Raw genomic sequence first — 115343 nt, 5'->3', positions numbered from 1 at the left:
TAATCTGATGCTAGAGGTCGTAGGACTTGACGGAGGCGAAATCATGAAGTTCCTGGTGACCGGGGACAAAAACGTCAAGGTCCGTTGTGGGGTCGTCGATTTCGGCATCAAGAAAGGCATAATGACCACCGAAACCTTCATCATCGATACAGCAGATACAAACATTATCGGCGAAGGTCAGATAAGTCTGGTTGATGAAACCATCGAGATGAAAGTTTCCCCGCAGCCCAAAGACTTCAGTATCGTGAGCCTTCGTACACCCGTCCATATTGGCGGCACTTTCAAGGAGCCAACGGTATATCCGGACAAAATGCTGGCTATACGCGTCGGCGCTGCGGTCGTGCTGGGCATTTTCGCCACGCCGGTCGCTGCGCTGATACCCCTGATTGAGACTGGCCCCGGGGAGGATAACGATTGCAAGGCGCTCATTGCCTCAACGAAGCAGCCTCTGCCGCAGCATTCGCAGGGATCAAAAAAGAAAGATGGACCCAAGAAACATTAAGTATTTTGATCGGCCGGGCTGATCTGCCCGACCCCTTGAGGGCGGCTTGCCCCGCCCAGTTTCTCTCTTATGTGTGTAAACGCACGGATCGAGCCGCTACAATCATTATATGTTAGCAACATATTCTGATTTCAAACAGGCGGTCCCGATCAGGCGGCAGGAGCGCTTCAGCACCCGTCAGCATTGATCTTCGCAAGCCAGAGTACGTTCCTTACAGTGCGTCTTCCTGATAATTCCACAATCAAAGGCGCATTAGCGGCATGTTTAACATCAACCAGAGGCATTCGTGATGGAAACCACAGAAATTCCTGAACAGCATCAAACGCGGCAACCCGGGTTGGAAACGGAGATGGAGCCCAAGCCTGACTCGACTGCAGAAGAATATAAAGGCAGTGGGAAACTAAAATCCAGGGTAGCGATTATCACGGGCGGCGATAGCGGTATCGGCCGGGCCGTGGCGGTTGCTTTCGCCAAAGAGGGAGCGGACATCGTCATCGCTTATCTCAACGAGCATGGTGATGCAGATGCTACTAAAAGTGAAGTCGAACAATGTGGAAGAAAGTGCCTTCTGATTGCTGGAGACGTAGGAGATGAAAAATTCTGTGCAGAAGTCGCAGCAAAGGCGGTTTCTGCTTTTGGCCGAATCGATATCGTGGTGAACAACGCTGCGGAACAGCACGTTCGGGAAAACATTCTTGATATCGATAATGCGCAGCTTGAAAGAACCTTCCGCACAAATATATTTTCGATGTTCCATATGGTGAAGGCTGCGCTTCCCCATCTGAAAAAAGGAGCGTGCATAATCAACACGACCTCTGTAACCGCCTATAAGGGAAGCCCGCATCTGCTCGATTATTCCGCCACCAAAGGTGCGATCGTGTCCTTTACGCGATCCTTGTCGCTACAGTTGATCGAGCAGGGAATACGCGTTAACGCTGTTGCGCCGGGGCCGATATGGACGCCTTTGATACCCTCCACTTTTTCGCCGGAGAAGGTGGGGAGTTTCGGAAAAGACGTCCCGATGAAACGGCCGGGGCAACCTGACGAGGTTGCGCCCTGCTATGTTTTTCTTGCGTCTCGGGACTCCTCGTATATCGCGGGGCAAGTGCTTCATCCGAATGGTGGCACCATTGTAAATGGCTGATATATGGTTAAGGCCCGCATCGTTCAGCCGGGCTTCCCATTCGTGACATTCGTCGGAGAAGCACCTCAATAGCCGATGAGTTTCAGCACGTCTGTGAAATAAAAAGACGTCCTTTCCTCCCCATAGCATCCGGACAATAACGCGTAGCAGACGAACTGGTCCAATGGCCGCTGTTTGGCCATTTATTCGTTATTTAATCGCCGATAATTCCAACGTCAGTCACAAGGAGGAGAACAAATGAAAGCCGATTTTGCAGCTTCGATTGCCGGAATGTCCTTGTTTGCTCAAATGTCTTTTACTGATATATCCTTTACGAACGGAATGTCCGTAGTGCCGGTGGCCAGCGCGGAATCAACCCAAGGTCAAGCCTATACTGCGAGCAATCCGGAATCGATATTTACGCCCGTAAAATTCTCGCTTGATCTGATCAAGCCAGCGGCTTTTGATACCGACTCTCGCCCGAGGACAGACGGCATTAATCTTTCCGGCGATCATCAGTGGTATCTGCTCATGAAACAGGGGCAATCGGATTTCACGTTCACATGCAGGACAGGCATAGAGTATCCAGTTAAGACCAATACCAAACTGACTTTCGTCGATGCTGCTACCGGCGTGGCGGTCGCGGAAGCTGTTCTCCCTCCGGACAAGGTAGCCAGAAGCTATAAGGTGAGCCTGACGCCAGGGAAGCTGTACCGCGTTGACGTAAAGGACAAGGCAGGATTCACCATTGATTGGGAGCCTCAATTTTCCATGACGCACGTTAGCCAGGAACTGACGAAACCCTCGCCGTTTGCGGATAGTTATGCTGCCTACTTCTATGTTCCCAAAAACACCGGAGTAATAGGAGGATACTGGAAAAATACGGGCGCGCGCCTCATTGATCCGCAAGGAGCCATTGCACTGACGAACACGACAGAGAACACGTACTTCTCATATCCCGTACCGGAGGGAATGGATGGAAAGATATGGAAACTTGAGCAATGCGCCAATAACTGCTATTTGATGACCGTACCTCCCCAGATCGCGCGACACCCGGGAGAACTGCTTTTGCCAAAGGAAGTTGTTAAAGCCGACAAACTGAACTAACACCAGGTGTCCAGCGCGCTCGCTTTTCATGGATGAGATTGCCTATCGCGTATTTTACACCGCGTATATTTTACTCATATCTACCCATCGTAGTTCGGGTTGGGGAACAGGAATAGCGCCAGGTTCAATTTAGGGTCAATGTTCAACTTAGGCTCGTCCGAGCGTCATTATCGGCGTGAAACCGTAGTCCAGACCAAGTCGACAAGGCCGGCTCCATTCATCTTCCCTGCGCATTGTCAGGCTTGAATCCTAACGTTTTCATCGCTGGAACTATCGATTGCTTCGTCGCTTCATAATCCGACCAGGGATCGTTGCCCTTATCCAGACGCTCATGGATATTCAAGGCTGACCAGCGCGCGGCGCTGCCAATCGAATCCAGTTCTTCCCATGCCAGGGGCACTGAAACGCCCAGGCCGGGCCGGGCCCGCACCGACCAGGCCGATACAGTAGTGGCACCAAAGCCATTGCGGAGATAATCAATGAAAATTTTTCCGACGCGATTACGCGGTCCGCTTTTCGCAACGAAACGTTCAGGAATGGTTTCAGCCAGGTGTTGAACAATGGCCTGAGAGAAGCCTTTTACAGTATCCCAGTCACGCAGCCTCCTGATCGGCACAACAACGTGCAAGCCCTTGCCTCCACTGGTTTTCAGAAAAGACTTCAACCCCAGTTCCTTGAGAAATACGCAAACAAGCTGGGCGGACTGCTGGATGAGAGGCCAGTTCACTCCTTCGCCAGGGTCCAGATCGAACGTCATTCTGTCGGGCTTGCCGATGGCGTTTTTTGTGGCATTCCATGTGTGAAACTCGATCACATTCATTTGAGCGGCGGACACCAGGCCCTCAGCAGTGGCAATTTCAAGCAGTGGCTCATGCTCGGGGTCGAGCACCGGGTCAAGCTGGTTCACCGCCGGCATATTCTCTTTTTCCCAATGCTTCTGGAAAAACAGTTGACCTGAGATACCATCCGGTGCGCGCACAAGTGATACTGGCCTTCCTTCAAGATGCTCCAGCATTAGCGGTGCAATCAGCGAGTAGTAGCGTATGAGGTCGATTTTCTTGAATCCAGTGGACGCATCAATCACGCGGTCAGGATTTGTTACTTTCACTGACGATGAAATGGATACCGTTCTCGCCGCTTTTTCCGCAGAAATATGCACCGGTTTCTCCCGAATAATAGATTCCGCTTTCTTATCCGATCGCAAGCCGTGAAAAACCGAATGGCGGATGTGATCGTCCCGCGTCCATTCACCAAAAGAAACTTCAGCCACCAGTACCGGCTCCACCCAATGAGCCTTCTTGTCGATACCACTCTCTTTAACGAAGGGACAGCGGGCAGCAGCAACCTTGTCAAGCTTCGCTTTAAGCTCGCGAAGGGTCTTATCGCTGAATCCGGCGCCTACATTTCCAGCATATTGAAGGTTTTTATCCTCATCATAAACGCCCAGCAGAAGTGAACCTATTCCTGTCCGGGAGCCCTTGGGGTCCGTATAGCCGCCAATTACGAATTCCTGGCGTTGCTTGCATTTCAGCTTTATCCACTCCGAAGAGCGGCGCGCAACATAAACCGAGGTTTTGCGCTTGCCGATAACGCCTTCCAGTCCCAGGCGGCATGCCGATTCAATAATGTCACCCGGCGGCACGTCAAAGATATCGCTGATGCGTATCTGCTCCGGCTGCGGTGTCTCGAAAATTGCTTGCAGCAAACGCCTGCGCTCGATAAGGGGGGTGCTTCTGAAGTCATACCCATCATAGAACAGTACGTCAAACAGGTAATAGATTATGTCTTGAGTCCGGTCGCTATCGAAGGCGTTTTGCAAAGCCTGAAAATCTGGTATGCCTTTTTCATTCAACACCACGATTTCGCCATCGAGCCATCCCGGCTTCAACTTCATCTGTTTGACTGCCTCTACGAGATGAGGCAGTTTGTGCGACCAGTCGTGCCCATTGCGCGTAAAAAGGCGGATTGCTCCACTGTCTACCCTTGTCAACATTCGATAGCCGTCGAATTTGATTTCGTAAATCCAGCCCGCCGAATCATTGGGAGGTCCATCTACGAGGGTAGCAAGCTGAGGCCGCAGCGCATGAGGAAGATCGGCTTCAACTGCGTTTTCCGGCAAAGCCGTTTTCTTTTTCCTGGGTGCCGGCCTCGCCGTGGCCGGCCCGGTGCTGCCCAATTCAGGGGATTTCTGTCTCTCCGGCGGCTCAAGCGTTGCAACGCTCTCCGGCATTTCATCCACTACGCTGTATTCGCTTGAAGAACGAACATGCTCATCTTTTTCTTTGATAAGTAACCACGCCTCCTGCTTTTCTTCTTCCCTGGTTCTCATGCGGACCAATGCCCAGTCGCCTTTCAGCTTATGGCCGCGCAGTTCAAACTTCAGCTTGCCGTCGCGATAACCCTTGCGAGGGTCCTCGAGAGGAATCCAGGTTCCCCTGTCCCAGATGATTACCTTGCCCGCGCCATACTGTCCGGCCGGGATCTCGCCTTCAAAACTGTTGTAGGAAATGGGATGGTCTTCAACATGAACCGCCATGCGCTTGTCATTTGGATCGAAGCTCGGTCCTTTCGGCACGGCCCAGCTCTTCATGGTTCCGTCGAGTTCTAGCCTGAAGTCGTAATGCAAACGGGTGGCCCAGTGCTTCTGGACAACAAATGACAAAGCCTTTTCGTTTGTCTTCTTGCTGCTACCGGCGCCCGAGGGTTCGGATGTTATGGAAAAATTGCGCTTGGCCCGGTAGGCCTTGAGTAAATCGGCTTTTGCCACATCACACCGCCCGACGCTTATGGGCCCCTCTCGTAGGAGGCGACTCCGTGTCTGCGCCAGCCTTTACTGACTTTCTGCCGCTGGACTTCTCGTTATCCTCCTTATCCCCGCTCTTCTTCAGGCTGCGCTGGAGCAATTCGGTAAGGTCGAGAATCTGCGCGCTGCTACGACCGGTTTCGGCTTCTTCCGGTTGAGCCACGGTTTGTATATCGCCAGTTTCGACCTTTTCAAGTACCAGTTTCATGATTTCTTCCTTGAACGAATCGCGGAATTCTTCCGGATTCCATTTTCCGCTCATGTCCATCACCAGTTGCTCGGCCATTTTCAACTCTTTTTCAGTAATGCCGGCCTCCTCGGTTCCCTCGGGCGGAAAGCTCAATTTCTCCCAACTGCGTATCTCATCGCCCCATCGCAACAGATTCAGCACAAGGGCCGGTCCTGACGGCACGAGAACCGCCAAGTGCTGCTTGGTCTGAATCACTACTCGGGCAATACCAACGCGCCGGGTTTTGAGGAGAGCCTCGCGCAGAAGCGCATAGACTTTGCCTCCCTTGTTGATAGGGACAACATAGTATGGCCGCTCAAGGTAAACGAATGGAATATCTGTGGCGGGCACAAACATTTCAATTTCGATCGTTTGCGTGGTTTTGGGATAAGCAGCGGAGATTTCCTCCTGGCTCAGAACAACATATTGGCCATCTTCATATTCGATTCCCTTGACGATGTTTTCCTTGTCGATTTCTTTCCCGGTCTTCTTGTTGATGCGCTTGTACCCGACCGGATCCATGCTGCGCTTATCGAGCCAGTCGAAATTCAATCCCTGCTCGGAAGTCGCGGAATGAAGCGCCACGGGTATGTGCACCAAACCAAAGCTTATAGCGCCTTTCCATAATGATCTGCTGCTTGAAGTTGAAGTGGTCATGATTTACTTTCAGTAAGGATAACGTTGCAAGAACTGTTGCAGACGAGGTTACCGGCACGAACCGAACCGTGCAGCTAATCCTTCCTCAGGAACTTGAACCGTAAGCCCCTTGCGGCATCCCGCAAAATCATCATGCCCTGCGAATCCCCCGCTTATCTGTGCGATGGCGTACCAAAGTGAAATTCCCTCCCGTGTGTGTTCTGTCGTACGGAACGATCAGCTAGTGGATGAGACATTGCTCATTTCCGTACGCGGATCAGGGTATTACACGTTTTGGTTTCATGTAATTTTTCGTCGATGATGGCGCGGGAATTCCTGGTCATTTCGCAAATACTTTCCTAGAGATGAATAATATGGACTATTTTTCCCTGCTACAATGGCCGGCTATGGTAGTCAACATACTTGCGGTATGGCTGCTGACTTCCCGGTCCAAGAACAAGCGTCATGCCGGGTTTCTGCTTTCTCTCCTCAGCAACGGCTTATGGATAGTCTGGGGATGGTTTGCCCAGGCCTTCGCGGTTATCGGTTTGCAGATTGCTTTGGCGGCGCTCAACATGCATGGCGTAAAAAAAACCGATTAAGCGAAGGGCAATGCCACCCCATCGTGATGCAAGCAGATTCTCCCCTTTTTCTTCATGCAGTCATGGTTTCGGGCGAAGGGAAGCAAGAGAAGCTCAAAAATGGAAAAACCGCTGGCAATTCGGGCAAGCAAGATTTTCATGGTCTTCGGCATCGGTTGCCTGGTCTTGGTAGTAGCTTTTAACAATGTCGTAGATTATCAGTCTAATTTCCTGTTTGTTCAGCACGTACTGACAATGGACACTGTTTATCCCGGGAATGCTCTAAAGCACCGTGCCATCACCGAACCTCTTCTCCACCACGCAGCATATGCATTTATAATATTCAGCCAGTTCGTCACTGCCATACTGTGCCTCTCAGGCGCACTGCGCTTGCTTCGCCATATAAAAAGCGATGAGGCGGCATTCAGCAAGGCAAAATCGTTGTCTATCGCCGGATTGTCCTGCGGATTTGGATTATGGTTTTTCGGCTTTATGGTCATCGGCGCGGAATGGTTCTGCATGTGGCAGTCGCCAGACTGGAATGGTCAGCAATCCGCTTTCCGGTTTGTCGTTTCTATCGTCCTGGTGCTAATTTACGTCGCGCAAAGTGATAAAATCGCCTGAATCAGGAAAACGATGGGAACGAGGCTGTCTGACAGAACATCGGCGGTTTAAAGTTCGCTGCATTCTGTTATCCTGCCCCCTCTGATTACATCGACAAATACCTTGCAGAAACCCTGCCCATATTTCATCGAAACATCCACAAACTGAAGAGTATCGGTCATATTTCCAGGCTAGCCGGCATCAATTTAATTTACAGACAATATTGCGGCAGAGGCAGATGTAGCGCTTCAGCGTCTCGCGCTCCCGCCGCCCTCCCCGCCGTTATTTATTTCAGCAAAGACGTTGAACAACCAACCCCTCAGTGCCGAGCATTCCTTGACCTTGCGGCAGGAGAGACCAGCTCTTGTTACGGATCACGGCGCTGTCCACGGCGTAATGCTGATCAAGAACCGGGATCTTTGGGGCTTTGCGGATTCCGGGTTCCCGTGGATGTGAGTATGCTAATCAGTAGACTGCAAATCTAAGTTATGCGAACTCTTTTTACCTATTGCATGCTCTTCCCCCGGCGTACGGCATATGTCCTGATCGCGCTGCTTGCGGCTGGCGTTGCCGAAGGGCTTAGCCTGACAGCCCTTCTCCCGCTGCTTTCGACCGCAGTGGGCGACACCGCCAATTCCGAAGTTGGACGGCGTATCGTGGGAGGGCTCCGCAGTGTGGGCATTGAACCGAGTATCGGCGTGATGTTGCTGATCATCGTTGGCGGCATGATCGTCAAGAGCCTTATATTGCTGCTGGCCAACAGACAGGTAGGCTATACCGTTGCGCGTGTGGCAACCGCGCTTCGCCTCGAATTGATCGACGCACTGCTCGCCAGCCGGTGGCAGTATTATCTCCGTCAACCCATGGGCTCTCTGGCAAACTCGGTCGCTACCGAGGCATTACGTGCAGCCAATGGGTTTGAGCATAGCGTTACCGTGCTCGCGCTGGCGATACAGGTCATGGTTTATGGGATCGTTGCCATGTTCGTTTCATGGCAGGCTACGCTTGCCTCCTTTCTCGTCGGCTTCGTGATGCTGCGGTTGCTGCACAAGCTGATCCGGGCCACGCGCCGGGCGGGAACGAAGCAGACGCAACTGCTGCGGCTCCTGCTGACGTACCTCTCCGATGTGCTGGGCTCCGTAAAATCGCTGAAAGCAATGGCGCGGGACAATGTCGCGGATGCCATTCTGCGAGATCAAACCCGGCAACTGGAAAAAGCTACGCGGCGTGAAATCATGGCGCGCGAAGCTTTAATGGCCTTGCAGGAGCCCTTGCTTGCCACCATTATCGCAATCGGCCTGTATCTGGCTCTGGTGCTATTGGACCTTTCGCTGGCTGAGGTGATGGTCATGGTCTTCCTGCTCACCCGTCTCCTGAGCTTGCTCAATAAGACTCAGCGGAAATATCAGAATCTCGCGGCGCAGGAGAGCGCTTACTGGGCCTTGCGCACGGCGATTGAAGAGGCCCGCGGTGCTGCGGAAAGAACCACCGGCACGCGGGAGCCTACGTTTCAAACGGGTATCAGCTTGCGCAACATCGATTTCGATTATGGCGCCAAGCCAATATTAGCTGGCCTCAATCTCGATATTTCCGTCAAATCGTTTACCACGATTGCGGGGCCATCAGGGGTCGGCAAAAGTACTATGCTGGACCTGCTATGCGGACTGGCTGAGCCCAAATCAGGGGAAATTCTCATAGATGGCATACCGCTGCGTGAAATCAACCCGCGGGGTTGGCGGCGCATGATCGGTTACGTGTCCCAGGAGAATATCCTGCTTCACGATACCATCCTCAGCAATATAATCGTAGGCGCGCCCGATCTCGTCGAAGCAGATGCAGAAAGAGCGCTGCGCCAGGCAGGCGCGTGGGATTTTGTCAGCGCGCTTCCGGAAGGTCTGAATACGATAGTCGGCGAACGCGGCGGGCTTCTCTCTGGCGGGCAGCGTCAGCGTATCGCAATTGCCAGGGCGCTCGCCCATCAACCGGTTTTCCTGCTGCTTGATGAACCGACCAGCGCACTAGATCCCGAAAGTGAGCGGCTGGTTTGCCAAACCCTGCAGAAGCTCGCGCAGGATCTTACTGTGGTGGCCGTATCTCATCAGCCTGCGCTGATCAACGCCGCCGATAACACCTATACCCTTTTGAACGGCAAGGTAGAGCGGCTGCAACGCTCATCCGAGGTGGAAAATGCTTCAGACATTCGATCCGTGTCACGCAAGGAAGCAAGCTCGGCTTCCCGATAGGATAAGCACCTTCCAGCCTTCCGCCGGCTTAGGCCGCGCAATCCCGCCGTGCACGCGATTACTACCCGTTAACTTATTTTCGTTAACTTATTTTTTCAAATACGAAACAGGTTTCACCCCAGTTTTTGGTTGTTTTGAATTTAACTCTCAAACCCGCCTGTTCCATCAGGCTGACAGCTTCCTGCTGCTCCTCGGGCGTTCCCAACTCGACGATAACGGATTTCAGCGCCGGGTTTCTCAAGACATTTTCCGCGCCCTTGATAATGGGGATCTCTATGCCGTCAACATCTATCTTTATGTAGTTGGGATAAGGGAAGCCCCATTTCGCGCATAAATCATCCAAGGTCACCCCGAACATGCCCTGAATATGGCTCGCGGGTCTTTTCATGTTCTTCAGATCTTCTGTACCGAACTGTGAACGGTTTCCCCCGCCTATAAACCTGGGAATATACAATTTTGAAAAGCCGCCCTGTCCGGATACGGCCACGCCATAGGCTGTAATATTTTTTTCCAGCCCGTTCAAGTGGATATTTTTATTGAGCAGATAATAATTAATGCACTGAGGCTCAAACGAAAATACCTGAATGTCATCTCCGTATTTCTTCGCCGGATATAAGGAGTATTGACCGATGTTCGCGCCGAGGTCAAAGAAGCATGCTCCGGGTTCGAAGCTGTCGAGCCAATCAAGCGTATCCGGTTCTTTTATTGAATAGGTCTTGGCCCTTTGTAGAGTCCTGAAGTTATCCACGGCGATGCGTATGGACTGGCCCTTGACGTTTACCTCTGTGAAGCCGCCTTTTATTCCGTAAAGTGCTACGGCAACGCTCGACAGAATGTTTGTGAAAAAAGAAGACATGTATGTGCCAATCGGAAATGTACTAATGGGAGTGGAAGATGAAGCGAATGCGAAGGATAGCCGGTTTGTCTGTTTTAATGCCAGATATTTTGCGGTTGTCGTGATTGGCGAACTTATTCAGTCCGCATTGAATGGCTTTGTATCGCCCGAATCCCTGCGTCGCGCTGGGATTCAAAGCTGCGGTGTCCCCTTCCTTCTATCAGGCGTAATCCAATCATCGAGGATATCCAGATTGTAGGGAGAACCGCTTTCCGCAAGCACTGCTGAAACTTCTTCCAGGCTCACGCCCTTCCTCGTCAGAAGGCTTTTTTTGAGAAACGGGAATTTGAATTCTGCAATAAGGGGTTTCCAGAGATGGAAAGTCGGCTCAACCCATGCGAGCGGCCTTTGATGATATTCAACTCTGGCCAGAACCGGCTCCAATCCATAAAGTGCCGACAGCCGGAATCGGTGCCGCAGAAGGCGGGAAAAACCCATCTCGTATCGCCGGATAACAGCAACCTTGAGCTCCAGGACATCCACCTCCTTAAAGAAACCGCTAAATTCCTCCGATAACACTACATTTTTTTTGCAGTAAAGAAAATAAGATTGCAGATGCGGGCAAACATGAAATGAATCCGTCATCCCGACGATATCGGCGTCACAGTTTTCCAGCCTGGGGATGATATCCCGGATACTGAAAAGCGGCCCGAGAACGCTATCGTTAACCAATAGAAGGCCCGCGTGGGCTTTATATTGGGCATACTTCTCCAGTCCTGTTTTCCATCCATAAAAATCGTATCCCTTATTCTCGCGATTTATGATCCTTACACAACATTTCGAAAGCTTCTTCAGGTCTGTGTCCGATACCGCCTCGCTCGAACTGATGAATATAATATTGAATCCCGCCAGCTTTAATTGATCGAGATAATGGTACACATTCTTCCGGACAATGCTCCCTTCGTCGTAGCTACAGAAAAAGCACAAAGGTCTATCGTAATCGGGAGATACCTCCCCTTCTTCATATAGCCTGACCGACGGCTTTTGGCTTATTCCCTTTCTTGCCAGTAAATAGAAGGACAAATCGCGAACGTATTTAAAATCCTTCAAGAGCGCCTTGATTTGCCACTTCATCGGCCAGTCGGGTGGCTGCTCAGTTTGGGGCGGGGATGTTTTCATGGACCGGGTCTATAACATGGATGCAGCATTCAAAAAGACCATGCAGCTTCATGCGACCCGTTGACAGAAACGGCCCTTGAATGCATGTTCCTCGGTTTCCAACATGAAGATCTGGCGTAAACGGGGACTCCATAAGGCAGGCGGATTTGGAAAGAGCCTTGGATAACCAGCTCATGAACAAACGATGAATCCGATCCGTCCTTACTTTCAGTAGGCGCCCCCAGCTACAGCTCCGGCGGCATGCAGAAAATCGGGAAGGGCTTCACGAACCGCTCCCATTATCGTTTCACGGCTACCGGCGTCCAGATTATCAGCGGCTCCGATTCGCGTCCACACCTCGGCCGGAATATCCGTTATTGCCTTGCGAACGGCCTGCTCGGCATCCTCCATTCGATCCAGGGGAACATTGTCGAAGAGTTTACCGGTCAGCGCCAGCAGTAAGACAATTTGCTCACGCACGGAAACAGGGGCGGATTCAGGTTGCTTGAGGCAGGCGCGGATGCGCCGGCCATGCTCGATGATCCTGCGTGTGGCTTCGTCCAGCCTCGCACCAAACCTGGCAAAGGTTTCAAGCTCTTCAAATTGAGCATAATCCAGTTTCAAATCACCGGCAACTGCGCGATAAACGGTCCGCTGGGCCTTGCCGCCAACACGCGACACTGATTTGCCGACGTCGACAGCAGGCAATACCCCCAATTCAAACAGCGACGGGGAGAGGTAGATCTGCCCGTCAGTGATGGAAATCAGATTGGTCGGGATGTAGGCGGAGATATCCTGCGCTTCCGTCTCGATGATCGGTAGTGCGGTTAGCGAGCCCCCGCCAAGCGAATCCCGCAAATGCGTCGCGCGCTCCAGCAGTCGCGAGTGAATATAAAAAATATCGCCGGGATAGGCTTCCCGGCCAGGCGGGCGCCGCAGCAGCAGGGAGAGTTCGCGGTAGGCGCGCGCATGGTGCGTGAGATCATCGTACACGATCAGAACATCCCGTCCCTGCTCCATGAAATATTCCGCGATGCTGGTTGCGGCATAGGGCGCGATGTAAGCGAGGCCCGGAGAATCGTTCCCTTCCGTTACGACAACGAGCGTATAGCTCATTGCGCCTTTTTCTCGCAGGGTTGCGATAACCTTGGCTACCCCTGACGCATGCTGGCCAATGGCGCAATAAACGCATAGCACGTTTTCGTTTCGTTGATTGAGTATCGTATCGATGGCAATGGCAGTCTTGCCTGTCTGCCGATCCCCCAGAATCAACTCGCGCTGACCGCGGCCAACCGGAATAAGCGCGTCGATGACCTTGATGCCTGTTTGCAGCGGCATTGTGACAGGTGCGCGGTCCATGATGGGCGGGGCCGCGCGCTCGATGGGTACCCGGGTTGTGGAAATGATCGGCGCCTTTCCGTCCCGCGGCCGCCCAAGTGGATCGATAACCCTTCCGATCAAACTGCCGCTCACCGGCACAGCCATTACATGTTCCATTCGTTCAACTTCATCACCCGCATGCAGTTGCGAGTAATCATCCAGCAAAATCACGCCGATTTCATCTTCTTCAACATTGAATGCTATCCCATACGCGTCGCCCGGAAATTTCAGCACCTCCTCGAAGCTAACGCCGGGAAGACCGGAAACTTTCGCAATACCAGCGGCAATGCTCGTAATTCTCCCCGCTTCCCGCAAGGTTAATTGCGGCGCACCGGCTTGGCAGACGCGCTCTATTTTTGCGAAGGCACTGTCGAAAATACCTTGCAGATTGTCAGGTGCCATGTTTGTGGGGGAGTTCAGGTTCGGTTTCAGATTCAGCTTCGAATTCGTGGCCGGACTGATTTTCCAGTAGCTCCCATACCTCCTTTTCCAGCGATGCGAGGTGGGCCGCAATGCTCCACGCCACCTTGTATCCACCGGCGACGAGTTCAACCCCGCTCACCAGGTCGGACCTCGTCGCGAACCGGACCGGAAGGCGAATGCCGAGGCTTTCCTCAAGCGCAGCCTCTATTGCATCTTGCTGCGCTGCGGGTAAATCAAATGCGCTGTTAACCATAAGCTCTCCGCCTGTCGCGGCTGCCGTCGACGCCGCCCTGGACGCTGCCGATGCTGCCGATGCTGCTGCCGCTGCAGGTGCCAATACGGACTTAGATCTGAAAGCCGAAGCCAACCCTGCCTTCTCCTCATCGCTTGACTCGTGCAAGCGCTTGATAAACGCTTCCACAATATGTGCCTCCAGGGTTGTGCCGGCGAGGTCAGCAAGCACTTTTCGCGCAATGGCAAATACTTCTGCGCACGTCTGCCGCACAAGCGCTTCGCTCAGGCTGCGATACTCGCGTTCCAATGCGCGCTCCCGCTTCGCCCGCAGGTTGTCCAGATCGGTCCGGGCAGCGGCCATCAACCGCTGGCGTTCGGCTTGCGCCTCGTTTGAAGCCTTGCTCAAAAGCAGCAGCCGCTGCTGGTCAAATTCATTATTCTTGTGTTGAAATTCGTCGCGCTCTTTTTCAGCTTCCAGTTTTTTCGCCTCGGCATCTGCCAGTTCCGTGGCGATTCGCCTCTCTCTCGCATCAAGAGCATTGAGAATGGGCTGGTAAAAGAAACGTTTCAACAACCATACCAGGATGAGAAAGTTGACGACTTGCGCAATGACAGTAAACCAGTCAATGAGCACGAATTACTTCCCCGCGGTCTCTGAGATAACGTAGTTCCAGAAGGGATTGGCAAAAATCAGAACCATGGAAACCACAAAGCAATAAATTGCCATGGACTCGATTATCGCCAGACCGACAAATAAGGTCCGGGTAATGGTCGCGGAAGCATCAGGTTGTTGAGCCAGTGAATTCACAGCCGTGGCGATCGCCCTTCCTTCTCCCAGGGCAGGAGCGATTACGCCAATGCTGATCGTCAAACCAGCAGTGAGAATCGATATGATCGCGATAAGTGTCATGTTGTCCATAATCTCTCCTTCGGTTTTGTTCTATTTGCTGTCTTTGAATATCGAGCCCTGAGATGATCCTCTTTTCAGATTTTCCGGACCGTTGGATTCAGCACCTTCCCGGCTTGATGCAGCAGCCGCGATATAAACCGTGGCCAGAATGCTGAAGATATAGGCTTGCACCATGCCGGTCAGCAAGCCGAGCGCACTCATGACGATCGGGAAGATAAATGGCGCGAGGCTTAGCATGATTGCAAGAATCATCGTTCCACTCATCATATTGCCGAACAGCCGGACGGCCAGAGCCAGGGTGCGCGAAAACTCTCCGATAATATTGAACGGGAGCATGAGGGGCGTCGGCTCGAGATAGGATCTCAGGTAGCCGGTCAGCCCCTGCTCCTTTATGCCATATAGCGGCACTGCGATAAACACGCAGATCGCCAGTGCCGCAGTGGTCGAGAGTGAACCTGTGGGCGGCTCATATCCGGGAATGACGGTCGCGAGACTTGCGGTCGCGACAAATACAAATAATGTGCCAAGGAATCCAAGATATATCCGGGGCTGGCGCAAACCCACTTCCTCGATCTGCTTCTTTATCGCCATGACGACGGTTTCAAGCAGATTCTGCCAGCGGGCGCGTTCCAGCCCGACGGAGAGTCTGCGGGTAATTGCTTTTGAACCGGCTGCGAGTATAAGCATCAATCCCCAGGTATATACTATTGTGGCGTTCAGTTTTAGAAAGCCATATTCCCAGAAGACGATGTCGTCGGGACTAAGGTGCATGGCCCACCCTCTCTGCTATCTCCGCCCTCTGCCCCCCGCGCATCCCCTGTGCCCCCTGTGCCCCCTGCGCCCCCTGTGTTTCCTGTGTCCCCTGTTCCTTTTCCCCCCGCTGATACAGGTTGCTTATGCCAACCGATGGCTCCGCCGTAGGGGAGACTTTCGATAGTGGTGCAGGCAAAACCCGTGTTGCCAACAGCCGGGCGAGGATAAATCCGAACAGGCCCCCAAGCAGGATTTTCCAGCTATTGCCAGACAGGCTAAGTAGAAAATAGAGCCCCATCGTGACGATACCTGTTCGCAGTATCATGCTGCCAATAAACCATAGCGCTGGTTGGCGCGCCGTCATTCCGCTACGGACGGTCCACCACAGGCCGCCAAAGAAGATTACCCCCAACAGCATGCCTGCCGCCAACGCCAACAGCAGCGCGAGCGCCTGGATCGACATTTCATTCATCGCGATCCTCCTGTTGCCCTTGTTGCTTATGGGTTTCTCTATCTTCTTTCACAACCCAATGCCAGGCATTCAAACAACCGATGAGCAGTCCGGCAAACAGCAGCGTCAGTGTCCAGGAATGACTCATGGCATGACGCCGATCAAGCCAGACGCCGAGCGCTGCGCCAAGCAGTGTTGGCACGACCACCGACCACCCGACCAGCCCGATCATGCTCAACCCGGACCAGACCGTCCGCCTGATATGCCCTTGTTCCCGTTGCGCCTTTAGTTTGCGCTTTGCCCTGGCTCCCACGAGACGGCTTAACTCCGGCTCATCCGCTACAGGTTTACCTCCCCGGCGCTTTTCATCCAAGGGATTACTCACGATAAATTTCCGAGAAACGGCGGATGAAACCGCTTTCCATTTTCGCCATCATCCGGCGCATGTGCTGTTCGTGCGCATCAAGATTTAAAAACTCATCCCTGACCGCCTCGCGCAATGCCTCAAGATCTGTTCCTTCCATGGCATTGTGAACCGAGACCAGCACATCCTTGCCCGTCTTTATCAGGATACCCTCGTCTACCGCCAGGTAAGCCTCACACTCGCCTTCTGGTTGAAAAACGAGAATTCCCGGTACCAGCGCCGCTACACAATCAAGACGGTTCGGCAGCAGCCCGAACGATCCCTCGTCAGTCTCGGCAACAATACGGGCGATCCCGGTCTTTTCCGCATAAACCTGGAAAGGCAGAAAAATTTTAAGATTCATGAACCGCGGTTTCCTGGACTTCAGCTTTAACGGCGGCTTCCCCGTTTGCGGTTTTTTTTGCCTCGGCTATCGTCCCTATCATGTATAGCGCTCTTTCAGGGATATCCTGGAATTCGTCCCCCAATATACGTTCGCAGCCATCCAGCGCATCCTTTAGACTGACCAATTTTCCCTTAATGCCCGTAAATTGCTCAGTCGTGAAAAATGGCTGGGTAAGAAAACGCTCCAGCCGCCGGGCGCGTGCGACTACATTACGGTCTTCGGGCGATAGCTGTTCCAATCCGAGCATTGCAATGATGTCCTTGAGTTCCGCATATTGCGCCAGCGTGCGCCGAATCTGCTGCGCAATCTGATAATGCCGGTGGCCGACCACCCCGGGCACGGCCATTTTGGAGTTGGACTGGAGCGGATCGATGGCAGGGTACAAGCCCTCGCTGGCGCGCTTGCGCGAGAGCACGATGGAAGCGGAAAGATGCGAAAAGGTATGTACGGCTGCGGGATCGGTGAAATCATCTGCCGGAACATATACAGCCTGAATGGATGTGATAGCGCCGGTATCCGTATTGGCGATCCGTTCTTCCAACTGTGCCAGTTCCGTGCTCATCGTTGGCTGATAACCCAGACGCGACGGCATTTGTCCCATCAACCCGGACACTTCCATTCCAGCCTGGATAAAACGGAAAACGTTATCCACCAGCAACAGCACATCACGACGCTCGTCATCGCGGAAATACTCGGCCATTGTCAGCGCCGCATGGCCAACGCGAAAGCGGGCGCCAGGTGGCTCGTTCATCTGACCAAACACCATCACCATGTTCTCGAGCACGCCCGCGATCACCATATCGCGGTAGAGTTCTTCTCCTTCGCGGCAGCGTTCGCCTATCCCGCAAAAAATACTGACGCCCTCATGTTGTCCGGCCACGTTGTGTATCATTTCGGTCAGCAATATTGTTTTGCCCACGCCCGCACCGCCAAGCAGCCCGGCTTTGCCGCCCCGCTCCAGTGGCATCAGTACATCGATGATCTTGATACCCGTCTCGAAGATTTCGGCTTTTGTGGAAAGCTTAGCCAAAGGAGGAGAGGAGTGATGAACCGTGCGCCAACTAATGTCAGCCGGTGAGGGCCCGCGGTCAATGACATTGCCGAACACGTCGAACATGCGCGAGAGCGTTCCATTACCCACTGGAGCCTTGAGTGGCCCCTCTGTATCTCTAACCGGCATACCCCTTGCAAGGCCCTGTGTCGGCGTCAAGGCAATGCCTCGCACGCTGTGGGCGTCAAGCTGGGATAAAACCTCGATAACAATCTTCTCGTCCGTTCCGGTACGTAACAAGGAATAGATGGGCGGAACCCGGGTTTCGAACCGTATATCCACGATACCGCCGCGCACGGCGATAACCGAGCCGAAATCTGAGAAAGCCGACGTGGTATTCAATCCTTAGCTCCCCGTTACCTTGGCTGCTTCTGATTTTTCAGTATAGTTCAGGTGTTATGCTATATCCATCGACCTCCCAAAAATGTGCAAGAAGTGAAAAGTGCTTCGATTCCATGATAAGCAAAGGGGCGCTCTCTTTTTCAGCGCCGCATTTCGATCGGGCTCTTATCGCGACATGACTAAGGGGGCGAGCCGACGGAGGACGTGAGGGCGGCTTTGCGGTATGGGTTGGGCAACATGGCCTTCAACATATCCAGGGTATCGGCTTCGTCGACTTTCTTGTCATCACGAATACGAAGCATACGAGGGAACCGCACGGCAACACCCGCCTTATGCCGCGGCGATGGGGCGATTCCCTCAAATCCGATTTCAAAAACCATTGTGGGCCTGACACTGCGCACCGGCCCGAATTTCTCAATCGTTGTCCTGCGGATTACCGCATCGACCCGAGCGATTTCGCGATCGGTCAGGCCGGAGTACGCTTTTGCAAATGGCACCAGCTTGCGCTCGCCTGGTGGATCACTGTCCCCGCTGCCCCCACTGTCCCAGACCGCAAAAGTGTAATCGGTGTAGAGCGAAGCGCGGCGGCCGTGCCCCCTTTGCGCGTAAACCAATACCGCATCCACTGTATAGGGGTCGATCTTCCACTTCCACCAGATGCCGCGCTCCTTGGTACGGCCTATCCCATATTGGGCGCTGACCGACTTGAGCATCATGCCTTCCACAGCCCGCGAGCGCGATGTATTCCGCATTATGCCCAGCCTGTGCCAGTCAGGCGCATCGACCAGGGGAGACAGGATCAAGCCAGGAACATCAATACTGCACACCACATCTTTCAGCCTGCTGCGACGCTCGGACTGGATAATGTGCCTGATGTCCTGGCCGCGATGTTCCAGTAAATCGAATGCGATAAACGCTGCCGGAAATTCATTTAATATTCTGGATGACAGGCTTTTGCGGCCGATCCGTTTTTGCAGATCTGCAAACGGGGCGGGACTGCCGTTTTTCCATATCACAATTTCCCCATCAATGACTGTGCCATCGGGGAGAGAAATACCGCTGATTTCAGGAAAGCGATCCGTGATGAGGTCTTCGCCGCGCGACCACAGCCAGCTTTGTCCGTTGCGTTGCACCAATTGAGCGCGAATTCCGTCATATTTCCACTCGATCTGCCACTGCCGGATATCGCCAAGCACTTGTGGATCGGCTTGCGGGCTGATCTGCAAGGGATGGGCCAGAAAAAACGGATAAGGGTGACCGTCTTTGTTCCGATGTTCAAACTCGGACTGTGCTGCAATCAGCAAGCTGTAGCGTTCCGCGCTGGGTTGCAGCGCACTGTCGGTCCATCCCATCATTCGCTGTGCAATGATCTTCGCATCCAGGCCGGCAAGCTCGCTTAATGCTCTAACTACCAGCAGCTTTGATACACCAACGCGAAACGCGCCGCTTATCAGCTTTATCAGCACAAAACGCTGCTGCGTTTCCAGTTCATTCCAGTAGCTGAACAATGCCTCCCGGGTCTTTTCCGGTGTTTCGTTCCGTAACGGGATAATTCTCTCTTCCATCCAGTTCGCGAGGGGAATACTTGTTTCATGCGAGGGCGGCGGCAGGATATGCGCAATGGTTTCGGCCAGATCTCCTACCGCCTGATAACACTCATCGAACAGCCATTCCGGAATACCCGACATTTCAGTTGAAAATTGCCGCAGGAATTTTGTCGAGATTGTCTGCCGCGGTTTTCCGCCCGCGAGAAAATAAACCGCCCATGCGGCATTGGCAGGTTCAACGTGGCTGAAATAGCGCTTCAGTGCTTCGAGCTTGCCCAGGGTGGCGGTGGTTGCGTCCAGCTCATTGTACAGCCGCGCAAAATCACGCATGACTTTCCTTGAATGCAACGGATTCGTTTTCCGCTGCATTATCCTCTTCATTCGTACCGTACTCGGTCTCGAAGGCCGAGGCATCGAGACTGTTTTCCCGTAGCCACCGTACCATGACATCTACATGCCCATGCGTAACAATCACGCGTTGTGCGCCCGTTGCGGTGATTGCCCTCATCAGGCCCGGCCAGTCTGCGTGATCAGACAGCACGAATCCCCGATCGACTGCTCGCCGCCGTCGTGCGCCCCGTAAAAGCATCCAGCCGCTCGCGAAGGCGTCGCTATAATCCCCGAACCGGCGCAGCCATGGCGAACCCGCAGACGATGGTGGAGCAATAACAAGCGCCTCGCGAAACCCGGCTTTACTGCTTGCATCGCTGACAGTCAATGTGTCAGGCAAGGATATGCCGGCGTTGCGATAAATTCGGTTAAGCGTTTCAGCAGCGCCATGGCAGATAATTGGACCTATGGAGTTGTCGATCCCGTTCAGGATGCGTTGCGCCTTGCCGAACGCATAGCAGAACAACACGCTCGCTCGTCCTTTTTCGGCGTTACTCCGCCACCATACGTTGATATCCTTGAAAATGTCGCTCGCAGCCTGCCAGCGATAGATGGGCAGACCAAAGGTCGATTCGGTGATAAAGGTGTCGCAAGGGACGGTTTCGAAGGAGTCGCAGGTACCATCCGGCTCCAGCTTGTAATCACCCGAGACAACCCATGTCTCGCCCCTGTACTCGAGACGAACCTGGGCAGAGCCGAGCACATGGCCCGCCGGGTGAAAGGAGACGGTTACGCCGTTATGGATGACGTGCTCGCCATAAGCCAGCGTCTCAAGCTGGATATCGCCCAGCCGCGACTTCAGGATGTCGGCGCCAGGAAGCGCAGCAAGGTAATGAGTATGGCCGGGCCGCGCGTGATCCGCGTGCGCATGCGTAATGATTGCACGGTCGACGGGTTGCCAGGGATCAATGTAAAACTGCCCTGGTTCACAAAAAAGCCCTTCCTTTCTTGCAACCACCAGATCGGCCATATATACACCCCAGGTTCGCCTTGGCCCCGCCATTAATCAAATGTTGGCTGTTCAACTACCCAGGCTGCCGAAGGGGAAGAGATCGAAACTCTACCGCTCAAGCCGGAAGAAGCGTAATGGTCAGATTTGAAGTCAATAAAGGGTCGAGAGAAAGAAAAGACCGGCCACCTCTGCCTGGCCCCATCCTCATTGCGCTGGCAAGCTTAATGCTTCTTGTACAGCCCGATCAGCTCCGAATATCCAATCACATGGCCGTTCATCGCTTCCTCCAGCTTTGCCTTGGTGGGCTGCTTCAAATCCGGCAACACCGTATCCAGTGCGTAGAGCTTATGGAAATAGCGGTGACTTCCTATCGGCGGGCAAGGCCCACCGTAGCCGGTGCGCTCCCAGTCATTGAGTCCCTCCCTTGTTCCCGACGGCAGCTCTGCGGCGGGAATTGCTTCGGCGAGACCGGTGGCAATGGGCGGAATGTTGTACAGCACCCAGTGCACCCAGGTTCGCTCCGGCGCAGCAGGATCAGGGGCATCCGGGTCATCCATGATCAAGACCAGGCTTTTTGCGCCCTCCGGCACCTCTGTCCATAAAAGCTCCGGTGAAGTGTCGTGCCCCTGACAGGTATGACGAGTGGGGATCAGGCCCTGATGCGCAAAAGATGAGGATGTGATTGTCATCGACATGATGGACTTCTCCTTTTTTTCCTTCTGACTCAAGGGAGCGGCTTCAGACGCTCCCGCAGTAACCGCCGTAATGACCGCAATAGCTGATACAGCCTCCGCGGTAAACAGGCAGATAACGCAAAGGCCCAGCAGGGTGGAAATTCGAGCGCGTGCAATGAAATGCGGACTTGTATGCATCGACCGGCTCATCGGTCAGTTCATCTGCTAGGATAAGGGTATGAGCCGTCCCTTCTCGCCGCCCAGTTTGGGCAGACGAACAGTCAGAACGCCATTCTTGTAGTTCGCTTCCGCATGATCCGCATCCACGTTGTGCGGCAACGGAATTGCCCGCTGGAATATCCCGTATGCGCGCTCCATGACATGGTAGGTGCTATTGTTCGTGACGCGCTCGAAGCGTTTTTCGCCTTTCAAATAAAGCATATTGCCATCGACAGTAATCTCGCAGTCTTTTTTTTCTATGCCCGGGACCTCTATACGTACCACAATCTCCTTATCCGTTTCTTCCATTTCCCCCGCCAGCAGGCTCCAGTTCCTGGAAGGGGGAAACGTGCTGACTGCCCCTTGCTCCTTATCCACGTCGTCCTTGCGATGCACGAAGTGAGTAAGCGCGTCGCTGCTATCGTGGACCAGTTCGCGCCAGCCCTCGGCAATATGGTCCCAGGTCCGGCTGAGGCCACGCCCAATATTTCTCCGGGCCTGCTTCAATGAATCCATCATGATCATGCTCCCTCTATCATTATTGAAAAAATCACCTGCGCAGCCTCGTTTCTTTTTGCCGCTGATAATTCACCAGCTTCGCAACTGCCAGCAATTCTTCAGATAACAGTTCCAACAGGTCATCAAGTGACAAAATGCCGACCAACTCGCTTTTTTCATTCACGATGGGCAGCCGTCTTACCGTCTTGCTGCGCATATATTGAATTGCCTCGAAGACACCCACGCTTTCTTTCACTGTAGCCAGTTCCTGCTCCATGATGTCCCCTACCGTGATCACCCCCGGATCAAGTTCGGTGGCCATGATCTCTACTACCAGATCCCGATCGGTGACGATCCCCACCGGGATCCGGGCGCCATCGCGCTCTTCGACCACAACGACATCGCCTACGTGGTGCTGGCGCATGAGTTGTGCCGCTTCCAGAACAGTATTGTCACGTTTAACAATAACAGTATCGCGGTTACAAATTTCGCCAATAGGCATCATCCCCTCCATTTCCGTTTATTTACGTGTTAGACCGAAGGCGTTTGACACGAAGCCGCGCTGGCCGGTGCTTTTTTATGCACGCACATTTTGCATTCAGCAGCGCCGAGCGATCTGATAACAGGATGCTAACGAGTCCAGTGTACGCGCAGCAGATACTCGCCGGGGTTATAGTGAAATTCCAGATCGCCCTGATATGCATCATTTATAGCTTCGCCAATTCCTCTTGCCAAATGGATATCTGTCGTCGTCACCAGCGTCCCCCCGTCTTTTTCTTCGATAGCCATGATGCGATTAAACGGGTGTTCGGATCGTTCGCGTTTTTCCACGTTGTGCACAACGTGCATGATCTCCTCGTGGTGAGCGGCAAAGAATTCCCCATTCAAGGTAACGAAGCCGGCAGGAAAATCATCATTGATACGCTGGCAAGCGGCACACGTCTCCTGGTGGGCTCCGGCAGGAGGCTCGCCCCATTGCCAGCGCCCTTCATGAAATAAAGCACCGCATTGCGGACATACTGTGGGCTCAGGCAGCTTATGCCTTGCCCGATATGGATCATGTATACGCTCCTTGAAGAGCTTGTCGTGGCGGGAAATCTGGCGAAAACCGACGAAAGGGGGATGCGTCATGGTAGAGCCCTGTTGTTAGTGACATCTGTTTTTTCATCGAGGATATTATGGCAAGAGGCGGTTGATTACGTGCAAATGCCACCCCCTGCCCCCGCTCCGGTAGTTCCCTTACCATCTTGCGGAAAGAGTACGATCACCTTCGGTGTTATCCGCCAGAAGTAGTCCATTGGGAAATTTCATATTGGTCGTTTTATGCGTCGATCAATTTCATTTGATCGACTCTCCGCTGAGCGAGCTATAACTTAATGTCATATTCACGTAAATATTGGCTGAAGAGATCTAGATGGCCGCCTCCTGAAAGGTATCCAACCTCAGACTATGCTGACCGTTCCTTTCGATAGAATGCCAGCATAGCCACCCACGCGTTCGACCGCGGAATGCGGCGCTATTTAACCTCAATCCGTTTGGCGGTCTTGCCCTCTTTCTTTGGCAACGTTAGTTCCAGTGTTCCATTTTCATACTTGGCCTCGGCTCTGGTCTCATCCACCTCGCTTCCCAAGGTGAAGCTCCTGTAGCTCGATCCTTGATGGCATTCACGGCAAATGACTCTTTCGCCTTCTTTTTCTTCTTTTTCCTGTTTGGTCTCGCAACTGATGGAAACCCGATTGCCCTCCACCTGGACCTTGACATCTTCTTTCTTCACCCCCGGTATTTCTGCCCGCACAGTATAGGCTGTGTCGTTTTCGCTCAAATCAATCTTGATCGTAGGTGCAGTCTCCCCTTCCATGGAAAACGGACGCATTCCAAAACCCCTGAACAGGTCATCTATATTAGCGAATGGGTCGAAGCGAGTCATATCGCCATAAAGAGGTGAACGCCGAGCAATATTTGCCATGATGTCTTCTCCTTTGAAATAATAAAAAAAACGTTATCGTTACCACTACCCTACCTCTCGTTCAATCGCATAAGGCAACAAAGCAGGCAGAATCCGTGTGTGTGGCTAAAATGGGCTGCTAAAAAGGGCGGCTAAAAACTACAGCTAAAAGTTGCCTCCCGTATCCATTTCCGTATCGGCCTCCAGCCAGTCCTGCGTCCCGTCATAACAATAATCTTCAAGTTGATAATAAGCGCTGGTAGAAACCGTATGATGGGCTTCTTCCTGACTCGTTGATGATTCGTCATATACTTCCGCTGTCATTCGCTCGTCGGGCGCTGGTTTTTCGAATAGCCCGATAGCATCATTCTCATCATTTTTCGTGACCCCGATGCAGGTATTATTTGATGGCGTACTTGTCAAGATATGGCCTTTAAAAATGGAGTGAATCAGTCTGTGCAGTGGTTATAGCCAAATACCACACGGTCTTGTCGGTCGCGTCTTGCATGATGCGCCGCCAAATTTTTAACACCTCGTCATTAAGGTTTCTGTGCGCTGCCTAACATTACCGATAGCCGGGAATGCGCTGCGAAGGAATCTCAGCACATCCCGGTTGCGGCTACTTTGCCTCGCAAATCCCCGGGCAATCTGCTCCACCGCGCTTGGGATCGCAATCGTCTTTCGGGTTATCCACGCAGGTCTTGCCTTCGGGGCAGGGAATTCCGGCAATTCCGCCGCATGCCTGGACTTCGGATTTCTTGCATTCCCCTTCATGCTCGATTGACACTCCCGCCGCAGCTGCGGTGCAGGCATTCCCGTAAGTCTTGCCGTCGCAGCCACAAACAGGACGGAACTCTCTCGTGCAAATATCGGGCTTGGTTTTGCACTGGCCTTGCGCGTCCGGGATCTTGCATTTTCCGACACCAAAATCGCAATACTGTTTTGCGTCAGGGCAGGCCGTTCCCGCAATTCCTCCACAGACTGCCCCCGCCCCCGACCCACCGGAATCAATGGGCTTGCACTGGTCGGTGAGCTCCACATTCAGGAAGGTCCCGGGCTTCGGGTTAATGGCACGCAACTGCTTGACGAAGGCGTTGAATTCCTTCGGCGTTGAGATAAAACCTGCTTCTGCACATGCGCTCAACCCCCCCTCGATCGGAACGGGTCCGCCTTTTCTGGGGCTATAAACTGCGAAAGTATCAACGGTATCGGCAATGATCGCTTTCCCGACCAGTTTGCGGACCGACTTCAACGCGGCGCCATCCAGCGCTCCTCCCGAACTGCCCAGAGAGATATTCACGGCACGGTTGGTGGTATCTCCGCCACTCCCTGCATTCTGGGCAAAGGCGGGCGCGCTAAGCAGGGCTGCTCCGATTAGCAAGATATAAGGCAATTTCTTCATTTTTTCCTCCCATCGACAGTAAATTAAATTACATCCACTCGCCCTTTGTAAGCTACCGGCCTGGAACGAGCGGGCCGATGGCACGATTTTCTTCTTTTGGATCCGGGCAACCAGGAACCCGGATCAAGTACTAAACAGCTTCATCGCACCCCCGAATGCCATTCCGCTGGCGGCGAGCCACCACGCCCATCAGGCCGAGGCCGGCAAGCAGCATCAGGTATTGCTCGGGCTCGGGTATCACTGCCACCGTGACATCGTGATCGTGGTACTGAACTTTGAAAAGATCCGGGTTGAACCCGTTCACGCTGAAGGATGAGAACCTCGTATCGGCGCGTTCATCGAAAGTCGCTACCACGAAGCTATCCCCGGCCACGGGCGTGTAGCCGAGATTCCATATTGCAATCTCGCCGCCTAGTGTTACATCATCGGTAACTGTCAGCTGATCAAAGCTGCTCAGACTGGCTAGTTCGAAGTTGATTACACCGCCTGAAGCCTGATTCAGATCACCGTCGATAGTAAGGTGACCGACGGAGTCGCCAGGGTTGATCTCGCCGGTATTGATCAGGTCGTTGTTGGCTTCGGTTTGAATCGTTCCGTTGCCTTGAAGGATTCCGTCATTCGCAAAATTCCCATTATTGCCGTGGAATATCGCTCCTGTAGCAACGTTGATCACGCCTTGATTATTGAACGCTCGGGTGACTTCCAGCGTACCCTGCTGTACATTGACCGAGCCTGAATTCTCGAATACGCCGCTGATTACCGTCTTGTCCGAGCCGTCGGCCGCACCAACCGATTTGGTCAGCGTCCCCTGGTTAACCAGAGTACCATTGAGAAAATCCGCATCGGTCTGAATATTCAGGTTGCCGTTGGCGCTATTGGTGAAGCGTCCGCTGTTCTGGTTGTCCAGGTTGCCAGCACCAGTCCAGGTAGCGGTACCATTGTTGACAATGCCACTTGAGACCGGACCGTTAAAGTAACCCAAGGTTTTCTCGGCCGCTCCGCTGATGGTGAGCCCGCCATTGGCAATCACATCGCCGCCATCACCACCAATCTGCCCACCCGTGAAAGTGGTTAGCCCGCTTACCGCCAAATCACCAGCGCCGCGGAGAGCGCCTCCAGATACACTGAGCGTGTCCGTATTTGCCGTCTGGCTTGGCTCAGTAAAGCTGAGCCTGCCGCCAGCAACAATCTCGGTGCGAGTGGCATCATAAGTGGCGCCGCTATTGACAAATGTTCCACCAGAAGTGTCAATCATGCGAACGTTGCCTGTAACGCTTGCGCCCGCGTTTAGCTGCTGCGCGCGATTAAAACCCGCCGCAAACTCGATCCAACTATCCGGGCTACTGGTAAAGCTGCCTGTATGCGTCCCGCTTCCAATGATGGAAAGTGTGCCCTGCTGTACATTGACCGAGCCTGAATTCTCGAATACGCCGCTGATTACCGTCTTGTCCGAGCCGTCGGCCGCGCCAACCGATTTGGTCAGCGTCCCCTGGTTAACCAGAGTACCATTGAGAAAATCCGCATCGGTCTGAATATTCAGGTTGCCGTTGGCGCTATTGGTGAAGCGTCCGCTGTTCTGGTTGTCCAGGTTGCCAGCACCAGTCCAGGTAGCGGTACCATTGTTGACAATGCCACTTGAGACCGGACCGTTAAAGTAACCCAAGGTTTTCTCGGCCGCTCCGCTGATGGTGAGCCCGCCATTGGCAATCACATCGCCGCCATCACCACCAATCTGCCCACCCGTGAAAGTGGTTAGCCCGCTTACCGCCAAATCACCAGCGCCGCGGAGGCTTCCGCCAAAGAAATCTAGACCGGCAATCCCCGAATTAAAAGAAAGTGTCGAATTGCCGCTGTTGATGATTCCCTTATCCCCATTACCCGGCACACCGCTAGGTGACCAGTTGGTATTGAGTTCCCAGTCACCATTACCGCCAAACCACGTACGGTCCACAGCAAAAGCGGGTTGAATGAAGCCGGAGGCGGCCAGTGCTGCTGCGATTGGCAATACCCGGAAATAACCTTGGGCTGGCTTGATATTTTTAGCTAGATAAATTTTCTTCGTATTTTTCATCTCTATCTCCTTAATTATTATGAGGCCTTGGCTATTCATGAATTCTTCTCGCGGCAGCGTAAGGCGACATTATTAAAAATAGATTAGATTTTTTAAAAAGCAAGGCTATTGATCGCCACGGCTTAAAAGGCACAACAGGGGGGCAATAAGCGCCTGGAGTTGCGTTATCGCGGGTGAGAATTCTTTCCTTTCACGATGCGTAATGCTGTCGGTTAAATTGGGCTTGGCCTGTCAGGTAGACGGGACGCGATGAAGATGTGCTTGAATCTGAGGATTGAAAGCGCGGCGTATGCGGGGCCATATGCGAGAAGAGGATTAACCGTATTCAAACGTCTACAAGCCCGACGGATAGGTCTCATCCATTTCGCCCGGCCTCTTGTGACTGATTGCGGGCAGTGGCTGCACAGCTTCTGTTTTATCGATATGAATCATGAAATCGAATTGCCGTGGCAGGGTTGCATAGAAGTAATGGCTGATGCGCTCGGTTTCCGGCCGGTAGATCACGCCAATTGCGCGCTGCAGCCTTCTTTCTCCCAGCATGTCGACAGCTTCGCCTACACCGCGAAGGTAAAAAAAGAAACGCTTCTTCTCGAGTTGCGAGAAAATTTCTTCATAGCTGCCGGGCAATGGGTCGCGCACGGTTTTCGTTTCCGCCGGTCCATCCCAGTCGGTTGCCGCCGTCACCTTGCCGCGGCTGGTAGAAAATCCGATGCGAAGCGCTTTATCCGCATATTTCTCGGTGACCAATTGACCAATATTGATTTCGCCCCGCTGCCCCATCTCGGTTGCGGCCGCGTTACCAAGATGAGAATTGTGCGCCCAGACGATAATCCGGGCTTCCCTTCCCAATCTGGACCCCAGATGGCCTGAGAGTTTTTCGAGCGTCTCGAACATATGCCGGTCTCTGAGGTTCCATGTGTTGGGCCGGCCTCTAAACATGGCGCGGTAATATTCCTCGGCATTCTTTACCAGTTCGGCGTTTTGTTGCGCCGAAAAATATTCGTTCCCGGCAAAGACGCCGTCCTTTTCCATGTAGAGCCGTGCCTTGCGTTGCAATTGCATGAGCTGGGTGATGACCTCCTGCTCGCATGAATCCCACCTGCCGGAAGCGATGGCATAGCCATAAGCCTGGGGATTACTGATGAACTGGCCAAAGCAGCCGTAGCGTGCACGCGCAACCGCAGCTTCCTGCGGGTCGATCTTGTCCAGATAGGCGAGCACCGCCTCCATCGAGGTTGTCATACTGTACAGGTCAAGGCCGTAGAACCCTACGGATTCCTGCTGACCCTTGTATCGGCCGGTCTCCTCATTGTAATTGCGCAGCCATGCAACAAAGGCCAGCACCTCTGTATTACGCCACATCCATGTGGGAAATCGCTCGAAGTCGGATAAGGCGGCGTCGGCTTCCGTGTCATCCGAACGGCCGGATACGAAGCGGTTAACCCTGTAAGCATCGGGCCAGTCGGCCTCGACCGCAACCGCATCGAAGCCTTCTTCCACGATGAGGTGCTGGCTCACTTCGGCACGTATCCGGTAGAACTCGGCAGTACCATGGCTGGCTTCACCTATCAGCACGAACTGTTTTCCTTTTACCTGCTCGCGTATGGCATGGATTAACACGTCATGGCCCGTGCCGGCTTGCTTCAGAGGCTGGGCCGCGCCTTCCAGTGTATTAATCAGATGGTGGTGGTAATCGATGCGAGGCATATCAAACTTTCCTCACTTTCGGACAGGTGAAAATCGGCTTCGGTAAATCTATGGAAACTTTCCATTTTCATTTCATCGCTTGTGGCGAATTATTTCTACGGGTACACCGTTCTTCCCGGATTTGTAGCGGTACGGGCAAGGAGCGTCAGCACTTCCTCGTCCGATGTCTGTAAAAAATCGCTATACCATTGTCCTACACCATAGAATGGCTCCGGCGTGAACAGGCATACGAACTCATCCACCTCCTTCTCGACCTTGATGCAGGTGGAGGCAGCTCCAACCGGCACTGCTGCGACAATCCTTGCGGCGCCGGCGTGCCGGAGGGAAGCAATGGCGGCGCGCATAGTCGCACCCGTTGCCAGACCGTCATCGATAAGAATAACGGTTTTCTGCTTGACATGCGGTGGCGGTCTACCTTGACGGTAATGCCTGTTGCGCCTCTCCAGTTCCGCCTGTTCCCTGACTACCGCAGCATCAATAGCAGCCTGGTCGATATTCAGAAGATTGATGATTTCCTGGTTGAGAATACGGGTGTCCTGTCCAGCCATTGCGCCCATCGCTAATTCTTCCTGCCCTGGCACGCCAAGCTTGCGGACAAGCCATAGATCCATCGGTGCGGCCAGGGCTTTCGCGACTTCATGCGCGACCGGCACGCCGCCCCGGGGAAGCGCCAGAACGAGGACATCGCTTCTACCGCCGTATTTTGCCAGTGCTTCCGCAAGCATCTTTCCGGCTTCTGTCCTGTCTGCAAAATAATGAATACTGCTTCCCACCTGATAATCCCCTCCGGGTTAATCCGAATGGCCCTGAAACCATTCAGCCGCCAGAAGCGCTGCTGCCTCCAGGGTGCCGGGCTCTTCGAATAAATGGGTCGCATTCGGTACGATCTCCAGCCTGCATTCCGCAGTAAGACGCGCAAGCGCCGATTTGTTGAGTTCAAGAACCTGCGGGTCGTTCTCCCCCACCACAAGAAGCACAGGCGCCAGGACTTCCGGCAAATAATCTCCGGCCAGATCCGGTCGTCCCCCACGCGAAACCACGGCCATGATGTTTTCCGGGCGCCGTGCCGCTGCAATCAATGCCGCGCCCGCGCCTGTGCTCGCCCCAAACCAGCCTATTTTTAAATGTCTTGTTTGCGGTTCATCTTGCAACCATGCGGCAATATTGATCAGCCTGTCCGCCAGCATGGGAATATCGAAGCGCAGATGCCGTGTCCGCGTATCGACGATTTCCTCCTCCTCGGTCAAGAGATCGGCGAGCAAGGTTGCGAATTTATACCCGTTCAGCGTTTCCGCCACGTAACGATTTCGGGTGCTATGCCGGCTGCTGCCGCTGCCATGAGCAAAAGCAACGACGGCTTTCGCCTCCGCCGGTATCGTCAGGTCTCCACTCAACATTACATCTCCTGCCGGAATTCGAACGGCGGTCTTCTCAAGGCTACGGTTATACGAGGAGTCGGTCATGATTTCCCTCGCGGATTCTTCTGCATCGGGTGCCTCCATGGATGTATCCCGCAGTTTCGAGCTGTGTTCGGGCAGGTGCTATGAAGAAACAGTAAAATACGGCTTCGCGGTTATTTTTATAGCCTGGAGGTATTATTTCCGTGCGTTGCCGTACATAGTTGGCCGGAGATTTTCACCTATGATTTGACATTGCCGATACCGGTAAAGCCAATGAATCAGGGGGGATAGTACCAATGAAAACCGTATACCGAATTTACCCTGCAATAGGCGTTGCGCGAATAGGAAACAGCGAGATGGAGTATTTCCTGGGACCGGAATCCCCGGGAGTTCATCCAGAAGGCCCATACCGCGACGCTTCGGCGCCTGGAAAAATAAAACCTCAAGCAGTTCGATTCCGCGTATATAAGTTCATCCGCGATGATTTCGGTAAAGAGGCGCTGGACAGCGAAGTTATCCCGGACGAGAAGACAAAAATCGCGTGGAGCGTCCACCTCGTCAATAGAAAAGCGGCTGGGGGAAGTTTTCCTCCGGGAGGTCCATCTTCCTCCCCTAGAAACGCGGAGTACGATAGAGCTGGATTAATCGTGGATGCCTCACTACGATCAATATCTGGAAAGAACCAGGCGGCTGTGCCTCTGAGTGGCGAAATCAACTTCATAAAGGACGGCGATCTGGAAGGCAGCGCAAAGGTTGCGCTCGGGCGGCTCCTCACAGATGACGAAGGGCGGCTGATCGTTGTTGGCGGTCCGGGTAAATCGGCCTCTCCCATAGGCAGCGGCCTCAATAATTTTGCGAACAATGATGGCTGGTACGATGGTGTAGCCGATGGCCCCGTAACTGCTGTGGTAGAGGTTGAAGGCGAGGCACCCAACAACGCGGAAGGGGGCGCATGGGTTGTCGTTGCGCCGCCGTCATATGCTCCTGGCATTGAAAACGTAACGACCTGGTATGATCAGGCCGTAAATGTCGCGACCAGGAATTTCTCACCGGTCCATATAAAGGATGTGCCGTCCTTTACGCGGGATATCTTCCCGATCCTGAAGCGGGTGGTCATGATCCACTGGGTGGTCGAGCAAAGAAACCGGCATCACGGTGGCGCAGGAAATTTTTTGAATCCCGAACGGCTGAGCAAATTGGCGGACAAGACGGAGAGCGGAAATTCAGCGCGTGAAACGGTTCTGGCCTGGTTGACGAAGCCCAATACCCGTGTCGATCCCAACACGCCTCCCCGCTCGGCTCCGCCCAGCATGCCAAAAGTCAATAGCGGCCTGGATCCGGATAATCCGGAGCGCGGCGAGTACACCGCGCTGACGGAGTACCAGTACACCATGATGGAAAAATGGGCACGGGGTGATTTCCATGCCGACTGGACGGGTGAACCCGCACCCGTTCCCTTCAATGAACTACCGCTGAACCAGCAGCCCGATGCCCTGACGCGGGCGGCATTGGAAGGCTGTATCGGTGCGCCCTTCTTTCCCGGTATCGAAGTAACATATGTGATCGCGCAGGCCGCAACCTACGAATCGCCCTTCCGGATAAAGCACACCTTGCCGCCGGGCTTTCTGACCGAGCGCATGGCGTTGCCCTGGCAGGCCGACTTCCTGGCCTGTGGCGAACTCTGGTGGCCGGCGCAGCGTCCTGTCGACGTCGTCACAGCCGCGGGAGAGATTCAGCCGTTCTCGCGCGGCATCGAAGACTACGGCGATATGGTCCGGTGGTGGACCGAACTGGGCTTTATCGTAAAAAAAGGCGACAGATTCGTTGAGGACGAGCGGAACCCCATAGCTGGCGAGCCCTGACCGTCGGGGATAAAAGTCAGGCCACTGTCAGGTTACGGGTTGCTTGAAAACGGACGGGTCTAGCTGGTATCTCTGGAGCAGCTTGTAGAACTCCGTGCGGTTGCGTTTGGCCAGGCGCGCCGCCTGCGTGACGTTGCCGCCAGTAATCTTCAGCACGCGTACCAGATATTCTCTTTCGAAACTTTTTCGGGCGTCTTCGAAAGAAACGAGTTGCTCCTCTTCCCGGTGCATGGCGTCATATACCAGCACGGGCGAAATGAGAGGAGCCGTACTCAGGGCAACACATCGCTCGACAACGTTCATGAGTTGCCTCACATTACCCGGCCACGATGCGCTCACCAGCATTTCCATGGCTTCGGGAGAGAATCCGTTGATGTTTTTATTGTACTTTCCGGAAAACATGTTTAGGAAATAGTTCGTTAGCAGGGGTATATCTTCCCGCCGCTGCGATAGAACCGGGATGGTCAACGCCACCACATCCAATCTGTAGTAAAGGTCTTCGCGAAAGGTCCCGGCAGCGATTTCGGCTTTGAGATCACGGTGAGTTGCGGAAATGATGCGAACATCGACGGGAATCGATTGCGTGGATCCAACGGGACGCACGTGCCGTTCCTGTAGAACACGCAATAGCTTGACCTGAAGCAAAAGTGGCATATCGCCGATTTCGTCGAGAAACAGCGTGCCGCCTTCGGCCAGCTGGAATAACCCCTTATGGTCCCGGACAGCGCCGGTAAACGCGCCCTTGACGTGCCCGAACAGCTCGGATTCCAGCAATTGTTCAGGAATTGCGGCGCAATTGATAGCCACAAACGGATGGTGATGGCGCTTGGAAGCATCATGTATGGCATGCGCGAATAATTCTTTGCCCACGCCGCTTTCGCCATAAATCAGCACGCTTGCGTCTCCCTCCGCGACGAGTTCCGCCTTCGTGAGAAGATCCTCCATGACTGCGCTTTGCGTGATAATGTTTTTTCGCCAGGATGCCTGCGATGTCTCCTGCGATACGACTCCAGGGACAAACCTGAGAGCCTGGTTGATGTTCGCCAGCAGGGTCTTGCTGTCGAAAGGTTTGGCGAGGTAGCCGAAGACGCCTCTCTGAACAGCGGTAACCGCATCGGGAATCGTGCCGTGCGCCGTTAGAATGATCACCGGCAACGTGGGTAACGCGCGATGGATGTGCTCGAACAACGCCATGCCGTCCATCCCGCTCATTTGCATATCGCTGATGACCAGTTGCGGGCGGGACACATCCAGGTAATTCAGCGCTGCCTCCGCACTTTGTACGGCTTCTACCCTGTAACCAGCAGCAGTCAGCCTGATAACAAGTAACTCGAGCAGATCTGTATCGTCATCGACGATGAGGATTTTTGGCTTTGAATCAGACATATTTATTACAATTCCCTAAGGATGAGGTTCTTTTCCATACTTTTTATTGCGTCGATCTGGCTTTTTAATGTCTCTGAACGTTTTTGCTCTTCTTTCAATTTCTGCGACAATTCTTCCACGCTATGGTGTAGCCGTTGCTGCTCCCCAAGAAGGCTCGCCAGCAAATTTCTGAAACTTTGCAGATTGGATGCCGGCTTTCCATCACGCGGCCACTCATTGAGCAGGTGGATTGCAGAGCTTACGTCTCGAATGGAAGTATTGGGCAGGATGAGAAGCAATACCAGTCTGGCTCGATTTGCATCGCTCTTGTTGTGTACGAAGTTCTGTTTTACCTTTTCGTAAACCTGGCCCAGTTCTGCCGGCGACTGTTTACGCACAATATCGTAAAATTCCATCATGTCATCCATCTGGCCAGTTACGACCAGATCGGGCGACGACGATTCGATAATTGGCGGATGTTTCGGAATGATTGAGCAGGCAGCCAGCAACGCCAGCATTACAGCAGGAAGAATCCGCAATATCCGGGCTGTATCAATCATGAGTGCACCTCGGGATCACAAACGGGTATGGTGACGCGGAAATGCGCGCCAAGGCCAACCTGTGGCACAAGTTCGATGTCCCCGCCATGGGCCAGCGCATATTCACGGGCAATAGACAGTCCGAGTCCTGTCCCCCTGACGTGGCTATCGAGTACCCGCCGCCCTTGGTAAAACGGTTCGAATACTTTCTCGCGGTCCGACTCGTCGACACCCAGGCCTGCATCCACGATGTCCAGTTGGGCCATCCCGGTTGTCTTGCTCGTCCAGATGCGGATACAGCCCCCGGGAGGAGAAAATTTCACTGCGTTCGATAGCAGATTATCCACGATCACCTTGATTTTTTGTTCGTCACAGTCAAGTATCAATGTGGGGCAAGATAAATCGATTCTCAGGCCTTTGCTCATAATGATGAGGTTCTGGTCATGCAACACCGATTCCAGGATCTGTGTCAGGTCCGCTTCATGCCTCACCAGCGCGGCTTTCTCGGCCTGAAGCGCGCTATAACTCAATAAATCTTCGATACGCCGCTGAAGTTGCATGCTGTTGCTGTGAAGGATTCTCGCAATACGCTGCTGTTCTTCGGTCAACTCTCCCGCCACGCCTTCGACCAGCAAATCCGCGCCTTCCCGCATTGCGGTGAGCGGTGTCTTGAGTTCGTGAGAAACATGCTGCAAAAAACGGGTTTTCTGCTCTTCGAGCTTCAGCAGGCGACGGCGCATCCAGTCAAGGCGCTCTCCGAAATACACGAGATCCTGAGGTCCATCCACACGTATCGCCTTGTATAGTTCACCTTGCCCCATATTGCGGATCGCCTCATCGATCTGGCGAATGGGACGTGCAATTCGTACCGAAAAAAAGAATGCCAGCAAAATGGCAAACGGGATCAGCGCGAGCAACTGCCATCCAACCGTAAAGCGTGCATATCCCGCCATGTCCTGCATTTCGTCCACCTCGCGCTCGATCAACGTATAACCAACCGAAAAAAAAGTTCTTGCCGAATCCCGCAGGAGAGCGAAGTTGCCGATCAGATCGCTCAGTTCCGCCGGGGATTGCCTTACAGCCGAGACCTTCTCGAAAATCAAGGCCTCCGCGGCTTGCAGTTGCATCAACAAGTCCTTTTGTTCGACGTGCAAGGAAAGTTCGGAAAGGCTGGCCGCCATGACCTCGAATTTGACGTGCGCGCGGAAATAATTGTCCAGCAGGGACGGGTCGCCCAGGATGTGCGTCTGCCGCACGGCGCGCTCCATGGTAGCGATTTCATCCGCCAGCGCACGGCTGCTATGGGCAATTTGCGCCGCCTGATACACAGCCTTCCGGCTTTGATCTGCGAGCCGGTCGATGGAGAACGCGCTATTGATCAGCGCGATGATCAGCGGCAAGCCCACAAGCGCGAAGCCGAGCAGAATCAATTTGAGGAAAGACTGCGGATCGCGCCGCAACCGTGAAAAAGACACGCCTCCACTGTCCTGCCTGCCGGCTTCTACGCGAGCAAACATTTCTTCCCTTCAAGTACGGCTCGGGACAAGGTGCATTTTATTCGCGGCGGCCTCATGCTCACGTTCCTGATTCCTAATTCTTCCCCGTTGAGCTGCCACCTTCCACCTTGGCCTTGCCTGGCGCAATATAGGGCTTGCAATAATGCTTGGAAGGAAACTCCTTGTTCCGGCGCGAATTCATCACAACATCACCGCCATTTCTTACGCATTCCATGATTGATTTATCCAGACTTGCATAATGCTCGTCCGGATCGGTGTTTGCCGAAACGAGTGGCACCCTCTGCCTGATCTTAAGGCAGGTGTCGGGTTCCTCCGGAACGGGCGAAGCATTTTTTGCTGGTGGTAACGGGCACAACTTGCAAGGGTTTCCCGGGCATAGGCAACCGGAACATTCTGCCTGCGCAACGGCAGCGAATGCTGTCAGCATGATAGCAAGAATAAGCGGGGCAATCAGTGGCAAGATGCCCGTTGATGTCATATTCACTGTCTTTTCCTCTTGATGTCCATATTGCTATGATCTCGTGCTTTGCCGAAGTTTAATACGCGCGCCTAACCGCCTCAAATATTGAAACGGTGGGAGCACTGAGCTCAATCGCCCTGACATACAGTCAGGCGGAACTCGGTCGAAGATTACCGGAGAATGTTATAGAAATTTCTTCACATTCTCCGGTGGACGACACAGTACTGCCTCATCTCCACGCACAACAATGGGCCGCTGAATCAGATCCGGGTTTTCCACCATGATCCTTATCAATTCATCATCCGATAGCTGACGCTCGGCAAGTCCAAGACGGCGTGCCAGCGGTTCCTCGCTGCGCAATATATCCCGAACCTGCAAACCAAGCTTGTCAATCAACTCGCGTAATTGCTCGACAGTCAAAGGCACTTCGTAATAATTGACGGCATCGAATTCTTTTCCGCTGTTCTCGAGAAGCGCAAGCGTAGCCCTGCATTTACTGCAGGTGGGTTTCTGATAAACGACAATTCTGTCACTCATTCGTGCCTCCAATGTTAACCTCCAGGGCCGTCATTCCGTGATCATGTATTTCAGGCGAACCTCGACCTGGCTTCCCATTATGACAGCACCTTTATGTCCTGTGCTTGTTCCATCACTTGCTGACCGGAACCTTTGTCAGTATATCTCGTGTCATGCTGAGGGCGAGCTCGTGCTCGCCAAGAAACACTGCGCCACCGCTTTCCTTCTGTAACAGCGCCGCCTCCTCGTCGGTATGCGTACGGATGATAATCTCGATCGGGGGATTAAGTATACGTGCAGTTTCTATCATGCGCCGGGCTCGTAGCGTATCAGGAACCGCAATCACCAGGACAGCCGCCCGCGCGATGTGCGCCTGAATAAGTACGGCGGGTTCGGCGGCGTCACCCGCCACGGCATGGATTCCGCGCTTTCGCAGTCCTTCAACTATCTCCCGATTTTGTTCCGCCACAACGAGTGGTGTTCCCTGTTTGGCCAGCGCCTCGCCGATATGACCGCCCACGCGGCCATAACCGACGATCACCACATGGCTCGTCACATAGCTTGATGCAACCGTGGTCGGCAGTTCGGCCAGAGGATCGTCAGTGCGCTCGAGGATTCGGGCGAGTTTGGAACGGGAACGAATCCAGGCCTGGGCGGGCTCGATTACCCGAAATACCAGGGGGTTCAGTGTTATCGAAATAAAAGCCCCTGCCAGAATAAGGCTTTGGGCCTCAAGCGGGAGGAGGCCCAGCGAAACGCCAAGCGCCGCAAGGATAAACGAGAATTCACCGATCTGCGCCAGACTGGCGGAAACGGTCAGCGCCGTATTCAGGGGATAACGGAAAGCCAATACCAATAAGAAAGCAGCCAGCGATTTGCCAAAGATGATGATTCCAAGCGTGGCGAGAACGTGAAGCGGTTGCTCTATGAGCACATCCGGGTCAAACAGCATCCCGACGGAGACAAAAAACAAGACTGAAAAAGCGTCTCGGAGAGGCAGGGATTCCTGCGCCGCCCGGTGACTCAAATCGGACTCCCTCATGACCATGCCGGCAAAAAAGGCGCCCAGAGCGAAAGAGACACCAAAGAGCATTGCGGATCCGTAGGCTATGCCTATCGCGACGGCGATCACGCTCAAGATAAAGAGCTCGTTCGAATTAGTGCTGGCGACGTGCCAAAGCAACCAGGGAAAAACGCGTTTCCCGACAATAAGCATTAGAGCGATGAAGAGCGACACTTTGCCAAAAGTGAGCAGAAGCGTTGTTACCAGATCCGAATTCAGTTCTCCCGCCGAATTGTCCGGGTTGGTCCCCAGCCAGCCTGCGAGCGGGGGCAACAGGACAAGAACCAGAACCATTGCCAGGTCCTCGACGATAAGCCAGCCGACGGCAATTGATCCATTGACGGACTTGAGCAAGCCGCGCTGCTCCAGCGCCCGCAGCAACACGACTGTACTTGCGGTGGAAAGCGCTACGCCAAACACAATACCGACAGCCAGGTTCCAGCCCCAGGAGGCAGCGACAATGGCGCCGAAGGCAGTAGACACTCCAATCTGGACAATGGCCCCGGGCAATGCGATTCGCCGGACCGCCAACAGATCTTTCAGGGAAAAGTGCAATCCGACGCCAAACATCAGCAGAATAACCCCGATTTCGGCAAGCTGCCCCGATAACTCGATGTCTGCCACGAAGCCTGGCGTGTGAGAGCCAAGAATCATTCCCGCAGTCAGATAGCCCACGAGCACGGGCAATTTCAGCCGGTTGGCGATGAGCCCCATCAGCAAGGCAAGACCGAGACTAACGGCGATGGTGGTGATCAGGGTAAAACTGTGGGGCATGGGTTTTGCCGCTTGTTTAGCCGCATATCTCGCCGCGAAGACAACGGACTGATCAGGGGCCCGGACAGGCTTCTCGTAGACCGCGCAGTGCCCTGATCCGAGGAGAATGCGGTTACGGTGCCGGATTTGACGCGTGCCGGCAGGAATGTTGCGTTTTACGATATTTAGATAATCGGCAAGGAGTTATAGTGATCAGTCACCTGCGTTTCACGTAATCAGCCTCGCCGTTGAGAGGGGCGCAAGCGCCAGCCGAGAAACCCCAGCCCGGCAAGCATCATCGCCCAGATTTCTGTCTCCGGTATCGGGGAAACCTGCCAGCCGGTATCTTTCATGGCCGCGAAATCAAGTTCTGTAAAGTGCTTACGCTGGTTGACCGCAATGCTCGGGTCCATGGCCGCTTCCTGCCCCGAATAGCTGAGACCCGAAACCCAATGGCCGTCACTGGCAACCGAGGGATTCGAACCAAACAGGCTATTAACGGCAGTGCCCGTGAAAACGCCGCCGGAAATAAGGTTATTAAAAGACGGAGCGCTGGCAAAGCCGAGCACGTGAGCAAGTTCATGCACAGCTACCGAGTAAAAATCGTATTGATTGGAGAAAGGCTCGTTTGTGCTGACATCAGGGTCAAAATACCAATTGGACGTACTATTGAATGACATTCTGCCTCCCCACGGACCAAAATCCGTTTGTGTGGGTAAAAGCGCACCCGGCTGCCCCCTGCTGAGCACGTTTTCATGAAACGCGGCGGAACCATTAACCGTGAAACCGCCCGGCCCCCCGACCGCGAGACTGCCGGGAATGTTATAGGCCCCCACAAAAACCACAATCTGATCAGCGCCTACACTGAAGTTGGGGATACTGATTAGTTTACCGTTGTCAGGCTGAAAGAGGCGCGCATGAAACCCGTTCGAACCCGCTGAAGAGATGGCGGTAAGGTGGTCCTCGAAGCGCGTCTCGAATACCGAGGCGGCGGAATTCAATAAATTCTGACGTGAACTGTTTGATCCGGTAAAAAAGCCGGAACTGTCATACCGGTAATCGAAAACGATATCGACATTTGCCGCAGCGGGCTGATTCATGACAAGCAATGGGGTGAGCAATGCGCCCAAAAACACGGGATATGTTAATTTCATATTTTTAGCTTCCTATGGTTGATTATTCAATTCGCCGGCCCAATGCCTGCAGCGGCTCTATGCATTTCATATCAAATTCCTCTGCGACAGCAGGATAGGTTATCGATCCGCCGTGGATGTTGAGGCCGTATTGCAGGGCACGGTTTTTTTGCAAGGCATTCAAGCCCTCATCCGCCAACTGCAGGGTATAAACCGCTGTCTGGATATTAAGTGCGAAGGTACTGGTGCGCGGGACGGCGCTCGGCATGTTGGCGACACAATAATGCACCACGCCTTCAAGTTCATAGGTCGGATTGCTGTGAGTGGTAGGCCGGGTTGTTTCCACGCATCCACCCTGATCAACCGCTACATCTACAATCACCGCTCCTTTTCGCATCCGTGGCAACATTTCCGCTGTAACCAGCCACGGCGCCCGGCCGCCCGGAATCAATACTGCTCCGATTACCAGATCTGCCTCGTAGACCGCCTCTTCGATATTATATTCATCGCTGAACCGGGTCTGCAGTTGTCCGCGATAAATATCATCCAGATATTTCAGGCGATCATGACTCACATCCAGCACAGTAACCTGTGCACCTAACCCAACGGCGACACGGGCGGCATTCGTACCTACGATACCACCGCCCAATATCGCGACATTAGCAGAAGCAACACCGGGAACGCCACCCATCAATACACCGCGGCCGCCATGCGTTTTTTGCAGATAGGTTGCCCCGATCTGGGTAGCCATGCGTCCGGCCACCTCGCTCATGGGCGTCAAAAGAGGTAATTTCCCGTCTTCAGCCTGGACCGTTTCATAGCCTATGGCTGTGGCTCCGCTCTTCAGCAGAGCATCGACAAGAGGCCTGTCTGAAGCCAGATGAAGATAAGTGAAAAGAATGATGTCCCGATGCAGGTAACGGTATTCAGCCGGAGTCGGCTCTTTGACTTTAACGATCAACTGCGCCGCCCAGGCGTCGTCAGCGTGAGGAACAATGGTGGCGCCAGCCGACTCATATTCAGCATCCGAAAGGTAGCTGCCTTCTCCCGCCCCGCTCTGGACGAGTACTTTATGCCCGCGCCGTGTCAGGGCTCTGACTGTGTTTGGCGTAAGGCCGACACGGTTTTCGTGATCCTTGATTTCCTTGGGTAATCCAACCAGCATGGGGGTTCCTGACTATCGACGAATGGAAACCTTACTTTTTCGCAAAAAAAAACGGGCCCTGCGGATATTTCCGGGCTTCAAAACAGGGATGAACTACAGATTGGCAGTGTGTTGTTCGCGCCCGGGATCGAGTTTCAGATGGCTTCATTATATTGCCATCGCTCACCGCAAGTATAACAACCCAATGAGGAAATCGCTGGAAAATAAGTACTCGGCCTCGCGATGCCAGCTGTCAGGATGTGGAGCTGTTCGCATCAAGCAACTGTGCGCGCAGGTGCTGGAGCACCTGCTCCCTGGTATCGATTCCCTCGCTAAGCGCTTTCTCGTATTCGAACGTCAGGGTTGAATGTCCTTTGCCCGGCACTGTTATAGAGCGAAAGCGCGGCTCTGCTGATCCCGTGCGGTTTTGGAGCGATTTTTCCAGCCGCTCGAATCGTGACGCTGGACACCGGCCATCATCCTTGAAGCGGAGTCCAAGCAATGACATCGTATCTTCGCGGCTTGAGGCGAATGCGAGTATTTCCGGCTCGACATCGAGCGATTCGGGTTGAAATAACGGAAGACTGGGCTGGGCGGCTACCGGTGCAAGGAGCGATGCTTCCAGCATCATTGCGAAAACAAAACCTCCGGTATAACACATGCCTATCGCGCCTATGCCAACCCCCCCGCGCTCGGCATGCACTTTTCGGCACAATGCCCGCAGCGACGTCGTGATGGCGCTGGATTTACCGGCTGCGAAATTATTGAACTCCTTTCGAACGCACGTGAAGGGCGCCTTCATGAGGCCGAGCGCCGGATTCTGAAGGGGGCTGCCGAACAAGAGCGGCATGACGACATGGAAACCATGGTCCGCGATCCACTCCGCAAGCTCGACAGTTTCCCGAGTGAGGCCCGGCAGTTCATGCAGGAGGATAACGCCGGGTCCGTCTCCTTTTCGAAAGAGCCTGAACGTATGGCCATCTGCCGCAAACGTTTCCTCGGCAAAACCCTCGATTGCGCTCACGCTTGGTCCACCGGTACTCCTATGGGTGGAAAGTCGTTTTCCTGACTCTTTGCTTGCGCATCAGCCATGCTTCGCAGCGGCTCGAATAGCTCCCAAGAATTTTGGCGGGGGAAGAAGCCGGACAAGCCAACACTTCTGCGACCCGGCCTGTTTTCCTGCGTGGCTTGTCATCGTGAAACACTACAACGCCTTGACCATATCTTCGACCACTTTCTTGGCGTCGCCAAATACCATCATGGTCTTGTCCATATAGAACAAGTCGTTGTCGAGGCCCGCGTAACCTGCCGCCATACTGCGTTTGACAACCATGACCGTGCGCGCCTTGTGCGCATCCAGAATAGGCATGCCATAAATCGGACTGCCCGGAACATTGGCCGCCGGGTTCACGACGTCGTTTGCGCCGAGAACGAGCACCACATCGGTATTGGAGAAATCACTGTTGATTTCATCCATCTCCAGCACCTGCTCATAAGGTATCTCTGCTTCCGCCAACAGCACATTCATATGCCCCGGCATCCGCCCCGCTACCGGATGAATGGCGAAACGCACATTCACTCCTTTTTCATGCAGTTTTTCAGCCAGTTCCTTGACAGAATGCTGTGCGCGGGCCACGGCCAACCCGTAGCCGGGCACAATGATCACGCTGTCGGCATTACCCATCATGAACGATGCATCCTCCGCGCTACCGCTGCGATAGGTTTTTTGCGTCCCGTCACTTGCCGCGGCCGTTCCCGTCTCACCCCCGAACCCGCCCAGTATGACCGAAAGAAACGGGCGATTCATCGCCTTGCACATGATGTAAGAGAGAATTGCGCCAGAACTGCCGACCAGCGAACCGGCGATAATGAGCATGGGGTTCCCGAGCGAGAATCCTATTCCCGCGGCCGCCCAGCCGGAATATGAATTAAGCATGGAAATGACCACGGGCATGTCCGCGCCGCCGATCGGGATGATAATAAGAAAACCCAGAATAAAGGCAATGGCGGACATCGTGGCAAAAGCTGTCCAGTTGGTGGTCTCGCTGAAGAAGAACCACAGTCCGAATCCCACCATCACGATCGCGAGAGCAAGGTTGACCATGTGTTGCCCACCGAAGGTAATGGGCGCACCGCTCATGCGGCCGGACAACTTCAGGAATGCGATCACCGAGCCCGACCAGGTCATGGCGCCAATGAATGTACCGAGAAACAATTCCAGTTTGCTGCCCATCGGCAACGGCGCCGGCAGGCCGAATGAAGCGGGATTGTTGACGGCGGCGATCGCGATGAATACAGCCGCCAAGCCGACCAGCGAGTGCATGAAAGCAACCAGCTCGGGCATTGCCGTCATTTGCACGCGCCGTGCGACGACAGCGCCTATTGCGCCGCCCAGCGCGATACAACCGACTATCAAGGCCCAGTTTTTGGTAATGGTAAGCGTGGTGACGACGGCAATAGCCATTCCTACCATGCCAAACAAATTACCGCGGCGAGCGGTGACTGGCGAGCTTAAGCCTTTTAGCGCCAGAATAAAGAAAACCGATGCGATAAGATACGCAAGTGCGACTGAATTTGCCGACATTGACTAGCTTCCTTTTTTATCTTTTTTTCTGAACATTTCCAGCATACGCTGCGTGACAAGAAAGCCGCCGAAGACGTTGACGGCGGCCAGCGTTACTGCCACCGCTCCCAACCAGACGCCCCAGTCCGTTTCCGCCGGCCCGGCAGCCAGCATGGCGCCCACCAGAATGATGCCGGAAATTGCATTGGTGACTGACATCAGCGGCGTATGCAAGGCCGGTGTCACATTCCACACCACGTGATAGCCGACAAACACCGCCAGCACGAATACGGTGAGATTAATAATGGTTGGGTCAATTTCGCCAATCATGATCGCTCCTTCTAATCCTTAACTTTTATTAATAATCTGGCTTGTCCACAGTGAAAGCGCCGCAAAAAAATTTTCAGCTTTTTCCTGTTTCACTGCTTGCCGCCGCTTCTCAGCCTTTCCCGATGACTTCCCCATCTGCGCAGACCAGCGTTCCGGCTATGATTTCATCTTCACGGTTCACTTTGAATTCTCCGCTCTTCGCATCAAGCATCAGGTTGAGGAAATTCATCAAATTACGGGCATAAAGGGCGCTTGAATCAGCCGCTACCAGCCCCGGCAGATTGGAAATACCGACGAGATGCACGCCATGCTTCACTACGATCTTGTCCAATTCAGACAAAGGGCAGTTGCCGCCCGCCTCTACCGCCATGTCGACGATAACCGATCCGGGTTTCATGGCCTGAACGGTTTCTTCCCTGATTAGAACCGGGGCCGGCCGGCCGGGGATCAGCGCGGTGGTAATGATGATATCGGCGGCGGCGGCGCGCTGGTGTACCAATTCCCCCTGGCGGCGCTTGTAATCGTCCGACATTTCACGGGCATAACCGCCTGCTGTCTCCGCCTGCGCCTTTTCTTCATCGCTCAGCGGAACCTCCACGAATTTGGCGCCCAGGCTTTCCACTTGTTCTTTTGCCGCGGGACGCACATCGAACGCCTCGATCACTGCTCCCAGGCGCTTGGCCGTGGCAATCGCCTGCAAACCGGCAACCCCGGCGCCCAGGACCAAGACTCTCGCGGCCTTTACCGTGCCTGCCGCCGTCATCAGCATGGGGAAGAATTTCTGATAGACATTGGCCGCCATCAACACCGCCTTGTAGCCGGCGATGTTCGCCTGGGACGACAGCACATCCATGCTCTGGGCACGGGAGATACGCGGCAGTTTTTCCATGGAGAAGGCGGTAACGCCGTGGCGAGCCAGCGCTTCAATGCCTTCCAGCTGATGTGGGGAGAGCAATCCCAGCAGTACAGCGTCCTTGCGTAGCAGCGCAAGCTCATCGGGCTCCGGACCTCGCACCTTAAGCACGATCCGGGATTGACCGTAAAGGTCTGCCGCGTTCGCTACGATGCTTGCACCGGCGGCCTGGTAGGCATCATCCGGTATACTGGCGCCGGCTCCCGCCCCGGACTGTACCAGGACGACATTCAAACCGTTGGCGGTAAATTTCTTCACCGTCTCGGGCGTGGCCGCAACCCGGGTCTCTCCCCCGCGGATCTCTGCGGGTACCCCTATATGCATTGGTATTCCCCCTTATGTTTCCGATATGATTATTGTTCCGTAGGCTGTTGAAGTGGCCGGCGCTACCTCTATGGCGGCCACTTCATCACGAAGCCCGGATTATAAATGAACCCGGCCCTGATGCATTGCCTGGATTGATGAAAACAGCTGATCGGGCAAATCACGCCCCGACTTCGTTCGTTTCTTTCAGGCAATGACTAATCCAGCGAGTAGTCAACTTCTCCTGGACGCTGTTCTGGCGTAAACGCGAGGCCAGCCCCCCGAAATCAACCTGATCAAGGGGTTGATCCTGGTTGAAGCAGGAAAACACATAAGTAATTTCCCCCGTTACCGAATCCTTATGTGGTTGCAGACACTGAGCGCAAATCTCTTTCATCATGCATTGCATGGGCGAATTGATGGAGCCAATCGCGAAATGATCTGTTTTCAGATAAGGTTGAAGTTTGGCATGCCGGGCAGCGCCCACCGCCGCCATCATCCTGTCGGAGCCGATGGCAATGATACGATCGGCGTCAGACAAGCGAATTTTCTGAGGACCCAGCGCGCCGCTTCCATAAGCAGCCATGGCCTCCACGATATTGCCCACATAACTGAGATCGTCCGGCCGCGAAGGTTTGAAGCCGGGAGCTTCATCGCAGCACCAGACCACTATATCCGCGGCGGCCTCGATTTCAGCCACTTTGTAGCGGTCTATCAGCTTCTTGTACCCGGCGAAATACAAAATCTTCGATCCTGCTGCTCGCGCTGCCGCACCGATTGAAAATAACACCGCGTTGCCCAGCCCGCCCCCTACCAGCACGACTGTTTCATCCGGCAGAATTTCGGTGGGCGTACCAGTGGGACCCATCAATACTACCGGATCGCCGGGATTGAGCTTTGCGCACAGATCCGCTGATCCTCCCATTTCCAGGGCAATCAGCGATACCAGCCCGCGCGCCATGTCAACCGAGGCTCCCGTAAGGGCAATGCCCTCCATCGCCAATTTGGTGTCGCCGGCGGTGGTGGCAAGCGTTGCAAAATTCTGGAAGCGATAGAACTGGCCGGGGTGGAAGCGTTCCACCGCCATTGGCGCATGCACAACCACCTCTATGATGTTCGGTGTAAGCCGTTCCACTTTATGCACCGTAGCGCGCAGCTGTCCGTTCATTTCGGCAAAAAACAGCCAGGCTGGTTTCGTGGATGCCGGTGCCAGACGTTCAAGCACCCGGCTTACTACTGGATAACCCTGCTTGGCGCTGGACATTGCCTTTACGACATTGCCGGAATAGGAGGGGTGCAGATCACCGAAGAAGCTGATGAAGCGCCCATCACCATTGCGGCTCAGCAAGACGCTCGGCGTTACAGGCTTGGGGTTCGCCCGCGGCGGACTGGCGGGATCGCCGTTTTCATCGCAAGCGGCAAAGTAGCGGCCATTCAGCTTGAAATTTTTATCGTCTTCTCTGGCGAGAACTGTGTTGGGCTGAGTCCCGGCCGCAACCAGAACAGCGCGGGCCGGCAAGGTCGCCTGTCCCGTTTTTTGCCATGACCCGGTTTCATCCAGAACCTGCACTGCGAACTGCACGGCCTTCGCATGTTCCCACTTATCAGTGTCCACCCGCACCGGCGTGAGGCCCTCGGCAAACCAGATGCCTTCCTCCAGTGCCTTCTCGACTTCTTCATGATTAAGCGTATAGGAGGGGCTGTCGATGAGCCGTTTCCGGTAAGCAATTGTGGCGCCACCCCAGGATTGAAGCAGCTCCAATACGTGCGGCGCCCGTCCCTCCCGCTCCGCTTCCTTGCGTTCGGCACGGATGGCACGAGCATGATCAAGAAATTCTTCGGCAATTTCCCGCTCTTCCTCATCCCATGCTCCGCGGATGGCTGCTTCGCCCTGCACCGCCGTCAAAATTTCATAACGGCGAAGAAACTTGTCCACTTGTACCGGGTAATAGGCAAGCGCTTCGGTTGCGGTATCGATAGCCGTCAAGCCACCGCCAATCACAACCACTGGCAAGCGCAATTGCATGTTGGCGACAGAGTTCGTCTGGGCCGCGCCCGACAACTGCAACGCCATCAGAAAATCTGATGCGGCACGAACTCCTCTCGCCAGGCCATTGGGTAAATCCAGCACGGTGGGACGGCCCGCACCCGCAGCCAGGGCCACATGATCGAATCCCAGGGCGAAGGCATCGTCAGCGGTAAGCGTTCCGCCAAAGCGGACCCCGCCGAAAAGAGCAAACTCTTCCCGCCGCTCCAGCAGCAGACGGATCAACTTGAGAAAATTTTTGTCCCACCGAACTGTAATGCCGTATTCGGCCACGCCGCCAAACCCGCCAGGCATGCGCTCATCCAGATCCTCGGCAATTTCATCGGCGTCGCGGATAGCGCGGAATGGAACATGCTCTCCCTGCTGGTTCACTCCGGAGATCTCCGGCGCCAATGGCTCGATCTTGAGGCCATCGATACCGACTACCGTATGACCGTCGTTCATTAAATGATGCGCCAGGGTATACCCTGCCGGGCCCATGCCCACTACCAATACTTTCCGGCCTGTTGGCGCCTTCGGCACCGGCCGGCGCAAATCCAGGGGATTCCACCGGGTGAGAAGGCTATAGATTTCGAAACCCCAGGGCAGCTCCAATATGTCCTTCAGGGTGCGCGTCTCAGCCTGTGGAATATCTACCGGTTCCTGTTTCTGATAGATGCAGGATTTCATGCAATCATTGCAAATACGGTGCCCGGTCCCCGCGCACATCGGGTTGTCCACGACAATCATGGCCAAGGCGCCGACCGCCACGCCCTGGGTCTTGAGTTTGTGAAATTCGGATATGCGCTCTTCCAGCGGGCAACCCGTCAGGAGGACACCGAGCTGGCTTTTTTTGAAAGACGGCACCTCTTCAGGAGTTTTCGGTTTTTCCTTCAGTCCTTTCGAGCACGAATCTTTTCCTTGCTCATGGCACCAGATGCAGTAATTCGCCTCATCCAGGGCGCCCACCAGGTCGGTTCCCGGGTCGGTCAGCGCGAAGCCTTCCCGGCGGCGTATATGGTGAAGGCGGTGAACGGTGTAACCCGCTGCGTTGTCGGTATCCGTCGACAAGAGCTTCAGGAAATCAAGCTTGGCAGGTGCTTTGAACAATACCCCGTCCTTGTTGCGTTCTCTCCCCTGAGGAGTCTTGAGCGCCCAGGCCGCATATAGCAATGCCACCCTGATTCGCTCTTCGTTCGCATTTTCATCCAATAACCACTCCGAGACTTTGGTTGCGAAAGTCAGCTCGGAGAAAGGCGTCTCGAAATCGGCGGCCAGTTTTTCTTCCAGCGCAATCCCATCCGCTGCGGTCGCCTCCGCCTCGCTTACCTTGCTCATCGCCCGGCGTTGCACGAACTGTCTTTTGCAGGAATAAAGAGGAGCAAGCTGATGATGGCGGGAGGCAAGTACCTGGACCTCTTTCTCGATACCGAACAGCCTGGCAATAAAATCTTCCATCCAGGGCGCAATCTCGATCAGTAGCGCTGCTTCTGCCTTGCGGTCGAGGCTATCGGGATAGGCACGAGCGCGATCCAGGCTGGTACGCAGCGGGGGTTCTCCTTCGCCAAGAAAATCGAGAAACGCCTGATCCAGTTTCACCAGCCCCTCGCGGCGATACAGATCGGCGAAGGCCATGCCAAACCCAAGGATGGGAGAAGGCCCAGCGGCCGCGTCGGTGGGGTTGGGCGCCAATTGTAAACTTGTCATGATAACGTCATCAAAAAGTATAAGATCAAAAGAAGAGGCAAAAAGAAAGTGATCGGCCCTCGGCAATCATCCAAAAGCGAGCTGGACCTCAGTTTTATACCCATTTTCAGTTTGTGCTTTTTCCTTGCCAAAAAATATAAAAGCGGCAAGGCCGCTTTTCACCTCATCCGCTCCGTACGCCCGTTCGTTCTTCTGTGTCATCGTGGACTGCGCAGAGCTCACGCTTCAGAGTTTTGCGCTACAAAGCGTCAGTTAGTCACAACTCCCAGCCTGATCCTTTGCCGCGCAGATCATGCCGGCCGCGATGGTATTGTTATTGGCTTCGTCGATGACGATAAAGCTGCCGGTGGCATGATTACGGTGATACGAATCCCATACCAGCGGCTGATGCACCTTTAGCGATACCCGTCCGATATCGTTCATTTTCAGCGTTTCCGCCGGTTCATGGTTCAGCGAGTTGATATCCAGGCGATAATCTATGCGGGACACCATTGCCTTCACGGTCCGCGTCGTATGCTTGATGAGGTATTTTCGCCGCGGGTCCAGGTTCTGGTCGGACAGCCAGCACAGCATGGCATTAAACTCCTTTGTGACCTGCGGGATTTGGGCAATCTTCACCAGCATGTCGCCCCGTGATATATCCAGATGGTCTTCGATCGCCAGTGTCACTGATTGCGGAGCGATCGCCTCATCTACATTCCCTTCATAAGTGACAATTTCCTTGATACGCGAAGTCAGTCCCGAAGGCAGTACCTGTACGCTGTCGCCTACCCTGATGGACCCTGATTCAATGCGTCCCATATAGCCGCGAAAATCGCGTAATTCCTCTGTTTGCGGACGGCAAACCAACTGCACGGGAAAGCGGAAATCTTCGAGATTGATGTCATGGTCGACAGGAACGTTCTCCAGCAGATCCATCAGAGTCATTCCGTCGTACCAGTCAAGCTTGTCTCCACGCTCGACAACCATATCGCCATTCAGGGCTGACATCGGGATATACGCAATATTTTTGAGATGGAGGCCGGCGGCAAACACGTGAAATTCTTCGCAAATCCGCTCGAATACATCCCGGGAATAATCCACCAGATCCATCTTGTTGACCGCCACCACCAGATGTGGAATACCCACGAGGCTTGCGAGATAGGCATGGCGGCGCGACTGGGTAAGCACACCCTTGCGCGCATCGATCAGTATGATGGCAAGATTTGCCGTGGAGGCTCCGGTAACCATGTTACGGGTATATTGCTCATGACCCGGGGTGTCGGCAATGATGAATTTGCGCTTGGGCGTGGCGAAGTAACGATAGGCTACATCAATGGTGATTCCTTGCTCGCGCTCCGCTTGCAAGCCGTCAGTAAGCAGGGACAGGTCGACGGCTTCGAACCCGCGCCGTTGCGAAGTATGGGTGATAGCGCTCAGTTGATCTTCGAAGATGGATTTCGAGTCGTGCAGCAAACGCCCGATCAGCGTGCTTTTGCCGTCGTCCACACTACCCGCGGTAATGAAACGCAACAATTCCGAATGATCAAAAGAAATACTTTCAATAGCTGACATTTAATACTCTTTCTGGAAAAATTCTGGTTTCGCGACATCCCGTAAACCGGGCTAGCGCGAGATGAGACCTCGATGTTGTGCAATTGCGCAAGAGCGAATTCCCGACTCCTGAACAAGCCCCATCAGAAATCATGGTCCATGAAGATACGCCTAAAAATATCCCTCTTTCTTGCGCCGCTCCATCGATGCCTCCGATGTCTGGTCGTCCATGCGCGTAGCGCCGCGCTCCGTAATTCGGGTGATTGCGGTTTCGGCAATGATTTCGCCGACGCTGGCTGCGGGGGATTCTACCGGGCAGGTGCAACTCATGTCACCTACTGTCCGGAAGCGCACCATGAGATTCTCCACTTTTTCCCCCTCGGTCGGCTGAACCAGGTGGGATAGCGGTAAAAGCCCGGTACCACGCCGGATTACATCCCGCTTATGGGCAAAATAGATATGGGGCACTTCCAGTTCCTCACGCGCAATGTATTCCCACACATCGAGTTCGGTCCAGTTGCTGATCGGAAACACGCGAATATTTTCTCCAGGATGCACTCTGGTATTGTAAATATCCCATAATTCGGGACGCTGGTTCTTCGGATCCCATTGGCCGAATTCATCGCGGAAAGAAAATATGCGTTCCTTGGCACGCGCTTTTTCTTCATCCCGGCGCGCACCTCCGATGCAGGCATCGAACTGGAACTCGGCGATTGCATCCAGCAATGTCACTGACTGGAATGGATTGCGGCTCTGATTCTCGGAACGTAAAACCACTCTTCCCTGCCTGATGGAGTCTTCCATGCTGCGCACAATCAGCCGCTCACCCAATTGCTTGACGCGACGGTCACGGAACTCGATTACTTCGGGAAAATTATGGCCGGTATCGATATGCATCAACGGAAATGGAAAACGTCCAGGGCGAAACGCTTTTTCCGCCAGGCGCAGCAGTACGATCGAATCCTTTCCGCCGGAGAATAGCAGGGTCGGGTTGGCGCATTCGGCTGCAACCTCCCGCATGATATGGATAGCCTCGCTTTCCAGTGCATCCAGATGGCCAAAATGCCGTGCAACAGGACGTTTAATGACTACCGGTTCGGTCTTCACAACAACGCCTGGAGCCGGCGTAACAAGTTCTTCCATATCATTCAGCATAGTGTTCATTGATCAATCCTGATAGTTTCACGAGCGGCGCCAGCAAGAGCACCGTGCTCCTCTTCTTCCACACCTTCGCCACCTTTTTCCTGGCCCGAAGCCCGGTCCGTCCCCGCGGCGAAAACCGTTGGAGTGACGCGCCGCTTGTCCGGGTGCAAACCGCACTCCCTGATTTCCGGGTCTTCCCACCACCAGCGGCCGGCCCGAACCTCCTCACCCGGCGTAATGGCACGGGTGCAAGGCGCGCACCCGATGCTGGTGTAGCCTCTATCATGCAGCGCGCTGTACGGCACATTGAATTGCTTGATATAAGCCCATACATCGGACAAGCTCCAGTCCAGCAGCGGGCTGATTTTTTGTAAACCATTCCCGGCGTCGAATTCTGACACCGCCAGTTCTTTTCTGGTGGGCGCCTGATCGCGGCGCAATCCCGTAATCCAGGCACGCTTGCCGTGCAACGCGCGTTTCAGCGGTTCCACCTTTCGAATATGGCAGCATTTTTTTCGTAACTCCACGCTGTCATAGAAGCCGTTCGGTCCGTTCTGCGCGACATAGGCCTCAACTGCGGCAGATTCGGGAAAGTAGACCGGAACATGAATCCCGTAGCGATCTGCCACATCTCTCATGAGACTGTAGGTTTCTTCAGGCAGACGTCCGGTATCCAGTGTAAACACCGTGATACCAGGATAATGCTGTGCAATAAGATCCATCAGCACCATATCCTCAGCGCCAAAACTGCAAGCGAAGGTGGCCGGTGCATAATCCCGCTGCACCCAATCCAACAGTGCTCGCACTTCAGAAATCTTGTGATCCAGGCTCATCCGGGCTTGAGAGTGGCATTTGAAATTTATCAGATCGTGACGGAAGACTTCGCCGGGTCAAACGCAGGCGATCTGGCTGAAGCTGGCAGCGGCGACGGCAGCGCTCCGGCCAGATCGAGCTGACGGTCGAAATCCAGGCAGAATTCCGCAACCTCCATCGTCCATGCATCCAACCGGGAAAACCATTCGGTCAAATGAGCATCATTCAACTCTTCGGCCGGGCTAGCAAAATCCTCCGCGAATCTGGCCAATTGCCTGGACAGATACGCTTTGGCAGGCAGTACTCGAAGCAGTTCTTCCGCCTGCGCAGTCAAGTCATCATGCTTCAAACCGCCCAGCATTTCAGTCACGCCCTGGCCGATCAAACGGGCGATCTCCTCGGCACACTTGACCGAATCCGCGAATTTCGTCTGAAACTTGAGCGCATCGCGATAATTCCGCTCATGGGCGGCTTCAAAGAAAATCGTACCGATCTTTATCTGGCTCACGCCTGCACACTCGCCTCCACCCAGTTGCAGTACCTTGAAATCGTTGTTGTTTCCATGATCGCGCAAGACCGAAGCCAATTCTTCCGGCTTGACCTCCACGAGGTCCGCCAGCAGATCGGTGAAATAGGCGCTCTCCATCCGGTGCGCCCAGGAAAAGAATGTCTCACCCGATTCGCGGTCAGTGGCAAAGGCCGACTGCACCCGTTCCACTGCCTCCTCGATCCGCGCCGTGGGTATCGATGGGCCTTTGAACGCCAGCGCTCCGCGTGCCATGGCGTTCCCGCCGAAATGCAACTGGTAATGCGGCACCAGCTTGCCATGCATGCGCTTGCCTTCCCCGTATATCCCGATATCTCCAGCCTCGGGCTGGGCGCACCCGTTATGACATCCCGAAACACGTATTTTCAGATCATGCTTGCCGCCGCTCAGCTTGGGGCCGACGATCGTGCTTGAAGTGATTCCCAGACGGCAAGTCGAAGTACCAGGGCAGGCCACTACATCATCGCCTGCCTTGGGTTCACCCAGGCCTAATGCAGCCAGCGCGCCACGCAGCGTTTCAATGCTGGCTTCCGGCACGCTTGTAAAAAACATGTTCTGATCCTGCGTAGTGCGAATATCAGGCAATTCGAAGGTTTCGCAAATATTGGCCAGGCCGCGCAATTGTTCCACATTCAGGTTGCCCATGGGCACACTGATCGGAAATACGTAATAGCCGGGCTGCTTCTGCGCGAAAATATGGCGCGGTGCACCCAAACCGGGGACCTCGGTGTCCGCCCCGGCGCTCCATTCGCCTTTTGGATAGTCCAGCGTTGCCAATGCCGAGGTCGTGCGCACCAGTTCTTCGCGATATTTCTCGACGAACCCCTCGGGGCCGAATTTATCCACCAGGAACTTGATTCGGGATTTGGCGCGTTTGCGCCGGTCCGAGTAGCGGTTGTGCACCTGAATGACCGCTTCCATTACTGACAGGAGATCTTTTTCCTCGATAAATTCCTCGATGACGATGGCTTCGTGCGGCTTGTGTCCGAGACCCCCTCCCGCTACGACCTTGAATCCGAAACGGTCGCCGTCACGCACCGCAATGACGCCCAGATCGTGCATCATTCCCTGTGCACAGTCAGATTCGCAGGCTGACAGGCTGATCTTGAATTTACGCGGCATTTGCTGAGTCAATGGATTTCGCAGAAGATGCTCGACCGTACCCTCCAGATGCTTCGTCACATCGACATGCTCGCGCGGGCACACGCCGGCGAGCGGGCAGGTCGTGATATTCCGTATGGTGTTGCCACAGGCCTCGCGAGTCGTCAGTCCACCCGCGGCCAGATGACGAAGCACCGCTGGCGTCTGCTCAAGCGGCACATAATGCATCTGAATATCCTGGCGTGTCGTGATATGTACGACGTCATGACGGGAATAGGTCTCCAGGGCACTGGCTATCGTTTTCAATTTCCGTGCCGTGAGACGCCCTCCGGGCAGCTTTATACGCACCATGTGGACGCCCTCCTGCCGCTGGCCGTAGATCCCCATTTGCAGGCGGCCGGCGGTAAAGCGCGCAACATCCATATTCAGGTCCACATACTCCTGTACGGACTGGGCGTATAAATCTATCTCCTCGTCATTCGCGAGATTATCCAAGTAACTCATCTGCATCCTCCAAATGTATTGCCATATCAGTTATTGCCATATCAGCTTGATGCCAAAAATCCGAAAAATGAATCCTCCGCGTCGCAGCATCCTTTCCTGAGTTCAGCTGGTATCGCACTCGGCCTGATTCTGACGGTATTCGACCAGCTGGGCTGACCGAAATCAGCCGTGTTTACGCCGTTCTTTCAACCCTCCTGACCCATCAGTCCTCTGCCTGCTCCATAACCTATCAATGCTCGTGGCGGGCAAACTTCGTATGTTGCCTCGAAAATCGACATAATAGCAAAGAACATATATATCGATAAAGAATATTATGTTAGATTAACATAACCTAACATTATTTAGACCCGAAACCATGAAACTGCAACAACTGCGTTATTTATGCGAAGTCGCAAATCAAGGCCTGAATTTATCAAAGGCCGCGGAGGTTCTGCATACTTCCCAACCGGGTATCAGCAAACAGATCCGTCTCCTGGAAAACGAACTGGGGGTAGACATTTTTGTACGAAATGGTAAACGCGTAGTTGAAACCACACCACCTGGACGCGCCATTCTTGACATTGCCGAAAGAATGCTGAGAGACGCCAAGAACCTGAAACAGGTTGGCCAGGAATTTGCCAACGAGGCCAGCGGGTCCCTCACCATTGCCACTACCCATACGCAGGCGCGCTACGCGCTACCGTCCGCAGTTCAGCATTTTACCGCACGCTACCCCAAGGTGAAGCTTATTTTGCACCAGGGCAATCCGACGCAGATAGCAGAACTGGTCACTTCGGGCGTGGCGGATATTGCCATCGCCACGGAAGCCCTGGAGCTATTTGATGAGCTCGTGATGTTGTCATGCTACCAGTGGAACCGTTGCGTCGTGGTCCCGCCGAGGCATCCGCTGCTTAAACTCTCGCAACTGACGCTGGAGGCGCTCGCCGAGTACCCGATTATTACTTATGATTTTGCTTTTACCGGCCGCTCGAAGATCAACCAGGCGTTCGAGGCAAAAGGATTGACTCCCAATGTGGTGTTGACGGCGATAGACGCGGATGTAATCAAGACTTACGTAGAACTGGGGTTGGGCGTTGGCATACTGGCCAAGATGGCGTTCGAGCCCAGGCGCGATCGACATCTGCGGTCTATCGACGCAAGCCACCTGTTCGAACCGAGCACGACGCGTATCGGCATAAGCCGCAATAGCTACTTGCGCGGATATGTTTATGACTTCATCGAGATATTCGCCCCACATCTTGACCATGCCGCCATTACCGCCGCGATGAAAGAACGTTCGTGATAACGCGCGTTGGGATGCGGTCAATCCGCACCCGGCGTTTCGCTTCGCATTTTTCGCGCAGCCCGAAGCCCTCCTGAGTACCGGTAGTATAATAAAGGCATATCCTCGCCGAAAATGCTAATGAACACGATCAAGCTGCTACCCGACCTGCTTGTCAGCCAGATTGCCGCTGGGGAGGTCGTCGAGCGCCCGGCTTCGGCACTTAAGGAAATACTGGAAAACAGCGTTGATGCGGGAGCGTCAGAAATAGCAGTGCATATCTTCCAGGGTGGAACAAAGCTCGTCCGTGTATCGGATAATGGAGCAGGCATCTCCAGAGACGATCTGCCGCTCGCGCTCGCGCGTCATGCCACCAGCAAGATCGATAGCCTTGAAGATCTGCAAAAAGTGGCGAGCCTGGGTTTCCGTGGCGAGGCACTGGCAAGTATCGCGTCCGTTTCACGCCTGAGGCTGGCCAGTCGCGGTGCAGAGCAAAAACATGCCTGGCGGATAGAAGCCGAGGGAGGCCGTTTGTCGGAACCGGAACCGGCAGCGCTTGCCAAAGGCACTACGGTTGAAATGCACAACCTCTACTTCAACACTCCCGCCCGGCGCAAATTTTTAAAAACCGATGGCACCGAATTTTCGCATTGCGAAGAAGCCTTTCGGCGCATCGCCTTGTCGCGACCGGATATCGCTTTCACACTGCAACACAACGGTACTGCACGCCATCACTTGCGTGCGGCGGATACAAGGCGCCGAATCGCGGCAATACTGGGCGATGAATTCAGCCAGACCTCGATATTCATTGACGAACAGGCGGCGGACCTCCGGCTCTGGGGATCAGCGGCATTGCCCGCATACTCCCGATCTTCCCGCGACGCACAGTATTTCTTTGTCAATGGCCGCTTCGTGCGCGACAAAGTGATCGCCCATGCGCTACGCGAGGCCTATCGTGACGTGCTGCATCTGGATCGGCATCCCGCCTTTGTGCTGTTTCTCGAAATGAATGCCGGGAGCGTGGATGTGAATGTCCATCCTACTAAAACCGAGGTGAGATTCCGCGATCCCCGTGCACTGCATCAATTCATTTTCCATACGATTGATAAAGCGCTGGCGTCGCCGCAATCCTTGTCCGCGGCCTCAGTCTCTGTACCGGGTGCAGCAGGAAGCAGACAGGAAACCAGTAGCCGAGCAGTATTTGGACAGGCCACTGGAGCGCCTTCCTATCCAAGGCAGAGCTTCATGCCGCTCGTTCCACCTGTACCGGCTGCGGGAGTAGCCCAGCCGCAGTCGTTTTACTCGACACTTTTCGGCTCCGACACCCCCGGTCAAAAATTATCAGAAGTACCGCAGACGCCGGCAGATTTCGAGAAACAGGACGTTCCGCCGTTGGGCTTCGCGTTGGGCCAGCTTCTGGGTATTTATATTCTTTCCCAGAATGAACGAGGCTTGCTTGTCGTGGATATGCACGCAGCGCACGAGCGGATTCTGTACGAGAAGCTCAAAACCGCGCTTGATGACCATGTGCTCTTCACGCAGCCCTTGCTGATCCCGGCGATATTTCAGGCGGATAGCCTGGATATTGCGACAGCCGAAGAAAACCGGGACATCCTGACCGAACTCGGGTTCGAAATAGCGATGCTCTCCCCAACCATGCTAACAGTGCGATCTGTGCCCGCCGCGCTCAAGGATGCCGATGTGGTTAAGCTCGCGCGCGACGTGCTGCGCGAAATCCATGAGTTCGGTGCCAGCCGGGTGTTGACCAGCAGGCGTAATGAAATGCTTTCAACCATGGCTTGCCACGGCGCGGTCCGTGCCAATCGAATGCTGACCATTCCTGAAATGAATGCGCTATTACGTGAAATGGAGGCAACCGAGCGTTCAGGACAGTGCAATCATGGCAGGCCAACCTGGTTTGAGATCAGCCTTGCAGATCTCGACAAGATGTTCATGCGGGGCCGGTGAGAACGCTTGAGCCTGATCTTTCTTGAAGTGTCCCGCATATGGGCCTTTATGAGCATGCGGATAAGCTGCTCGAGGCCCTGAGTATTTATGGAAGGCCTTGCATCATCTCATATGATTCCAAAATGAAAACCAGTCTGCTGGGGGGTATTTCCCCGAAAAATTTTCTTCGGGATTACTGGCAAAAAAAACCCTTGCTCGTACGTGGAGCCCTACCAGGATTTCAAGGGCCTCTCACTCCCGGCGGCCTGATCGATCTCGCATGCTGCGAAGATGCGCAGTCACGCCTGATTACTCAAAAGAATGGCAAATGGGAGGTCAGGCATGGGCCTTTCACAGCCCGCAATATTTCACGCTTGCCCAAAAAACATTGGACACTGCTGGTACAGGATGTCAATCACTTCCTGCCCGAAGCCCGTGAATTGTTGCTGCAATTCAATTTCATCCCGCACGCCCGGCTTGATGACCTGATGGTCAGTTATGCTCCCGAGGGGGGAGGGGTCGGACCTCATTTCGATTCATACGATGTCTTTTTACTGCAGGGCACGGGGCGCCGACATTGGCAGATATCAGCTCAGCAGGACAAGAAATTGGTGATGAATGCACCATTAAAAATCCTGCGGGATTTCAGGCCGGAGCAGGAGTGGGTGCTGGAACCGGGTGATATGCTGTATCTGCCGCCGGGCTATGCGCACAACGGGGTAGCGGCAGATGGTCACTGCATGACCTATTCGGTTGGCTTTCGAGCTCCCACCTACCAGGAACTTGCGACTCAGTTTCTCATTTACCTGCAGGACAATAGCGAGATCGAAGGAATGTACCATGACCCGGATATCCGCCTTCAATCCCGCCCTGGCCACATAAGTGCCGATATGCTGCATCAGGCAGTTGTGGCGCTCGACAAAATCAAATGGGATCGTGCCGAGGTTGAACGGTTTCTGGGAATCTACCTGACGGAGCCCAAGCCTCATGTTTTTTTTACCCCACCGTTACATCCCTTGACGCAGCAAGAATTTGCCTGCCAGCTTGAAAAAGGAAAACTTCAGTTGAATCTGAGGAGCCGCATGTTATGCAGCGGAAAGTATATTTTTGTGAATGGTGAACTATCGGAAGTGCGTTCCACCGCCCGCACGGTATTGGGAAAATTGGCGGATTATCTTGCATTGCCCGGGGGAGAAGGTTTTGACGACGAGGCGCTTGAGCTGCTTTATCAATGGTATCTCTATGGTTATATTGATCTAAGCCGGACGAAATGATAAATGACTTCCCCCTGGCTTTGATCTGTTCTACAAACCTCTCGAGAATCATTGCCAGGCTGCGCTTCACAAAAAGCAATAACCCGCGGCTCCGCTCTGTATGAGCTAATAAGGGCGCGGCTTTCGGGGAGACTGCCTCTATCACCTATGACTTTGTGATACAACGACTAGACAACATTTCTTAATTCTGCTATTAAGATAATGGCTATAAAGAATAGATGGTCTTCCAAGATTTGAATGGCCGAGATGTTTGACAAATTACTTGTTGTACGTGATAAACCTATAAAGGAGATTAAAAAAATGAAGTACTCGCTCCTCGCCGCCGCTCTGGTAACACTAGCATTAACCTCCTGTGATCAAATGAGAGAGAAGAAGCCTGGGGAAGGCAAGCCTGGTCAGTATCCCCCCAGCCTTTGGGAGAAACGTGAAGGACAACTCAGCGACGCAGACATCGAAGCAGCACAGAAGGACGCTGCCGGGACGGAGACAACGAAAGATGAACCGCCGAAAGAACAACCCTGATAGTGATGCCAGCAAGCAAGCTTTAAAAAAACCGTCCCTAGGGACGGTTTTTTTTAGGCGGTACTCTTTATGGAGAATCCCGCCAATTGTCACCCCCGGATTTGAATGACCCGAACGCTTTTGTTACACTACGGCTTTCTCTGAAACCATAGGATGATTAATAATGAAATACAGTCTCCTCGCTGTTGTCGTAACGGCACTCGCGCTGACCGCTTGCGGTGAATATAAAAAACATCCTATGGATAAGCCGCCTCCCTCTGCCTCGGTTGAACGTGACTCGGCGCCTAATTTTGACGAGCTGGATAAACCGTCAACAGACGAGGCTGCTGGCGCTCAAGGGCCCGCCGGCAGCGCGGGTGCCGAGAAAGAAGAATCAGGCAAATAAGCGGTAACAAGATTATTCTCGAAGGGTCTCAGGTCTTACGCCACAATTGAAATCCGCTGTTAGCGACTCAATGGCGGGTTTCGCAAATTTCGGTTGGTGGGGGATATTTTTGCTATATAATGGACCCGTCACAACCTATTTCTATTTTATTTAAGGACGCCCCGATAATGAAACTTTCACTCATCGCCGCCGCTTTGGTGGCACTTGCTCTGACAGCATGCGACAGACCGAAACAAGCACTACCTGAAAATTCCACATCATACGGAACCAGAACTGAAGAAGGCACAACCCTGGCTGAAGAACGTGGTTCTGAAGCTCCGGCCGCCACGGCTCCGGATGACAAGGTTTCCGCGGCGCCCGGTGGAGACGATGACGATGAATATTCTGGCCAGGCCGTCCTTCCCGGACACACGCTTGACGGCAACGGTAACCCGCTGCCGCCTGGGCAAAGCCCCATTCCTGCAGGCCACTAATAGAAATAGTGCGTAGGCAGAAAAAAGCCATCCTCCGGGATGGCTTTTTTCTTGCTTAAAAATACGCAATAGTCTTGCATCAATTTCGTTCTCGAGCTTCCAGCTTGAATGACTCCGGCGGTTCACTATATAATTGGAACTTTGTCACCATAAAAATTTAGAGGGAATAGATAATGAAATACACACTCCTCGCGGCTGTTTTAGCGGCCATGACGATGACTGCTTGTGGCAAGCCGAATCAGGCGCTTCCCGAACAGGAAAAAGATAATTTCGCAAAAATAACTTCCGGCACACCGGCTGAGCCTGCTGCTCCGTCCGCTGAGGACGACGCCAACAAGGAATAACAAGGCAGACGCCTCCCGCCGCCTGAGCAAGGAGCCGGGAAGGACGAATAGCGGAAATGCCGCCCTCGGGATAAAGGGGCGGCTTTTTATTGTTGGCGGGGGGTCAGATCATCTGACGCCAGCCGAAACCATCGCTCTGGTCAGCAACGCCGATCCAGTCTATCCCGCAGTTTAACGCGCCGCTCAACCCAGTTTGCGCAAGCAACGGTGTATTGTTTTTCTGGCTCAAATGAGCAGCAATGATATGCTGAAGGCGACTGCAATCAAGGCTGGCAAGAAGGCTGGCCGAAGCAGAATTCTCGAGATGGCCAAAACGGCCTCCGACGCGTTGCTTGAGACTATAAGGATAATCGCTGTTTGCAAGCATTGTAGCGTCATGGTTGCATTCCAGCACAAGTGCGTGGCACTGACTCAATACCGCTTCGATATGGGGCGTCGAGCTGCCGGCATCGGTCAGTACGCCTAATCGCACTGCACCATCGCCAAATACAAACTGTGCAGGTTCCTGAGCATCATGCGGAACCGGATAGGGCTCTACCTCGATATCCTTAACGGAGAAACGCTGATAACCGTCGATGATATTCACTGCCGGCAACAGATCAAACTTCTTCCCTACGCTGCGCAAAGTTCCGTATGTCAACCAGACCGGGGTACCAAATCTTCGTGCAAATCGCGCCACGCCATCAATATGGTCGCTGTGTTCGTGAGTAACGACGATTCCATCGATCATCCCGGGTTCCAGGCCGAGCTTTGAAAGCCGAATCGTGGTTTCCTTTAATGTAAAGCCGCAATCCAGTAGTAATCTGGTATCTGCTACCTCGACCACAAGACCATTACCTTGAGAACCGCTACCTAAACAGGCAAAACGCATGCTTGAAGAAAAAGAAAAAATGTGGAGAGCGCTTGGTGCGCATGAATGAAGGCGAAGGCGTATTGTATCCGATCCTGCTTCAACAGCGGATCATTGCTCTCTAGAGGACAGCCAAGCGAATACCAGTTACTTGCTTTAACAGGTCGCCTGGCCCATAACCAGATTTTGCTAGACGATGAGAGATTGCGCCGGCTTTAGAAACCTGTTGCCGCTCAAAAGCAATTTTGCGATTTCGTGTGCAGGAAGCGGGCGCGCAAAATAATAGCCCTGAATTTCGTCGCACCCTCGTTCTCGTAGAAAATCCAGCTGTTCAACTGTTTCTACCCCCTCGGCCACGACTTTTACGTTAAGACTGTGCGCCATCTCGATGATAGCAGTCGTAATCGCGGCATCCGCTGAATTCGTTGTTATTTCCGCAATGAAAGAACGATCGATTTTAAGCACATCAATAGGAAGACGTCTCACATAAGCCAGGCTGGAGTAACCAGTACCAAAATCGTCGATCGAAATTCGAATCCCGAGTAATTTAAGCCTTTGGAGAATGCCAGCCGTTTTTTTTGCATGCGTCATCAAAGAGCTTTCCGTCATCTCCAATTCCAGTAAATCGGAGTCGATGCTGTTCTCTCGAAGCGCCCTTTCAGTCTGCAACTCAAACTCGAGCAATTCCGGGTGGACGTCATTCTCCTGGGTTGCCCGGATTATGTCCTGGTTTAGCGTGCCCTGAGAGAATTGCCGGCCCGAGACGTTGACCGATACCGGAATTTCTCCGATTCCCGAACGCCTCCACTTTGAGATTTGCTTGCATGCACTCTCGATAACCCAGGCTCCCACCTCGCTGATCAACCCGGTTTGTTCGAGAACCGATATGAATTCCAGGGGTGCGATAAGTCCATGCCCCGGGCGTCTCCATCTTATCAGGGCTTCGACTCCCGTGATTCGTCCCATGGAGAGTTCCACCTTCGGCTGGTAATATAATACGAACTCATTCAGGTCGAGTGCACGCCGCAAGGCGTTTTCCTGATCCAGCTTTTCGATCGCTCGTGCGTTCATCTCTGCGGTGAAAAAGCGATAGGTGTCCCTCCCCGCTTCTTTTGACCGGTACATAGCCGTGCCGCCATTTTGAACAAGTGCATCCGCATCAAGCGAATCGGTCGGATAAACGCTGATTCCGATGCTCGCTGTAACCGTGATCTCATGATCCAGCAGATTGAAAGGTTGCCGCAATGCTTCCCTGATCTTACTTGCAACGACCCCGGCGTCTCCGGAACCGTCGGGAGTGACGAGAATGCACCCAAACTCATCTCCGCCCAGCCGTGCAACCATATCGGTAACGCGCAGGCATTCCAGTAAACGACGACTGAACTGCCGAAGCAACTCGTCTCCGATTGCACGCCCCAGATCGTCATTTATTTTTTTGAAGTTATCAATGTCCAGAAACAGTACGGAAATGGTCCGATGATTCATTTCGGCTTGTTTGATGATCTTCTGGAGAGACTCATCAAACAGATTACGATTGGGAAGATCGGTGAGTGAGTCGTAGTGAGCAAGCTGCAGTAACCGCTGATCCGCGCCTTTTCTGTGTGTGATGTCATCCGTGATCCCCACGACCCGATGCACTCCCTTTGAGTCCTTTATCGGAAAGGTTCGGGTATGAACCCAGCGTACCGTATTGTCGGGCAGCAGCAGACGGTAATCATGATCCACGCTGCGGCGCGATAATTCACTTGCTTCCCGGATCACTCGCTGCATGTCTTCCGGATGAACCGCCGCAAAAAATTTGTCCAGTTTATCGCCGGGAGCAACGCGCCGGCCCGTCATTTTCTCCCATGCGGGGTTGATGTAGCGAAACGTCTGGTCATGAACATCCCAGACCCAGAAAACTTGAGGGAGGTTACCTGCCAGCTGATAAAACAGCTCTTCCGTTTCGCGCAGCGGTGCGGTTCGCTCGCTGAGCGTGACCTCCAGGCTCGTGATAAATTGTTGCAACTCTTTCTGCAACAACCGGATCTCCAAAACATCGCGAATGTGGGTTAATACCTCGAGTCGATCAAAAGGCTTGGAAATAAAGCCTTTTGCGCCTGCCTGCAGTGCACGTTCCTTATGCTCTGGCTGGGCCGTGATCACCAGAACCGGAAGGCAGCCGTCGGATTCAATCTTCGGTCCGGTTTTCTGTTCGATCTCGGATTCGACCAGCTTGAGTCCTTCCATCACCTGAAATCCATCCATCTTCGGCATCATCAGGTCGAGCAGGATGAGGTCGTATTCGTTAGCGCGATGAAGGTCGCAGACCTCAAGCGGATTCACGGTAGAGGTCAATGACGTGTAGCCGGCGTTGGACAGCATGCAATAAATCAGTTCGACATTAACTTTTCTGTCGTCGACGATTAAAATACTCGCATTAAGGATATCCGAAGAAATAGCCATTTAGTTTGAGTGGACTGTTTTAAAACGTTTAACGAAGGCTTATCCTTGCCCTTGATTGCGAATTCCACAGTATGGCATTTATTCACCAATGCCCCTACCACTACTGCGCATGTGTTCCCTGTGGCAACCCTCTTCACCTGCTCAGGAAAGCCGATCCCCAGCAGAGCGAGCCGCGAACGCATCATAGTCCTGTTCATGGGAAGCAACAACACTTGTTGCAACAGCATCCAAATACTGTCAAGGCTGGAACCACGGTTAGGCTCCCGTCTGCGTCCTCTAAATAAGAATAAGCAGAATTCGTGCCAATGCTGCTGAAGCCATATTTTTGGCTCTGTGCCGGTTTTTGGGGGAAGACGAGAATATCTACTGTAAAATTTCCCGATCAAGGGCACAGGTCAGTGTGACGCTCATAGGAGTTCTGGCGGACGATTTTCAGGTAGTCTTAGATATCCGCGAATAGCAAAAACAGCATGAAAAATGATAAAAGTAAAACTCGCTATGAGAACAGGCATAGGCGCCGGCTCAACAACAGCTCTTCGACACTTTTTTAACCGGATAAATCCGAGGCTGGGCAATATTGGACAATATGATGGAGTTCTTGGCACACTGGGGAATAACTGCGCTCTCGTTATGGATTGTGAGCTTCATTTTTCACGGCATTTCATTTACCAGCAAAAAATCGCTGCTTCTATCGGCTCTGCTATTAGGTTTTGCCAACGCTGTCATCAGACCGGTCATCATCATCCTGACAATTCCGCTGACGCTGATAAGTTTTGGGTTCTTTCTGCTTGTTATTAATGCCCTTATGCTGCTTCTGGTATCGACGATCGTTCCAGGATTCAAGATCTCCGGATTCTGGACAGCATTTTTTGCAAGTATTGTCATAACGCTTCTTGGCCTATTCGTAGGCCTGTTCGTATTTCAGTCGGAAGACCGCCTGCTGAATGTGCCGCCTGCACATCAGGGTGTGATGATATGAGTTCGCCGCTTATTAATTACAGCCGCCAACTCGGTGCCGTCCGCGATTCCGCACCAAGGTTAACGGGATGGATCTGGAAAATCCCTGTCTTATCCCGCAATATCCAGCAACGCCGACAATTTCCTGGCATCCGGATTTTGTTCAAACGGCAGCACACCCAGCAAGGGGCAGGCCAAGCGCTGCTCCAATGCAAGCACATTCTCGTCCAGGGCCAACATTTGCGGATCAATGCAGTTCGCCACCCACCCCGCCAGCGGTAGTCCGGTTGCCCGCACAGTCCGGGCGGTCAGCAACGCATGATTTAGACAGCCAAGCTGCATCCCCACTACCAGGATAACGGGCAGCCCTAATGCCTTTGCCATGTCGGCGCTGTCCTGATGGTCATTTAACGGCACGAGAAAACCGCCCACCCCTTCAACAATCATCACATCCGCAATTTGTTGCAATTGGAGACAGGCCTGGCGGATGACGTTGATATCGATGTTGATGTCTGTCCGGCCTGCCGCGATATGCGGCGCGATCGGCGGGATCAATGCATAAGGATTTACCAGCTCTTGCGGGGCAGCCATCGTGCTCGCCACCGTGAGCAATTCGACATCCTGCCATTTCCCATTCTCGCAACCCGCCGCAACCGGCTTCATTCCCACGGTAGTCTTGCCGGAAGCGCTGAAGGCATGAAGCAAAGCGCAACTGACCAGGGTCTTGCCCACGCCTGTGCCGGTACCGGTGACGAAATAACCTGGTTTCATGGATTATGGATCATGGATTGTGAAACGAAAACCGCTTATATCAGGCCAAGCTGACGCCTGGTCTCCGGTGTGAGTACGTTTCCGCGCGGCTGCAGCTTCCAGGCATGGCCGTAAACCACCTCAAAAGTCGCTGGCAATTTTCCCGCTATCCGCTTGCTCTCGTAATGGCCTACCGCTTTTTGCCACGCGGCTTTTCCGGTTAAGCCGCGCCGCCTGCCCTGAGTCACATTATGAGCGCCGATAGCTTTGAGATCGCGCATCACACCGATCACGTCGTCGTAGGTCAGCGTGAAATATTCCATATCCATGACCGGTGTAGCGAAGCCGCTATGAACCAGCATGTCGCCAATATCGTGCATGTCGGTGAAGCGATTGACATGACTGTAATCATCGATATTACGGAATGCCTGGCGCAACTCTTTCAGGGTATCAGGCCCAAAAGTGCTGAACATGAACAAGCCGCCGGTGTGAAGCACTCGATGCACCTCGGCAAATGTCTTTTTTAGATCATTGCACCATTGCAGCACCAGGTTGGACCACACAAGACCCGCGCAGGAATCTTTAAACGGCAATTGTTCTATATCTCCCGCTATGTAGCTGGTCTGATTGCGGCCTTCCGTCCTGCCAAGCTTCAATAATTGTCGCCACGGCGAAGGAGACGGACGCGCCTGCAAGTGCATTGCGGGGGCGATATCGATTGCAAGCATGCGGGCGGCAGGGTAGCGCGTGAGCAGCTTGCGCGTACCGTAGCCTGTGCCGCTGCCGGCATCGAGAATGACATCTGGGAGGTGTTTGATGTAGTCGAGACGGGATAGCATACGATCGCACACCTCACGTTGCAGGATCGCCGCCTTGTCGTAATCAGGCGCTGCCCGCTCGAAAGCTGTGCGCACCTGGCGCTTGTCGATAGTATGGTCGTAGTTCACCGAGTACCCGTTCTTGAAAACCGAACCATGCCGTCTATGAATTGGCCGGGATAAGATAAAAAGGGAACATGCCCACAATTCCGCAACATGATCAGTTTCGAATTTTGCAATTGACGGTTCATCCATCTTGCCGCATCAGGATGGGTGATGACGTCGTTCTCGCCATGAAAAAGTAAAACCGGCTGGCTGATATTCTTTATTTTTTTCCGCAGATCGGCCGATAGCAGAATCTGAAGTCCTGCCGCGAGTGAGGCTTCGTCCGGGTCTCCACGTTCGAATAAGCTATCCCGCAACCAGGTCAGCTCCGACGCGGTATCACTGCCGCCGCTCACCTGCAAGGTAAGAAACCTTTGCAGGGTAGTCCGGCAATCCCGCCTCAAATTCCGTGTGAATAACTGCAAGGCCGTGGCGTCCATTCCCCACGCCCACCCAGCTTGCCCTGGCGAGTCGTGCGAGTCGTTACCGCCGTCCTTGCGTTTGACAAAGGAGGGTGTGGTGGAAATCAAGGCCACCTTGGCAATGCGTGCCGCATCTCGCAGCGCGAGTTCGATTGCGACCTGCCCGCCCAGCGACCATCCGCAAGCGATACAGTTTGCGGGCAAAATATCAGCAATCATTTCAACCGTGCGTTCCAGCATGCCAGCGTGCGAGCCGGATATGTCAGCCGTATTAAATCCCGGGCTGAATCCATGTCCGGGCAAGTCCACCAAGTGCAGGCGGAAATGCTGTGCCAACCCACTTCGAACCTCCCGCCATATACCGCTGTGCATTGCCCACCCATGCAGTAGTACAAGATCGGGACCGGCGCCGACGGATTCAATGTGAAGACTCATTGCTTATAAGCTTATGTGCATCAAGAGTGGCAAAGTAGCCTCGATCTCTTCAAGCACTGTTGTCCAGTTCTCTCAGCGCCGCTCCCAGTCGTGCCACGTCTTCCACGGTATGCGAGGCTGAGAGCGAAATCCGCAGTCGCGAACCGCCTTTCGGAACCGTTGGGGGGCGGATAGCTGGAACCAGAATTCCTCTCTGGCGCAATGCTTCGCTGAGCTGCAAGGCTTTATCATTCTCCCCTATTATCAAAGGCTGGATAGGAGTAGCCGACGGCAGCAGCTTCCAGCGCAAGGGCTGCAATTCCTGTTTGAGCACAGCAGTAATTTGCGTCAGCTTCTCGCGCCGCCACTCTTCGCGCTCGATCAACTCCAGGCTTTTCAGCAAGGCATGGGACAATAGCGGCGGAGCCGCGGTAGTATAGATATAGCTTCGTGCGTGCTGAATCAGGGTTTCGATAACTTCCGCTTGCGCAGCCACAAAAGCGCCGAATACACCCGTCGCCTTGCCGAGCGTTGCCATGTAGATTATGCGTGGCGAACAGATACCGAAATGGGGCATTACCCCCCTCCCCTGTGGCCCGAGAACGCCGAAGCCGTGCGCATCGTCGAGCATCAGCCATGCGTCGTATTTTTCGCACAACTCCGCGAGGTTGGCCACAGGCGCGATGTCCCCATCCATGCTGAACACCGCGTCGGTTATCACGAGTTTGCTTTTGGCATTTGAGGCGGCGAGTTGCCGTTCCAATACATTCAGGTCGAGGTGCGGATAACGGCTGAACTTCGCGCGGGAAATCAGTACGGCATCGTTGAGCGAGGCATGATTGAGCTTATCCGCGAATATCGCATCGCCACGGCCAGTCAGCGCCGCCACCACCCCTGCGTTGGCCATATAACCCGTGGAGAATAATAATGCCTGGGGAAGCCCGGTAAAGCTCGCCAGCGCTTCCTCTAGCGCATGATGCGCAAACGAATGCCCGGTGATAAGGTGCGAGCCGCCAGCCCCAACTCCATATAACCTGGCTCCCTCGCAGGCGGCTGCGATCAACCCGGGATGACTGGCGAGGCCGAGATAGTCGTTGCTGCAAAAAGCAAGGTATTCTCGCCCACTCACTGAAACCCGGGTGCCTTGCGCGCTTTCCAGTGTCAGACGGCGGCGGTACAGCTTTTGCCTCTCCCGGCCAAGTAGCTGTTCGCGCAAGCGCCCATGCAGGTTTTCAGTGAGATTGTCGAGCATTCCGTCGAGTAGCCCGTCAGGCGCTCACGTTGTCGGGAAAGGGAGAAGGTGAATCGATAAGAGGGTGAGCCGCTATATGGAACGGAGCCCCAGCTTGCCAAATAGTGCTTTATCCCGTTCAGCTTCCGGATTGCCTGTGGTGAGCAATTTATCGCCGTAAAAAATTGAATTGGCGCCGGCCAGAAAACATAGTGCTTGCACCGCGTCTGGCATTTCCTGTCTGCCGGCGGATAACCTTACCATCGCTTTCGGCATGGTGATGCGCGCTGCTGCAATGGTACGCACAAATTCCAGCGGATCAAGCACAGCAGTGCCATGCAGCGGCGTCCCTTCCACCTGCACCAGGTGGTTGATGGGAACGGATTCAGGATAGGGATCGAGATTGGCCAGCTGAGCGATCAGGCCGGCGCGTCCACGACGAGATTCACCCATACCCACAATACCGCCACAGCAAACGTTAATGCCGGCGCCGCGCACTTTCTCCAAGGTATCCAGCCTATCCTCGTAATTGCGGGTAGTGATGACTTCACCGTAAAATTCGGGCGCCGTATCGAGGTTGTGATTGTAATAATCCAGCCCTGCTTGCCTGAGCTGCTCCGCCTGACCCGGCTTCAACATGCCTAATGTGGTGCAGGTTTCAAGCCCCAGCGCTTTTACAGCGCTGACCATTTCCACCATTTTTTCGATATCGCGCTGCTTGGGTCCGCGCCACGCCGCTCCCATGCAAAAGCGGGATGCCCCTCGCGCCTTGGCGGCTGCCGCGGTTGTCACTACTTCCTCCAGGGACAACATATGCTGATTTTCGACGCTCGTGTGGTAGCGCGCGGCCTGGGGGCAATAACCGCAGTCTTCAGGACAGCCTCCGGTCTTTACCGAAATCAGCGTGGAAAGCTGTACCGCGTTGGCATCGTGATATTGGCGGTGAACCAACTGGGCGCGATGGATCAGGTCGCTGAACGGCAAATCCAGCAGCGCCTCTATGCGGGAAACATCCCAGCGCGGCGGTTCAGCAGCTACGCCACCAAATCCATCAACGAACTTATCAGTTAAGCCGTCGGCAGCAGCGCCAGAGTCCGTCTTCAGATCGGCAGTAGCGCCGGAAATAAACTGGCTCATATCGTCTTATAGATAATCCTGTATGTTCTGCTAAATGACCAACCGGTCGATCGTGCTGATCAGCCTGCGTTACAATCAGCCCGTGAGACGGGAGCGACCATGGGTACCGGCCGAATCTCATCTTTGGAGACAGGGCCATCATCTCCAATCACACCATTGTTGTCAATTTTTTTATGAAATATTTTGAACAATAGATTAAATATTGCGCAGTTATTGGTCGCGGAGAATTGCGTGCTCTGTGAAGCCGTCACCAGGGGCGACTTTTGCCCTGCCTGCAAGGAAAGCCTGCCCCATCTGTCACCTCACCATTGCCTTGTCTGCGCGTCACCCATGATCGAGTCCAGCATATGTGGCGCTTGCCTTGCAAATCCGCCGGCATTCGATACCTGCGTCGCTGCGGTGAATTATGCTTTTCCAATAAGCGCCCTTCTTCACTCGCTCAAATATCAAACTAATCTTGCCATGGCGTCTGTTCTGGCGGATTTGCTGACAGCCCGGATTGGTGCTGCCGCATTACCGGACTTCATCGTCCCAATGCCGTTGCATCCCGCAAGGCTACGTGAAAGGGGTTTCAATCAGGCAATCGAAATAGCCCGGCGAGTATCGAAAAACCTGGGCGTTCCTGCGCTGCCTGCCATTTGCCGCCGCGTCAAAAATACCCCTTCCCAGACTGGGCTTCCATGGAAAGAGCGCGAGAAAAATATCCGGGATGCATTCGCGTGCGAGGCCGATCTTTCTGGCAAGCGCATTGCGATACTGGATGATGTAATGACAACCGGTTCAACCCTGAACGAATTGGCAAAGGTGCTGCGCAAGTGCGGTGTTATTCATATCAGCGGATGGGTGGTGGCGAGAACGCCGTCCGGTGATTCGTAAAAGCTCTTCAAGCTCCCTGACCCGAATGCTTGACGTAATCCTGTACCAACCCGAAATCCCGCCCAACACCGGCAACATAATTCGGTTGTGTGCGAATACGGGCTCGCGACTGCATCTCGTGAGGCCGCTGGGTTTTATCCTGGAAGACAAGCAATTGCTTCGCGCCGGCCTGGATTACCATGAGTTCGCCAGCATAACCGTTCATGCAAGCTGGGCGGAATGTGCGTCGCACCTGCACGGTCGACGCGTTTTCGCAGTGTCTACAAGGGGAAAACAACGCTACGACCTGGTCGCTTACACAAGCGGAGATGCTTTTCTTTTCGGCGCGGAAAGTCGCGGGCTGCCGGCGGAGATATTGGAGAGCTTCCCGGAACCGCATCGCGTTCGCATACCGATGGTACGGGGCAGCCGCAGCCTTAATTTGTCGAATACGGTTGCAGTGGTGGTTTACGAAGCGTGGCGCCAGATCGGGTTCGAAAAAGGCATATAACGCCTTACTGCAAAAAACAGCCTGCTTTCACAGTTCAATAATTTTCTTTCTTCGGTTCGCGGTTGAGCAGCGCTTCCACCGCCAGTCTCGCCGGCACACCTTCATGTAGTATGCTGCATACAGCCTTGGTGATGGGCATCTCCACGTTCAGTTGCAGGCCGAGCCTCAACACTTCCCGCGCCGTATGGACGCCTTCAGCCGTATGCCCCAATTCCCGCAGTATGTCTGGCAGCGAGCGGCCTGCTGCAAGCCCCAGCCCCACCCTGCGGTTGCGGGACAGATCGCCTGTGCAGGTGAGTATCAGATCTCCCGCTCCAGTCAATCCAATGAAAGTTTCCATGCAAGCGCCGAGCTTCAGGCCCAATCGGGTCATTTCCGCCAAACCTCGGGTTATCAGGGCCGCCCGGGCGTTGTAGCCAAATTGCATGCCGTCGGAAATACCCGCGGCAATCGATATGACATTTTTGACCGCGCCACCTGTTTCAACGCCCACGATGTCGTTGCACGAATAAATTCTCAGCCTGGTGGTGTGCAATTGCGCGGCCACGCTACGCGCGAAGTCCTCGTCAGGAGAGGCGAGCGTCACTGCGGTGGGAAGTCCCTGCCCCACTTCGTGCGCGAAACTGGGGCCCGACAAGACCCCGTAAGGTGCTACCCCGGTGTATTCCTCTTCTGCCACCTGATGTGGCATCTTTGCCGATTGAGCCTCGAATCCCTTGCATCCCCATACTACCGGCACAGGTTTACCGCAGGCTACGATTCCGCGCAATGTGTCACGCAATCCCGAAACGGGGACGACGATCAGAGCGAGTTCCGCCTCCTCAATGGCGGCATCGAGAGCCGAGGTCAGCTGCAACGAATCGGGCAAAGGGAAATCAGGAAAATAGCGCCTGTTGATCCGCCGGGAGGCGAGCTCGGCAGCGTGGTCCGCATTTCGGGACCATAAAGTAACCTGGTGGGAAGAATTGGAATGGGTGCTGAGACTGATGGCGAGCGCGGTACCCCATGCACCCGCGCCCAGCACGGCTATTCTCATGAACCCCAGACCTGACTGGTTCTGACGTAACCCTCTTGACCGTCGCGGTGGCGTACTTTCACCCAGCCGTTCGCAGGCGGCTCAAGCATTTCCATGATGACGTTTTGCTGTGCCTGGAATATAAGCGCCGAATTTGCATTCGCGGTGTGATAAACCTCTGCCAGTGGCACGTTGACAATCACATAACGCTTTTCGCTCAAGGCCTTTTCTTCCACCCAGGCGAGCGTGCCTTCGCTATCGCGGATCTTGACCCAGCCTTCGACTTTCACCACCGCCTCTACCGGCAGATCCCGGGTCGCGGCATATAATTTGACCGCCTTGAGGGACGGCGCGTCGTACATGATTACGGCATTATCGTTTATGGAAAAAAACTCAAACGCCGCAATGGCATGTGCCGGAAACGCCAGCACCGCAATTCCCAGCACCACCAGATCCCGGCTGTGCTGAAAGATTTTCAGCAATGCGGCACATGCAAACCTCATGTTTAATGGGTCACTTTTTGTGTTTCTTCCGTCTTTTCCGGTGCGGTGGCTTTCTGCTCGGCCTGCTGCTTTCCCTGATAGTAAAGCGCTTCAAAATTCACTGGATTCAAGATTACCGCGTGAAAGCCCGCACGGGTAATAATGTCCGAAACAGCCTCCCTCAAATAGGGAAAAAGAATATTGGGGCACGCAATGCCCAACACCGGATCCATTTCAGTTTCCGGTACATGGCGAATCTGAAAAATACCCGCCTGCTGCACCTCAACCAGAAACATGGTCTTCTCCTTGGCCTTGGCAGTGACGGTTATTGTCAACAATACTTCATACATGCCTTCGTCTATGCGCTCACCCTTGGTATGCAACTGTATATTCACTTCGGGTGTTTCACGTTCCAGAAAGATCTTGGGCGCGTTGGGTATCTCCAGCGACATGTCTTTCACATAGAGCTTTTCAATGGTGAAAACCGGCTGATGCTGCTCGTTATTCATACTGGGTTCCATAAGGGATAATCCAAAAAAGGAGTAATCAAAAATGCTGGCGCCGTATAACTGTTGATATCTCAGAAATATCAATCTGGATCATTATCTCCATGTGCCCGGCAGGTGGCAAATCGGTTGTGGCATAAACAAACGCGGAACGCAACTGGGACAACTGGGACGATTATCCGATGACTGACCCCGCGCACGGGGTGCTTTCCTGTTCTTTCGCAAGCAAAAATCATCAGCTTGCCAGCAGCTTTACCAATCCATTGTTGCGATCAAGCTTCGCCAGATCGTCATAACCGCCCACATGAGTATCGCCTATGTAGATCTGCGGAACGGTCCGGCGTCCCGTTTTTTCCATCATTTCGGCACGCAGCGCAGGCTCCAGATCAATACGGATTTTTTCTATTTCCTTCACGCCCCTGGCCCGCAACATGCGTTCCGCCATTATGCAATATGGACAAAAAGCGGTGGAATACATGACTACTCTCGTCATTCGGCCCCCTTTCTTATTTCTTTACTATGGGCAAATTCGCCTGCCGCCACGTTTCGATACCCCCCGCCAGGTTATACACGTGCGCAAACCCGTGACTGCGCAGGAGTGCGCCGGCCTTGCCGGATGTATTAACGCCGCTGCGATGTATCAACAGAATCGGCTTGTCCTTGAATTTCTCAAGTTCCTGCAGGCGCTGTTCAAGCTTGTCTGCGGGGATATGCCTTGAATTGGGTAAATGACCGGCATTGTATTCACTCCCTTCGCGTACATCCAATACAACCGCGTCCTTGTAATTGATGAGCTGAACCGCCACCAGCGTATCCACCTCCTTGCCCGAAGAGCGGCGAAACAATGGCCACAACAACATACCCCCGCTCGCCAGGGCAGCCACGATCAGCATAATATTATTTTGCAAGAATGACACGTCCACGCTCCTCGATATACTTGGCCAACGATTTTATCAGAGACCGGAACATTGCGTAATTCTCCTTTCCCAGGAGAATGGCGAGTGGGTGCATTCCCATTCACCCTGCGGCATGGACCAACACCACCAACCCGCTTTATGAGAACCGTGAGGGTAGTAAAAAATTGTTTGCTTCAGTGCCGGGAAGTCCCGGGAAACATTACGGTATTCTCCTGCCTCCGCGTCATTGCGCGCTTCCGTGCTGCGGCGACGCTTAAAATACTCTAAAATACCATATCGTACGGCCAAAAATCTCATCCTTTCTATAAAGAAGAAACATGAAAAAACTCGTTCTCCTGCGGCATGGAGAAAGCACCTGGAACAAGGAAAACCGCTTTACTGGCTGGACAGATGTGGATTTAACGCCAAAAGGTTTGGAGGAGGCAAAAAACTCCGGACGCCTGTTGCGGGAAAACGGGTTTGCGTTCGATGTCGCCTACACGTCGGTATTGAAACGCGCAATACGGACCTTGTGGATCGTGCAGGACGAAATGGATCAGATGTGGATACCTGTCAATCTGACGTGGCGGTTGAATGAGCGGCACTACGGTGCGCTGCAAGGTTTGAATAAACTTGAGACCGCGCTCAAGTATGGTGAGGAGCAGGTGTTGATATGGCGGCGCAGCTACGATGTTCAACCACCCGCACTAACGCCTGAGGATGACCGGTATCCGGGATTCGATGCCCGGTATCGGGACTTGGCAAGCGAAGATATTCCGTTGACCGAGTGTCTTCAGGACACGGTGGCCAGATTCCTCCCCTATTGGAACGAAACCATTGCACCGCAGGTCAATTCAGGGAAACGTGTTCTCATTACTGCCCATGGCAATTCACTGCGTGCGCTTGTCATGTATCTTGACAATCTTTCCAGGCAGGAGGTCATGGAACTCAATATCCCTACCGGCGTTCCTCTGGTGTATGAACTGGACGACGGCATGAAACCTGTCCGTAGCTATTACCTCGGCGATCAGGCAAAGATCGAACAGGCGATGCAGGTCGTGGCGAATCAGGGGAAGATATTGCCTCAACCATGAGTTTGATACTCATTCATTGCTATCGGTACAGGTGAATGTACGATAGCGTCCATTGTACTTCGACAGTTTTCCCAAGGTAAATCCATATCGGCGCGTGTGCGTACGGTAGTGATTTCTTTCGGTATGAATCGCTTGGAAATCCCGGTTTTGACCAGTATTGATCGGTGGTGGAATATAGTTCGCAAGCTTATCCCTGCTTGCGCCCTGATACTGTCCCATTCGCCGCATTCACTTGAGGCGGCGCCCAAGGAAGCCACCCCCAAGGTGGATAAAAAAGAACTGCAACAACTGCGCAACCGGATCCAGGCTTTACAGAAAGAACTGACAGATACAGAGGAATCGAAGTCGGAAACGGCAGATGCGCTTCGCGAGTCGGAACAGGCCATCAGTGCCGCCAGCCGCAAGTTGGCAGCCCTTGCGAAAGAGCAAAACGAGGCTAACGACAAACTTGGGCAGTTGAAGGCACAATCCGTACAGGTTGCAAGGGATATTGAGGCCCAACAATCGAGATTGAGCAAGCTGCTTTACCGGCGCTATATCGACGGTGGCGGGCAAAAGGAGTACCTGAGCCTCTTGCTCAACCAGCAGGACCCCGACAAAATCGCGCGTAGCCTGCATTATTACAGCTACCTATCCCGTGCGCGCATGGACGACATAGATGCGCTCCGCGCAAATCTTCAACGGCTTGATGCGCTCACTCTCCAGAGCCGGGAAAAAACCGCGGAAATTGCTGTGATCCAGGCCAGGCAGGCCGGACACAAAAAGAACCTTGAACGGCAGAAGACCGAGCACGCCAAGCTGCTCGCGGAGATATCGCTGCAAGCTGATCAGCAGCGAAAGGAAATCGGCAAACTCAAGCGTGACGAGGATCGCCTCAGCCGGTTGGTGGACAAGATCGCCAAAATGCTGGCGCGCAAAAAGCGTGCCCCCCGGCCGGGTCCTGCCCCCCTGAACAATCAAAGAGTACCGGACGCATCGAACCACGGGAGCCCGTTCTCGTCATTGAAAGGGCGCTTGAGTTTGCCGGTGCGCGGGGAACTTGTGAACCGATTTGGCAGTCCACGTGCTGATGGAGGGATTACCTGGAAGGGCTTGTTCATCCGCTCTGCGCCCGGTGAGAGCGTCAAGGCCATTGCGGGTGGGCGCGTAGTTTTCGCCGATTGGCTGAGAGGATTCGGCAACCTGATGATTATCGATCACGGCGGTAGTTACATGAGCCTCTATGGCAATAATGAGACAGTTCATAAACAGGTGGGAGACGCTGTAAGCAGCGGGGATACGATAGCAACGGTCGGAAACAGCGGTGGCGATCCTGATTCCGGCCTATACTTTGAATTGCGCCACCAGGGTAAACCGTTTGACCCCTTGAACTGGGTCAGAATAAAATGAGCGGTGCAACAATTTGACAAATGAATGGAGAACCATTTAATGGGTGACAAGATGCGACAATTTGGCTTGGTTATTTTCGGCGTAATTGCCGGCGTGATGCTTAGCCTCAATTTTTCTGCTGTCGCCAATAAGGAAACCCCGGAAGTCGCGCATCCGCTACCGGTCGAAGAGCTCCGGGCGTTCACTGAAGTATTCGGACGAATCAAAAGCGATTACGTTGAACCGGTAGGTGACAAGAAACTGATTACGGAAGCCATCAATGGAATGTTGACGGGTCTGGATCCCCACTCTGCCTATCTCGATATGGATGCCTTCAAGGAACTGCAAATCGGTACCCAGGGCGAGTTTGGCGGGTTGGGTATTGAAGTCAGCATGGAAGATGGATTCGTTAAAGTCATTTCGCCCATAGAGGATACGCCCGCGTTTCGCGCTGGCATCAAACCTGGCGATCTGATCATCAAACTGGATGACACAGCCGTCAAGGGCCTCTCGCTTACCGATGCAATCAAGCGCATGCGCGGCAAACCTGATACCTCGATCAACCTTACCGTAATACGGAAGGGCGAGACGAAACCGCTCGTATTCACGCTGGTGCGGGCAGTCATCAAGATCCAGAGCGTCAAGTCGAAGCTGATCGAGCCAGGCTATGGCTATATACGCATCACCCAATTTCAGGAACAGACGGGCGAAAACCTGATCAAGGCCATCGAGAAATTGTTCAAGGAAAGTACAGTACCGATGAAAGGACTCGTGCTGGACCTGCGTAACGACCCCGGTGGTTTGTTGAATGGTGCTGTCGCCGTATCCGCCGCCTTTTTGCCGGCCGATTCGCTCGTGGTATATACGGATGGACGTACGGACGACGCCAAGATGAAGCTCAAGGCCAGCCCGGAATTCTACCTGCGCGATAAAAGAAATGACTATCTGAAGCGACTGCCGCCGGCAATCAAGACTGTGCCCATGATTACCCTGGTAAACGGCGGCTCGGCCTCTGCTTCGGAAATCGTTGCTGGCGCTTTGCAGGATCACAAGCGCTCCATCGTGATGGGCACGCAGACTTTCGGGAAAGGATCGGTGCAAACCATCCTGCCATTGGGAAACAATACCGCCATCAAGCTCACCACCGCGCGTTACTACACGCCTAATGGGCAATCCATTCAGGCCAAGGGTATCACGCCCGATATTCTTGATGAGTCAGCGAAAGATGAAACCGAGCGTTTGCGCGAAGCTGATCTGGACCGGCATCTGTCCAACGGAAAACCGGGAGAAGCGAAATCTGGGACGGAAGCGGTAAAGGCGGCGCCCAAGCCTGAGGCCAAGCCAATCACGCCGGAGAATGTCAAGCCGGAGAACGGTGAGGTCAAAGACAACAAAAAACAGGAGCCGCCAGCAGAATTTGGCTCCAGCGGTGACCAATTGCTGACGCAGGCCATGAATTATTTTAAAGAGGGTAAAGATAGCGCAGTCGCCAAGAGTTCGGCAAAAGTCGAGCATTGATTTCAAACTGTAGCCGGGGTTGCGGTTTGGGTGTACTCAGGGACTTGCGTATAAAAACTTACGCAAGTCCCTAACCGGGCCGGAGGCAAGTTGAATCGACACCTGTGCCCTGCTTTTTATTATTTCGCCTGTCTCCCCCAACCGCCCTTGCGCCCCTGCTGCTGGAAAAGCGGACTGGGCCGACGGTTCGCTTTCCTCAATAGCGGTTTGCTGCATCAATGAACGACGACCAGCTACTGCGCTACAGCCGTCATATTCTGCTGCCCCAAATCGGCATACAAGGACAGAAAGTGTTAACTCGCTCGCATGTACTTGTGGTTGGCGCAGGGGGATTGGGTTCGCCTGTCGCGCTATACCTCGCGGCGAGCGGGGTTGGAAAACTGACCATATGTGACAGCGATACGGTCGACCTGACCAATCTTCAACGGCAAATCGCCCACAGCACTGATCGCATCGGCACGCCCAAAACGAATTCCATGAAAAGGACGCTAGCGGAAATCAATCCGGAAGTGGATGTGATTACGCTGAACGAGCGCATGAATATGAGTGGACTACTGGAAGTGGTTGCAGACGCCGATGTAGTGGTAGATGCAAGCGACAACTTCTTCACCCGTTATGCCATCAACCGCGCATGTACCGCGCGCAGAAAGCCGCTCGTATCCGGTGCGGTGATACGCTTTGCTGGGCAAGTTGCGGTATTCGATCTCCGCAACGTCCATAGCCCCTGCTATCACTGCCTCTTTCCCGAGAATGGTGAAAATGAAGATATGCGTTGCGCGGTGATGGGCGTGTTTGCACCCTTGGTCGGTGTTATTGGTAGTGTCCAGGCAGCGGAAACGCTAAAAATCCTGCTCGATATCGGGGAAACCCTGAATGGCCGCCTGCTATTGCTTGATGGCTTGTCAATGGAATGGCGTTCCGTCAAGCTGAAAAAGGATTCCGCGTGCAAGGTTTGCGGCTCGGATGAACAGTTAGAGAACTTGTGAATCGGGAGGCTGATGCTATCTTGCAGCTAACCCGGCACCAGTCTTGGAACGGCTCAAGAGGCTCGCACGCGAACGGATCAACGGGGCTTTGGATCACCCCGCTCTATCAGATTGATCTACTCGACCTGCCCGCAGGAGAGGCAACTGGCCAAATGTTGCCCGTCTAGATCTTTAATCCTGGTATGTCCATTCCCTCCTGACGATTGTGACGCCACACCCTAATGCTAACACCGCAGCACCGAAGTGTTACAACGTGTTATGAGATACAAAAAATCAGGATACCTCATTGCGTATTTTTGTGCGTTGCTGATTTTGCAGGGGCGCTTTTCACAATCCATTCGGGACTGTTGTAACGCGATACTTCTTCCGGATTAACTACGACGTGTCGAGCACAGCCAGCTATACCAAACACAACCAGAATTAAGGTGGCGATCCGTCTCATGATTTCTCCTTGACTATTAACGCAACACGTACCAGCGGATCAATTGAACTACTCCTGCCAAGCTCCGGGTAACGATTCATAAGTGTCAAAATCGCAGACACCATGTCGTTAATGATTTTTCTTGTAGCGTCATCAACGGACGGCTGAAAATTCGAGTCCATTCCTGTAAGTGCAGAGTTTTTTCCTTTAAAGAAGAAGCTATGCTCAGCATTCAAGCCGTTAGCTGACGTCGCAATCAGTTTAATGTGGATGTCTGTTTCGGGAGAGATCGTCGTAAATCCAATGACAGGCTCAATGAAGAACTTGAGTAGAAAACCTTCTACTTTTACGCCATTCGGTTTGTCGGTTACCCCGCCTGCTTTCACCGTAAAACCCGCAGCTTTAAGTTCCTGAGCAAGTAGCTGCGCCAGCCAGACTGCTGGCTCAGAGGAACAATACACAGAGGCTGTGTCCATGTTATAACTATTCTTCTTCATCCCGCAGCGCGCCCGGATTTGACGCTCGTCGGCGAACGGAATGCTCATCACAATCTCACGCTTATCCCCGCCAGAAAGCTGCGTTGATACACTGGATGCCGGAGGATTAATAGTCATATTCGTGAAAGCGCATCCTGATAATAATGACAACCCAAGAACAGTCACCGCAATTCGCATGGCATCTCCTATATTGGAACAACATCGAACATTAAAATAAAATTGAACACATCAAAAGAAAATTGAGGCAGAGATTATTATCTTTCCTGGTCTGCTCATCCTTTGAACATCTGAAGCTGCAATTTCAATTATTCGAAGGAACAGCATGCATGAATAACTCGCTTGAAAATATCTGATTGCGCTGCGCTTCCCAATACTCCATCGGGTCGCGCTTGAAGCCGCTCTTGGCAAACTGGTGCCAGCGGCCCGCAACATAACACATCAGCATGTTCGCTTCGGCGGAAACATCCAGATCCGCCCGAATCTGCTGCTCGCTGGCCGCGAAGCGCAGTGCTTGTTTCAGGGTTGCCTCCAACCGGTCGTGCAGTTGACTGATGCGCGCTTGCAGGCGGTCATCCTCGTTTACCAGCGCGTCCCCGATCAGTACCCGCGTCATGCCCGGATTCTTCTTGGCGAAACCGAGCAATAGTGCAATGATTCCTTCAACTTGCCTGATGCCGCTTTTCTCTTCCGTCATTAATTTATTGATAAGGCTGAACAGCGTTTTTTCGATGAACTCGATCAAGCCGTCGAACATCTGAGCCTTGCTGGCGAAGTGGCGGTAGAGCGCCGCCTCGGAGACATCGAGCTTGGCAGCCAGCGCTGCCGTTGTGATTTTTCCCCCACGAGGTTCTTCCAGCATTCCCGCCAGAACTTGCAGGATTTGCTCTTTTCTTTCGCCGGGCTTGGCCGCCATGGACTCCCCACTTCGCTAATGCTCAATTATTCGGAAACTCCCGCCTTACTGACATCCGGGGCAACATCGGCTTCTGCGATGGTACGCGCAATATAATGATTGATAGTCCGGGAGGGAGGCGCGATGGGTTTCTTACACCGGCAATGCCTCCAGGGAAATCTGTGCAGACTCCTTAAAACCTGCATTGAGCAATGTCGCAGACTAAAGCTGGTTCGCCTTTATAAGCGTACCCACACCCTCATCCGTCAGCACTTCCAGCAATAGTCCATGCTCGACGCGTCCATCAATGATGTGGCAGGACTTAACACCGCTTTTCACCGCATCCAGCGCTGAACCGATTTTTGGTATCATGCCGCCCGAAATGGTGCCGTTGGCAAATAATTCATCCACCCTTTGCGTAGTCAACCCGGTCAACAGATTCCCGTCCTTGTCCAGTACGCCCCGCGTGTTGGTGAGCAGTATCAACTTCTCGGCATTCAACACCCTGGCAAGCTCTCCAGCAACCAGATCAGCATTGATGTTATACGATTCGCCATTTTTTCCCACACCAATGGGAGCGATCACCGGAATGAAATTACGTGTTTCGAGCAGTTCAATCAAAGCAGGATTTATGCTATCGATTTCCCCAACCTGGCCAAGATCGATCCATTTATCCACTGTCTCCCTGTCCTGCATAAGCATTTTTTTAGCGCGCATGAAACTGCCGTCCTTGCCGGTCAAGCCCACTGCAAGGCCACCATGCTGATTGATGAGATTGACAATTTCCTTATTGATCAGCCCCAGCACCATCTCCACCACATCCATTGTTTCCGCATCGGTTACGCGCATTCCCTGGATGAAAGCGCCCTGCTTGCCGACCCGCTTCAGCATGTCGTTGATCTGCGGACCTCCGCCATGAACGATCACGGGGTTTATACCGACGAGCTTCAGCAACACTACATCGCGGGCGAAACCCTGTTTGAGATTGTCCTCGATCATCGCATTACCACCATATTTAATGACGATGGTTTTGCCGTGAAAACGCTGGATATAAGGCAAGGCTTCAGCCAGGATTTTAGCTTTATCTTTTGCGGAGGATGGAGATAGCGACATTTTTTCTTTGATAGCTCGATTCCGGCTTTCTATGGCGAGGCTTGCCATGAAGGACCGGAAAAACGGCGATTATACTACCTACCCCGATGGCATCGCGATAGAAGTGAAGCGATGAGGGGATTAGAGCGGGCTGCCGTCCCGGATGCGGCGGGCCGTTTCAACAGGCACCGACCAGACGATGCCGTCCCCGATAAGACCGGTTTGGCATTCGCGCAGTATCACGTCGACGATCGAATCGACCATGTCATCCGCAGCAATCGTGTAAATCATTACCTTCCCCGCAAAATCGGTCAGCTCTTCCTGCAGTGTGGGGTTATTAATGAGAGCCGGCGCAGTGAAGCCTTTCACCTCAATCACAGTCAGCCCGGGAAAACCTGGAATTTTGCGCAATGCCCGGCGTAAGACGTGCAGACGATCAGGGCGGAATACAGCACGAATCTCTCTCATATTGTTCCCCTCAGATTTCCATTGGCTTCTCGTCGAACCAGCGGTAAAGGGTTGGCAATACCACCAGCGTCAGCAACGTCGAAGTAATCAGTCCACCGATCACCACCACGGCAAGCGGGCGTTGCACTTCCGAGCCTGGACCTGTGGCAAAGAGAAATGGCACCAACCCCAGCATAGCGACAGTAGCAGTCATAAGCACCGGGCGGAAACGCTGCTCGCACCCCTTTATCACGGACTCCGCTACGCTGGCCCCTTCATTACGCAGTTTTCGGATATACGAGATCAATACTACACCGTTCAACACGGCAATGCCCCAGAGCGCGATAAAACCCACCGAAGCCGGCACTGAAAGATACTCGCCGGTGATGAAAAGCCCGAAGACCCCGCCAATGGAAGCAAATGGCAGTACCAAAATAATAAGTGCGGCCAGCTTGACCGAATTGAACAGCACGAACAGCAAAAAGAAAATCGCCGCGATAGTAAGCGGGACTATCACCGATAGCGTCTCCATGGCGCGTTCCATATTCTCGAACTGACCGCCCCAGACAAAGTAGTAGCCAGGTGGCAATTTCACCTCCTTCGCAGTACGTTCCTGTAGCTCTGCAACGAAACCGGCAATGTCGCGGTCATGCACATTCACGCCGATCACTACGCGGCGTTTGGCGTATTCCCGCGAGATAATTGCCGGGCCGTCGACTACCTTGATATCCGCTACCGCGCTCAGCGGTACCAGGACACCGCCCCGCGCTATCTCCCCATTGGGCCCGGCATTTCCCGGCGGACGCAACAGAAGGTCGCGAATCGACTCGACATCGTCGCGGAAATGCTCGGGGAAGCGCAAGCGAAGCACAAAGCGCCGCTCCCCCTCGAAAACCTTGGTTACCGCCTTGCCGCCAATCGCCGTTTCAATCAACTGATTCACGTTGGCAACGTTGAGACCGTGACGCGCAATCGCACGACGGTCAATATCGATCGTTAATTCCTGCTGGCCCGACAAGCGCTCAATGCGTATATCGCGTGCGCCTCGCGTTGATTTGATGATGCGTGCCACCTGCTCGGACAGCTTGCGCAACTCTTCCAGGTCATCACCGAAAATCTTGATCGCCATCTGCGAGCGCACCCCTGTCACCATTTCATCCACCCGCTGTGCGATCGGCTGCGATAGCGCAATACTCACACCGGGCAGTACTTTCAGAGCCTCCCGGATATCCTCCTCGATCTCATGCTGAGTACGGCCCGACCCCTCCAGGTCCAGAGCCGCAATAGGGTCGGACTCATTCTGCGAAGCCGGATCAGCAGGCGACTCGCCGCGGCCGAGTTTGGATACCACGCTTTTCACTCCTGGTATTGCAGCGATCAGCCGCATCGCCTCTGATTCGATCTCTATGGCTTCGTCGAGCGAAATAGAGGGGACACGGATAATCACAGGTGTCACCGCGCCTTCCTGCATAATGGGGATGAAGGATTTGCCCAGGAGCGGGAACAGGGCGAAAGACAGCGCAAGCAAACCTATGGCTGTGGCAATAGTAGTTTTCTCGTGGGCCAAGGCCAAATTCAGCATGCGCCGGTAACCGGACTTGAGGAACGCGATGATCCTGGTGTCCTTATCGGCCCCGCCCTTAAGGATATAGGCGCAAAGCACCGGAGAAAGCGTCAGCGAAACGATAAGCGACACTGCCAGTGCAATGGCAATCGTGAATGCGAGCGGGCTGAAAGTTTTGCCCTCCATGCCTTGCAACGCCATCAAAGGCAGGAACACGAGAATAATGATACAGATGCCGAAAATTACCGGGGTACCTACCTCGACTACCGCGTCTACAATTGTCAGCAACTTTGATTCACGCGTGTCGGCTGCGTGGCCCAGGCGGTGATATACGTTTTCCACCACCACTACGGTGGAATCCACCATGAGGCCGATGGCGATAGCCAGTCCCCCCAGTGACATCAGGTTCGCAGTTATCTGCTGGTCATTCATTACCATAAAGGTAATGAGTGGCGTAATAATGAGGGTTGCAACGACGATCAGGCTGGAGCGCACATCTCCCAGGAAAATAAACAATATCACTATTACCAGCGCAATGCCTTCGAGCAGAACCTTGCTCACTGTCCACAACGCGTCATTCACGAGATCGGTTCGATCGTAGAATGGTTCGATCTGAAGCCCGCCCGGCAACAGGCCTTGCTCATTGATATCGGCAACTTTTGCCTTCAGCCGCCCGACGATTTCCTTCGCGTTGCCACCCGCCAGCATCATTACGATGCCGGCTACCGCCTCGGTGTAGCCACCCTTGATACTGGCACCCGTGCGCACCTCCTCGCCGAATTTCACTTCGGCTACGTCACGCACGTATATCGGGACGCCATCCAATTCCTTGAGCACAATATTGCGAATGTCATCAAGCGTGCGGATCAAGCCGACGCCGCGAATCAGGTACTGTTCCGCGTGAAGCGGCAGTATATTGCCGCTGGCATTTGCGTTGTTGCTCGCGATCGCTCGATCCACATCGGCCAGCGTCAAATCATAATGGCGTAGCCGGTTCGGATCGGCCAGCACATGGTATTCCTTGACATAGCCTCCGATGGAGTTGATTTCCGCGACACCTGGGGTCGCGCGCAACATGGGCCGAACCACCCAATCCTGTATTGTTCGCCGTTCCGTCAACTCTTCGACAGTTAACGCGCGCTCGCCATCGTCGGGATGAACGAGCGTATATTGATATACCTCTCCAAGACCCGTACTTACCGGGCCGAGTACCGGATTGATGCCGGGCAGCAACGTGGGGGATACCTCGATGAGCCGCTCCATCACCAGTTGGCGGGCGAAGTAAACATCTGTCTTATCAGTAAAAACCAGCGTGATCAGAGAAAGTCCGCTCTTGTTGATGGAGCGCATCTCAACCAATCCCGGCAGACCTATCATTGCAAGTTCCACCGGAACTGTCACCAGCCGCTCGATCTCCTCCGGGCTCCGACCGATTGAAACGGTAGCGACCATTACCTGTATATTGGTCACATCGGGAAAGGCATCTACCGAGAGATGCTTCGTGGAAAACAAGCCTGCGCCGCACAGGGCTATTGCGACCACTACAACCAGCAGTCGCTGCTTAAGCATCGTGCGCACGATTGAAGCAAGCATGGGCTTATTCCAGCTCAGCGAGCTTGCGCTCGTTTTCCAAATGAAAGGCGCCGTCTACCACGATATTCTGATCGGCAGTGAGTCCCTTCAGCACGGGGCGCATGTCTACCACTTCGGGACCCAGTTCCACGGGAACGCGGAGAAATCGATTGTCGCCTTGAGCGAGAAATACGTAGTCGCGGTTGGCCTCGCGCACCACCGCCGTCTCGGGCACCACCAGGCTTTCTGCGGGATTATCGATAATTTGCATACCGGCAAGCATAGCCGGCTTGAGCTTACGCCGCGGGTTTTCAACCACCGTCCGCACCATTACTGTCCGTGTCAGAGGGTCCACCGTATCAGCCACAAATATGATCAGGCCATCGAAGCTGATATCCCCCAGTGCGGGCACGTGAATCTCCACATGTTGCCCAACCTGCACATTACGGGCGATTTGCTCCGGCACATCGCCTACCACCCACACGGAAGACAGATCAGCCACCTGAAATAAGAGATCGGAGGGCTGCACTACTTGTCCGATCGCGACGTTCCGCTGGATAACGATGCCGGGTTTGGATGCCCTGATGGCAACAGATGGCAGGATATAACCCTTTTTTGCGAGCTCATTCAAGGCCTTACTGTCCACGCCCAGCAAGCGTAACTGATCCGCTGCGGCGCCCAGTTCCGCTCGTGAAACCTGTAATTCCGACTCACGCCGTTGCATTTCGGCAACGGCAATCACATCGGCCGCCAGCAAGTGATGAGCGCGCTCCGCTGCTTTTTCCGCCAGCGTGGTCAGGGAAAACGCGCGCAGATAAGCAAGCTGCGCCTGGGTCAATTCCGGACTGGAAATACGCGCCAACTCGGCCCCGGCTTCCACACTGTCCCCCAGCGTGGCATATACATCGACGATGCGGCCCGTGACGTTGGCGCCCACGCGCACAAGCCTGTGTTCGTCCACTTCGACCTGGCTCGGCACCTGCAACTTATCGGCTATATTGATCATCGAAGGCTGCCCTATTTTCACCCGATGCATCTTTTCCGGCTCTAGCGTTATTCGGTTTACGTCCACCGGCTCTTCCGGGGCTGCTTCTTTCGCAGCGGTCGGCGTGCCATTTCCGCATCCTGTGGCGAGCAGCGCGATTATCATAATGCCGCCGACGGCTTGCATGGTTGTTTTCATTCGAGATCTTCCTTGGGATAGTGGGCGCGCAAGCGATCAATTTCGGCAACAGCAACCTGCAGATCAAAGCGTGCCTGCAAGAGATCCGACAGCAGCCCTCGCAGCACGCGCTGAGTGTCAAGCACTTCGATCAGCCCGCGTTCGCCAAAGCGGTAAGCCGCTTGGGCAACCTCTAACGCGCTCTCGGCTTCCTTCAGCAGTCCACCCTCAAACATCTCTACCCTTCGCTGCGCGATCTGCTTCGCCTGCCAGGCAGATTCGAGCAATTGTCCGATCTCGAAGCGACGAAACTCCAATATCCCACGAGCCCGCTCGGAGTCTGCCACAGCCGCGTCAATTTCGCCGCGACGGCGATAAAACAATGGTATCGTTACGTTCACGCCCGCGAGGTTGGAGGTATATTGCGCCTCCTGGAAGTTACTGAGTAATACCGTTACCGACGGCAGCACGGCAGCCCGTTCCTGTTTGGTCCGTAAGCTTGCCCGGTTCCATTCGGCCTGCAGACGCGTCACTTCAGGATTTACAGCCGGTACAATCTCGCGCAACTCTTCCAGGGGAGGAAGGTCCACGGGGTCTGTCAGGGACCCCTCAATATGGAAATCAGGCCTCAAGGCGCCGGCAGTAAGCTGTATCAGGGCAACGCGCGCTCTTTGCGCATTTAATTGTGCCGCCTCTCTACGTGAAGCAGCAGCCAGCACTTCCGTTTCGGCCCTTATGAGCTCAAAGCGTGCCGCTTCCCCGACATCAACCCGCACCTTGACGCGACGGCGTATTTCCTCCATCAATTCAGAAACGCTCGCCTCCACCCGGGCTACTTCTTGTCGCAGCACCAGTTCGTATGCAGCCACACGCAATTGCGCAGCCAGATCCGCCCTCACTTGTTCGAGACTTGCGTGGCTGGCATCCACGCCGGCCTCGGCAGAACCAATGCGCGCACTTCGCAGGAACGGGTTCTCGATAGGCTGAGATATGGTGAATTGACGATGGCTGTTTGACGGCAAGGCCTGTGGAATCCGCGCGTGCTGGGGTCCGGCCATGAAAGTCAGCTGCGGATTGGGATAGGCCGACGCGCCAACGACCCCGGCTTCGGCGGCTCTTACCTGAAAGTGCGCCGCCTGCACCAAACCATTGGCCTTCAGTCCAAGTCGCTGCAACTCGTGAACCGTGAGTACCTCGGAAGGCAATGCCTCTGTTGGCGTAGGCATTGTTGGGCGAGCTGCTGCGGGTGGTAGCTGGCCAGGTTGCTTACCGTGCACGGATCCGGGCACGGTTGGGCCTGGTGCGGTCGGCGCCGGCATGGCAGGCGTCCTTTGCGAGGGCATCGCAGGTACAGCGGGAGCCGGCGCAGTCATCGGTGGTGGCGCTGGCGGAGCGGTAATAGCAGGAATTGTCGAAGGATCTAGCGCTGAGGCAGTCGTAAATGGCAAAACAAGAATCAGACCCGGCAAAATACAATAACAAGGTGATAAGCGCATGTACTACCTTTATTTTTTCTAAAGCGAAGCTTGCTCCGATTCCATAAATGCTGGAAGCACCCGAACACGATGAACCTGGCCGTCGGCGGACATCCTCGGCATGGGCCAAAATGGTGTCCCCTGTTCAACTTTGAAAATGACGCCCAGTCTCGTTTATATAGGGAAGAGGGATTCAGTCTAAATGAGAATTTGCATCAAGAAAAGTAGTATCTCACTGATGATATAATCGGTTTTTACGAATTATCGTCATCAAACTACCGGACTCGAATCCTTGTGCTCAACTACAAGCAGCTGCATTATTTCTGGGCCGTCGCAAAGGCCGGCAGCATTGTCCGGGCGAGCGAACGGCTGCATCTTACCCCGCAAACCCTGAGCGGCCAGATCCGCTTACTGGAAGAAGCGCTTGGGGTTGCCCTTTTTTTGCGGGTCGGCAGGCGCCTGGAATTGACGGAAGCAGGCCGGCTCGCGCTTTCATACGCAGACGAGATCTTTCAGATCGGGAACGAACTGGAAGAGACGCTGCGCAGCCGCCCCGAGAGCCACACCATCCCGCTGCGCGTGGGCGTCGATGATGCCGTACCCAAGACGATTGCATACAAACTGCTGACCCCGGCAATGACACTGGCCGAGCCGGTGCGCATCGTCTGCCGCGAAGACAAGCTTGTGCGCCTCCTGGTAGAGTTGGCAATCCAGCGGCTGGATCTGGTGCTTGCCGATCGTCCGATGCCCGCCGGGACCAACGTGAAAGGCTACAGCCATAAACTTGGAGACTGCGGTATTACATTCTTCGCCGAGCCACGGCTTGCAGCGCGGTTCACTCGACCCTGGCCCCAAATTCTTGATGCGGCCCCCTTGCTCATTCCCGGCAAGGAGGCCGCCATACGAACAGCACTGATGCGCTGGTTCGACGTTCGCCAGCTCCGCCCGCATATCGTGGGAGAGTTTGACGACAGCGCGCTGATGCAGGCTTTCGGACAAGCCGGCATTGGTATTTTCATTGCGCCATCGGTTATAGCGGACGAAGTGCAGCGCGAACATGGCGTTACAATAATAGGCCGTACAGACGAGGTAACCGAGCAGTTTTACGCTATTTCAATGGAACGCCGTCTTACGCACCCCGCCGTGATTGCCATCAACGATACTGCCCATAGAGAACTGTTTGCAAACCTGCAGCAGGCCCGTTAGCACTGAGGAGACATTCGATGGGGCAGACCTCCAGATCTCCTCTACGTTCTCAAACCTTATTCCTCATCGGCGGTGCTTAGAAACAGTTCATTGATGCGCTTTACGAAACTTGCCGGGTCATCAAGCTGGCCGCCTTCAGCCAGCAAGGCCTGGTCGAACAGGATATGGCTCCAGTCAGTGAAGTGGGCCTCTTCCGATTTCAAGCGCTGTATCATGGGGTGATAGGGATTGATTTCCAGGATAGGCTTGGTATGGCCCACCTTCTGCCCCGCGGACTTCAGCAGCCGCTCCAGATTCCCGCTCATGTCGTGGCTATCCGCAACAAGGCAAGCAGGAGATTCGGTCAACCGCAAGGTCACGCGCACATCCTTTACCTGTTCGCCGAGAATGCCCTTTATTTTCTCGGTAAGCTCCTTGTATTCATCAGCTTCCTTCTCCTGCTCTTTCTTCTCCGCCTCGTCCTCGAGTTTGCCGAGGTCAAGGCTGCCTTTGGCGACCGATTGCAGTTGCTTGCCCTCGAACTCCGTCAAATTTGCAACCAGCCACTCGTCCACACGCTCCGACAGTAATAAAACTTCGATGCCTTTCTTGCGGAACACCTCCAGGTGCGGACTGTTTCGGGCTGCCTTGAGGCTGTCGGCGGTGACATAGTAAATTTTTTCCTGCCCCTCTTTCATGCGGGCCAGATAGTCGCTCAACGATACGGTTTGCTCGTCTGTGTCGGCGTGTGTGGAGACGAAGCGCAGCAGCTTGGCGATGCGTTCACGGTTGGCGTAGTCTTCTCCAATACCCTCCTTGATAACCTGTCCGAACTCCTTCCAGAAGGTCTCGAATTTCGTCCCCTCCCCTTTCTTGTCTTCATCTTCCTGGCCTTCCCGGTCTTGCTGGTCTTGCTGGTCTTGCTGGTCTTGCTGTTCCTCATGCTGGCCTTGAGCAAGATCTTCGAGCAATCCCAATACTTTTTTCACCGCTCCCGCGCGTATTGCTTCAATATCTTTGGATTCCTGCAATATCTCGCGCGAAACGTTCAGCGGCAAATCATTGGAATCGATCACGCCGCGCACGAAACGCAAATAATTTGGCAGCAGCTGCTTTGCGTCGTCCATTATGAAAATCCGCCGGACATAAAGCTTGATGCCATGGCGGGACTCGCGATCATACAAATCAAAAGGGGCGCGCGACGGAATGTAGAGCAACTGGGTATATTCCTGCTTGCCCTCTACCCTGGCGTGAACATAGGCCAGGGGCGGCTCGAAATCATGCGCTACATGCTTGTAGAATTCGTTGTATTGCTCGGGCGTGATCTCGCTTTTTGGACGCGCCCATAGCGCGCTTGCCTGGTTGACGGTCTCGTCTTCGTCAGTAATTGTATTTTCGTTTTTTTCCTGAGACCACTCCTCTTTTTTCATCAAAATGGGAAGGGTGATATGGTCGGAATACTTGCGAATGATGGAGCGCAACCGCCAGCCATTGAGTAAATCATCCTCGCCTTCGCGCAGGTGCAGGATAACCTGGGTACCGCGATCTGTTTTCTCCACTGTCTCCAGCGTATAATCGCCTTCGCCACCGGATTCCCAGCGAACGCCATGCTCGGGCCTAAGGCCGGCACGGCGGGTAATAAGCGTCACCTTGTCGGAAACGATAAATGCTGAATAAAAGCCGACGCCGAACTGGCCGATCAGGTGTGCATCCTTCGCCTGGTCACCGGTCAAGGAACTGAAGAATTCCCGAGTACCGGATTTGGCGATGGTGCCTATGTGGTCTATCACCTCTTGCCGCGACATGCCGATACCGTTATCGGCAACGGTAATGGTACGCTCAGCGGCATCATAGCTGACCCGAATTTTCAGCTCTGAATCGGACTCATACAGGGCACCATCGGTTAATCCCTCGAAGCGTAGCTTATCGGCCGCGTCCGATGCGTTGGAAATCAGTTCGCGTAAAAAAATTTCCTTGTTACTATACAAGGAATGAATCATCAGCTTGAGCAACTGTTTTACTTCAGTCTGAAAACTCAGATGTTCTTTTGTAGCTGTGGCTTCCATATTTTTCCTCTCCAAAACAAAACAAAAAAATGCATTAGGATAATGAGGGCGCCCTGGAAATTTTCAAGCTGTCCAACATCAATAAGCGCCTTGCTGTTTCATTATCCGTTCGTATTTCATGGAAGTCCCTATAACCCGGAGCCTGATCTATGTCAATCGTGAACACTTTCATCCATTTTATAACCCTTGGTGCGCTTTGTTGGGTCTTGCCTGTTGCCGCAAAAGACCAGCATATCGAGTTGCCGCTCGACAAGATCAAGTTGCCCGCGGGATTTTCCATCGATGTATGGGCGAAGGTGCCTAACGCACGGGGACTTGCACTGGGAAAGAATGGCACCGTATTCGCGGGCTCAGCGTCGGAAGGCAAGGTTTACGCGGTCACGGAAACAGGCGGAGAACGTCAGGTCAAGACAATAGCGGACGGCCTTAATCTCCCTCTGGGGGTGGCATTCCGGGACGGCGCCCTTTATGTCTCCGCAATCGACCGCATTCTGCGCTTCGATGGCATCGAAGAAAAACTCGATAAGCCAGGTAAACCTCTTGTGATAACCACTAGTTATCCCAACGAAAAACACCACGGCGGCAAATATATCGGTTTCGGCCCCGATGACTTGTTATACGTCGCGGTTGGCGCGCCCTGCAATGCCTGTGAAGTTGATCCGGAGACCTTTGCGCTGATCTCCCGTATCAAGCCGGACGGTAGCAATTACGAGGTATTCGCAAGAGGAGTGCGCAATTCGGTCGGTTTCGACTGGCATCCCGAAACAAAGGAATTATGGTTCACTGATAATGGCCGCGACTGGATGGGTGACAATATACCGCCGGATGAACTGAACCGCGCCCCGAAAAAAGATATGCACTTCGGCTACCCCTATTGCCACGGAGGCGATATACCAGACCCAAAATTCGGTGCAAAGCGAGATTGCAGCAAGGTTATTCCACCAGTGGCCAAACTCGACCCACATGTTGGCGTCCTGGGGATGCGCTTCTATACCGGAAAAATGTTCCCCGCGGAATACCGCAACAATATTTTTATCGCGGAACACGGCTCATGGAATCGCCGTAATAAAATCGGCTACCGCCTCAATCTCATACGGATAAAGAACAATAAAGCCGTAAAACAGGAGGTATTTGCTGAAGGCTGGCTGGAGAAGGAAAACAACTGGGGTAGACCGGTGGATGTGCTGGTCATGCCCGACGGCGCGCTGCTCGTTTCTGACGACTTTGCCGGTGTGATTTACCGCATCAGCTATAAGAAACCGTGAGGAGTCGCGAGCAAGTTGCTCTAGGGAGCCATTTGCCGCAGCCAACCCAGGCCCCTGGCGTGGAGACTCTGCACATAGAGTCTGTCTGCGGTTTCGGTGATACCAGTCGTCTCGGGATAGACCCCGGAAGGATCCTGCAGGTCGGCAACCACTTTGCCGTCCTCCGTGAAGGCCATTACGTGGCCGTACGTCTTGGGGATCGGCCACAGCGCACGCGGCAGTCGCAGTGCGAGCTGACGCAGGAAAGGCTTGTCCGCCATCCAGTCGGCGGCTGGCGTGCGCGGCTTGGCAAAACCAAGCCAGATCTTCCCATCCAGTCCGCGCATCAGGTTATCCGGATAGCCCGGCAGGTTATCGAAGAGGACCGAAGCCTGCGGCGCGCCTCCGGTTACGTCGAGGTTGGTGGCAGCAACGTCGATCTTCCACACGCGGTATTTTCCGGTTTCGTTGACGAACAAGGTCTGCTCGTTGCGGCTTAGCGCTACGCCGTTGGCAAAGCTCAAGCCCTTCGCCACGATACGCGTGGCTTTGCTGGCCGGATCATACTCGAGGATGCGCCCGGTCGCAGACTGCTCTATGATGTCGAGCACGCTAGCCTCGAAAGTGCCGCCCCACTGGGAAGGCGCGAAGCGCGCCGAGGCATCGCTGAAGTAGATCTTGCCGTTGCCTGCCACAACGACGGCATCGGCATAGCGGATCGGGTCACCACCCACCTTGTCGGCCAGGACGGTGATCCTGCGGTCGGGGCTGATCGACAGCAGGCCCTTAATGGCGTCGGCGGCGATCAAATAACCGGCGGCGTCGAAATCGAAGCCCAGCACCCGACCCCCGGTATTGGCGAATATCTCCTGCGCCGAACCATCGGGGTTCATGCGCATGATGTTGCCGCTAGCCATGGCTGCGTAAAGCTTGCCATCGCGGGCAAGGACGATGTGTTCCGGCCCTTCTTCGGCTCCCAACGGAATCATCTGCAGGCTGCTCAACCGTTTGTTGGGCGCGTGAACGCCGACGTAGCCCGGTGCGGCTGGCGCTTCCCAGCTTACCGGCCGCACTGGCACCGGCGACAAGCTCAGATAGGCGGCCAGGGCCAGCAAGAGCAACGCTGCAACCCTGGCACTTTTCTTCATGATGCTTCCCCCAATAGGGACCTGACGACGCGGAGGGTCAGGGGGATGGCCTGCCTGAAGTGTGGTATTCCGAAACCGGCTCGTCTGTTTAGCTCAACGGGTTGAACAGAAGGCTGGTGGACTCGACCTTGATATTTAGATCGACTGCTGTATTGCGTAAGCACACAGCCCAATCAGCACCTGAGGAAAAAATCCGAACGCGAGCACCGCCAAGCCGTTCGCGCTCAGCAATATTTTGACATCACCCTGCGGCAGTATAAGCGCATTGGTTTCAGGCTCGTCGAAATACATGAGTTTGACGATGCGCAGGTAATAAAATGCGCCTATCAGCGAAAATAATACGGCGACAACCGCCAGCCACACGTGGCCAGCGCTCAACACCGCCTGCAATACGGAAAGCTTGGCATAAATGCCCACTGTAGGTGGAATGCCAGCCATGGAGAACATCAGCAGCAATGTGATGAATGCATACCACGGACTGCGCTGGTTTAGTCCTTTGAAGTCGTCAAGCTTTTCAGCCTCAAATCCTTCCCGGGACAAGAGAATGATAATTCCGAATGTACCCAGTGCCATCAATACGTAGATCAGGATGTAGAACATAGCCGCAGTGTAGCCATTCCCATCCGCGCCGATAATGCCAAGTAACATGAAACCCATGTGCGAGATGGTGGAATAGGCAAGCATGCGCTTGATGTTTGTTTGAGCGATAGCAGCCAGATTGCCAATCAGCATGGACGCTACCGCCAGGATAATAAGCATTCCCTGCCAGTCCGCCGACATTACTCCCATTCCTTCCACCAGCAAACGCATGATGAAGCCAAATCCCGCCAGGTTGGGTGCTGTGCCGACAAACAGTACGACCGCGGTGGGCGCCCCCTGGTAGACATCAGGCGCCCACATATGAAATGGCGCCACATACAACTTGAAACTGATGCCGGCAACGATGAATACCAGTCCTACAACCAGTACTGCATGATTAATTGCGCCGCTTTGAATTATTCCCGTAACTTGAGTGATATCAAGCGTGCCGGTGGCGCCATAAACCATGGACATGCCATACAGCAGGAAACCGGAAGACAGTGCGCCCAGGACAAAAAATTTTATTGCCGCCTCGGTTGCCTCAACCGAGCGTCTCAGCGCTACCATGGCGTAAAGCGATAGCGACAGGAGTTCCAATCCCAGGTAGAGCGTCATGAAATGGCTGGCGGAGATCATCACCATCATTCCCAGCGTGGCAAACAGCGCCAAACCGAAGAATTCACCGCCGAGCATGCCACGTACAGAGATATAGGTTCGGGAGTACACCAGCACCGTAGCGACGCTGATATAAACCAGCATCTTGAGTATATCCGCCATGGCGTCGTCCACGAACATGCCGGAGAACGTATAAACGACGTCTGGCGCGGCCGTGCCGAAAGTGATCAGCGCGCAACCTGACAACGCGACTTGCGCCAGTAAATAAGCGATGTTAGGTTTTTTTTCTCCCCATGCGATATCGGCCAGCAACACCACGCATACCATGACCAGAAGAAAAATTTCCGGATAGGCGGGGGCGAGATCAGGCTGCGTAAAATTCATTTATCATCCTCGGACAGGCAGGGCTCATCTCGTTCTTCACAATTTGCTGCGGGCAACGTGCGACAGCAGATCGTCCACGGTCGTGTGCATGATTTCCAGCAATGGTAGCGGATACAGGCCCATAGCCAGTACCGCCACTGCCAGAATCGCCATTATCAGAATCTCGCGTCCGTTAATATCCTTCATTTCCGTGACGGCTGGATGGACCACCGCGCCGAACACCACCCGCTTGTACATCCACAGTGTGTAGGATGCTCCGGTTATAAGCGTGGTAGCTGCAAGGAAGCCATACCAGAAGTTCACCTTGACCGAAGCCATGATGACCATGAATTCACCCACGAACCCACTGGTGCCAGGCAATCCCGAATTCGCCATGGCAAACAGCATGAAGAAAGCGGCAAACACCGGCATTCTGGCTGCCAGCCCGCCATAGTCGGCGATCTGGCGGGAATGAAGCCTGTCATACATGACGCCCACGCAAAGAAACATTGCAGCGGAAATAAATCCGTGGGAGATCATTTGCACCATCGCGCCTTCCATCCCGTAGGCGTTGAACAGGAAAAAACCAAGCGTGGCAAATCCCATGTGGGAAACCGATGAATACGCAATGAGTTTTTTCATGTCCGGTTGGACCAGTGCAACAACGGCAATATAGACGACTGCAATCAGCGACAATGCGATCATCATGTCCGACAGATAGTGGCTGGCATCCGGAACAATCGGCAGTGAAAAACGGAGGAAACCGTAACCGCCCAGCTTCAGCAATATTGCCGCCAGCACTACCGACCCCCCGGTGGGCGCTTCCACGTGGGCGTCCGGCAGCCAGGTGTGAACCGGCCACATCGGTACCTTCACCGCAAACGCCAACAGGAAAGCAATAAATATCAGAATTTGCGGGGACAGCGGCAATGGCAGTTTATGATAATCGAGAATCGAGAAACTGCCGCCAGAAACCTGATACAGGTAAATGAATGCCACGAGCATCAGCAGCGAACCAAGGAGCGTGTAAAGAAAAAACTTGATTGCCGCATACACGCGGTTGGGCCCGCCCCAGACGCCTATGATGAGGAACATCGGAATCAGCGAGGCTTCCCAGAAGACGTAGAACAAAATCGCATCGAGCGCTGCGAACACGCCATTGACGATGCCCGACATGATAAGAAATGCGCCCATATATTGAGACACGCGCTTGCTTATTACTTCCCAGCCCGCGATTACCACCAGCGGCGTAATGAAACAGTTAAGCAGAATAAGCGGCATGGCGATGCCATCGACGCCAAGATGATAATGAATGTTGAAGCGCTCGATCCATGGACTATGCTCCACGAACTGCATGGCGTTTTCCAGCGGATCGAACTGGGTGAGAAGCGGTATTGCCACCAGCAAACCCGCTACCGACCCCACGAGTGCAATCCATCTTGCCATTTGGGCATTACGATCCCCGCCAGTAGCGAGCACGCCAATACCGGCTACGATAGGCAGCCAGATAACCAGACTTAACAGGGGAAGGCCAAACAACATGTTCATTCCATTTTATTCATTAGCGCGTTGCCAGGCACAGGAGCTTACAGGGGCTTACAGGAGGCTTTGGGCCGCAATAATATTTAATCTCTTACTGTTTTTTATCGTTTCAAGGCCCGTATAACCACAGACTCATTAATATGAACACGCCAACTATCATGGTGAAGGCATAATGATAGATATAGCCGGACTGGAAGCGGCGCACCAGCATGGCGGTTGCAGCCACCATTCGTGCTGTGCCGTTAACGAAGAATCCGTCAATCACTTTTACATCGCCGAATTTCCACAATCCCCTGCCGAGGGCACGCGCACCGCCAGCAAAAAGCCAGGAATAGAATTCGTCGATGAAATATTTACGGTCAAGCAGCGTGGAAAACGGACCGGCAGCCTGCTTTATCTTTCCCGGCAAATCGGTTTTCACCATGTACAAATACCAGGCGGTGAATATTCCCGCTATGGAAAGCCAGAACGGCAGGGTAGATAACGCATGCGTCATCATGCCCAATATGCCAGAAAATTCCGCTGACATTTTTTCCATTGCCTCATGCTGAGACATGATTTGTATGGCGCTGCCAAAATAATCACCAAACAGCATAGGTTCGATAAGCCAGCCCGCGCCGATGGAAGGTATTGCCAGGGCAATCAGCGGCAGCGTCACCATCCAGGGCGATTCATGCAGATGTTCTTCGGTGTGATGATCCATTCGCGGTTTGCCGTGGAACGTCATGAACAGCAGGCGGAAGGTATAAAACGCCGTGATGAACACGGTTGTTACCGCACAGAAGTAGGCAAAACCGGCGCCTGGAATGTTGGCGAAGTGTACGGCTTCAATAATTGACTCCTTGGAGAAGAAACCAGAGAAACCGGGTACGCCAGCGCTCGCCAGCGCGGCAATGAACATGGTCCAGTAGGTAATGGGCATATATTTCTTGAGCCCGCCCATTTTCCGCATATCCTGCTCATGGTGCATCGCGATGATTACGGACCCCGCACCGAGAAATAGCACTGCCTTGAAAAAGGCATGAGTCATGAGGTGAAAAATACCGGCTGAATAAGCCGACGCGCCGAGCGCTATTGTCATATAGCCCAGTTGTGACAGGGTTGAATACGCGACCACGCGCTTGATATCGTTCTGCACGATTGCCACCAGCGCCATGAATAGCGTCGTGATGCCGCCGATCACCAGCATGAACGATAGCGCCGTTTCGGTCAGCTCGAACAACGGAGACATCCGCGCCACCATGAAGATACCTGCCGTTACCATGGTAGCGGCATGAATCAGCGCGGAAATGGGTGTCGGGCCTTCCATCGAATCGGGTAGCCATACATGCAAGGGAAATTGTGCGGATTTTCCCATCGCGCCGACGAAGAGCAAAATACAGATTGGGGTTAATAGCTCCCACTGCGATCCAGGAATGATTTCGATTGCTTGTGTCGCCATCTGTGGAGCCTGGGCAAATACTGCAGCGTAATCCAGGGTACCGAAATACATCAATACGAGGCCGATACCGAGGAGAAACCCGAAATCGCCGACACGATTGACCAGAAAGGCTTTCAGGTTGGCATAAATTGCCGTGGGGCGCGTATACCAGAACCCGATGAGCAGATAGGACACCAGCCCCACCGCCTCCCAGCCAAAGAAAAGCTGGAGAAAATTATTGGACATCACCAGCATCAGCATCGAGAAGGTGAACAGTGAGATATAACTGAAAAAACGTTGATAACCGGGATCCTCGTGCATATAGCCTATGGTGTAGATATGCACCATCAAGGAAACAAAGCTCACCACGACCATCATGGTGGCGGAGAGTTGATCGATCAGAAACCCAACCTCGAAACGGGTATCGCCCGAGGTCATCCAGGTATAAACGCTGCCGTTAAAGATGTTCCCCTTCAATACATCCAGAAACACGGCGACGGACGCAGCCACGCATACGAGCATGAGGGCAATGGTGATGCGATGGCTCCAGGCCGGACCGATCACGCGCCCGAACAGCCCGGCGATAAGCGCTCCTGCCAATGGCGCCAATGGCGCCAACAGATATAATTTTTGCATCTCAGTCATGAAATTCAGTTTTTGTTTTTTGAATCACCGATACCTGATCCTGGCATGACAAGGGTTTTTCACTCAAGAAAGCTACCCTTTAAGTTTATCCAGGTCGTCCACATCGATGGTGCGCAAGCTGCGAAACAACACCACCAATATCGCCAGGCCAATAGCGGATTCTGCCGCGGCTACGGTAAGAATGAAAAACACGAAAATCTGTCCCGCTGTATCCTGCAGGTAATATGAGAAGGCGACAAAATTCATGTTTACCGCCAGCAGCATCAGTTCGATCGCCATCAACAGGATGATCACATTTTTCCTGTTGAGAAAGATCCCGACAATGCTGATGGCGAACAGAATCGCACCGAGAACCAGGTAATGGGATAACGAGACCAAGCTACGCCCTCTTTCACGACAACATCAAAATACAGCCACGCAACTGTTTCTTATTCTTTCTTTTCCGAGGGCATCGTAACCATTCGAATCCGATCCTCGCGTTTTACCGCTACTTGCTTCGCGACATCCATCGCCTTGTTACCGGTACGGCGCCGCAAAGTCAGCGCAATGGCGGCTACCATCGCCACAAGCAGAATGACCGCCGCTAGCTCGAATGCGTAAACATATTCGGTATAGATCAGGCGCCCAAGCTCTTTGGTATTGCTGTAATCGGCGGCTCGGGATGGGGGAGCCGGCAGTTCATCGGCGGCGAACTGCTCTCCCATCAGCACCATTGCCATCTCGGCCGACATCAGCAACGCGAGCAATGCGCCAAAGGGAGCCCATTTCCAGAACCCTTCACGGAGGCGATCGAGGTTGATATCCAGCATCATCACCACGAACAGGAACAACACCATCACCGCTCCCACGTATACCAGCACCAGCGTGATGGCAAGAAATTCCGCCTCCAGCAGCAGCCATAATCCCGCAGAGGTAAAAAAAGCCAGCACTAACAGTAATGCGGAATGTACCGGATTTCGAGCGGTAATGACGCCCGTGGCGGATGCTACCAGCACTGCTGAAAAAAAGTAGAAGATTATATCCTGAAAACTCATATGGGTACTTCTAGAAGTTCTAAGTTCTGTAAGTCAACGTTCTGTAAGCCGGGTAGCATAATCCGGCGAAACCTCTCATTTGCAAACTCATTTTGTGAGCGCCGGGTAGCTCGCGGCAAATCCCCTGATATTCCCAAGTCCTGATCCGGAAAAAATGCACGATGTGTAATTAACCGCGAGATTCATCGATATCCCGCATCTGCCGCCCTGTCCCTTGCTATCTCTTCCTCGTACCGGTCCCCTACCGCCAGCAGCATCTCCTTGGTATAAATGAGATCGCCACGTTTTTCTCCGTGGTATTCGAGGGTGCGAGTCTCGACGATGGAATCCACAGGGCACGATTCCTCACAAAAACCGCAAAATATGCATTTGGTCAGGTCGATGTCGTAGCGCGTCGTACGGCGCGTTCCGTCATCTCGCTGCTCCGATTCGATAGTGATTGCCAATGCCGGACATACCGCTTCGCACAACTTGCAGGCAATACAGCGCTCTTCTCCATTAGGGTAGCGGCGCAGCGCGTGCAGGCCCCGGAAACGCGGGGACTGGGGCGTTTTTTCTTCGGGGAAATGCACGGTGATTTTACGTGCAAACATGTATCGTCCGGTCAGCATCATCCCTTTGAGCAGTTCGAACAAGAGGAAGGTACGGAAAAAATCCTTGATTCGGTTCATGGCGTTCTCCTGTCTCAGTGGAACCACAAATTGAGTGGGAATACACCCCGGACGGGCGATGGAAGCTGCATCACCAAACCTATAACCACAATCCAGATCAGCGTGATCGGGATGAATACTTTCCAGCCAAGACGCATGATCTGATCATAGCGGTAGCGTGGAAAAGTGGCGCGGAACCAGAGAAAACAAAACAATAAACCCGAGATTTTCAAAACCAGCCAGATAAAACCGGGAATCAGGGTGAACGGCGCCATGTCGACCGGGGGTAGCCAACCCCCCAGGAATATGATGCTGGCAAGCGTTGCCACCAGGATCATGTTTGAATATTCGGCAAGAAAGAACACTGTAAAGGCCATGCCGGAATACTCGACGTGGAAGCCGGCGACGATTTCGGACTCGCCCTCGGCCACGTCGAACGGTGCGCGGTTGGTTTCGGCGACACCGGAAATGAAGTACACCAGAAACATCGGAAACAATGGAATAAGATACCAGTTGAGGAAACTGCTCCCCTGCTGGCCCATGACGATATCCCCGAGATTCAGGCTTTGCGACATCATCAGCACGCACACCAAGGCAAAGCCCATCGCAAGCTCATACGAGACTACCTGCGCGGCGGAACGCATCGCGCCGAGAAAAGCATACTTGGAATTTGATGCCCAACCGGCGATGATCACCCCATAAATGCCCATGGAAGTCATTGCCAGAATATAAAGCAGACCGGCGTTGATGTCCGCCAATACCACCTCGGGAGAAAATGGTATTACCGCCCATGCCGCCAGCGCTGGCGCGAACGTCAATATCGGCGCGAGCACGAACAGCAATTTATTCGCGCCGCTGGGAATGATGATTTCCTTCATCACCGCCTTGACGGCATCGGCGATGGGCTGGCCCCAGCCGCCCAGCCAGGGGATGCCGAAGAAGGTGACGCGGTTGGGCCCCACACGCATTTGCATGAAAGCAATAATCTTGCGCTCCGCGAACGTGAGATAAGCCACAGCGAGCATTAACGGCAATATGATGGCGACGATCAACAGCACGTTCTTGGTCACCACGAACAGAGCGGGGCCCCACTCGGGACCAAAAAAATTGCCGAATAATTCTTGTGCGTATTCCATCAAATAACCCTGATTTCTTCCATCACAATCTTTCCACCACGATTTCGCCAAACATTCCACCCAGGCCCGCAGTCATGGGGTGTGCCGAAGCAACGCGCACGCAATCGACGGGCAGCTTGTCGTCCCGGGCCGCGGGCAGTTGCGCTTCGCCTTCCCCCTGCTTCAGCCTGACATTGTCCCCGTGCTGTATCCCGAGTTTATCCATGAGGGCGCCTGCCATCCAAGCGACCGGCGCGGCCGCGTCACTTGTGCGCTGCAGCGACTCGGCGCGGCGAACGATGGGGTCGGCCTGGTAGATCGGCACTTCCCCGATGCGCTGGATTCCACCGCCCTTCTGTCCAGTGTCTCCAACGGCAAAGCCGCCAAGACTGTTATTCAGGCGGGAGCTGACATCAGGTGCAGCCGATAGAATCTCCGCGCGCACCTGATCCGGCGTTTCGTAGTCGAAGCCGTCAAGCTGCAGCATATTGCCGAGTACCCGCACGACCTTCCACGCTGGACGCGTTTCGCCGAGGGGCGCGACCACGCCGTTAAAAGTCTGCACACGGCCTTCCGTACTGATGAAGGTGCCGGAGGTTTCGGTGAACGGCGCAATCGGGAGCAATACATCAGCATAACTGCCTTGCATGACAGCCTGGCTTTTGTATGAGGTCAACATTACCACGAGCTCAGCCGCGGAGAGGGCTTTGGTAGCTTGCCCGGGGTCGTAGCTATCCAGTTCCGGTTCCAGATTCATGAGGACGTACGCCTGGCATGGCTGCGCCGCTGCCCCGGCAGTATCGGCCGAGGCAGCGCTCATCCCAAGCATTTGCGCGGCACTGAGGCTTCCCGATCGGTCGGGAGCGCCACGGTCAGGAGTTGCGCCGGCAATATGAGCACCGACGCTGTTGGCGGCTTCGCCCAGCACACCGAATTGCGCATCGGTAATTTGAGCGAGATGCTGCGCCAGCACGAGAATATCCGTGTATTGCGGATGATGCTGCGCCAGGTTGCCGAGGAAAATAGCAGCAGGTTTATTATCGATGAGGCTGGCGGCCATCGCGCGCGCCGTATCGCTCACGCTAACCGTACTCGTCGCTTTCCTTGCGCCGTCCGGAACCTCGACTTCCTTTGACTCGGCGGCGGCTTTCAGGACCTGGGCCAGCATGGCCGCCATGCTGCCGGGCGCGACAATAGCGCGATTCGCTACCTTGGTCAGCAGATCATCATCGACTGGATTGATCAGGTTCAGTTGCGCGCCCTGCTTCACCACCTGGCGCAAGCGCTGCGCGAGGAGTGGGTGATCCTTGCGCAGCGTGCTGCCGATGACCAGCGCCGACTTCAACCGGGAAACATCCGCTATGGCCATCCCCAGCCAGGGAACGCCCTGCACGTGATCGTCCGCCCGGAAATCGGATTGGCGCAGACGGTGATCCACATTTCCGCTACCCAATCCCCGTATAAATTTTTGCAGGAGATAAAGTTCCTCAAGCGTGCTGTGAGGAGAACACAAGGCCCCGATGCTTTGTGCGCCATGTTTTTCCTTAACCGCTTTCAACCCGTTAGCGGTAAATTCGAGCGCCGTCTGCCAATCGCACTCCTGCCACTCGCCTCCATGTTTTATCATCGGTTTGCGCAAGCGCTCTTCCGAGTTCAGTCCCTCGTAGGAAAACCGGTCTTTATCCGACAACCAGCACTCGTTGATAGCCTCATTCTCGCGTGGCAACACCCGCATCACGCGGTTCTGTTTCACCTGAACCACCAGATTGGACCCAAGGCCGCAATGCGGGCTCACGGACTTTCTTCGTGACAACTCCCAGGTGCGTGCGGAATAACGGAAGGGTTTGCTCACGAGCGCACCTACCGGACACAGGTCGATCATATTGCCCGACAACTCGGAATCCACCGTACGGCCCACGAATGAAAGGATCTCGGCATGTTCTCCCCGGCCCGCCATCCCCAACTCCATGATGCCGGCGATTTCCTGGCCGAAGCGTACGCAGCGCGTGCAATGGATGCAACGGGTCATGTCAGTGGAAATCAGCGGACCCAGATTTTTATTTGCCACCACCCGCTTGGCTTCCGTATAGCGTGACGAGCTCGCTCCATAGCCCACCGCCAGGTCCTGCAACTGGCATTCCCCCCCCTGATCGCAAATCGGGCAATCCAGCGGATGATTGATGAGCAGGAATTCCATCACGCCTTTTTGTGCAGTTACCGCCTGTCCGGAATGGGTGGATACCTTCATGCCTTCCATGGCGGGCGTCGCGCAGGCGGGCAAGGGCTTCGGGGCTTTCTCCACTTGCACGAGGCACATGCGGCAATTGGCGGCGATCGACAGCTTCTTGTGATAGCAGAAATGCGGAATGTATATGCCCAGCTGGTTGGCGCCGTCCATGACGGTGCCGTTCTTGGGCACTGATACCGGTTTACCGTCGATTTCGAAATTGATCATGGATAAATACTCTCGGCTTGACGAATCGGCTTAGCGAGCAAACGCAGACAGGAAAATGAACTCATCGGCTTGACCCACGCCGTTCGCCACGCGCGCTATACCAAACATTTCTTGTGCTCGATATGGTATGCAAACTCGTCGCGAAAATGCTGGATCATGGCGCGCACCGGCATGGCAGCTGCGTCGCCCAATGCGCAGATGGTGCGCCCTTGAATATTGTCGGCTACATTGTTGAGCAGATCGAGATCTTCCATACGCCCCTTGCCGGTTTCGATGCGATGCACTACCCGGTAGAGCCAGCCCGTGCCTTCCCGGCAAGGTGTGCATTGGCCGCATGACTCTTCAAAATAAAAATAGGATAACCGCTCCAGCGCTTTCACCATGCAGGTGGTGTCGTCCATGATGATCACCGCCCCTGAGCCCAGCATCGATCCTGCCTTGGCAATGGAGTCATAGTCCATGTCTGTCTGCATCATGACGTCACCAGGCAGTACGGGCATGGACGAACCGCCGGGAATGCAGCCTTTCAGTTTTCGCCCTCCCCGCATGCCGCCGGCCATTTCCAGCAATGTCGCGAACGGCGTTCCCAGTGGCACCTCGTAATTGCCCGGCTTGTTCACATGACCCGAAACGGAGAAAAGCTTCGTCCCGCCATTGTTGGGCTTGCCCAGTTGCAGAAATTGGTCCCCGCCGTGGCGAATGATCCAGGGCACGGAGGCGAATGTTTCGGTGTTGTTGATGGTGGTGGGCTTGCCATAGAGACCGAAGCTTGCAGGGAAAGGCGGCTTGAAGCGTGGCTGGCCTTTCTTGCCTTCCAGCGATTCCAGCAGCGCGGTTTCCTCGCCGCAGATATAGGCACCGTAACCATGGTGGTTGTATAGCTGGAAACTGAAATCGGAACCCAGAATGTTGTCTCCGAGCAATCCCGCCTCTCGTGCTTCGTCTACCGCTTCCTCCATGCGCTCATACGTATCCCAGATTTCACCATGAACATAGTTGTAGCCTGTCTTGATGCCCATTGCGTACGCACCGATCATCATGCCTTCGATGAGGATGTGAGGATTATGACGCATGATATCGCGGTCTTTGAAAGTGCCGGGCTCGCCTTCGTCCGAATTGCACACGAGGTACTTGTCGCCTTCGTACTGCTTCGGCATGAAACTCCATTTCAGCCCGGTAGGAAAGCCCGCCCCACCGCGGCCCCGCAAGGCGGATTTTTTTACTTCCTCGATGACCTTTTCCGGCGGAATCTTTTCGCTCAGGATTTTTCTCAGTGCGGCATAACCCTCGCGCTGCTCATAACTTTTGAGCCGCCAATTATCCGGATCCGATGGATTCACGCCCGCCAGCAGGACCTGTGTAGGCTGGGTCATTTGCTCAACTCCTCCAGCAATTGGTCGATCGAGTCGTTGGACATGAAACTGCACATGCGTTTGTTGTTGACCAGGAGCACAGGGGCGTCACCGCACGCCCCCATGCACTCGCCTTCTTTCAAGGTAAATTTACCGTCAGCAGTCGTCTCGTTGAAATCGATACCCAATTTTTTCCGGAAATGCGCCACGGCTTCGTTTGCGCCGGATAGGGCACAAGGCAGATTCGTACAGACAGTGATCTTGAATTTGCCCAGCGGCTGCAAATTATACATGCCATAAAAGGTGGCCACTTCATATACCGCAATGGGCGGCATTCCGAGATAGCCTGCGACAAAATCCATTGTTTCAGTCGCGAGCCACCCCTTCTCATCCTGGGCAATGGCAAGGGCTGACATCACCGCCGATTGCCTTTGATCGGCCGGATACTTGGTAATTTCACGGTCGATTTTTTTTATGGACTCAGCACTTAACATCTTGATAACTGTTTAACTTTCAGGGAGGTCATCTGTCTATCTCACCGAACACGATGTCCTGGGTGCCAATAATGGCAACAACGTCGGCAATCATATGTCCGCGCGACATTTCATCCAGCGCCGCAAGGTGGGCAAAACCGGGCGCACGGATTTTCAGGCGGTATGGCATATTGGCGCCATCTGAAACCAGATAGATGCCGAATTCACCTTTCGGATGCTCGATTGCCGCATAGGTTTCGCCAGGCGGTACGTGAAAGCCCTCGGTAAAAAGCTTGAAATGATGAATCAGCTCTTCCATATTCTGCTTCATCTCAACTCGCGGGGGCGGCGCCACCTTGTGATTATCGGTTATTACCGGACCGGGATTCTTCCGCAACCAGTCGACACATTGTTTGATGATGCGGTTGGATTGACGGAATTCCTCGATCCGGACCAGGTAGCGATCGTAGCAATCGCCGTTCACGCCCACGGGTATGTCAAAATCTACCTTATCGTAAACTTCGTAAGGTTGTTTTCTCCGCAAATCCCACTCCACCCCGGAACCCCGCAACATGGGACCTGTGAAACCCAGCGCCATGGCACGTTCCGGCGAGACCACGCCGATACCTACCAGGCGCTGTTTCCAGATGCGGTTATCGGTAAGCAGGGTTTCATACTCGTCCACATAGATAGGAAACCGGTTGGTAAAGTCTTCGATAAAATCCAGCAGCGAACCGCTGCGATTTTCATTCAGTACCCTGGTGCTTTTTTCATTATGGATTTTCGATGCCTTGTATCGCGGCATGGAGTCCGGAAGGTCTCGATAGACTCCACCGGGGCGGTAGTAGGCGGCATGCATTCTGGCTCCCGAGACCGCCTCATAAACATCCATCAGGTCTTCCCGGTCCCGGAAGGCATACAGAAATACCGTCATCGCGCCCACATCCAGAGCGTGAGCGCCCAGCCACAAGAGGTGGTTGAGTATCCGGGTGATTTCATCAAACATCACGCGAATGTATTGCGCACGCACCGGCACCTCGAGTTGAAGCAGCTTCTCGATAGCCATTACATAAGCATGCTCGTTACACATCATGGAGACATAGTCCAACCGATCCATGTACGGCACCGACTGAATGTAAGTCTTGTACTCGGCCAATTTTTCGGTCGCGCGATGTAGCAATCCGATATGCGGGTCGGCGCGCTGGACGACTTCGCCGTCCAGCTCCAGCACGAGGCGCAACACGCCATGCGCAGCCGGATGCTGCGGACCAAAGTTCATGGTGTAGTTACGTATCTCAGCCATGCTTGAGCAGCCTATGCCACCGTGACTTCATTCAGTGTCCCCATAATGCTCTTCGCGGATTACGCGCGGCGTGATCTGGCGCGGCTCGATGCTGACCGGCTGATAAATTACTCGTCGCTGATCAGGGTCGTAACGCATCTCGACATTTCCGCTTAGTGGAAAATCCTTGCGAAATGGACTGCCGATAAAGCCGTAGTCGGTAAGAATACGGCGCAGGTCCGGATGACCGGTAAAAACGATGCCGTAAAGGTCGAATGCTTCGCGTTCGAACCAGTTGGCAGATGGCCAGATACCTATCACTGAATCCACCACGGGAAACTCATCATCGTCGACGAACCCCTTGATTCGCAACCGGTGGTTATGTTTGATCGACAGCAGGTGATATACGACGGCAAAGCGTTTGCCCGTCAGATCATTCCCGGTGACAGATTCGGACCCGTAAGCCGAATAATCCAAACCGCATAAATCGATGAGCATTTCAAAGCCCAGGTCGGGATGATCCCGCAGAGTCCTCATGGCCCATAGCAAATCACCGGGAAGCACCGATAAGGTGAGTTCGCCCAATTGCTCCGTGGCATTGGTAACTTTATCGCCCAACACATTCTGAAGGCAAAAGGAGAGCTTTTCCACGCGGGACGACGACATTTTATGGCTCAACGGGCGATGGTATTGGTGCGGTGGATTTTGTTCTGCAACTGGATAATCCCGTAGAGCAATGCCTCCGCAGTGGGTGGGCAGCCGGGGACGTAAATATCGACCGGCACAATGCGATCACAGCCGCGCACGACAGAGTACGAGTAATGATAATAACCGCCTCCGTTGGCACAGGAACCCATGGATATCACCCAACGCGGCTCGGCCATCTGGTCGTAGACTTTGCGCAGTGCGGGCGCCATTTTATTGCACAGGGTGCCTGCAACAATCATGACGTCCGATTGACGCGGACTAGGGCGGAATACCACGCCGAAACGGTCGAGGTCGTAACGCGACGCACCCGCCTGCATCATTTCAACTGCACAGCATGCGAGACCAAAAGTCATCGGCCACATGGACCCGGTACGTCCCCAGTTGATGACCGAATCCAGGCTAGTGGTGACAAAACCTTTTTCCATCGTACCGTTAGTGCTCATGACCTTAATCCCATTCCAGGGCACCCTTGGTCCATTCGTAAATAAAGCCGACGACGAGGATGCCAAGAAAAATCATCATTGCGACAAAACCGAAAAGGCCAATCTCGTTCAACACCACCGCCCATGGAAACAGGAATGCAATCTCGAGGTCGAACAGGATGAACAGGATGGCCACGAGATAATAGCGTACGTCGAATTTCATGCGCGCATCTTCGAACGCCTCGAAACCGCACTCGTATGGGGATAATTTCTCGCTGTCGGGCCGGTTGGGGCCAAACAGCCAGCCGAACCCCATGGCCAGGGCGCCAACGGCCAGGCCAAGCAGAATGAACAACAAAATGGGAAAATAATTTTCGAGCATATGCAACCAGAAGTATAGAGCTAGGGACCTGGCATATTTTCATTCATGTAATTGCGGCCTGGTTCCCCACCTTATTCCATTCAAGTGGTGCCGACGGCGAGAGTCGAACTCGCACAGCTTTCGCCACCGCCCCCTCAAGACGGCGTGTCTACCAATTTCACCACGTCGGCGGCTTAATTCGAGTTCTGAAGCTTAATCGATATTAGAACACTGCTTCAATCGATTGTTCCATCAGCTCATCATTAAAGCAGTTTAACTCATCATTAAGCTTCCGGTATTTCTTATTCCGGTATTTCCGTAGCCTTCGAAGCCCCTCCATCCGCAGGAACTTCCGGTGCCGCCTCCACCGGTTTTGCTGGTTCGACCGGGACCGCTTTATCCATCACTCCCCCGTCTTCTATCTTATGGCTGGAAAGATAGGTAAGCCCAAGGCTGGTCATGAAAAACACCGCAGCCAGCACACCGGTTGTTCTACTCAGAAAATTGGCTGAACCGCTGGCCCCGAACAGGCTGCCCGATGAACCGCTGCCAAAGGCGGCGCCCATGTCGGCCCCCTTGCCGTGTTGCAGCAGAACCAGAACAATTACGGTAATTGCCGACAGGAGGTGTAGTATCCAGATAGCTGTTTCCAAAGCCTACTCCAAAATAAATTAGTTTCTAGCCGCGTTACAGATTGCGATGAATTCATCGGCAATTAGCGAAGCACCGCCAATGAGCCCGCCATCAATGTCGGGCATGGCAAATAGCTCGGCAGCATTGCTCGCCTTCACGCTGCCCCCATAAAGAACTTTCAGTTCCGCAGCAACTTCCGGATTGCTAGCGGCAATTCTATCGCGAATAAATCCATGCACGTCCTGCGCCTGCTCCGGCGTAGCGGTTTTACCGGTACCGATAGCCCATACCGGCTCGTAGGCAAGCACCGAATCGGCAAGCGCGTTGATCCCCACCAGTTCGATAACCGTATCCAACTGTTCGGCGACGACTTGTTCGGTAATGACAGCCTCGCGCTGATCAAGCGTTTCTCCTATGCACAACACGGGTATCAAGCCCGCTGCCTGAGCGGCCTTGAACTTGAGCGCCACGGTACGACTATCCTCGCCGTACAACGCGCGCCGTTCCGAGTGGCCGATAATTACATAGCGGCAGCCAAAATCCATCAACATGGCCGCTGAGACTTCGCCTGTATAAGCGCCTTTGTCATGTTGGCTGACGTTCTGCGCACCCCAGGAAACGTGCGTCTTCTGCAATATCGACTGGGATTGCGAAAGATAAGGATAAGGTACAAACACTGCCACACCCCCCTCGCCCAATTCTTCCGTCCCGGCAATGATTGCATTCAGCAACTCCCGATTCTGTATCGTTCCGCCGTGCATTTTCCAGTTGCCCGCGACCAGCTTCGAACGTATGGCCATAAAGGAGTCGCCTTTGAACTTAAAGCTGCGAATGTTACCTGTGAATGAATACGGGGTCAATCACGGCCAACAATATCGTCATCGGTCTTCGGCAACGCAAACATGAGCGGCAGATATGCAGAACTACCCAAAACGTCCGGTAATATAATCTTCCGTCTGTTTATTTTTAGGCTTGATGAAAATCGTGTCTGTGACATCAAACTCGATAAGCTCGCCGAGATACATATACGCGGTGTAATCCGACACGCGCGCGGCCTGCTGCATATTGTGGGTAACGATCAGAATGGTAACCTTGTCCTTCAGGTCGGTGATGAGTTCCTCGATGCTGGCTGTAGCAATTGGGTCAAGCGCAGAAGTGGGTTCGTCGAACAACAGGATCTCGGGGTCGGTTGCCAGCGCTCTTGCGATACACAGGCGTTGCTGCTGTCCACCGGAAAGATTATAGGCTAACTGGTTTAAGCGATCTTTTACTTCATCCCACAGTGCCGCGCCGCGCAGCGCTTCCTCCACTTTCTCGTCCAGTATGGCACGCTGCCTCACACCTCGTACCCGGAGGCCATACGCAACATTTTCATAAATTGATTTCGGGAAAGGATTCGGTTTCTGAAATACCATGCTGATGCGCATCCGTACTTCAATCGGATCCACACTGCGAGAAAGAATATTGACATTGTCCGGATGGAGAATGATTTCACCCACGTAACGATTGCCGGGGTAAAGGTCGTGCATCCGGTTGAAGCAGCGCAGAAAAGTGGACTTACCGCATCCCGAGGGACCAATCAATGCGGTCACCTGTTTTTCATGCAACATCATGCTGATGTTTTTCAGCGCAGAGAATGCGCCATAATAAAAACTCAAGTTTCGGACTTCGGACTTATACCGGACTGTCGAAATATCGGGAGCGGAATCTTCGTCCATGGGAGCAAACGCGGGATTGTCTACCATTTAAGATTCTTGCGCATGCGATAACGCAAGTAAATGGCGAGCGCGTTCATGGTGAGGGTCATCACGACCAGCACCAATCCTGCCGCTGCGGCATTGATCTGAAACGCTTCTTCGGGCCGCGAAACCCAATTGAACATCTGAATAGGCATCACCGTAAACGGCGCCATCAACCATTCGAACGATATGAAAGGAAAATCCGGTTTAATGGGGGATGGCGGTAAAAAAGCGATGAAAGTCAGCGCTCCAATCGTGATGATGGGCGCTGTTTCGCCAATAGCGCGAGCCAGGCCAATAATAACGCCCGTTAAAATACCGGCTGCGGAATAAGGAAGTAAATGGTCCCAGACTGTTTGCCACTTGGTCGCGCCCAGTGCATAGGCTCCTTCCCGGATAACCACCGGTATGGCACGTATTGCCTCACGGGTGGCCACGATTACCACCGGCAGGATCAATAATGCCAACGCCAGGCCGGCCGAAAGAATGCTCTGGCCGAATCCGAGTTGGTGTACAAAGAGGCTTAACGCCAGCAGACCGTAGATAATGGAGGGAACGCCGGCAAGATTGGTAACATTGATTTCGATGATCTCGGTAATAATGTTTTTCGGTGCGTATTCTTCCAGATAGATCCCCGCTCCAATACCCATGGGTACGGCCGCCGCAGCGGTCACCAACATGACCAGGGTTGTTCCAACCCAGGCAGAGAGGATGCCTGCTGACCCGGGACGGCGTGATGGAAAAGAAGTAAAAAAATCGAGGGACAAGCGCGGCATTCCATCAATAAGCATGTGAGAGAATAATGCCATGAATGTCAACACCGCAATCATTAGTACAAACACGCCGAGAATCATGAAGATGAAATCCCAAAGCTTATGGCGCGCAATGATGGAGCGTATTTCGCTCAGGTCTTTATCTTTCATTGACGCCTTCCAGAAAAGATCTGAGACGGCTCATGAGGCAAACTGAGAGGGAGAGGTGCACAGTAGGAGAAGTATTGCATTCATTCATAGCATCGGTGCACTGTATTTACGACCGTGTCTGATTTTTTAATACACTTCACGGTAGCGTTTACGCAGAACATGCCCAATGATATTGAATGTAAGTGTCAATAGCAGCAATGTAAGTCCGGCGGCGAAAATAGTCTGGTAGCCGATACTGCCATGGGGCAGATCGCCCAGGCTGACCTGTACGATATAGGCTGTGATGGTAGCCGCCGGCTCCATCGGGTTCCAGGTAAGATTGGGCTGCATGCCGGCAGCAATCGCTACAACCATCGTTTCGCCCACCGCGCGCGAAATACCGAGAATATAGGCAGCGGCAATACCGGAAAACGCACCGGGCATCACTACCCTGAGGGCTGTCTGGAACCGGGTGGCGCCCATTGCGTAGGAACCTTCGCGCAAGTGCATCGGAACTGCGCGCATCGAGTCTTCAGCCATGGAACTGACATAGGGAATAATCATGATGCCCATCACCAGCCCGGCTGAAAGAAGGCTGAAGCCGGGCAATTCCGGAAATATCTTTTGCAACAGGGGCGTTACGAATAACAATGCGAAATAGCCATATACAACAGTCGGGACTCCGCCCAATAACTCGAGAAATGGCTTGGCGACTTCACGCGCTGCAAAGGGTGCGAATTCTGAAAGATATATCGCAGTGATGGTGCCTAGAGGGATGGCAACCAGAAGCGCCACGGCGGAACTTACCAGGGTACCGGAGATCAGCGGGAGTATGCCGTAGTGCGCATCATCGAACAGCGGAGTCCATTGGGTATCGGTGAGAAATTCCCAAAGCGGAACGTGTTCAAAAAATACAAAAGACTCTTTTACCAACATTGCCACGATGGCAATGGTGATCGCGACGGAGACAAATGCCATGAGGAACAGCAGGGTCTCGATAAAACGCTCGCCCAGATGACGGCGATAGCTATACCCGAGCCTTTTAGGATGAGTTATTTCGTCGGACTGTGCTGTCACAGGCAACCGCATTTTAAAAGGGAAGTTACTCGGGCACTACATGTTACGATGGAAATATTACAGTTTCGTGACATCATGCAGCACAGGAAAGTCGGCCGGCTTCGGGCTTATTCAAGGGTTGACGGATTTGGATTCAGCCCAAAAATCACCGACAGCCTATTGGATCAGGCGAAGCGGTTATTATTATGGGAATAATTGGGGACATCTTTGGCTGGATTCCCGCCGCTCGAATCCAGCCAAAGATGTATTAATGATATGGGCGACTTAACTGTAGCTGCGACGACAGAAAAACTGATGCGGAAGTGACACCACAATCATAATCGATGGCCGAAAACCGTCACCCGGATTACTCCTCCTCCTCGTCTTCGTCTTCGTCTTCGTCCTCATCTTCATCCTTGGTTTCGGATTTGAGCACCATCTTGCCCTGCTTGATGCTCTCGTTGAGGTCTGTCTCCGGTGCATCCTTGTGCACCAGGTTCTGGTGGCAGTCGATGCAGGTGGCCCCTTCGGTCTCCATCTTCTTGTGCGCGGCCTTGGCGTCCGCTCCGGGGGGCTGCGGGTTCTTGTGGCATTCGCGGCAGGTGCGGCTGTCCCACTTCTTCAGGTTCATGCGCGCATCGTGCGCCATGATGAGCCTGCGCTCGTTGAATTTCTCAAGCGTGGAATAGTCCTCGGCAAACTCCATGTACAATTCGCGCGCGCCGTCCACCACATGGGTTGCCACCGCCAGGTGGAAGTTCTTGAACCCCTGCGGTATGTGGCAGTCCTTGCAACCGGGGTTGGCCCCCAGTGCCCCATAGTGCGATGAGCTTCGCAACTCCTCCGCAGGATAGGTCATGGAATGACAACTGGTGCAGAATTCCGTGGTGGAGACGGCGGCCTCGCCGCCGAATACCACCGCCACCATGACTATCCCCAGTATCGCACCCGTGAGCAGGGTACCGCCCGCCTTTATTGCCATTAGTCCTCCGAGCCTTTCTCGCCAACCTTCGCCTTGGACTGGAATTCATCATGGTACTTGAACTTCGGCTCGCCCGTGAAGGTGCCGTCCAGTTTGTAATGCTCGTGCATGGCCTTGGTGTCCTTGACGTACTTGTCAAAGTCGAAGGTGTATTTCTTGTCCACCGCAGGGGTGAAGGGAGTGTAGGGCTTCTTCGCACCCTTCCACGGGCTGCCTTCGTAGTTCAGGTGGCAGGCGTTGCAGCTTTCTTCAAAGCTGAAGTCCTGGCCGGCGTCAGCCAGTGTCTGGCGTGGTGCGGTCTTCTTCGACTTCTCAAACGCCGCCCCGGCCTTGCGGTGGATGCCGCGATACTTGGAGCCGGGACCATGGCAGGATTCGCAACCCACGCCGGTTGTGAACTTGCTCGGGTCCTCGACGGTGTAGCCGCCTTCCTTGCCCCAGCCGTCGACGTGACAGCCCACGCAGTCCTTGTCCTTGGTGTAGTCCTTGGCCGGATCAAGCTTGGCCTTCTTCTTGGCCTCGGCCTTGGTGTTGGGCTTCAGGGATTCCATGGCCTTGGCGTGCGCCGTGTCTCCCCATGATTCAGCCTGGCTCTTGTGACAGGAACTGCACTTCTTGCGGCCTTCAAACGACTGGGCGGCAGCAGGACCGCACATGACCGCAAGCATGGCTGCCGCGGCTAAGGCTAATGTTATGCGATGGCTCATGGTTTCTCCTTTTTTCTTTCGGGCAAGTATATCCGTTTATATCCGTTTGTATCTTATCGTTATGGGTGCGTGATGCGCCAGCAAAGCTTATGGAGCGGCCTGGCAATGCGATGGTACAGCAAACTGCATTGAAACGGGATGCTATAGCCAAACCTGTTGGCCTG

At 53.9% G+C, this 115343-nt stretch carries 108 protein-coding genes and 1 tRNA gene (1 of these 109 cut by a window edge); 23 read left to right on the top strand and 86 right to left on the bottom strand.

Annotated elements, in window-relative coordinates; genetic code table 11:
- The 3 genes from BMZ14_RS01780 to BMZ14_RS01770 form a co-directional block, all read left to right on the top strand.
- Window positions 1-502, top strand: partial view of an AsmA family protein gene (locus BMZ14_RS01780; RefSeq protein WP_074793962.1) — the end only. The gene continues 1475 nt to the left of window position 1, outside the view; the window shows 502 of its 1977 coding nt (coding positions 1476-1977); the start codon falls outside the window, past its left edge; it ends in the stop codon at window positions 500-502.
- A gap of 289 nt (window positions 503-791) precedes the next feature.
- A complete protein-coding gene (locus BMZ14_RS01775) occupies window positions 792-1646 on the top strand; it encodes an SDR family oxidoreductase (RefSeq protein WP_074793960.1) in 855 nt (284 codons plus the stop codon).
- Window positions 1647-1883: 237 nt separating this feature from the next.
- On the top strand, window positions 1884-2732 hold the full coding sequence (locus BMZ14_RS01770; RefSeq protein WP_074793958.1) for a hypothetical protein: 849 nt from the start codon (window positions 1884-1886) through the stop codon (window positions 2730-2732).
- Window positions 2733-2949: 217 nt separating this feature from the next.
- Here BMZ14_RS01770 and ligD read toward each other — a convergent pair whose 3' ends face one another.
- Window positions 2950-5499, bottom strand: a complete 2550-nt coding sequence (ligD, locus tag BMZ14_RS01765) for a DNA ligase D (RefSeq protein ID WP_074793956.1) — start codon at window positions 5497-5499, stop codon at window positions 2950-2952.
- A 1-nt stretch (window position 5500) separates the two neighbouring features.
- Entirely contained in the window at window positions 5501-6421 is a 921-nt protein-coding gene (gene ku / locus BMZ14_RS01760) for a non-homologous end joining protein Ku (protein WP_074793954.1), read from the bottom strand.
- 344 nt (window positions 6422-6765) lie between these two features.
- On the opposite strand from ku, the gene BMZ14_RS01755 reads away from it, so the two are divergent.
- From BMZ14_RS01755 to BMZ14_RS01745, 3 genes are all read left to right on the top strand, one after another.
- Entirely contained in the window at window positions 6766-7002 is a 237-nt protein-coding gene (locus tag BMZ14_RS01755; RefSeq protein ID WP_256208311.1) for a hypothetical protein, read from the top strand.
- A gap of 99 nt (window positions 7003-7101) precedes the next feature.
- Window positions 7102-7605: a DUF2165 family protein gene (locus tag BMZ14_RS01750; RefSeq protein ID WP_083396577.1), complete on the top strand. Its 504-nt coding sequence runs from the start codon at window positions 7102-7104 to the stop codon at window positions 7603-7605.
- Window positions 7606-8096: 491 nt separating this feature from the next.
- Window positions 8097-9827: an ABC transporter ATP-binding protein gene (locus BMZ14_RS01745; RefSeq protein ID WP_371265527.1), complete on the top strand. Its 1731-nt coding sequence runs from the start codon at window positions 8097-8099 to the stop codon at window positions 9825-9827.
- 82 nt (window positions 9828-9909) lie between these two features.
- On the opposite strand, the gene BMZ14_RS01740 is transcribed toward BMZ14_RS01745, so the two are convergent.
- The 23 genes from BMZ14_RS01740 to BMZ14_RS01630 all read right to left on the bottom strand — a co-directional run bounded on the left by BMZ14_RS01740 (window position 9910) and on the right by BMZ14_RS01630 (window position 31080).
- Window positions 9910-10683 carry an FkbM family methyltransferase gene (locus BMZ14_RS01740; RefSeq protein ID WP_074793950.1) on the bottom strand — a complete coding sequence of 258 codons (774 nt, stop codon included), beginning with the start codon at window positions 10681-10683 and terminating at the stop codon, window positions 9910-9912.
- A gap of 171 nt (window positions 10684-10854) precedes the next feature.
- The gene (locus BMZ14_RS01735; protein ID WP_083396576.1) at window positions 10855-11841 is read right to left on the bottom strand and encodes a rhamnan synthesis F family protein; all 987 of its coding nucleotides are present in this window, start codon (window positions 11839-11841) and stop codon (window positions 10855-10857) included.
- 207 nt (window positions 11842-12048) lie between these two features.
- Complete coding sequence (locus BMZ14_RS01730) at window positions 12049-13602, bottom strand: alternate F1F0 ATPase, F1 subunit alpha (protein WP_074793948.1); 1554 nt, start codon at window positions 13600-13602, stop codon at window positions 12049-12051.
- Window positions 13592-14491 carry a F0F1 ATP synthase subunit B family protein gene (locus BMZ14_RS01725; RefSeq protein WP_074793946.1) on the bottom strand — a complete coding sequence of 300 codons (900 nt, stop codon included), beginning with the start codon at window positions 14489-14491 and terminating at the stop codon, window positions 13592-13594. Before BMZ14_RS01725 ends, BMZ14_RS01730 begins: the two co-directional genes overlap by 11 nt.
- Window positions 14492-14494: 3 nt before the next feature.
- Window positions 14495-14776 carry a F0F1 ATP synthase subunit C gene (locus tag BMZ14_RS01720; protein ID WP_074793944.1) on the bottom strand — a complete coding sequence of 94 codons (282 nt, stop codon included), beginning with the start codon at window positions 14774-14776 and terminating at the stop codon, window positions 14495-14497.
- 21 nt (window positions 14777-14797) lie between these two features.
- Window positions 14798-15538 (bottom strand): F0F1 ATP synthase subunit A, encoded by a 741-nt coding sequence (locus BMZ14_RS01715; protein ID WP_074793942.1) that lies wholly within the window; start codon window positions 15536-15538, stop codon window positions 14798-14800.
- Complete coding sequence (locus BMZ14_RS15210) at window positions 15528-15992, bottom strand: ATP synthase subunit I (protein ID WP_074793940.1); 465 nt, start codon at window positions 15990-15992, stop codon at window positions 15528-15530. The genes BMZ14_RS01715 and BMZ14_RS15210 overlap by 11 nt, the downstream gene beginning before the upstream one ends.
- Window positions 15985-16356: an AtpZ/AtpI family protein gene (locus BMZ14_RS01705; RefSeq protein ID WP_074793938.1), complete on the bottom strand. Its 372-nt coding sequence runs from the start codon at window positions 16354-16356 to the stop codon at window positions 15985-15987. Before BMZ14_RS01705 ends, BMZ14_RS15210 begins: the two co-directional genes overlap by 8 nt.
- On the bottom strand, window positions 16349-16738 hold the full coding sequence (locus tag BMZ14_RS01700) for a F0F1 ATP synthase subunit epsilon (RefSeq protein ID WP_074793936.1): 390 nt from the start codon (window positions 16736-16738) through the stop codon (window positions 16349-16351). The genes BMZ14_RS01705 and BMZ14_RS01700 overlap by 8 nt, the downstream gene beginning before the upstream one ends.
- A complete protein-coding gene (gene atpD, locus BMZ14_RS01695; protein WP_074793934.1) occupies window positions 16728-18173 on the bottom strand; it encodes a F0F1 ATP synthase subunit beta in 1446 nt (481 codons plus the stop codon). Before atpD ends, BMZ14_RS01700 begins: the two co-directional genes overlap by 11 nt.
- Window positions 18174-18352: 179 nt before the next feature.
- Entirely contained in the window at window positions 18353-20050 is a 1698-nt protein-coding gene (locus BMZ14_RS01690) for an ATP-dependent DNA ligase (protein ID WP_074793932.1), read from the bottom strand.
- Window positions 20043-21080 (bottom strand): ligase-associated DNA damage response exonuclease, encoded by a 1038-nt coding sequence (locus BMZ14_RS01685; RefSeq protein ID WP_074793930.1) that lies wholly within the window; start codon window positions 21078-21080, stop codon window positions 20043-20045. Before BMZ14_RS01685 ends, BMZ14_RS01690 begins: the two co-directional genes overlap by 8 nt.
- 203 nt (window positions 21081-21283) lie before the next feature.
- On the bottom strand, window positions 21284-21934 hold the full coding sequence (locus BMZ14_RS01680; protein ID WP_371265523.1) for a YbhB/YbcL family Raf kinase inhibitor-like protein: 651 nt from the start codon (window positions 21932-21934) through the stop codon (window positions 21284-21286).
- A 27-nt stretch (window positions 21935-21961) separates the two neighbouring features.
- Entirely contained in the window at window positions 21962-22474 is a 513-nt protein-coding gene (locus BMZ14_RS01675) for an Hsp20/alpha crystallin family protein (protein WP_074793928.1), read from the bottom strand.
- A gap of 31 nt (window positions 22475-22505) precedes the next feature.
- Window positions 22506-22955: a CBS domain-containing protein gene (locus tag BMZ14_RS01670; RefSeq protein ID WP_074795446.1), complete on the bottom strand. Its 450-nt coding sequence runs from the start codon at window positions 22953-22955 to the stop codon at window positions 22506-22508.
- Between the two features lie 128 nt (window positions 22956-23083).
- A complete protein-coding gene (locus BMZ14_RS01665; RefSeq protein WP_074793926.1) occupies window positions 23084-23584 on the bottom strand; it encodes a BCAM0308 family protein in 501 nt (166 codons plus the stop codon).
- 385 nt (window positions 23585-23969) lie between these two features.
- Window positions 23970-24419, bottom strand: coding sequence for an Hsp20/alpha crystallin family protein (locus BMZ14_RS01660; RefSeq protein ID WP_074793924.1), 450 nt, complete (start codon window positions 24417-24419; stop codon window positions 23970-23972).
- 144 nt (window positions 24420-24563) lie between these two features.
- Window positions 24564-24821 (bottom strand): hypothetical protein, encoded by a 258-nt coding sequence (locus BMZ14_RS01655; protein ID WP_074793922.1) that lies wholly within the window; start codon window positions 24819-24821, stop codon window positions 24564-24566.
- A gap of 196 nt (window positions 24822-25017) precedes the next feature.
- Window positions 25018-25800, bottom strand: coding sequence for a Kazal-type serine protease inhibitor family protein (locus BMZ14_RS01650; protein WP_074793920.1), 783 nt, complete (start codon window positions 25798-25800; stop codon window positions 25018-25020).
- Window positions 25801-25930: 130 nt separating this feature from the next.
- Window positions 25931-27871 (bottom strand): PEP-CTERM sorting domain-containing protein, encoded by a 1941-nt coding sequence (locus BMZ14_RS01645; RefSeq protein ID WP_074793918.1) that lies wholly within the window; start codon window positions 27869-27871, stop codon window positions 25931-25933.
- Between the two features lie 333 nt (window positions 27872-28204).
- Window positions 28205-29578: an erythromycin esterase family protein gene (locus BMZ14_RS01640; protein WP_074793915.1), complete on the bottom strand. Its 1374-nt coding sequence runs from the start codon at window positions 29576-29578 to the stop codon at window positions 28205-28207.
- Window positions 29579-29673: 95 nt separating this feature from the next.
- On the bottom strand, window positions 29674-30351 hold the full coding sequence (locus tag BMZ14_RS01635; protein ID WP_218144953.1) for a phosphoribosyltransferase: 678 nt from the start codon (window positions 30349-30351) through the stop codon (window positions 29674-29676).
- Between the two features lie 18 nt (window positions 30352-30369).
- The gene (locus tag BMZ14_RS01630; protein ID WP_371265521.1) at window positions 30370-31080 is read right to left on the bottom strand and encodes a dienelactone hydrolase family protein; all 711 of its coding nucleotides are present in this window, start codon (window positions 31078-31080) and stop codon (window positions 30370-30372) included.
- Window positions 31081-31274: 194 nt separating this feature from the next.
- Between BMZ14_RS01630 and BMZ14_RS01625 the strand changes: the two genes are divergently transcribed.
- Complete coding sequence (locus BMZ14_RS01625) at window positions 31275-32840, top strand: LodA/GoxA family CTQ-dependent oxidase (protein ID WP_074793913.1); 1566 nt, start codon at window positions 31275-31277, stop codon at window positions 32838-32840.
- 27 nt (window positions 32841-32867) lie between these two features.
- Here BMZ14_RS01625 and BMZ14_RS01620 read toward each other — a convergent pair whose 3' ends face one another.
- The 17 genes from BMZ14_RS01620 to BMZ14_RS01540 all read right to left on the bottom strand — a co-directional run bounded on the left by BMZ14_RS01620 (window position 32868) and on the right by BMZ14_RS01540 (window position 54813).
- The gene (locus BMZ14_RS01620; protein ID WP_074793911.1) at window positions 32868-34226 is read right to left on the bottom strand and encodes a sigma 54-interacting transcriptional regulator; all 1359 of its coding nucleotides are present in this window, start codon (window positions 34224-34226) and stop codon (window positions 32868-32870) included.
- Between the two features lie 5 nt (window positions 34227-34231).
- Window positions 34232-34765, bottom strand: a complete 534-nt coding sequence (locus tag BMZ14_RS01615; RefSeq protein ID WP_074793909.1) for a dihydrolipoamide acyltransferase — start codon at window positions 34763-34765, stop codon at window positions 34232-34234.
- Window positions 34762-36261 carry a HAMP domain-containing sensor histidine kinase gene (locus BMZ14_RS01610; RefSeq protein WP_083396575.1) on the bottom strand — a complete coding sequence of 500 codons (1500 nt, stop codon included), beginning with the start codon at window positions 36259-36261 and terminating at the stop codon, window positions 34762-34764. Before BMZ14_RS01610 ends, BMZ14_RS01615 begins: the two co-directional genes overlap by 4 nt.
- Before the next feature lie 73 nt (window positions 36262-36334).
- A complete protein-coding gene (locus BMZ14_RS01605) occupies window positions 36335-36739 on the bottom strand; it encodes a hypothetical protein (RefSeq protein ID WP_074793907.1) in 405 nt (134 codons plus the stop codon).
- Between the two features lie 165 nt (window positions 36740-36904).
- Window positions 36905-37258 carry an arsenate reductase (glutaredoxin) gene (arsC, locus tag BMZ14_RS01600; protein ID WP_074793905.1) on the bottom strand — a complete coding sequence of 118 codons (354 nt, stop codon included), beginning with the start codon at window positions 37256-37258 and terminating at the stop codon, window positions 36905-36907.
- Window positions 37259-37370: 112 nt separating this feature from the next.
- Window positions 37371-39074 (bottom strand): cation:proton antiporter domain-containing protein, encoded by a 1704-nt coding sequence (gene ybaL / locus BMZ14_RS01595; protein WP_074793903.1) that lies wholly within the window; start codon window positions 39072-39074, stop codon window positions 37371-37373.
- Between the two features lie 215 nt (window positions 39075-39289).
- Complete coding sequence (locus BMZ14_RS01590) at window positions 39290-40207, bottom strand: hypothetical protein (protein WP_074793901.1); 918 nt, start codon at window positions 40205-40207, stop codon at window positions 39290-39292.
- A 22-nt stretch (window positions 40208-40229) separates the two neighbouring features.
- A complete protein-coding gene (ald, locus tag BMZ14_RS01585) occupies window positions 40230-41351 on the bottom strand; it encodes an alanine dehydrogenase (RefSeq protein ID WP_074793899.1) in 1122 nt (373 codons plus the stop codon).
- Window positions 41352-41583: 232 nt separating this feature from the next.
- Window positions 41584-42354: a dienelactone hydrolase family protein gene (locus BMZ14_RS01580; RefSeq protein WP_074793897.1), complete on the bottom strand. Its 771-nt coding sequence runs from the start codon at window positions 42352-42354 to the stop codon at window positions 41584-41586.
- A gap of 180 nt (window positions 42355-42534) precedes the next feature.
- Window positions 42535-43914, bottom strand: coding sequence for an NAD(P)(+) transhydrogenase (Re/Si-specific) subunit beta (locus tag BMZ14_RS01575; protein ID WP_074793895.1), 1380 nt, complete (start codon window positions 43912-43914; stop codon window positions 42535-42537).
- A 3-nt stretch (window positions 43915-43917) separates the two neighbouring features.
- Window positions 43918-44223, bottom strand: coding sequence for an NAD(P) transhydrogenase subunit alpha part 2 (locus BMZ14_RS01570; RefSeq protein WP_074793893.1), 306 nt, complete (start codon window positions 44221-44223; stop codon window positions 43918-43920).
- Between the two features lie 109 nt (window positions 44224-44332).
- Window positions 44333-45460, bottom strand: a complete 1128-nt coding sequence (locus tag BMZ14_RS01565) for a Re/Si-specific NAD(P)(+) transhydrogenase subunit alpha (protein ID WP_074793890.1) — start codon at window positions 45458-45460, stop codon at window positions 44333-44335.
- A gap of 160 nt (window positions 45461-45620) precedes the next feature.
- Complete coding sequence (locus BMZ14_RS01560) at window positions 45621-49172, bottom strand: FAD-dependent oxidoreductase (RefSeq protein WP_074795438.1); 3552 nt, start codon at window positions 49170-49172, stop codon at window positions 45621-45623.
- Between the two features lie 252 nt (window positions 49173-49424).
- Window positions 49425-50726, bottom strand: a complete 1302-nt coding sequence (gene cysN / locus BMZ14_RS01555; RefSeq protein WP_074793888.1) for a sulfate adenylyltransferase subunit CysN — start codon at window positions 50724-50726, stop codon at window positions 49425-49427.
- Between the two features lie 150 nt (window positions 50727-50876).
- Window positions 50877-51869, bottom strand: coding sequence for a sulfate adenylyltransferase subunit CysD (gene cysD / locus BMZ14_RS01550; RefSeq protein ID WP_256208309.1), 993 nt, complete (start codon window positions 51867-51869; stop codon window positions 50877-50879).
- Entirely contained in the window at window positions 51866-52681 is an 816-nt protein-coding gene (locus tag BMZ14_RS01545; protein WP_083396574.1) for a phosphoadenylyl-sulfate reductase, read from the bottom strand. Before BMZ14_RS01545 ends, cysD begins: the two co-directional genes overlap by 4 nt.
- Before the next feature lie 29 nt (window positions 52682-52710).
- Window positions 52711-54813 carry a nitrite/sulfite reductase gene (locus tag BMZ14_RS01540; protein ID WP_074793886.1) on the bottom strand — a complete coding sequence of 701 codons (2103 nt, stop codon included), beginning with the start codon at window positions 54811-54813 and terminating at the stop codon, window positions 52711-52713.
- A gap of 355 nt (window positions 54814-55168) precedes the next feature.
- Here BMZ14_RS01540 and cysB point away from each other — a divergent pair, with 355 nt between their 5' ends.
- The 7 genes from cysB to BMZ14_RS14965 all read left to right on the top strand — a co-directional run bounded on the left by cysB (window position 55169) and on the right by BMZ14_RS14965 (window position 61019).
- Complete coding sequence (cysB, locus tag BMZ14_RS01535; protein WP_074793884.1) at window positions 55169-56095, top strand: HTH-type transcriptional regulator CysB; 927 nt, start codon at window positions 55169-55171, stop codon at window positions 56093-56095.
- 120 nt (window positions 56096-56215) lie between these two features.
- Window positions 56216-58042, top strand: a complete 1827-nt coding sequence (gene mutL / locus BMZ14_RS01530) for a DNA mismatch repair endonuclease MutL (RefSeq protein ID WP_074793882.1) — start codon at window positions 56216-56218, stop codon at window positions 58040-58042.
- A 122-nt stretch (window positions 58043-58164) separates the two neighbouring features.
- On the top strand, window positions 58165-59295 hold the full coding sequence (locus BMZ14_RS01525; RefSeq protein ID WP_074795435.1) for a cupin domain-containing protein: 1131 nt from the start codon (window positions 58165-58167) through the stop codon (window positions 59293-59295).
- Between the two features lie 237 nt (window positions 59296-59532).
- A complete protein-coding gene (locus BMZ14_RS01520; protein WP_256208306.1) occupies window positions 59533-59817 on the top strand; it encodes a hypothetical protein in 285 nt (94 codons plus the stop codon).
- Window positions 59818-59980: 163 nt separating this feature from the next.
- On the top strand, window positions 59981-60202 hold the full coding sequence (locus BMZ14_RS01515) for a hypothetical protein (RefSeq protein ID WP_074793880.1): 222 nt from the start codon (window positions 59981-59983) through the stop codon (window positions 60200-60202).
- 167 nt (window positions 60203-60369) lie between these two features.
- Entirely contained in the window at window positions 60370-60675 is a 306-nt protein-coding gene (locus BMZ14_RS01510) for a hypothetical protein (RefSeq protein ID WP_074795432.1), read from the top strand.
- A 173-nt stretch (window positions 60676-60848) separates the two neighbouring features.
- Window positions 60849-61019, top strand: a complete 171-nt coding sequence (locus tag BMZ14_RS14965; RefSeq protein ID WP_177186887.1) for a hypothetical protein — start codon at window positions 60849-60851, stop codon at window positions 61017-61019.
- A gap of 103 nt (window positions 61020-61122) precedes the next feature.
- Here BMZ14_RS14965 and BMZ14_RS01505 read toward each other — a convergent pair whose 3' ends face one another.
- On the bottom strand, window positions 61123-61890 hold the full coding sequence (locus BMZ14_RS01505) for an MBL fold metallo-hydrolase (RefSeq protein WP_074793878.1): 768 nt from the start codon (window positions 61888-61890) through the stop codon (window positions 61123-61125).
- A 168-nt stretch (window positions 61891-62058) separates the two neighbouring features.
- Window positions 62059-64314 (bottom strand): GGDEF/EAL domain-containing response regulator, encoded by a 2256-nt coding sequence (locus tag BMZ14_RS01500; protein ID WP_074793876.1) that lies wholly within the window; start codon window positions 64312-64314, stop codon window positions 62059-62061.
- 586 nt (window positions 64315-64900) lie between these two features.
- Here BMZ14_RS01500 and BMZ14_RS01495 point away from each other — a divergent pair.
- Window positions 64901-65293 (top strand): phage holin family protein, encoded by a 393-nt coding sequence (locus BMZ14_RS01495; protein WP_256208305.1) that lies wholly within the window; start codon window positions 64901-64903, stop codon window positions 65291-65293.
- Window positions 65294-65382: 89 nt separating this feature from the next.
- Here the strand turns inward: BMZ14_RS01495 and bioD are convergent, their stop codons facing one another.
- The 5 genes from bioD to bioB all read right to left on the bottom strand — a co-directional run bounded on the left by bioD (window position 65383) and on the right by bioB (window position 70148).
- Window positions 65383-66042 (bottom strand): dethiobiotin synthase, encoded by a 660-nt coding sequence (bioD, locus tag BMZ14_RS01490; protein WP_074793872.1) that lies wholly within the window; start codon window positions 66040-66042, stop codon window positions 65383-65385.
- 35 nt (window positions 66043-66077) lie between these two features.
- Window positions 66078-66968 carry a malonyl-ACP O-methyltransferase BioC gene (gene bioC / locus BMZ14_RS01485; protein WP_074793870.1) on the bottom strand — a complete coding sequence of 297 codons (891 nt, stop codon included), beginning with the start codon at window positions 66966-66968 and terminating at the stop codon, window positions 66078-66080.
- Window positions 66965-67801 carry an alpha/beta fold hydrolase gene (locus tag BMZ14_RS01480; protein ID WP_074793868.1) on the bottom strand — a complete coding sequence of 279 codons (837 nt, stop codon included), beginning with the start codon at window positions 67799-67801 and terminating at the stop codon, window positions 66965-66967. The genes bioC and BMZ14_RS01480 overlap by 4 nt, the downstream gene beginning before the upstream one ends.
- 49 nt (window positions 67802-67850) lie before the next feature.
- Window positions 67851-69032, bottom strand: coding sequence for an 8-amino-7-oxononanoate synthase (gene bioF, locus BMZ14_RS01475; protein ID WP_083396573.1), 1182 nt, complete (start codon window positions 69030-69032; stop codon window positions 67851-67853).
- A 72-nt stretch (window positions 69033-69104) separates the two neighbouring features.
- The gene (gene bioB, locus BMZ14_RS01470) at window positions 69105-70148 is read right to left on the bottom strand and encodes a biotin synthase BioB (RefSeq protein WP_074793866.1); all 1044 of its coding nucleotides are present in this window, start codon (window positions 70146-70148) and stop codon (window positions 69105-69107) included.
- A 183-nt stretch (window positions 70149-70331) separates the two neighbouring features.
- Between bioB and BMZ14_RS01465 the strand changes: the two genes are divergently transcribed.
- Window positions 70332-71024, top strand: a complete 693-nt coding sequence (locus tag BMZ14_RS01465) for a ComF family protein (protein WP_256208302.1) — start codon at window positions 70332-70334, stop codon at window positions 71022-71024.
- Between the two features lie 25 nt (window positions 71025-71049).
- Entirely contained in the window at window positions 71050-71514 is a 465-nt protein-coding gene (gene trmL, locus BMZ14_RS01460; RefSeq protein WP_074793862.1) for a tRNA (uridine(34)/cytosine(34)/5-carboxymethylaminomethyluridine(34)-2'-O)-methyltransferase TrmL, read from the top strand.
- Between the two features lie 34 nt (window positions 71515-71548).
- On the opposite strand, the gene BMZ14_RS01455 is transcribed toward trmL, so the two are convergent.
- The 5 genes from BMZ14_RS01455 to BMZ14_RS01435 form a co-directional block, all read right to left on the bottom strand.
- Entirely contained in the window at window positions 71549-72550 is a 1002-nt protein-coding gene (locus BMZ14_RS01455) for an NAD(P)H-dependent glycerol-3-phosphate dehydrogenase (RefSeq protein WP_074793860.1), read from the bottom strand.
- On the bottom strand, window positions 72547-73011 hold the full coding sequence (locus BMZ14_RS01450; protein ID WP_256208300.1) for an SH3 domain-containing protein: 465 nt from the start codon (window positions 73009-73011) through the stop codon (window positions 72547-72549). The genes BMZ14_RS01455 and BMZ14_RS01450 overlap by 4 nt, the downstream gene beginning before the upstream one ends.
- Window positions 73012-73034: 23 nt before the next feature.
- Window positions 73035-73532: a protein-export chaperone SecB gene (secB, locus tag BMZ14_RS01445; RefSeq protein WP_371265515.1), complete on the bottom strand. Its 498-nt coding sequence runs from the start codon at window positions 73530-73532 to the stop codon at window positions 73035-73037.
- Between the two features lie 220 nt (window positions 73533-73752).
- Entirely contained in the window at window positions 73753-74010 is a 258-nt protein-coding gene (grxC, locus tag BMZ14_RS01440) for a glutaredoxin 3 (RefSeq protein WP_074793856.1), read from the bottom strand.
- A 13-nt stretch (window positions 74011-74023) separates the two neighbouring features.
- Entirely contained in the window at window positions 74024-74434 is a 411-nt protein-coding gene (locus BMZ14_RS01435; RefSeq protein ID WP_074793854.1) for a rhodanese-like domain-containing protein, read from the bottom strand.
- A 317-nt stretch (window positions 74435-74751) separates the two neighbouring features.
- Here BMZ14_RS01435 and gpmA point away from each other — a divergent pair, with 317 nt between their 5' ends.
- The 4 genes from gpmA to BMZ14_RS01410 all read left to right on the top strand — a co-directional run bounded on the left by gpmA (window position 74752) and on the right by BMZ14_RS01410 (window position 79379).
- Window positions 74752-75507: a 2,3-diphosphoglycerate-dependent phosphoglycerate mutase gene (gene gpmA, locus BMZ14_RS01430; protein ID WP_074793852.1), complete on the top strand. Its 756-nt coding sequence runs from the start codon at window positions 74752-74754 to the stop codon at window positions 75505-75507.
- A 132-nt stretch (window positions 75508-75639) separates the two neighbouring features.
- On the top strand, window positions 75640-76896 hold the full coding sequence (locus BMZ14_RS01425; RefSeq protein ID WP_256208298.1) for a murein hydrolase activator EnvC family protein: 1257 nt from the start codon (window positions 75640-75642) through the stop codon (window positions 76894-76896).
- Between the two features lie 39 nt (window positions 76897-76935).
- Window positions 76936-78393 (top strand): S41 family peptidase, encoded by a 1458-nt coding sequence (locus tag BMZ14_RS01420; protein ID WP_074793850.1) that lies wholly within the window; start codon window positions 76936-76938, stop codon window positions 78391-78393.
- Between the two features lie 218 nt (window positions 78394-78611).
- Window positions 78612-79379 (top strand): HesA/MoeB/ThiF family protein, encoded by a 768-nt coding sequence (locus BMZ14_RS01410; RefSeq protein ID WP_074793846.1) that lies wholly within the window; start codon window positions 78612-78614, stop codon window positions 79377-79379.
- 283 nt (window positions 79380-79662) lie between these two features.
- Here BMZ14_RS01410 and BMZ14_RS14960 read toward each other — a convergent pair whose 3' ends face one another.
- From BMZ14_RS14960 to BMZ14_RS01375, 8 genes are all read right to left on the bottom strand, one after another.
- Window positions 79663-79821, bottom strand: a complete 159-nt coding sequence (locus tag BMZ14_RS14960) for a hypothetical protein (protein WP_177186886.1) — start codon at window positions 79819-79821, stop codon at window positions 79663-79665.
- The gene (locus BMZ14_RS01405) at window positions 79818-80474 is read right to left on the bottom strand and encodes a YajG family lipoprotein (RefSeq protein ID WP_074793844.1); all 657 of its coding nucleotides are present in this window, start codon (window positions 80472-80474) and stop codon (window positions 79818-79820) included. The genes BMZ14_RS14960 and BMZ14_RS01405 overlap by 4 nt, the downstream gene beginning before the upstream one ends.
- 124 nt (window positions 80475-80598) lie before the next feature.
- Window positions 80599-81210 carry a nucleoid occlusion factor SlmA gene (gene slmA, locus BMZ14_RS01400; protein ID WP_074793842.1) on the bottom strand — a complete coding sequence of 204 codons (612 nt, stop codon included), beginning with the start codon at window positions 81208-81210 and terminating at the stop codon, window positions 80599-80601.
- A 201-nt stretch (window positions 81211-81411) separates the two neighbouring features.
- A complete protein-coding gene (argB, locus tag BMZ14_RS01395) occupies window positions 81412-82302 on the bottom strand; it encodes an acetylglutamate kinase (protein WP_074795425.1) in 891 nt (296 codons plus the stop codon).
- Window positions 82303-82422: 120 nt separating this feature from the next.
- Window positions 82423-82749: a P-II family nitrogen regulator gene (locus BMZ14_RS01390; protein WP_074793840.1), complete on the bottom strand. Its 327-nt coding sequence runs from the start codon at window positions 82747-82749 to the stop codon at window positions 82423-82425.
- A 10-nt stretch (window positions 82750-82759) separates the two neighbouring features.
- A complete protein-coding gene (locus BMZ14_RS01385; RefSeq protein ID WP_074793838.1) occupies window positions 82760-85885 on the bottom strand; it encodes an efflux RND transporter permease subunit in 3126 nt (1041 codons plus the stop codon).
- A gap of 4 nt (window positions 85886-85889) precedes the next feature.
- Window positions 85890-87047, bottom strand: a complete 1158-nt coding sequence (locus BMZ14_RS01380; RefSeq protein ID WP_074793836.1) for an efflux RND transporter periplasmic adaptor subunit — start codon at window positions 87045-87047, stop codon at window positions 85890-85892.
- A complete protein-coding gene (locus BMZ14_RS01375) occupies window positions 87044-88252 on the bottom strand; it encodes a TolC family protein (protein WP_256208297.1) in 1209 nt (402 codons plus the stop codon). Before BMZ14_RS01375 ends, BMZ14_RS01380 begins: the two co-directional genes overlap by 4 nt.
- A 543-nt stretch (window positions 88253-88795) precedes the next feature.
- On the opposite strand from BMZ14_RS01375, the gene nhaR reads away from it, so the two are divergent.
- Entirely contained in the window at window positions 88796-89707 is a 912-nt protein-coding gene (gene nhaR / locus BMZ14_RS01370) for a transcriptional activator NhaR (RefSeq protein WP_074793832.1), read from the top strand.
- A gap of 56 nt (window positions 89708-89763) precedes the next feature.
- Here the strand turns inward: nhaR and htpG are convergent, their stop codons facing one another.
- Window positions 89764-91752: a molecular chaperone HtpG gene (gene htpG / locus BMZ14_RS01365; protein WP_074793830.1), complete on the bottom strand. Its 1989-nt coding sequence runs from the start codon at window positions 91750-91752 to the stop codon at window positions 89764-89766.
- Window positions 91753-91901: 149 nt separating this feature from the next.
- Between htpG and BMZ14_RS01360 the strand changes: the two genes are divergently transcribed.
- Entirely contained in the window at window positions 91902-93017 is a 1116-nt protein-coding gene (locus BMZ14_RS01360; protein WP_074793828.1) for a PQQ-dependent sugar dehydrogenase, read from the top strand.
- A 20-nt stretch (window positions 93018-93037) separates the two neighbouring features.
- Here BMZ14_RS01360 and BMZ14_RS01355 read toward each other — a convergent pair whose 3' ends face one another.
- The 23 genes from BMZ14_RS01355 to cycA all read right to left on the bottom strand — a co-directional run bounded on the left by BMZ14_RS01355 (window position 93038) and on the right by cycA (window position 115179).
- On the bottom strand, window positions 93038-94144 hold the full coding sequence (locus tag BMZ14_RS01355) for an SMP-30/gluconolactonase/LRE family protein (protein ID WP_074793826.1): 1107 nt from the start codon (window positions 94142-94144) through the stop codon (window positions 93038-93040).
- Between the two features lie 135 nt (window positions 94145-94279).
- Window positions 94280-95722, bottom strand: coding sequence for an NADH-quinone oxidoreductase subunit NuoN (nuoN, locus tag BMZ14_RS01350; protein WP_074793824.1), 1443 nt, complete (start codon window positions 95720-95722; stop codon window positions 94280-94282).
- A 36-nt stretch (window positions 95723-95758) separates the two neighbouring features.
- Window positions 95759-97243, bottom strand: a complete 1485-nt coding sequence (locus BMZ14_RS01345) for an NADH-quinone oxidoreductase subunit M (protein ID WP_074795423.1) — start codon at window positions 97241-97243, stop codon at window positions 95759-95761.
- Between the two features lie 109 nt (window positions 97244-97352).
- On the bottom strand, window positions 97353-99308 hold the full coding sequence (gene nuoL, locus BMZ14_RS01340) for an NADH-quinone oxidoreductase subunit L (RefSeq protein ID WP_074793822.1): 1956 nt from the start codon (window positions 99306-99308) through the stop codon (window positions 97353-97355).
- A gap of 72 nt (window positions 99309-99380) precedes the next feature.
- Complete coding sequence (nuoK, locus tag BMZ14_RS01335; protein WP_074793820.1) at window positions 99381-99686, bottom strand: NADH-quinone oxidoreductase subunit NuoK; 306 nt, start codon at window positions 99684-99686, stop codon at window positions 99381-99383.
- Between the two features lie 50 nt (window positions 99687-99736).
- Entirely contained in the window at window positions 99737-100342 is a 606-nt protein-coding gene (locus BMZ14_RS01330; RefSeq protein WP_074793818.1) for an NADH-quinone oxidoreductase subunit J, read from the bottom strand.
- A 182-nt stretch (window positions 100343-100524) separates the two neighbouring features.
- The gene (gene nuoI / locus BMZ14_RS01325; RefSeq protein ID WP_074793816.1) at window positions 100525-101013 is read right to left on the bottom strand and encodes an NADH-quinone oxidoreductase subunit NuoI; all 489 of its coding nucleotides are present in this window, start codon (window positions 101011-101013) and stop codon (window positions 100525-100527) included.
- Window positions 101014-101027: 14 nt separating this feature from the next.
- The gene (nuoH, locus tag BMZ14_RS01320) at window positions 101028-102128 is read right to left on the bottom strand and encodes an NADH-quinone oxidoreductase subunit NuoH (protein ID WP_074793814.1); all 1101 of its coding nucleotides are present in this window, start codon (window positions 102126-102128) and stop codon (window positions 101028-101030) included.
- 22 nt (window positions 102129-102150) lie between these two features.
- Entirely contained in the window at window positions 102151-104562 is a 2412-nt protein-coding gene (nuoG, locus tag BMZ14_RS01315; protein WP_074793812.1) for an NADH-quinone oxidoreductase subunit NuoG, read from the bottom strand.
- 95 nt (window positions 104563-104657) lie between these two features.
- A complete protein-coding gene (gene nuoF / locus BMZ14_RS01310) occupies window positions 104658-105935 on the bottom strand; it encodes an NADH-quinone oxidoreductase subunit NuoF (protein WP_074793810.1) in 1278 nt (425 codons plus the stop codon).
- Window positions 105932-106408, bottom strand: coding sequence for an NADH-quinone oxidoreductase subunit NuoE (nuoE, locus tag BMZ14_RS01305; RefSeq protein ID WP_074793808.1), 477 nt, complete (start codon window positions 106406-106408; stop codon window positions 105932-105934). Before nuoE ends, nuoF begins: the two co-directional genes overlap by 4 nt.
- Before the next feature lie 28 nt (window positions 106409-106436).
- Window positions 106437-107690, bottom strand: a complete 1254-nt coding sequence (locus tag BMZ14_RS01300) for an NADH-quinone oxidoreductase subunit D (RefSeq protein ID WP_074793806.1) — start codon at window positions 107688-107690, stop codon at window positions 106437-106439.
- Window positions 107691-107717: 27 nt separating this feature from the next.
- A complete protein-coding gene (locus BMZ14_RS01295; protein WP_074793804.1) occupies window positions 107718-108335 on the bottom strand; it encodes an NADH-quinone oxidoreductase subunit C in 618 nt (205 codons plus the stop codon).
- 8 nt (window positions 108336-108343) lie between these two features.
- Window positions 108344-108820, bottom strand: coding sequence for a NuoB/complex I 20 kDa subunit family protein (locus tag BMZ14_RS01290; protein WP_074793802.1), 477 nt, complete (start codon window positions 108818-108820; stop codon window positions 108344-108346).
- A 4-nt stretch (window positions 108821-108824) separates the two neighbouring features.
- Window positions 108825-109181: an NADH-quinone oxidoreductase subunit A gene (locus BMZ14_RS01285; RefSeq protein ID WP_074795421.1), complete on the bottom strand. Its 357-nt coding sequence runs from the start codon at window positions 109179-109181 to the stop codon at window positions 108825-108827.
- Between the two features lie 85 nt (window positions 109182-109266).
- Window positions 109267-109351 (bottom strand) — tRNA-Leu (locus BMZ14_RS01280).
- Between the two features lie 111 nt (window positions 109352-109462).
- Window positions 109463-109813, bottom strand: a complete 351-nt coding sequence (gene secG, locus BMZ14_RS01275; RefSeq protein ID WP_074793800.1) for a preprotein translocase subunit SecG — start codon at window positions 109811-109813, stop codon at window positions 109463-109465.
- A gap of 18 nt (window positions 109814-109831) precedes the next feature.
- Window positions 109832-110587 carry a triose-phosphate isomerase gene (gene tpiA / locus BMZ14_RS01270; RefSeq protein ID WP_074795419.1) on the bottom strand — a complete coding sequence of 252 codons (756 nt, stop codon included), beginning with the start codon at window positions 110585-110587 and terminating at the stop codon, window positions 109832-109834.
- A gap of 129 nt (window positions 110588-110716) precedes the next feature.
- Entirely contained in the window at window positions 110717-111511 is a 795-nt protein-coding gene (pstB, locus tag BMZ14_RS01265) for a phosphate ABC transporter ATP-binding protein PstB (RefSeq protein WP_074795417.1), read from the bottom strand.
- Window positions 111512-111531: 20 nt separating this feature from the next.
- Window positions 111532-112455 (bottom strand): phosphate ABC transporter permease PstA, encoded by a 924-nt coding sequence (gene pstA, locus BMZ14_RS01260; RefSeq protein ID WP_074793798.1) that lies wholly within the window; start codon window positions 112453-112455, stop codon window positions 111532-111534.
- A gap of 126 nt (window positions 112456-112581) precedes the next feature.
- Complete coding sequence (pstC, locus tag BMZ14_RS01255) at window positions 112582-113523, bottom strand: phosphate ABC transporter permease subunit PstC (RefSeq protein ID WP_074793796.1); 942 nt, start codon at window positions 113521-113523, stop codon at window positions 112582-112584.
- A gap of 334 nt (window positions 113524-113857) precedes the next feature.
- The gene (locus BMZ14_RS01250; protein WP_074793794.1) at window positions 113858-114472 is read right to left on the bottom strand and encodes a NapC/NirT family cytochrome c; all 615 of its coding nucleotides are present in this window, start codon (window positions 114470-114472) and stop codon (window positions 113858-113860) included.
- Window positions 114472-115179, bottom strand: coding sequence for a cytochrome c-550 CycA (gene cycA, locus BMZ14_RS01245; RefSeq protein ID WP_074793792.1), 708 nt, complete (start codon window positions 115177-115179; stop codon window positions 114472-114474). The genes BMZ14_RS01250 and cycA overlap by 1 nt, the downstream gene beginning before the upstream one ends.
- Window positions 115180-115343 lie beyond the last annotated feature (164 nt).

Origin of the sequence: Nitrosospira briensis, from assembly GCF_900115125.1 — a bacterium.
In the GTDB taxonomy this organism is placed as follows: Bacteria; Pseudomonadota; Gammaproteobacteria; order Burkholderiales; family Nitrosomonadaceae; genus Nitrosospira; species Nitrosospira briensis_A.
This window is presented reverse-complemented; position numbering and strand designations above follow the sequence as displayed.

Bases quoted from the DNA above. Each gene is read 5' to 3' on its own strand.
- BMZ14_RS01570 (WP_074793893.1), bottom strand. From the start codon at position 44,223: ATGATTGGCGAAATTGACCCAACCATTATTAATCTCACCGTATTCGTG.
- gpmA (WP_074793852.1), top strand. From the start codon at position 74,752: ATGAAAAAACTCGTTCTCCTGCGGCATGGAGAAAGCACCTGGAACAAG.
- BMZ14_RS01740 (WP_074793950.1), bottom strand. From the start codon at position 10,683: ATGTCTTCTTTTTTCACAAACATTCTGTCGAGCGTTGCCGTAGCACTT.
- pstA (WP_074793798.1), bottom strand. From the start codon at position 112,455: ATGAAAGATAAAGACCTGAGCGAAATACGCTCCATCATTGCGCGCCAT.
- BMZ14_RS01390 (WP_074793840.1), bottom strand. From the start codon at position 82,749: ATGAGAGAGATTCGTGCTGTATTCCGCCCTGATCGTCTGCACGTCTTA.
- mutL (WP_074793882.1), top strand. From the start codon at position 56,216: ATGAACACGATCAAGCTGCTACCCGACCTGCTTGTCAGCCAGATTGCC.
- BMZ14_RS01560 (WP_074795438.1), bottom strand. From the start codon at position 49,172: ATGACAAGTTTACAATTGGCGCCCAACCCCACCGACGCGGCCGCTGGG.
- bioF (WP_083396573.1), bottom strand. From the start codon at position 69,032: ATGCTCGACAATCTCACTGAAAACCTGCATGGGCGCTTGCGCGAACAG.
- nuoE (WP_074793808.1), bottom strand. From the start codon at position 106,408: ATGTTAAGTGCTGAGTCCATAAAAAAAATCGACCGTGAAATTACCAAG.
- nuoG (WP_074793812.1), bottom strand. From the start codon at position 104,562: ATGATCAATTTCGAAATCGACGGTAAACCGGTATCAGTGCCCAAGAAC.
- BMZ14_RS01290 (WP_074793802.1), bottom strand. From the start codon at position 108,820: ATGAGCACTAACGGTACGATGGAAAAAGGTTTTGTCACCACTAGCCTG.
- BMZ14_RS14960 (WP_177186886.1), bottom strand. From the start codon at position 79,821: ATGAGACGGATCGCCACCTTAATTCTGGTTGTGTTTGGTATAGCTGGC.
- bioB (WP_074793866.1), bottom strand. From the start codon at position 70,148: ATGAGCCAGTTTATTTCCGGCGCTACTGCCGATCTGAAGACGGACTCT.
- BMZ14_RS01405 (WP_074793844.1), bottom strand. From the start codon at position 80,474: ATGCGAATTGCGGTGACTGTTCTTGGGTTGTCATTATTATCAGGATGC.
- BMZ14_RS01660 (WP_074793924.1), bottom strand. From the start codon at position 24,419: ATGGCAAATATTGCTCGGCGTTCACCTCTTTATGGCGATATGACTCGC.
- nuoN (WP_074793824.1), bottom strand. From the start codon at position 95,722: ATGAATTTTACGCAGCCTGATCTCGCCCCCGCCTATCCGGAAATTTTT.
- BMZ14_RS01250 (WP_074793794.1), bottom strand. From the start codon at position 114,472: ATGGCAATAAAGGCGGGCGGTACCCTGCTCACGGGTGCGATACTGGGG.
- BMZ14_RS01750 (WP_083396577.1), top strand. From the start codon at position 7,102: ATGGAAAAACCGCTGGCAATTCGGGCAAGCAAGATTTTCATGGTCTTC.
- BMZ14_RS01300 (WP_074793806.1), bottom strand. From the start codon at position 107,690: ATGGCTGAGATACGTAACTACACCATGAACTTTGGTCCGCAGCATCCG.
- BMZ14_RS01410 (WP_074793846.1), top strand. From the start codon at position 78,612: ATGAACGACGACCAGCTACTGCGCTACAGCCGTCATATTCTGCTGCCC.
- BMZ14_RS01605 (WP_074793907.1), bottom strand. From the start codon at position 36,739: ATGACATCAACGGGCATCTTGCCACTGATTGCCCCGCTTATTCTTGCT.
- BMZ14_RS01620 (WP_074793911.1), bottom strand. From the start codon at position 34,226: ATGTCTGATTCAAAGCCAAAAATCCTCATCGTCGATGACGATACAGAT.
- BMZ14_RS01690 (WP_074793932.1), bottom strand. From the start codon at position 20,050: ATGCGTGATTTTGCGCGGCTGTACAATGAGCTGGACGCAACCACCGCC.
- BMZ14_RS01735 (WP_083396576.1), bottom strand. From the start codon at position 11,841: ATGAAAACATCCCCGCCCCAAACTGAGCAGCCACCCGACTGGCCGATG.
- BMZ14_RS01610 (WP_083396575.1), bottom strand. From the start codon at position 36,261: ATGTTTGCTCGCGTAGAAGCCGGCAGGCAGGACAGTGGAGGCGTGTCT.
- nuoI (WP_074793816.1), bottom strand. From the start codon at position 101,013: ATGAACCGAATCAAGGATTTTTTCCGTACCTTCCTCTTGTTCGAACTG.
- BMZ14_RS01615 (WP_074793909.1), bottom strand. From the start codon at position 34,765: ATGATTGATACAGCCCGGATATTGCGGATTCTTCCTGCTGTAATGCTG.
- BMZ14_RS01345 (WP_074795423.1), bottom strand. From the start codon at position 97,243: ATGTTGTTTGGCCTTCCCCTGTTAAGTCTGGTTATCTGGCTGCCTATC.
- BMZ14_RS01770 (WP_074793958.1), top strand. From the start codon at position 1,884: ATGAAAGCCGATTTTGCAGCTTCGATTGCCGGAATGTCCTTGTTTGCT.
- BMZ14_RS01285 (WP_074795421.1), bottom strand. From the start codon at position 109,181: ATGCTCGAAAATTATTTTCCCATTTTGTTGTTCATTCTGCTTGGCCTG.
- argB (WP_074795425.1), bottom strand. From the start codon at position 82,302: ATGTCGCTATCTCCATCCTCCGCAAAAGATAAAGCTAAAATCCTGGCT.
- BMZ14_RS01645 (WP_074793918.1), bottom strand. From the start codon at position 27,871: ATGAAAAATACGAAGAAAATTTATCTAGCTAAAAATATCAAGCCAGCC.
- BMZ14_RS01525 (WP_074795435.1), top strand. From the start codon at position 58,165: ATGAAAACCAGTCTGCTGGGGGGTATTTCCCCGAAAAATTTTCTTCGG.
- BMZ14_RS01495 (WP_256208305.1), top strand. From the start codon at position 64,901: ATGATGGAGTTCTTGGCACACTGGGGAATAACTGCGCTCTCGTTATGG.
- BMZ14_RS01505 (WP_074793878.1), bottom strand. From the start codon at position 61,890: ATGCGTTTTGCCTGTTTAGGTAGCGGTTCTCAAGGTAATGGTCTTGTG.
- pstB (WP_074795417.1), bottom strand. From the start codon at position 111,511: ATGGACGAAGATTCCGCTCCCGATATTTCGACAGTCCGGTATAAGTCC.
- BMZ14_RS01420 (WP_074793850.1), top strand. From the start codon at position 76,936: ATGGGTGACAAGATGCGACAATTTGGCTTGGTTATTTTCGGCGTAATT.
- BMZ14_RS01375 (WP_256208297.1), bottom strand. From the start codon at position 88,252: ATGCCTACGCCAACAGAGGCATTGCCTTCCGAGGTACTCACGGTTCAC.
- BMZ14_RS01520 (WP_256208306.1), top strand. From the start codon at position 59,533: ATGGCCGAGATGTTTGACAAATTACTTGTTGTACGTGATAAACCTATA.
- BMZ14_RS01455 (WP_074793860.1), bottom strand. From the start codon at position 72,550: ATGAGAATAGCCGTGCTGGGCGCGGGTGCATGGGGTACCGCGCTCGCC.
- BMZ14_RS01500 (WP_074793876.1), bottom strand. From the start codon at position 64,314: ATGGCTATTTCTTCGGATATCCTTAATGCGAGTATTTTAATCGTCGAC.
- BMZ14_RS01680 (WP_371265523.1), bottom strand. From the start codon at position 21,934: ATGCATACAAGTCCGCATTTCATTGCACGCGCTCGAATTTCCACCCTG.
- nuoH (WP_074793814.1), bottom strand. From the start codon at position 102,128: ATGGAATACGCACAAGAATTATTCGGCAATTTTTTTGGTCCCGAGTGG.
- BMZ14_RS01385 (WP_074793838.1), bottom strand. From the start codon at position 85,885: ATGCTTGCTTCAATCGTGCGCACGATGCTTAAGCAGCGACTGCTGGTT.
- BMZ14_RS14965 (WP_177186887.1), top strand. From the start codon at position 60,849: ATGAAATACACACTCCTCGCGGCTGTTTTAGCGGCCATGACGATGACT.
- BMZ14_RS01510 (WP_074795432.1), top strand. From the start codon at position 60,370: ATGAAACTTTCACTCATCGCCGCCGCTTTGGTGGCACTTGCTCTGACA.
- BMZ14_RS01565 (WP_074793890.1), bottom strand. From the start codon at position 45,460: ATGCATATAGGGGTACCCGCAGAGATCCGCGGGGGAGAGACCCGGGTT.
- pstC (WP_074793796.1), bottom strand. From the start codon at position 113,523: ATGCGGTTGCCTGTGACAGCACAGTCCGACGAAATAACTCATCCTAAA.
- BMZ14_RS01775 (WP_074793960.1), top strand. From the start codon at position 792: ATGGAAACCACAGAAATTCCTGAACAGCATCAAACGCGGCAACCCGGG.
- BMZ14_RS01330 (WP_074793818.1), bottom strand. From the start codon at position 100,342: ATGAGTTTTCAGGATATAATCTTCTACTTTTTTTCAGCAGTGCTGGTA.
- BMZ14_RS01355 (WP_074793826.1), bottom strand. From the start codon at position 94,144: ATGAAGAAAAGTGCCAGGGTTGCAGCGTTGCTCTTGCTGGCCCTGGCC.
- BMZ14_RS01665 (WP_074793926.1), bottom strand. From the start codon at position 23,584: ATGACGCATCCCCCTTTCGTCGGTTTTCGCCAGATTTCCCGCCACGAC.
- ybaL (WP_074793903.1), bottom strand. From the start codon at position 39,074: ATGCCCCACAGTTTTACCCTGATCACCACCATCGCCGTTAGTCTCGGT.
- BMZ14_RS01295 (WP_074793804.1), bottom strand. From the start codon at position 108,335: ATGTCGTCGTCCCGCGTGGAAAAGCTCTCCTTTTGCCTTCAGAATGTG.
- cysN (WP_074793888.1), bottom strand. From the start codon at position 50,726: ATGTCAGCTATTGAAAGTATTTCTTTTGATCATTCGGAATTGTTGCGT.
- BMZ14_RS01675 (WP_074793928.1), bottom strand. From the start codon at position 22,474: ATGATGGATTCATTGAAGCAGGCCCGGAGAAATATTGGGCGTGGCCTC.
- BMZ14_RS01590 (WP_074793901.1), bottom strand. From the start codon at position 40,207: ATGAAATTAACATATCCCGTGTTTTTGGGCGCATTGCTCACCCCATTG.
- cysB (WP_074793884.1), top strand. From the start codon at position 55,169: ATGAAACTGCAACAACTGCGTTATTTATGCGAAGTCGCAAATCAAGGC.
- BMZ14_RS01685 (WP_074793930.1), bottom strand. From the start codon at position 21,080: ATGGCCGATCTGGTGGTTGCAAGAAAGGAAGGGCTTTTTTGTGAACCA.
- nuoL (WP_074793822.1), bottom strand. From the start codon at position 99,308: ATGACTGAGATGCAAAAATTATATCTGTTGGCGCCATTGGCGCCATTG.
- BMZ14_RS01575 (WP_074793895.1), bottom strand. From the start codon at position 43,914: ATGTCGGCAAATTCAGTCGCACTTGCGTATCTTATCGCATCGGTTTTC.
- ku (WP_074793954.1), bottom strand. From the start codon at position 6,421: ATGACCACTTCAACTTCAAGCAGCAGATCATTATGGAAAGGCGCTATA.
- cycA (WP_074793792.1), bottom strand. From the start codon at position 115,179: ATGAGCCATCGCATAACATTAGCCTTAGCCGCGGCAGCCATGCTTGCG.
- BMZ14_RS01540 (WP_074793886.1), bottom strand. From the start codon at position 54,813: ATGAGTTACTTGGATAATCTCGCGAATGACGAGGAGATAGATTTATAC.
- BMZ14_RS01720 (WP_074793944.1), bottom strand. From the start codon at position 14,776: ATGGACAACATGACACTTATCGCGATCATATCGATTCTCACTGCTGGT.
- BMZ14_RS01640 (WP_074793915.1), bottom strand. From the start codon at position 29,578: ATGCCTCGCATCGATTACCACCACCATCTGATTAATACACTGGAAGGC.
- BMZ14_RS01360 (WP_074793828.1), top strand. From the start codon at position 91,902: ATGTCAATCGTGAACACTTTCATCCATTTTATAACCCTTGGTGCGCTT.
- BMZ14_RS01650 (WP_074793920.1), bottom strand. From the start codon at position 25,800: ATGAAGAAATTGCCTTATATCTTGCTAATCGGAGCAGCCCTGCTTAGC.
- secB (WP_371265515.1), bottom strand. From the start codon at position 73,532: ATGGAACCCAGTATGAATAACGAGCAGCATCAGCCGGTTTTCACCATT.
- BMZ14_RS15210 (WP_074793940.1), bottom strand. From the start codon at position 15,992: ATGAATGAAATGTCGATCCAGGCGCTCGCGCTGCTGTTGGCGTTGGCG.
- trmL (WP_074793862.1), top strand. From the start codon at position 71,050: ATGCTTGACGTAATCCTGTACCAACCCGAAATCCCGCCCAACACCGGC.
- ald (WP_074793899.1), bottom strand. From the start codon at position 41,351: ATGCTGGTTGGATTACCCAAGGAAATCAAGGATCACGAAAACCGTGTC.
- BMZ14_RS01480 (WP_074793868.1), bottom strand. From the start codon at position 67,801: ATGAGTCTTCACATTGAATCCGTCGGCGCCGGTCCCGATCTTGTACTA.
- htpG (WP_074793830.1), bottom strand. From the start codon at position 91,752: ATGGAAGCCACAGCTACAAAAGAACATCTGAGTTTTCAGACTGAAGTA.
- arsC (WP_074793905.1), bottom strand. From the start codon at position 37,258: ATGAGTGACAGAATTGTCGTTTATCAGAAACCCACCTGCAGTAAATGC.
- BMZ14_RS01380 (WP_074793836.1), bottom strand. From the start codon at position 87,047: ATGAAAACAACCATGCAAGCCGTCGGCGGCATTATGATAATCGCGCTG.
- cysD (WP_256208309.1), bottom strand. From the start codon at position 51,869: ATGAACACTATGCTGAATGATATGGAAGAACTTGTTACGCCGGCTCCA.
- BMZ14_RS01745 (WP_371265527.1), top strand. From the start codon at position 8,097: ATGCTCTTCCCCCGGCGTACGGCATATGTCCTGATCGCGCTGCTTGCG.
- BMZ14_RS01625 (WP_074793913.1), top strand. From the start codon at position 31,275: ATGAAAACCGTATACCGAATTTACCCTGCAATAGGCGTTGCGCGAATA.
- slmA (WP_074793842.1), bottom strand. From the start codon at position 81,210: ATGGCGGCCAAGCCCGGCGAAAGAAAAGAGCAAATCCTGCAAGTTCTG.
- BMZ14_RS01715 (WP_074793942.1), bottom strand. From the start codon at position 15,538: ATGCACCTTAGTCCCGACGACATCGTCTTCTGGGAATATGGCTTTCTA.
- BMZ14_RS01730 (WP_074793948.1), bottom strand. From the start codon at position 13,602: ATGGCACCTGACAATCTGCAAGGTATTTTCGACAGTGCCTTCGCAAAA.
- nuoF (WP_074793810.1), bottom strand. From the start codon at position 105,935: ATGACCCAGCCTACACAGGTCCTGCTGGCGGGCGTGAATCCATCGGAT.
- BMZ14_RS01515 (WP_074793880.1), top strand. From the start codon at position 59,981: ATGAAATACAGTCTCCTCGCTGTTGTCGTAACGGCACTCGCGCTGACC.
- BMZ14_RS01755 (WP_256208311.1), top strand. From the start codon at position 6,766: ATGAATAATATGGACTATTTTTCCCTGCTACAATGGCCGGCTATGGTA.
- BMZ14_RS01700 (WP_074793936.1), bottom strand. From the start codon at position 16,738: ATGAATCTTAAAATTTTTCTGCCTTTCCAGGTTTATGCGGAAAAGACC.
- BMZ14_RS01670 (WP_074795446.1), bottom strand. From the start codon at position 22,955: ATGCCTATTGGCGAAATTTGTAACCGCGATACTGTTATTGTTAAACGT.
- BMZ14_RS01545 (WP_083396574.1), bottom strand. From the start codon at position 52,681: ATGAGCCTGGATCACAAGATTTCTGAAGTGCGAGCACTGTTGGATTGG.
- bioD (WP_074793872.1), bottom strand. From the start codon at position 66,042: ATGAAACCAGGTTATTTCGTCACCGGTACCGGCACAGGCGTGGGCAAG.
- BMZ14_RS01630 (WP_371265521.1), bottom strand. From the start codon at position 31,080: ATGGAGGCACCCGATGCAGAAGAATCCGCGAGGGAAATCATGACCGAC.
- grxC (WP_074793856.1), bottom strand. From the start codon at position 74,010: ATGACGAGAGTAGTCATGTATTCCACCGCTTTTTGTCCATATTGCATA.